Source organism: Paenibacillus hamazuiensis (genome assembly GCF_023276405.1).
Taxonomy (GTDB): domain Bacteria; phylum Bacillota; class Bacilli; order Paenibacillales; family NBRC-103111; genus Paenibacillus_AF; species Paenibacillus_AF hamazuiensis.
The window spans coordinates 6,770,514-6,885,856 of sequence record NZ_JALRMO010000001.1 but is presented as its reverse complement, the minus strand read 5'-3'; the positions used below and the strand labels follow the sequence as shown (position 1 = coordinate 6,885,856).

At 51.6% G+C, this 115,343-nt stretch carries 99 protein-coding genes, 2 tRNA genes, 3 rRNA genes and 3 pseudogenes (2 of these 107 cut by a window edge); 67 read left to right on the top strand and 40 right to left on the bottom strand.

Annotated elements, in window-relative coordinates; all coding sequences use genetic code 11:
• Positions 1-1,439: the 3' portion of an RNA polymerase recycling motor HelD gene (helD, locus tag MYS68_RS30170; RefSeq protein WP_248929348.1), read on the top strand. 910 nt of this gene lie to the left of the window's left edge; 1,439 of the gene's 2,349 nt are visible here — the last part of the coding sequence; its start codon lies beyond the left edge, outside the window; its stop codon occupies positions 1,437-1,439.
• Between the two features lie 131 nt (positions 1,440-1,570).
• Entirely contained in the window at positions 1,571-1,771 is a 201-nt protein-coding gene (locus tag MYS68_RS30165; protein WP_248929347.1) for a hypothetical protein, read from the top strand.
• 19 nt (positions 1,772-1,790) lie between these two features.
• Here the strand turns inward: MYS68_RS30165 and MYS68_RS30160 are convergent, their stop codons facing one another.
• From MYS68_RS30160 to MYS68_RS30150, 3 genes are read right to left on the bottom strand one after another with little or no spacing between them, the layout of a single operon-like run.
• Positions 1,791-1,937, bottom strand: a complete 147-nt coding sequence (locus MYS68_RS30160; protein WP_248929346.1) for a small acid-soluble spore protein P — start codon at positions 1,935-1,937, stop codon at positions 1,791-1,793.
• A gap of 17 nt (positions 1,938-1,954) precedes the next feature.
• Positions 1,955-2,146, bottom strand: a complete 192-nt coding sequence (locus tag MYS68_RS30155; RefSeq protein WP_248929345.1) for a hypothetical protein — start codon at positions 2,144-2,146, stop codon at positions 1,955-1,957.
• Positions 2,147-2,165: 19 nt separating this feature from the next.
• Positions 2,166-2,516 carry a hypothetical protein gene (locus MYS68_RS30150; protein ID WP_248929344.1) on the bottom strand — a complete coding sequence of 117 codons (351 nt, stop codon included), beginning with the start codon at positions 2,514-2,516 and terminating at the stop codon, positions 2,166-2,168.
• 237 nt (positions 2,517-2,753) lie between these two features.
• Here MYS68_RS30150 and MYS68_RS30145 point away from each other — a divergent pair, with 237 nt between their 5' ends.
• The gene (locus tag MYS68_RS30145; protein ID WP_248929343.1) at positions 2,754-3,374 is read left to right on the top strand and encodes a hypothetical protein; all 621 of its coding nucleotides are present in this window, start codon (positions 2,754-2,756) and stop codon (positions 3,372-3,374) included.
• Positions 3,375-3,657: 283 nt separating this feature from the next.
• On the opposite strand, the gene MYS68_RS30140 is transcribed toward MYS68_RS30145, so the two are convergent.
• The 17 genes from MYS68_RS30140 to dnaA all read right to left on the bottom strand — a co-directional run bounded on the left by MYS68_RS30140 (position 3,658) and on the right by dnaA (position 25,229).
• Positions 3,658-3,744 (bottom strand) — tRNA-Ser (locus MYS68_RS30140).
• Positions 3,745-3,825: 81 nt separating this feature from the next.
• The gene (serS, locus tag MYS68_RS30135; RefSeq protein ID WP_248929342.1) at positions 3,826-5,109 is read right to left on the bottom strand and encodes a serine--tRNA ligase; all 1,284 of its coding nucleotides are present in this window, start codon (positions 5,107-5,109) and stop codon (positions 3,826-3,828) included.
• Between the two features lie 81 nt (positions 5,110-5,190).
• Positions 5,191-5,763, bottom strand: coding sequence for a pyridoxal 5'-phosphate synthase glutaminase subunit PdxT (gene pdxT, locus MYS68_RS30130; protein ID WP_248929341.1), 573 nt, complete (start codon positions 5,761-5,763; stop codon positions 5,191-5,193).
• A 27-nt stretch (positions 5,764-5,790) separates the two neighbouring features.
• Entirely contained in the window at positions 5,791-6,672 is an 882-nt protein-coding gene (pdxS, locus tag MYS68_RS30125; RefSeq protein ID WP_248929340.1) for a pyridoxal 5'-phosphate synthase lyase subunit PdxS, read from the bottom strand.
• Between the two features lie 126 nt (positions 6,673-6,798).
• Positions 6,799-8,094 (bottom strand): D-alanyl-D-alanine carboxypeptidase family protein, encoded by a 1,296-nt coding sequence (locus MYS68_RS30120; RefSeq protein WP_248929339.1) that lies wholly within the window; start codon positions 8,092-8,094, stop codon positions 6,799-6,801.
• A gap of 226 nt (positions 8,095-8,320) precedes the next feature.
• Positions 8,321-9,778 carry an IMP dehydrogenase gene (guaB, locus tag MYS68_RS30115; protein WP_248929338.1) on the bottom strand — a complete coding sequence of 486 codons (1,458 nt, stop codon included), beginning with the start codon at positions 9,776-9,778 and terminating at the stop codon, positions 8,321-8,323.
• A 236-nt stretch (positions 9,779-10,014) separates the two neighbouring features.
• Positions 10,015-10,131, bottom strand: a 5S ribosomal RNA gene (gene rrf / locus MYS68_RS30110).
• A 107-nt stretch (positions 10,132-10,238) separates the two neighbouring features.
• Positions 10,239-13,153, bottom strand: a 23S ribosomal RNA gene (locus tag MYS68_RS30105).
• 257 nt (positions 13,154-13,410) lie between these two features.
• Positions 13,411-14,972: ribosomal RNA gene (locus MYS68_RS30100) — 16S ribosomal RNA — on the bottom strand.
• The 16S, 23S and 5S rRNA genes sit together here, the layout of an rRNA operon.
• 367 nt (positions 14,973-15,339) lie before the next feature.
• Positions 15,340-16,401, bottom strand: a complete 1,062-nt coding sequence (locus MYS68_RS30095) for an HD-GYP domain-containing protein (RefSeq protein WP_248929337.1) — start codon at positions 16,399-16,401, stop codon at positions 15,340-15,342.
• A gap of 86 nt (positions 16,402-16,487) precedes the next feature.
• Positions 16,488-18,956 carry a DNA gyrase subunit A gene (gene gyrA / locus MYS68_RS30090; protein ID WP_248929336.1) on the bottom strand — a complete coding sequence of 823 codons (2,469 nt, stop codon included), beginning with the start codon at positions 18,954-18,956 and terminating at the stop codon, positions 16,488-16,490.
• Between the two features lie 17 nt (positions 18,957-18,973).
• On the bottom strand, positions 18,974-20,884 hold the full coding sequence (gene gyrB / locus MYS68_RS30085; RefSeq protein WP_248929335.1) for a DNA topoisomerase (ATP-hydrolyzing) subunit B: 1,911 nt from the start codon (positions 20,882-20,884) through the stop codon (positions 18,974-18,976).
• Between the two features lie 32 nt (positions 20,885-20,916).
• Complete coding sequence (remB, locus tag MYS68_RS30080; RefSeq protein ID WP_248929334.1) at positions 20,917-21,165, bottom strand: extracellular matrix regulator RemB; 249 nt, start codon at positions 21,163-21,165, stop codon at positions 20,917-20,919.
• A gap of 50 nt (positions 21,166-21,215) precedes the next feature.
• Positions 21,216-22,325 carry a DNA replication/repair protein RecF gene (gene recF, locus MYS68_RS30075; protein WP_248929333.1) on the bottom strand — a complete coding sequence of 370 codons (1,110 nt, stop codon included), beginning with the start codon at positions 22,323-22,325 and terminating at the stop codon, positions 21,216-21,218.
• Complete coding sequence (yaaA, locus tag MYS68_RS30070) at positions 22,322-22,537, bottom strand: S4 domain-containing protein YaaA (RefSeq protein WP_248929332.1); 216 nt, start codon at positions 22,535-22,537, stop codon at positions 22,322-22,324. Before yaaA ends, recF begins: the two co-directional genes overlap by 4 nt.
• 14 nt (positions 22,538-22,551) lie before the next feature.
• Entirely contained in the window at positions 22,552-23,694 is a 1,143-nt protein-coding gene (gene dnaN / locus MYS68_RS30065; RefSeq protein ID WP_248929331.1) for a DNA polymerase III subunit beta, read from the bottom strand.
• A gap of 173 nt (positions 23,695-23,867) precedes the next feature.
• A complete protein-coding gene (gene dnaA / locus MYS68_RS30060; protein WP_248929330.1) occupies positions 23,868-25,229 on the bottom strand; it encodes a chromosomal replication initiator protein DnaA in 1,362 nt (453 codons plus the stop codon).
• 600 nt (positions 25,230-25,829) lie between these two features.
• Between dnaA and rpmH the strand changes: the two genes are divergently transcribed.
• From rpmH to MYS68_RS30000, 12 genes are all read left to right on the top strand, one after another.
• Positions 25,830-25,964: a 50S ribosomal protein L34 gene (rpmH, locus tag MYS68_RS30055; RefSeq protein WP_248929329.1), complete on the top strand. Its 135-nt coding sequence runs from the start codon at positions 25,830-25,832 to the stop codon at positions 25,962-25,964.
• Between the two features lie 153 nt (positions 25,965-26,117).
• Positions 26,118-26,465, top strand: a complete 348-nt coding sequence (gene rnpA / locus MYS68_RS30050; RefSeq protein WP_248929328.1) for a ribonuclease P protein component — start codon at positions 26,118-26,120, stop codon at positions 26,463-26,465.
• 97 nt (positions 26,466-26,562) lie between these two features.
• On the top strand, positions 26,563-27,297 hold the full coding sequence (gene yidC / locus MYS68_RS30045) for a membrane protein insertase YidC (protein WP_248929327.1): 735 nt from the start codon (positions 26,563-26,565) through the stop codon (positions 27,295-27,297).
• Entirely contained in the window at positions 27,294-27,911 is a 618-nt protein-coding gene (jag, locus tag MYS68_RS30040; RefSeq protein WP_248929326.1) for an RNA-binding cell elongation regulator Jag/EloR, read from the top strand. The genes yidC and jag overlap by 4 nt, the downstream gene beginning before the upstream one ends.
• A gap of 73 nt (positions 27,912-27,984) precedes the next feature.
• Positions 27,985-29,361 carry a tRNA uridine-5-carboxymethylaminomethyl(34) synthesis GTPase MnmE gene (gene mnmE, locus MYS68_RS30035; protein ID WP_248929325.1) on the top strand — a complete coding sequence of 459 codons (1,377 nt, stop codon included), beginning with the start codon at positions 27,985-27,987 and terminating at the stop codon, positions 29,359-29,361.
• Between the two features lie 22 nt (positions 29,362-29,383).
• Positions 29,384-31,270 (top strand): tRNA uridine-5-carboxymethylaminomethyl(34) synthesis enzyme MnmG, encoded by a 1,887-nt coding sequence (gene mnmG / locus MYS68_RS30030; RefSeq protein WP_248929324.1) that lies wholly within the window; start codon positions 29,384-29,386, stop codon positions 31,268-31,270.
• A gap of 2 nt (positions 31,271-31,272) precedes the next feature.
• The gene (gene rsmG / locus MYS68_RS30025) at positions 31,273-31,995 is read left to right on the top strand and encodes a 16S rRNA (guanine(527)-N(7))-methyltransferase RsmG (protein ID WP_248929323.1); all 723 of its coding nucleotides are present in this window, start codon (positions 31,273-31,275) and stop codon (positions 31,993-31,995) included.
• Between the two features lie 166 nt (positions 31,996-32,161).
• Positions 32,162-32,980 carry a nucleoid occlusion protein gene (gene noc, locus MYS68_RS30020; protein ID WP_248929322.1) on the top strand — a complete coding sequence of 273 codons (819 nt, stop codon included), beginning with the start codon at positions 32,162-32,164 and terminating at the stop codon, positions 32,978-32,980.
• 467 nt (positions 32,981-33,447) lie between these two features.
• Positions 33,448-34,206 (top strand): ParA family protein, encoded by a 759-nt coding sequence (locus tag MYS68_RS30015; protein ID WP_248929321.1) that lies wholly within the window; start codon positions 33,448-33,450, stop codon positions 34,204-34,206.
• On the top strand, positions 34,203-35,057 hold the full coding sequence (locus MYS68_RS30010; RefSeq protein ID WP_248929320.1) for a ParB/RepB/Spo0J family partition protein: 855 nt from the start codon (positions 34,203-34,205) through the stop codon (positions 35,055-35,057). Before MYS68_RS30015 ends, MYS68_RS30010 begins: the two co-directional genes overlap by 4 nt.
• Before the next feature lie 91 nt (positions 35,058-35,148).
• On the top strand, positions 35,149-36,312 hold the full coding sequence (locus MYS68_RS30005; protein WP_248931054.1) for an aminotransferase class V-fold PLP-dependent enzyme: 1,164 nt from the start codon (positions 35,149-35,151) through the stop codon (positions 36,310-36,312).
• Positions 36,313-36,328: 16 nt separating this feature from the next.
• Positions 36,329-36,823 carry a DUF4446 family protein gene (locus tag MYS68_RS30000; RefSeq protein ID WP_248929319.1) on the top strand — a complete coding sequence of 165 codons (495 nt, stop codon included), beginning with the start codon at positions 36,329-36,331 and terminating at the stop codon, positions 36,821-36,823.
• Here the strand turns inward: MYS68_RS30000 and yyaC are convergent.
• On the bottom strand, positions 36,798-37,412 hold the full coding sequence (gene yyaC / locus MYS68_RS29995) for a spore protease YyaC (protein WP_248929318.1): 615 nt from the start codon (positions 37,410-37,412) through the stop codon (positions 36,798-36,800). The two genes, MYS68_RS30000 and yyaC, sit on opposite strands and share 26 nt — an antisense overlap.
• 85 nt (positions 37,413-37,497) lie before the next feature.
• Here yyaC and MYS68_RS29990 point away from each other — a divergent pair, with 85 nt between their 5' ends.
• The 4 genes from MYS68_RS29990 to MYS68_RS29975 all read left to right on the top strand — a co-directional run bounded on the left by MYS68_RS29990 (position 37,498) and on the right by MYS68_RS29975 (position 39,094).
• Entirely contained in the window at positions 37,498-37,752 is a 255-nt protein-coding gene (locus MYS68_RS29990; protein WP_420852242.1) for a putative Se/S carrier protein, read from the top strand.
• A 32-nt stretch (positions 37,753-37,784) separates the two neighbouring features.
• A complete protein-coding gene (locus MYS68_RS29985) occupies positions 37,785-38,735 on the top strand; it encodes a mechanosensitive ion channel family protein (RefSeq protein ID WP_248929316.1) in 951 nt (316 codons plus the stop codon).
• Complete coding sequence (locus MYS68_RS29980) at positions 38,711-38,938, top strand: DUF951 domain-containing protein (protein ID WP_248929315.1); 228 nt, start codon at positions 38,711-38,713, stop codon at positions 38,936-38,938. Before MYS68_RS29985 ends, MYS68_RS29980 begins: the two co-directional genes overlap by 25 nt.
• A gap of 65 nt (positions 38,939-39,003) precedes the next feature.
• Positions 39,004-39,094: transfer RNA gene (locus tag MYS68_RS29975), tRNA-Ser, on the top strand.
• 806 nt (positions 39,095-39,900) lie between these two features.
• On the opposite strand, the gene MYS68_RS29970 is transcribed toward MYS68_RS29975, so the two are convergent.
• The 3 genes from MYS68_RS29970 to MYS68_RS29960 form a co-directional block, all read right to left on the bottom strand.
• Positions 39,901-40,827 carry an IS110 family RNA-guided transposase gene (locus MYS68_RS29970; protein ID WP_248925012.1) on the bottom strand — a complete coding sequence of 309 codons (927 nt, stop codon included), beginning with the start codon at positions 40,825-40,827 and terminating at the stop codon, positions 39,901-39,903.
• Positions 40,828-41,091: 264 nt separating this feature from the next.
• Positions 41,092-41,346, bottom strand: coding sequence for a hypothetical protein (locus MYS68_RS29965; protein WP_248929314.1), 255 nt, complete (start codon positions 41,344-41,346; stop codon positions 41,092-41,094).
• A gap of 61 nt (positions 41,347-41,407) precedes the next feature.
• The gene (locus MYS68_RS29960; RefSeq protein ID WP_248929313.1) at positions 41,408-41,590 is read right to left on the bottom strand and encodes a YjzC family protein; all 183 of its coding nucleotides are present in this window, start codon (positions 41,588-41,590) and stop codon (positions 41,408-41,410) included.
• 214 nt (positions 41,591-41,804) lie between these two features.
• Here MYS68_RS29960 and rpsF point away from each other — a divergent pair, with 214 nt between their 5' ends.
• From rpsF to MYS68_RS29905, 11 genes are all read left to right on the top strand, one after another.
• Entirely contained in the window at positions 41,805-42,089 is a 285-nt protein-coding gene (rpsF, locus tag MYS68_RS29955) for a 30S ribosomal protein S6 (RefSeq protein ID WP_248929312.1), read from the top strand.
• 44 nt (positions 42,090-42,133) lie between these two features.
• Positions 42,134-42,595: a single-stranded DNA-binding protein gene (ssb, locus tag MYS68_RS29950; protein ID WP_248929311.1), complete on the top strand. Its 462-nt coding sequence runs from the start codon at positions 42,134-42,136 to the stop codon at positions 42,593-42,595.
• 21 nt (positions 42,596-42,616) lie between these two features.
• Complete coding sequence (gene rpsR / locus MYS68_RS29945; protein WP_248929310.1) at positions 42,617-42,901, top strand: 30S ribosomal protein S18; 285 nt, start codon at positions 42,617-42,619, stop codon at positions 42,899-42,901.
• Between the two features lie 151 nt (positions 42,902-43,052).
• Positions 43,053-43,481, top strand: coding sequence for a CBS domain-containing protein (locus MYS68_RS29940; protein WP_248929309.1), 429 nt, complete (start codon positions 43,053-43,055; stop codon positions 43,479-43,481).
• A gap of 75 nt (positions 43,482-43,556) precedes the next feature.
• Positions 43,557-43,871: a MazG-like family protein gene (locus tag MYS68_RS29935; RefSeq protein WP_248929308.1), complete on the top strand. Its 315-nt coding sequence runs from the start codon at positions 43,557-43,559 to the stop codon at positions 43,869-43,871.
• A gap of 6 nt (positions 43,872-43,877) precedes the next feature.
• A complete protein-coding gene (locus tag MYS68_RS29930; protein WP_248929307.1) occupies positions 43,878-44,801 on the top strand; it encodes a DUF2232 domain-containing protein in 924 nt (307 codons plus the stop codon).
• Between the two features lie 32 nt (positions 44,802-44,833).
• Complete coding sequence (locus tag MYS68_RS29925) at positions 44,834-46,798, top strand: DHH family phosphoesterase (protein WP_248929306.1); 1,965 nt, start codon at positions 44,834-44,836, stop codon at positions 46,796-46,798.
• Entirely contained in the window at positions 46,795-47,244 is a 450-nt protein-coding gene (gene rplI / locus MYS68_RS29920) for a 50S ribosomal protein L9 (RefSeq protein WP_248929305.1), read from the top strand. The genes MYS68_RS29925 and rplI overlap by 4 nt, the downstream gene beginning before the upstream one ends.
• A gap of 39 nt (positions 47,245-47,283) precedes the next feature.
• A complete protein-coding gene (gene dnaB / locus MYS68_RS29915) occupies positions 47,284-48,642 on the top strand; it encodes a replicative DNA helicase (protein WP_248929304.1) in 1,359 nt (452 codons plus the stop codon).
• A 169-nt stretch (positions 48,643-48,811) separates the two neighbouring features.
• A complete protein-coding gene (locus MYS68_RS29910) occupies positions 48,812-50,098 on the top strand; it encodes an adenylosuccinate synthase (RefSeq protein ID WP_248929303.1) in 1,287 nt (428 codons plus the stop codon).
• Positions 50,099-50,221: 123 nt separating this feature from the next.
• On the top strand, positions 50,222-50,929 hold the full coding sequence (locus MYS68_RS29905; protein WP_248929302.1) for a hypothetical protein: 708 nt from the start codon (positions 50,222-50,224) through the stop codon (positions 50,927-50,929).
• 4 nt (positions 50,930-50,933) lie between these two features.
• On the opposite strand, the gene MYS68_RS29900 is transcribed toward MYS68_RS29905, so the two are convergent.
• Positions 50,934-51,191, bottom strand: a complete 258-nt coding sequence (locus MYS68_RS29900; protein ID WP_248929301.1) for a hypothetical protein — start codon at positions 51,189-51,191, stop codon at positions 50,934-50,936.
• 210 nt (positions 51,192-51,401) lie between these two features.
• Between MYS68_RS29900 and MYS68_RS29895 the strand changes: the two genes are divergently transcribed.
• The 6 genes from MYS68_RS29895 (at position 51,402) to MYS68_RS29870 (ending at position 58,713) form a co-directional block, all read left to right on the top strand.
• Positions 51,402-53,024: a M23 family metallopeptidase gene (locus MYS68_RS29895; protein ID WP_248929300.1), complete on the top strand. Its 1,623-nt coding sequence runs from the start codon at positions 51,402-51,404 to the stop codon at positions 53,022-53,024.
• A gap of 127 nt (positions 53,025-53,151) precedes the next feature.
• Complete coding sequence (gene yycF / locus MYS68_RS29890) at positions 53,152-53,895, top strand: response regulator YycF (RefSeq protein ID WP_248929299.1); 744 nt, start codon at positions 53,152-53,154, stop codon at positions 53,893-53,895.
• Positions 53,892-55,730, top strand: a complete 1,839-nt coding sequence (walK, locus tag MYS68_RS29885) for a cell wall metabolism sensor histidine kinase WalK (RefSeq protein WP_248929298.1) — start codon at positions 53,892-53,894, stop codon at positions 55,728-55,730. The genes yycF and walK overlap by 4 nt, the downstream gene beginning before the upstream one ends.
• Positions 55,727-57,019 carry a YycH family regulatory protein gene (locus MYS68_RS29880; RefSeq protein WP_248929297.1) on the top strand — a complete coding sequence of 431 codons (1,293 nt, stop codon included), beginning with the start codon at positions 55,727-55,729 and terminating at the stop codon, positions 57,017-57,019. The genes walK and MYS68_RS29880 overlap by 4 nt, the downstream gene beginning before the upstream one ends.
• A gap of 15 nt (positions 57,020-57,034) precedes the next feature.
• A complete protein-coding gene (gene yycI, locus MYS68_RS29875) occupies positions 57,035-57,781 on the top strand; it encodes a two-component system regulatory protein YycI (protein ID WP_248929296.1) in 747 nt (248 codons plus the stop codon).
• Positions 57,782-57,909: 128 nt separating this feature from the next.
• Entirely contained in the window at positions 57,910-58,713 is an 804-nt protein-coding gene (locus MYS68_RS29870) for an MBL fold metallo-hydrolase (protein WP_248929295.1), read from the top strand.
• Here MYS68_RS29870 and MYS68_RS29865 read toward each other — a convergent pair.
• Positions 58,682-58,891 (bottom strand): hypothetical protein, encoded by a 210-nt coding sequence (locus MYS68_RS29865; RefSeq protein ID WP_248929294.1) that lies wholly within the window; start codon positions 58,889-58,891, stop codon positions 58,682-58,684. The two genes, MYS68_RS29870 and MYS68_RS29865, sit on opposite strands and share 32 nt — an antisense overlap.
• A 145-nt stretch (positions 58,892-59,036) precedes the next feature.
• Between MYS68_RS29865 and MYS68_RS29860 the strand changes: the two genes are divergently transcribed.
• The 9 genes and pseudogenes from MYS68_RS29860 to MYS68_RS29820 form a co-directional block, all read left to right on the top strand.
• A complete protein-coding gene (locus tag MYS68_RS29860) occupies positions 59,037-60,248 on the top strand; it encodes a S1C family serine protease (RefSeq protein ID WP_248929293.1) in 1,212 nt (403 codons plus the stop codon).
• 66 nt (positions 60,249-60,314) lie between these two features.
• The gene (locus MYS68_RS29855; RefSeq protein WP_248929292.1) at positions 60,315-60,482 is read left to right on the top strand and encodes a CxxH/CxxC protein; all 168 of its coding nucleotides are present in this window, start codon (positions 60,315-60,317) and stop codon (positions 60,480-60,482) included.
• A 171-nt stretch (positions 60,483-60,653) separates the two neighbouring features.
• Complete coding sequence (rlmH, locus tag MYS68_RS29850; protein WP_248929291.1) at positions 60,654-61,133, top strand: 23S rRNA (pseudouridine(1915)-N(3))-methyltransferase RlmH; 480 nt, start codon at positions 60,654-60,656, stop codon at positions 61,131-61,133.
• A 496-nt stretch (positions 61,134-61,629) separates the two neighbouring features.
• Positions 61,630-62,820: an NAD(P)/FAD-dependent oxidoreductase gene (locus MYS68_RS29845; RefSeq protein ID WP_248929290.1), complete on the top strand. Its 1,191-nt coding sequence runs from the start codon at positions 61,630-61,632 to the stop codon at positions 62,818-62,820.
• Positions 62,821-62,874: 54 nt separating this feature from the next.
• Complete coding sequence (locus MYS68_RS29840) at positions 62,875-64,059, top strand: NAD(P)/FAD-dependent oxidoreductase (protein ID WP_248929289.1); 1,185 nt, start codon at positions 62,875-62,877, stop codon at positions 64,057-64,059.
• Between the two features lie 59 nt (positions 64,060-64,118).
• Entirely contained in the window at positions 64,119-64,979 is an 861-nt protein-coding gene (sigJ, locus tag MYS68_RS29835) for an RNA polymerase sigma factor SigJ (protein ID WP_248929288.1), read from the top strand.
• A gap of 358 nt (positions 64,980-65,337) precedes the next feature.
• Positions 65,338-66,207: a hypothetical protein gene (locus MYS68_RS29830; protein WP_248929287.1), complete on the top strand. Its 870-nt coding sequence runs from the start codon at positions 65,338-65,340 to the stop codon at positions 66,205-66,207.
• A gap of 31 nt (positions 66,208-66,238) precedes the next feature.
• Positions 66,239-66,871, top strand: coding sequence for a hypothetical protein (locus MYS68_RS29825; protein ID WP_248929286.1), 633 nt, complete (start codon positions 66,239-66,241; stop codon positions 66,869-66,871).
• 136 nt (positions 66,872-67,007) lie between these two features.
• Positions 67,008-67,430, top strand: a pseudogene (locus MYS68_RS29820) (SDR family oxidoreductase); the annotation flags it as partial.
• Between the two features lie 181 nt (positions 67,431-67,611).
• On the opposite strand, the gene MYS68_RS29815 reads toward MYS68_RS29820, so the two are convergent.
• Positions 67,612-68,580, bottom strand: coding sequence for a helix-turn-helix transcriptional regulator (locus MYS68_RS29815; protein WP_248929285.1), 969 nt, complete (start codon positions 68,578-68,580; stop codon positions 67,612-67,614).
• A gap of 166 nt (positions 68,581-68,746) precedes the next feature.
• Here MYS68_RS29815 and MYS68_RS29810 point away from each other — a divergent pair, with 166 nt between their 5' ends.
• The 5 genes from MYS68_RS29810 to MYS68_RS29790 all read left to right on the top strand — a co-directional run bounded on the left by MYS68_RS29810 (position 68,747) and on the right by MYS68_RS29790 (position 71,770).
• Positions 68,747-69,226 (top strand): hypothetical protein, encoded by a 480-nt coding sequence (locus tag MYS68_RS29810; RefSeq protein ID WP_248929284.1) that lies wholly within the window; start codon positions 68,747-68,749, stop codon positions 69,224-69,226.
• Positions 69,227-69,359: 133 nt separating this feature from the next.
• Positions 69,360-69,836: a GyrI-like domain-containing protein gene (locus MYS68_RS29805; protein WP_248929283.1), complete on the top strand. Its 477-nt coding sequence runs from the start codon at positions 69,360-69,362 to the stop codon at positions 69,834-69,836.
• 453 nt (positions 69,837-70,289) lie between these two features.
• The gene (locus MYS68_RS29800) at positions 70,290-70,706 is read left to right on the top strand and encodes a hypothetical protein (protein ID WP_248929282.1); all 417 of its coding nucleotides are present in this window, start codon (positions 70,290-70,292) and stop codon (positions 70,704-70,706) included.
• A 52-nt stretch (positions 70,707-70,758) separates the two neighbouring features.
• Entirely contained in the window at positions 70,759-71,181 is a 423-nt protein-coding gene (locus tag MYS68_RS29795) for a tetratricopeptide repeat protein (protein WP_248929281.1), read from the top strand.
• 109 nt (positions 71,182-71,290) lie between these two features.
• Entirely contained in the window at positions 71,291-71,770 is a 480-nt protein-coding gene (locus MYS68_RS29790; RefSeq protein ID WP_248929280.1) for a DinB family protein, read from the top strand.
• 96 nt (positions 71,771-71,866) lie between these two features.
• Here MYS68_RS29790 and MYS68_RS29785 read toward each other — a convergent pair whose 3' ends face one another.
• Positions 71,867-72,019 (bottom strand): hypothetical protein, encoded by a 153-nt coding sequence (locus MYS68_RS29785; RefSeq protein ID WP_248929279.1) that lies wholly within the window; start codon positions 72,017-72,019, stop codon positions 71,867-71,869.
• A 25-nt stretch (positions 72,020-72,044) separates the two neighbouring features.
• On the bottom strand, positions 72,045-72,656 hold the full coding sequence (locus MYS68_RS29780) for a TetR/AcrR family transcriptional regulator (protein ID WP_248929278.1): 612 nt from the start codon (positions 72,654-72,656) through the stop codon (positions 72,045-72,047).
• 582 nt (positions 72,657-73,238) lie between these two features.
• On the opposite strand from MYS68_RS29780, the gene MYS68_RS29775 reads away from it, so the two are divergent.
• The 9 genes and pseudogenes from MYS68_RS29775 to MYS68_RS29740 all read left to right on the top strand — a co-directional run bounded on the left by MYS68_RS29775 (position 73,239) and on the right by MYS68_RS29740 (position 89,758).
• Complete coding sequence (locus MYS68_RS29775) at positions 73,239-74,207, top strand: SDR family NAD(P)-dependent oxidoreductase (RefSeq protein WP_248929277.1); 969 nt, start codon at positions 73,239-73,241, stop codon at positions 74,205-74,207.
• 523 nt (positions 74,208-74,730) lie between these two features.
• Positions 74,731-76,965: a helix-turn-helix domain-containing protein gene (locus MYS68_RS29770; protein WP_248929276.1), complete on the top strand. Its 2,235-nt coding sequence runs from the start codon at positions 74,731-74,733 to the stop codon at positions 76,963-76,965.
• Between the two features lie 272 nt (positions 76,966-77,237).
• The gene (locus MYS68_RS29765) at positions 77,238-78,893 is read left to right on the top strand and encodes an extracellular solute-binding protein (protein ID WP_248929275.1); all 1,656 of its coding nucleotides are present in this window, start codon (positions 77,238-77,240) and stop codon (positions 78,891-78,893) included.
• 102 nt (positions 78,894-78,995) lie between these two features.
• Positions 78,996-79,985 carry an ABC transporter permease gene (locus MYS68_RS29760; protein ID WP_248929274.1) on the top strand — a complete coding sequence of 330 codons (990 nt, stop codon included), beginning with the start codon at positions 78,996-78,998 and terminating at the stop codon, positions 79,983-79,985.
• Between the two features lie 15 nt (positions 79,986-80,000).
• Entirely contained in the window at positions 80,001-80,879 is an 879-nt protein-coding gene (locus MYS68_RS29755; protein WP_248929273.1) for a carbohydrate ABC transporter permease, read from the top strand.
• A gap of 133 nt (positions 80,880-81,012) precedes the next feature.
• Complete coding sequence (locus MYS68_RS29750) at positions 81,013-87,849, top strand: fibronectin type III domain-containing protein (protein ID WP_248929272.1); 6,837 nt, start codon at positions 81,013-81,015, stop codon at positions 87,847-87,849.
• Positions 87,850-88,115: 266 nt separating this feature from the next.
• A pseudogene (locus tag MYS68_RS29745) lies at positions 88,116-88,348 on the top strand (TetR/AcrR family transcriptional regulator); the annotation flags it as partial.
• Positions 88,349-88,583: 235 nt separating this feature from the next.
• A pseudogene (locus tag MYS68_RS38955) lies at positions 88,584-88,667 on the top strand (SDR family oxidoreductase); the annotation flags it as partial.
• Positions 88,668-88,723: 56 nt separating this feature from the next.
• Positions 88,724-89,758 carry a zinc-binding alcohol dehydrogenase family protein gene (locus MYS68_RS29740; RefSeq protein WP_248929271.1) on the top strand — a complete coding sequence of 345 codons (1,035 nt, stop codon included), beginning with the start codon at positions 88,724-88,726 and terminating at the stop codon, positions 89,756-89,758.
• Between the two features lie 507 nt (positions 89,759-90,265).
• On the opposite strand, the gene MYS68_RS29735 is transcribed toward MYS68_RS29740, so the two are convergent.
• The gene (locus MYS68_RS29735) at positions 90,266-90,670 is read right to left on the bottom strand and encodes a VOC family protein (RefSeq protein WP_248929270.1); all 405 of its coding nucleotides are present in this window, start codon (positions 90,668-90,670) and stop codon (positions 90,266-90,268) included.
• 375 nt (positions 90,671-91,045) lie between these two features.
• Here MYS68_RS29735 and MYS68_RS29730 point away from each other — a divergent pair, with 375 nt between their 5' ends.
• The gene (locus MYS68_RS29730) at positions 91,046-91,633 is read left to right on the top strand and encodes a TetR/AcrR family transcriptional regulator (protein WP_248929269.1); all 588 of its coding nucleotides are present in this window, start codon (positions 91,046-91,048) and stop codon (positions 91,631-91,633) included.
• A 348-nt stretch (positions 91,634-91,981) separates the two neighbouring features.
• Here MYS68_RS29730 and MYS68_RS29725 read toward each other — a convergent pair whose 3' ends face one another.
• The 5 genes from MYS68_RS29725 to MYS68_RS29705 form a co-directional block, all read right to left on the bottom strand.
• Complete coding sequence (locus MYS68_RS29725) at positions 91,982-92,854, bottom strand: SDR family oxidoreductase (protein WP_248929268.1); 873 nt, start codon at positions 92,852-92,854, stop codon at positions 91,982-91,984.
• 150 nt (positions 92,855-93,004) lie between these two features.
• Positions 93,005-93,859 (bottom strand): helix-turn-helix transcriptional regulator, encoded by an 855-nt coding sequence (locus tag MYS68_RS29720; protein WP_248929267.1) that lies wholly within the window; start codon positions 93,857-93,859, stop codon positions 93,005-93,007.
• Positions 93,860-94,938: 1,079 nt separating this feature from the next.
• On the bottom strand, positions 94,939-99,561 hold the full coding sequence (locus tag MYS68_RS29715) for an Ig-like domain-containing protein (RefSeq protein WP_248929266.1): 4,623 nt from the start codon (positions 99,559-99,561) through the stop codon (positions 94,939-94,941).
• A 13-nt stretch (positions 99,562-99,574) separates the two neighbouring features.
• Positions 99,575-99,925, bottom strand: coding sequence for a hypothetical protein (locus MYS68_RS29710; RefSeq protein WP_248929265.1), 351 nt, complete (start codon positions 99,923-99,925; stop codon positions 99,575-99,577).
• A 502-nt stretch (positions 99,926-100,427) separates the two neighbouring features.
• Positions 100,428-100,889 (bottom strand): MarR family winged helix-turn-helix transcriptional regulator, encoded by a 462-nt coding sequence (locus tag MYS68_RS29705; RefSeq protein ID WP_248929264.1) that lies wholly within the window; start codon positions 100,887-100,889, stop codon positions 100,428-100,430.
• 124 nt (positions 100,890-101,013) lie between these two features.
• Here MYS68_RS29705 and MYS68_RS29700 point away from each other — a divergent pair, with 124 nt between their 5' ends.
• The 7 genes from MYS68_RS29700 to MYS68_RS29670 all read left to right on the top strand — a co-directional run bounded on the left by MYS68_RS29700 (position 101,014) and on the right by MYS68_RS29670 (position 110,058).
• Entirely contained in the window at positions 101,014-101,766 is a 753-nt protein-coding gene (locus tag MYS68_RS29700) for an SDR family oxidoreductase (RefSeq protein ID WP_248929263.1), read from the top strand.
• 112 nt (positions 101,767-101,878) lie between these two features.
• Positions 101,879-102,799: an alpha/beta hydrolase family protein gene (locus tag MYS68_RS29695; RefSeq protein ID WP_248929262.1), complete on the top strand. Its 921-nt coding sequence runs from the start codon at positions 101,879-101,881 to the stop codon at positions 102,797-102,799.
• Between the two features lie 224 nt (positions 102,800-103,023).
• Positions 103,024-104,055: a helix-turn-helix transcriptional regulator gene (locus MYS68_RS29690; protein ID WP_248929261.1), complete on the top strand. Its 1,032-nt coding sequence runs from the start codon at positions 103,024-103,026 to the stop codon at positions 104,053-104,055.
• Positions 104,056-104,269: 214 nt separating this feature from the next.
• Positions 104,270-105,064, top strand: a complete 795-nt coding sequence (locus MYS68_RS29685; RefSeq protein ID WP_248929260.1) for an SDR family NAD(P)-dependent oxidoreductase — start codon at positions 104,270-104,272, stop codon at positions 105,062-105,064.
• Positions 105,065-105,331: 267 nt separating this feature from the next.
• On the top strand, positions 105,332-106,978 hold the full coding sequence (locus MYS68_RS29680) for an IS1634 family transposase (RefSeq protein ID WP_248924599.1): 1,647 nt from the start codon (positions 105,332-105,334) through the stop codon (positions 106,976-106,978).
• A 249-nt stretch (positions 106,979-107,227) separates the two neighbouring features.
• Complete coding sequence (locus tag MYS68_RS29675) at positions 107,228-109,399, top strand: GAF domain-containing sensor histidine kinase (protein ID WP_248929259.1); 2,172 nt, start codon at positions 107,228-107,230, stop codon at positions 109,397-109,399.
• 29 nt (positions 109,400-109,428) lie between these two features.
• Positions 109,429-110,058 carry a response regulator gene (locus MYS68_RS29670; RefSeq protein WP_248931053.1) on the top strand — a complete coding sequence of 210 codons (630 nt, stop codon included), beginning with the start codon at positions 109,429-109,431 and terminating at the stop codon, positions 110,056-110,058.
• A gap of 192 nt (positions 110,059-110,250) precedes the next feature.
• Here the strand turns inward: MYS68_RS29670 and MYS68_RS29665 are convergent, their stop codons facing one another.
• The 5 genes from MYS68_RS29665 to MYS68_RS29645 all read right to left on the bottom strand — a co-directional run.
• The gene (locus tag MYS68_RS29665) at positions 110,251-111,816 is read right to left on the bottom strand and encodes a catalase (protein WP_248929258.1); all 1,566 of its coding nucleotides are present in this window, start codon (positions 111,814-111,816) and stop codon (positions 110,251-110,253) included.
• Positions 111,817-111,976: 160 nt separating this feature from the next.
• Positions 111,977-113,317 (bottom strand): FAD-dependent oxidoreductase, encoded by a 1,341-nt coding sequence (locus MYS68_RS29660; RefSeq protein WP_248929257.1) that lies wholly within the window; start codon positions 113,315-113,317, stop codon positions 111,977-111,979.
• A gap of 48 nt (positions 113,318-113,365) precedes the next feature.
• Positions 113,366-114,202 (bottom strand): carbohydrate ABC transporter permease, encoded by an 837-nt coding sequence (locus tag MYS68_RS29655; protein WP_248931052.1) that lies wholly within the window; start codon positions 114,200-114,202, stop codon positions 113,366-113,368.
• A gap of 10 nt (positions 114,203-114,212) precedes the next feature.
• A complete protein-coding gene (locus tag MYS68_RS29650) occupies positions 114,213-115,040 on the bottom strand; it encodes a carbohydrate ABC transporter permease (protein ID WP_248931051.1) in 828 nt (275 codons plus the stop codon).
• A gap of 85 nt (positions 115,041-115,125) precedes the next feature.
• Positions 115,126-115,343: the final stretch of a hypothetical protein gene (locus MYS68_RS29645; protein WP_248929256.1), read on the bottom strand. The gene runs 472 nt beyond the window's last position; only the last 218 of its 690 coding nucleotides appear in the window; its start codon lies beyond the right edge, outside the window; it ends in the stop codon at positions 115,126-115,128.

The following is a 115,343-nucleotide window of genomic DNA, read 5'->3' as shown; positions in this document are numbered from 1 at the left end:
AATTTCAGGTGGAGGATCCTTATTCCCAGCTCGAATATATTCTGACCGCGCATGACGAACCCGGATACATGGCAAGAATCAGCGGTATCCGCTTTAAATCATCATCAGCTTTTTTCGAGGTCGTTTCGCGGTATAAATCTTTTCTGGAGCGGGAAGGCCTGCTTTTCAAAAACATCGTATTCCGCGGCCGCGTGCTCCTGTCCGGCAAACAGCTGGCCCGGCGGTTTTACGAATTTGACCCATCCACGCGGCTGGCCAATCGCATTGTGCTGCTTCGGGATTGGCTGCTGAAAGAGCTGAGGGAACTGGAAAAAGCGGAACGTTCCGCAGACTGGGTCCGGGACGAAATCGAGCTGCTTGATGCGGAGCAATATCAGAAAGCTTTTTTGAAAGTCCGGAAGGAACAGCAGCATCTCGAGGAAAGCTTTGATTTTTACGACAAAGAATCGGAAGTTCTGGCGAAAATGATCGTCCGGGAGAAATTTGACAACATCCGGGAAAAGGTCAAAAGGCTGCAATTTGTCAATGGGACCGGCACTTACAAGCAATTGTTTACGAACGAGGCGTTGTTTGCGCAGCTTTCGGAGGGTATCGAAACACCCGAATATTGGCCGGAAATTTGCGAATATACGGTTCAGCGGCTGGATCGCAAAGATCTTGCCTATGAAGATGCAACTCCCCTGCTGTTTTTGAACGAAATGATTCAAGGATTTCATACTTACAATACCGTACGCCACGTGCTCGTGGATGAAGCTCAGGATTACTCGGCCTTTCAATATGAATTTTTAAAAAGACTGTTTCCCCGCTGCAAAATGACGCTGCTCGGCGATTTGAACCAGTCCATCTATGCGCATTCCGCCAATTTGGGGAGCTACCAGCCGCTGGTGGACCTGTACGGGGAAAACGAAACCCATATCATTCGTTTGACCAAGAGCTACCGCTCCACCCGGGAAATCGTTGAATTCACGAAAGCGATGCTGCCCCACGGCGAAGCGATCGAGCCCTTCAACCGCAGCGGCGAGCTTCCGCAGGTGATCCGGGTTGCCGATTCGGCCGAACTGAGAGAGCGACTGTCCGCCGATATCCAGGACCTCCGCCGCGGGGGCATGCAGTCTATCGCCATTCTGTGCAAAACCGCTCAGGAAAGCGCCGCGGCCTATGAGCTGCTGCACCCGCATTTGGACGTGCAGCTTATTACGAAAGACGATCACACCTTCGTATCCGGGAATCTGATTATTCCCGCCTATTTGGCCAAAGGCCTTGAGTTTGACGCAGTTCTCATCTTTAATGGTTCCGAGGAACAATATGGCCGCGAGGAAGAGAGGAAGCTTTTTTACACCGCCTGTACGAGAGCGATGCATCATCTGCACGTTTATTATCAAGGGCAGTTAACTCCGTTCATTTCTACGATTAACGAAACATCCTTTGTGACAAAATAATACCAGTACCACGAAGGGATCCTTTATAAAGATTTTTTTAGAAGGATCCCTTCGCCAAGATAATCATTCCGTAAGCTCCATCTGGTATAATTAGTAAATCGCAATGGATGACCAAGATGAGGTGGCCGCTCATGAATCGTAGTATAAACACAACATTTTACGTCATTTACGACGAACTATCTATTGTAATCGTGTCGGACTTTAATGAGGCTTGCGAATACATGGCCGAAGGGGCACGCATCTATGGATATGCTTCAGACGAGGACTCGGCAAGAACGCTGATGGCCGAATGCTTCCAACAAATGAATATGTACAAAAAAGGCCCCTTATAAGGGGCTTCTTTGAAAGAAGTCAGCTTCCTTCGCCGTACCGGCGGTTAGCGTGGTTGCGGTTTTTCACTTTTTTCGATCCGGACAACGGCTCCGACGGCTGACGGTGCTCTTCTCGATTTTGCCGTCCTGTCGGAGGATTTACCGGCTGTGGAATATCTTTAGGCATCGTATTCACTCCCCGCTTCAGACATCTTTGTCGCTTAATGCGTTAATCGTATTCGTATTAATGCTTTGATGATTTAAAGCGTCCTGATGGCGCCGATCATTGCTTTGCTGATTTACTTGCTGCGCATGGTGCCCTCCGACAACGGTTTTGTCCAAATCTTCAACGACGTTTTGCAGGTTTTTATCGACATTGCTTTTATTTTTGGTCATCGTTGGATTGTCCCTCCTGTCAGGATCCGCTTGTCATCGCGTGCAGCTGCTGAGCGCACTCATGAAGGTGACGCACATAATCTTCAATCATCGTCTGAATCACGCCGGTTCTTTCGTCTACCGACTGTCCATCCCGCTCCACGTCTACGAGTTCCACCTTAATTTCACGGGAATCGACATAAGTACATTTAAAATCAAAACTGTATTGCGTGTGTCCGGCCGTCGCAATGTGAACGCGTAAAGATTTCGAATCCGCCTCATCCGCAAAAACGTCCGAACTGTCCGATTTGTTTATAACGGTAGGCAGCGTTCTTCTCCATGCGTCGACTAAACGGCCTTGGTTTATTGTTAGCTCATCATGTTGGCTCATTGTTCAGCACCTCCACGTCTTTAACATACGGAAGCGCAGACGCTTTTATACAAGGATGGGAACCAACAAAAATAGGCATGCATTCGTATGCCTCCTATATTTCCAATTTTATGCCCCTACATTTCCTAAATTCAATATAACGCTCCTTTTCGTTTACATAAATATAAGTAACTGCCTATATCCTCTCCGCAAAAATCACATACCATATACCAATTCGACCTAAGGAGATGATTTGGTTTGGCAGTTCGAAAAGGTACTGTGGATGTGTCCGTAGGAAGCGGATCCGATTTAAATAACATAGGACTAAGTCCGGATTGTGGTGGTGCCATTGATAACGGCTTGAGCGGAGTTATCCCTAACGGAACAATTGTCACACTACGTCGAGGCGGAATCAAAAGAAAGGTTAAAATCACGATAGGCGACGCAACCGAATGTGTAGCGAATACGATCCAAGTTAGCAGAGCACTTGCAAAACTTTTTGGGCTCCGGAATCAAGCCCGTTTTCTCTTAGCTTACAATACTGCCACCAAGACCTTAACCATGCGTCGAAAACCGGTAACCATCGATACGTTAACCGTAACCGCAAGTTCTGCTATGCGGCCGGGTCGAGTTACCATTGGACTAGGACTCGCTCAGAGGGATGGCAATTACTTAAAAAGCGGCTCTATTATTACGATAAGACATGGCAGGATTAGTCTGAAACTACGCATGGTGCTAATTGACGATATATTTAATAACGACTTTACGCTACGTCCGCGAGCCATTCGGCTGCTTGGCCTCCGAGCTAATAATAAATACCGGATTGCCTATAATCAAGTCAAGCGGGAGTTGGTCTTCATAAGGCAAGTTAGCCGTTAATTATATTCCTTTACACAAAAACGACCCCTTCAGGCCTCCGACGATCCCAGGAAACACGGGTTCTCATCCCACCTACTATCTCCTTAAAAATCAAAAAGCCATCGACTTGTATCGATGACTTTTTATTATACGGAGAGGGTGGGATACGGCCTTCGGCCGACTGCGATGTTTTCCTACCGATGTCTATGCTCCGACGAACCCAGGAAACACGGGTTCTTATCCCACCTACTATCTCCTTAAAAATCAAAAAGCCATCGACTTGTATCGATGACTTTTTATTATACGGAGAGGGTGGGATTCGAACCCACGGTAGCCTCACGACTACGGCGGTTTTCAAGACCGCTGCCTTAAACCACTCGACCACCTCTCCACAGAAAAAGGGTATGTCCTAAAACAACCCTTTTGCGTGACAAAATGCATTGTAGCATATTTTAATTCGCAAGATCAAGCTCTATTTTTTAGGAGTGATCACGGAAACTCCGTTCATATATGGCTGGAGTACCTTAGGAATAAGCACGCTGCCGTCTTCCTGCTGGTAATTTTCCAAAATCGCCGCCACCGTGCGGCCTACCGCCAAACCTGAACCGTTCAACGTATGCACGAACTCCGGTTTCGCTTTCGCCTCCCGGCGAAAACGAATATTGGCCCTGCGTCCCTGAAAGTCCTCAAAGTTACTGCAGGACGATATTTCGCGGTATGTATTGCTGCTCGGCAGCCATACTTCAAGATCATATGTTTTAGCGGAGGAGAAGCCCAAATCTCCCGTACAAAGCGATAATACGCGATAAGGCAGCTCCAGCAGCTGCAGGACACGTTCTGCATGGGCGGTCAGCTTCTCCAGCTCGTCATACGACGTTTCCGGGGCCACCAGCTTGACCAGTTCGATTTTATTAAATTGGTGCTGGCGAATGAGTCCGCGGGTATCCCGCCCGGCCGAACCGGCCTCAGAACGGAAACAGGCGCTGAAAGCAACGAAATTTTTCGGTAAATCCTCCAGCGTTAAAATGTCTTCCCGATGATAGTTCGTCACCGGCACTTCCGCAGTTGGAATCAGGAAATATTCGGTGTCCGCGATCTTGAATACATCTTCCTCAAATTTCGGAAGCTGCCCGGTCCCCGTTAAGCTGTCGCGATTCACAATGTACGGAGGCAGCATTTCTTCATAACCGTGCTCATCGCTGTGCAGGTCCATCATGAAATTAATCAAGGCCCTCTCCAAACGCGCTCCGAGCCCTTTATAAAAAACAAACCGTGAACCCGTTACCTTAGCCGCGGCTTCAAAATCAAGAATGCCCAGATGATGTGCAATTTCCCAATGTGGCTTCGCTTCAAAAGCGAACGAAGGCACTTCACCGACCCGACGAAGCTCCACATTTTCTTCTTCCGATGCTCCAACCGGCACCGATTCATGAGGAATATTCGGGATCCCGAGCACGATTTGATCCAGATCCGCCTCAAGCACGCGAATTTCGTCGTCAAGCTGCTTGATGCGGTCGCCGACGCCTTTCATTTCCTCGATCAGCGCATCCGCATCTTGCTTCGCTTTCTTAAGCGCGGCGACTTCCTGGCTGACGACGTTCCGCTTGTTCTTCAGCTGTTCCACTTCCTGCAGCAGCTCGCGGCGCTTTATATCCAGACTGACAAATCTCTCAATATCATCGAGAGTTTTGCCGCGGTGCTGCATAGCCTCACGAACCCGATCGAAATCGTTTCGCAATATTTTGACATCTAACAAAGAGACCCCTCCTGCAAGGGAAGATTTTACGGAAAAGCACCCTATGCCTTTAGAAAGGATAAGGTGCCGCTGTAATCCCGATTACTTTGTTTCCCCGATCATTTGTAAAAAATAAGAATGCATCCGGTAATCGTCCGTCAGCTCCGGGTGGAACGAGGCGACCAGCAGGTGATTCTGCCTGGCAGCCACAATCTCGCCTTTGTACGTCGAAAGCACATCGACTCCGTTCCCTACCTCCACGATTAACGGTGCCCGGATGAATACCGCTCGTACGTTTTCGTCGATCCCTTTGATAGCCAGATCGGTCTCGAAGCTTTCACGCTGTCGACCGAAAGCATTGCGCGCTACCTTAATATCCATTAAACCCAGATGCGCGTCTTCCTGACCGACAATATCCTTGGCCACAACGATGAGCCCTGCACAAGTTCCGAATATCGGCTTGCCTTGAGCCGAATAATCCTGCAATGCCTCCAAGAAGCCGTACCGTCTCATGAGCTTGCCTATCGTCGTGCTTTCGCCGCCGGGAATGATGATGCCATCGATATCCTGCAGCTGTTCGACTTTCTTGATGGCGACGCCTTCGGCTCCTGCCATTTCAAGCGATCGTATATGTTCAGCCACGGCGCCTTGCAGCGCCAAAACGCCTACCTTCATGACTAACGCCTTCTTTCGCTTTCGAAATTACCAGCCGCGCTCCTGCATGCGCTGCGTCGCATCCAGCTTGGAAATTTCGATCCCTTTCATCGGGGTGCCCAGGTTTTTGGAAATTTCCGCGATCAAGCCGTAATCGGTGTAATGAGTCGTCGCTTCTACTATCGCTTTCGCGAATTTTTCCGGATTATCCGATTTGAAAATACCGGAGCCCACGAATACGCCGTCCGAACCCAAATGCATCATCAGCGCCGCGTCCGCCGGTGTCGCTACACCGCCAGCGGCAAAGTTGACCACCGGCAGCTTGCCGGTCTCGTGTACTTGCAGCAGCAGCTCGTACGGAGCTCCCAAGTTTTTCGCCTCAGCCATCAGCTCATCCTTGGACATATTTTGTACTTTACGGATTTGCGACATCATCATGCGCATATGACGGACCGCTTCCACGATGTTGCCTGTACCCGGTTCGCCTTTCGTACGAAGCATGGACGCGCCTTCGCCGATTCTGCGAAGCGCTTCTCCAAGATCGCGCGCGCCGCATACAAACGGTACTGTGAACTCATGCTTGTTGATGTGGAACACTTCATCCGCAGGTGTGAGCACTTCACTCTCATCGATGTAGTCGACACCCATCGCTTCCAATACCTTGGCTTCGACAAAATGTCCGATTCTCGCCTTCGCCATGACTGGAATCGATACGACTTTCATCACTTCTTCCACAACGGTCGGGTCAGCCATACGCGCCACTCCGCCGGCAGCCCGAATGTCTGAAGGGACTCTTTCCAGAGCCATAACGGCAACGGCACCGGCCGCTTCCGCGATTTTAGCTTGCTCGGCGTTCATAACGTCCATGATGACGCCGCCTTTTTGCATTTCGGCCATACCTCTTTTTACACGCGATGTACCGGTTTCCATTTCTCCAAAACCTCCTGATCGAATGCCGAACCGATCGACAATCCGTACTTTTGTTATGATAAACTCTAAACAAATATTTTACATGAACCGTCATAAATATACAACCACTGCCACAATGGAGACATTTTATTTCTTCACTTTGCTGAACATATCACCAAAGAAATTGCCGATCGCCCGGAAAAACAAACGGAACCAGCTGCCCTGTTCCTCTTCGTTAGCCGCAACGAGCTTGACATTAAAGGGTTTGTCTTTATAGGTGACGGTCAGCGTTCCGACTTCCTGACCTTTTGTAATCGGGGCCACTAAGTCCGTCTTGGCTTCCGCTTTTTTCACAAATTCGGTGTCGGGTGTTCCTTTTTTGACGAGTAACGTAAGACCTTCGGCAGTAACGGGAGTCAGTTCGGTGTTGACGCCCTTCTTGAACGAAACCTTTTTCAGCTCGTCGACTTCCACTCCGGCTTTGACGATTTCTTTTTTCTCAAAGTTGGTAAATCCGTAGTCGAATATTTTTTTCGTATCCAAGAAACTCGATTCCCGCGTTTTTGCATTCATAACGACGGAAATCAGCCTTGTACCGTTCCGCTCGGCCGTCCCGGTGAAACAATAACCCGCTTTATCGGTATGCCCCGTTTTGAGCCCGTCTACGCCTTCGTAAACGTATTTTTTAAAATTGACATTATCTTTATTGCCTGTCAGCATCCAATCGTAGTTAATCATCGGATTGGCGTCGGTAGGCCTGAATTTTTTGGAAGGAATGCTCGAATACTGCAAAATTTCCGGATGATCTTTAAGCAAATTATAAGCGATAAGAGCTGCATCCCGCGCGGTGAAAATCGTCTCGCCCTCGATGGAGGCCGGGGCGTACTGCTTCAGATCGACTCTATCCAAACCCGATGTATTGATAAAATGCGCGTCTTTGGAAAGTCCCATTTTAACGGCGGTCTCGTTCATCATTTGAACGAATTTTTCCTCGGAGCCTACAATATGCTCAGCCAAAGCGACTGCCGCACCGTTATCCGAATAAATCGTTACCGCATAAAATAAATCCTGCGCGGTGTATTCGTCCCCATTGGCTTTGGGAATGCCCGACAGCTGCTTATTATTGGATAAATATGCCGCATATTCGCCAATCGGCACCTTATCGGTCCAACTGATCTTTTTGGTTGAGATACTTTCCAGGATGAGATATTCCGTCATCAATTTGGCCATACTTGCCGGAGGCATCGGCTGGTCCGCATTGTTTTCATATAAAACTTGCCCGGTAGACGCCTCCATCAATATGGACGACTTCGCACTTAAACCAAGATTTACTGCATCTCCCTCAGCGGCATATGCTTTGTTTGCTTGTATCGGAGAAAACGCAATTTGCGCCAATAACGCTATCCCCATCACCAGTTTCCCGGCTTTCCCAAAAAGTCTCACTTCCCCACACTCCCTAGTATAATTTTTATGATAGAGTCAAAATAAAGACCCCAATTCGGTATGATGCATATGTATTCTTCCAAACATCTTCCGCTTCGGCAGGAATGCAAATTTCATCCAAGACCTCGCTTCGAAGCTTATATTATTTTACCATACCCCCATAGTCAAAAAAAGAAGACAGGGACCCGTTGTCCCTGTCCAATATATGGTTTGAAGCGATTAAAGGTTATAACGAATAGTTCGGTGCCTCTTTCGTAATTTGCACATCGTGCGGGTGGCTTTCTCTAAGGCCTGCTCCCGTAATTCGAATAAAACCAGTTTCGTTGATCAATGCCTCGATATTGCGTGCCCCGCAGTATCCCATGCCGGACCGGAGTCCGCCGATCAACTGATAGATCGTATCGGCCAGCGGCCCTTTATAAGGAACGCGTCCTTCGATGCCTTCCGGCACAAGCTTGCTTTCGTTTTCCTGGAAGTAACGGTCCTTGCTGCCTTCCTTCATCGCACCAAGGGAACCCATACCGCGATAAACCTTGAAACGGCGTCCTTGGAAAATTTCCGATTCGCCCGGGCTCTCCTCCGTACCGGCAAACAAGCTTCCGATCATTACCGCGCTTGCACCGGCTGCAATGGCCTTTGTTACGTCTCCGGAGTATTTGATACCGCCGTCCGCGATAATCGGAACGTTATATTGACGTGCGACCGAGGCGCAATCGTAAATCGCCGTAATTTGCGGCACACCGATACCTGCGATAACGCGAGTGGTACAAATCGAACCTGGCCCGATCCCGACTTTTACCATCGAAGCGCCGGCTTCGATCAAATCTCTTGTTCCGTCTCCGGTAGCCACATTGCCCGCACAAATCGGAAGATCCGGATATTGCTCGCGCAGCTTCTTGACCATGTTCAAGATGTTGATGTGATGCCCGTGAGCGGAGTCCACAACGATAAGATCGATCCCCGCCTCGACCAGCGCGGCAGCGCGTTCCAGAGCATCCTTGGAAACACCCACTGCAGCACCGACGACCAGGCGTCCGTGTCTATCCTTAGCCGAGTTAGGAAACTGAATCGCTTTTTCAATATCTTTAATGGTAATAAGTCCCTTTAACGAGTTGGATTCATCGACCAAAGGCAGCTTCTCGATTTTATGTTTTTGCAAAATGATTTCTGCTTCTTGCAGGGTAGTTCCTACCGGAGCAGTAACCAAATTTTCTCTTGTCATGACTTCTTTGATTTTAATCGAGTAATCATGTACGAAACGAAGATCCCGGTTTGTCAAAATTCCAACCAGTTTATTATGCTCATCGACAATCGGAACACCCGAAATTCGGTACTTTGCCATTAATTCTTCAGCGTCGTACACATGATGTTCTGGAGTTAAAGAAAAAGGATTCGTGATTACGCCGCTTTCCGAGCGTTTTACTCTGTCGACTTCTTCCGCCTGCTGTGCGATGGTCATGTTTTTGTGAATGATCCCGATGCCGCCTTCCCGTGCTATAGCGATAGCCAGTGCGGACTCGGTTACGGTGTCCATGGCGGAGCTAAGAAAAGGGATGTTCAGTTTCAGATGCGGTCCTAACGTGGTGGAAATGTCGATTTCTTTTCCGAACACTTCTGATTTGCGAGGCACCAACAACACATCGTCAAAAGTGAGCCCTTCCTTAGCAAATTTTGTCTCCCACACGAAATTAATCCTCCTTCTTTGTTTTCAAGCCGTTTTCATCTCATGCTTTCCTGATACTATATCAAAAGGGCTTTTTAGGTGTCAAGATCAACTTGCTGTTTATTTTTCATAATCGCATCATGCCCGCATACGGTTTCTAAATATATGTATCAGTATGAACGAGTAGGTGTTGTCCTATCCAACATAAATAAAAAGAGCCTTTCCGTGAATTCAGAAAGGCTCTTTTTATTACAGTTGCTTGGCAACGTCCTACTCTCCCAAGACCCTGCGGTCTAAGTACCATCGGCGCTGGAGGGCTTAACGGTCGTGTTCGGGATGGGTACGCGTGGTTCCCCTCCGCCATCGTCACCAAACATGAGTTTTGTCTTAAACAAAACTCGCTTCGGAAGCATCTTGCTCCCTGAAAACTAGATGCGAATCACTTCAAGTGTGCTGCGTTAGATTCCTTTGGGTATATATTTTGGTTAAGCCCTCGACCGATTAGTATTCGTCAGCTCCACACGTTGCCGCGCTTCCACCCCGAACCTATCTACCTCGTCGTCTACAAGGGGTCTTACATACTGGGAAATCTCATCTTGAGGGGGGCTTCACGCTTAGATGCTTTCAGCGCTTATCCCTTCCGTACTTGGCTATCCAGCCGTGCCTCTGGCGAGACAACTGGTACACCAGCGGTACGTCCATCCCGGTCCTCTCGTACTAAGGACAGCTCCTCTCAAATTTCCTACGCCCGCGACAGATAGGGACCGAACTGTCTCACGACGTTCTGAACCCAGCTCGCGTACCGCTTTAATGGGCGAACAGCCCAACCCTTGGGACCTACTTCAGCCCCAGGATGCGATGAGCCGACATCGAGGTGCCAAACCTCCCCGTCGATGTGGACTCTTGGGGGAGATAAGCCTGTTATCCCCAGGGTAGCTTTTATCCGTTGAGCGATGGCCCTTCCATTCGGTACCACCGGATCACTAAGCCCGACTTTCGTCCCTGCTCGACCTGTTTGTCTCGCAGTCAAGCTCCCTTCTGCCTTTGCACTCTTCGAATGATTTCCAACCATTCTGAGGGAACCTTGGGGCGCCTCCGTTACTCTTTAGGAGGCGACCGCCCCAGTCAAACTGCCCACCTGACACTGTCCCCATACCCGCTCAGGGTACCAGGTTAGAACTCCGATACGATCAGGGTGGTATCCCAACGTCGCCTCCACACAAGCTGGCGCTCATGCTTCAAAGGCTCCCACCTATCCTGTACAGATCGTACCAAAGTCCAATATCAAGCTGCAGTAAAGCTCCATGGGGTCTTTCCGTCTTGTCGCGGGTAACCTGCATCTTCACAGGTATTAAAATTTCACCGGATCTCTCGTCGAGACAGCGCCCAAGTCGTTACGCCATTCGTGCGGGTCAGAATTTACCTGACAAGGAATTTCGCTACCTTAGGACCGTTATAGTTACGGCCGCCGTTTACTGGGGCTTCGGTTCACAGCTTCGGTTTGCACCTTACCGCTCCCCTTAACCTTCCAGCACCGGGCAGGCGTCAGCCCGTATACTTCGCCTTGCGGCTTCGCACAGACCTGTGTTTTTGCTAAACAGTCGCTTGGGCCTTTTCACTGCGGCCCCCTCCGGCTATTCACCTTACCGGGGCACCCCTTCTCCCGAAGTTACGGGGTCATTTTGCCGAGTTCCTTAACGAGAGTTCTTCCGCGCGCCTTAGAATTCTCTTCTCGCCTACCTGTGTCGGTTTGCGGTACGGGCACCTTCTCCCTGGCTAGAGGCTTTTCTTGGCAGCTTGAGATCATGACCTTCGGTACTCCCGAAGTTTCCCTCCCCATCACAGCTCAGCCTTACGATGCGCGGATTTGCCTACGCACCAGCCTTACTGCTTGGACGGACATCCATCAGTCCGCGTCACTACCCTTCTGCGTCACCCCATTGCTCATAACGGTTCACGGTGGTACAGGAATTTCGACCTGTTGTCCTTCGACTACGCCTTTCGGCCTCGCCTTAGGTCCCGACTAACCCTGAGCGGACGAACCTTCCTCAGGAACCCTTAGGCTTTCGGCGGATGGGATTCTCACCCATCTTTTCGTTACTCATACCGGCATTCTCACTTGTATACAGTCCACCTGTCCTTACAGTCAAGCTTCTACCCGTATACAACGCTCCCCTACTGCCCATTACTGGACCCATAGCTTCGGTGGTGTGTTTAGCCCCGTTACATTTTCGGCGCAGAGTCACTCGACCAGTGAGCTATTACGCACTCTTTCAATGGTGGCTGCTTCTAAGCCAACATCCTGGTTGTCTGTGCAACTCCACATCCTTTCCCACTTAACACACACTTGGGGACCTTAGCTGATGATCTGGGCTGTTTCCCTCTTGACGATGGATCTTAGCACTCACCGTCTGACTCCCGGGTATAAGTATGCGGCATTCAGAGTTTGACTGGACTTGGTAACCCTTGGCGGGCCCCGCACCCAATCAGTGCTTTACCTCCGCTACTCTTATCCCGAGGCTAGCCCTAAAGCTATTTCGGGGAGAACCAGCTATCTCCGAGTTCGATTGGAATTTCTCCCCTACCCCCACCTCATCCCCGAACTTTTCAACGTTCGTGGGTTCGGGCCTCCAGTGCGTGTTACCGCACCTTCACCCTGGACAGGGGTAGATCACACGGTTTCGGGTCTACGCCCACGTACTCAAGTCGCCCTATTCAGACTCGCTTTCGCTGCGGCTTCGGCTCTTCACCTTAACCTCGCACGTGAACGTAACTCGCCGGTTCATTCTACAAAAGGCACGCCATCACCCTTTAACGGGCTCTGACTTCTTGTAAGCACACGGTTTCAGGTTCTGTTTCACTCCGCTCCCGCGGTTCTTTTCACCTTTCCCTCACGGTACTGCTTCACTATCGGTCGCTAGGGAGTATTTAGCCTTGGCAGATGGTCCTGCCTGCTTCCCACGGGGTTCCTCGTGTCCCGCGGTACTCGGGATCCGTCTAGCGATACGTTGGCTTTTGGTTACGGGACTGTTACCCTCTTTGGTGAGCCTTTCCAGACTACTTCGCCTAACCAACTTTTCGCACATTGACGTCCCACAACCCCAGGGGGCAAGCCCCCTGGTTTGGGCTACTCCGCGTTCGCTCGCCGCTACTGACGGAATCACTCTTGTTTTCTTCTCCTGAGGGTACTTAGATGTTTCAGTTCCCCTCGTATGCCTCCAACTACCCTATGTATTCAGGTAGAGGTAACCGAGTATTACCTCGGCTGGGTTCCCCCATTCGGACATCCCCGGATCAACGCCTGCTTACGGCTCCCCGAGGCATTTCGTCGTTCGCCACGTCCTTCTTCGGCTCCTAGCGCCTAGGCATCCTCCGTGTGCTCTTATTAGCTTAACCTAAGCTAAATCATTGCTAAAGGAATTCTAAGCTTTCGCTTGAAGTTGTTTCGCTATCTAGTTTTCAAGGAACAATGTCCTCGCTCTCTCGAGCGGAAGAACATCTTAACATAGGACCTCATGTCGTTCAAGCATCAGATGCTGCCAACATTGGTTTCCCATGCCATGGTTGAAAGAGACTTTGCTCTCTCAAAACTGAGCAACGAGTAACGTGCATTGTATTTGTCCGGCACCCTGCAGATGCCATGGACTCCATAGAAAGGAGGTGATCCAGCCGCACCTTCCGATACGGCTACCTTGTTACGACTTCACCCCAATCATCTACCCCACCTTCGGCGGCTGGCTCCTAGGTGCAAACAAGTTTGCACCCGGGTTACCCCACCGACTTCGGGTGTTGTAAACTCTCGTGGTGTGACGGGCGGTGTGTACAAGACCCGGGAACGTATTCACCGCGGCATGCTGATCCGCGATTACTAGCAATTCCGACTTCATGCAGGCGAGTTGCAGCCTGCAATCCGAACTGAGACCGGCTTCTAAAGATTCGCTCCAGATCGCTCCTTCGCTTCCCGTTGTACCGGCCATTGTAGTACGTGTGTAGCCCAGGTCATAAGGGGCATGATGATTTGACGTCATCCCCACCTTCCTCCGGTTTGTCACCGGCAGTCATCTTAGAGTGCCCACCTTTCGTGCTGGCAACTAAGATCAAGGGTTGCGCTCGTTGCGGGACTTAACCCAACATCTCACGACACGAGCTGACGACAACCATGCACCACCTGTCTCCTCTGTCCCGAAGGCCTGCCCTATCTCTAGGGCATTCAGAGGGATGTCAAGACCTGGTAAGGTTCTTCGCGTTGCTTCGAATTAAACCACATACTCCACTGCTTGTGCGGGTCCCCGTCAATTCCTTTGAGTTTCACTCTTGCGAGCGTACTCCCCAGGCGGAGTGCTTACTGTGTTGACTTCGGCACCGAGGGTATCGAAACCCCCGACACCTAGCACTCATCGTTTACGGCGTGGACTACCAGGGTATCTAATCCTGTTTGCTCCCCACGCTTTCGCGCCTCAGCGTCAGTTACAGGCCAGAAAGCCGCCTTCGCCACTGGTGTTCCTCCACATCTCTACGCATTTCACCGCTACACGTGGAATTCCGCTTTCCTCTCCTGCACTCCAGTCCTCCAGTTTCCGGTGCGAACCAGGGTTGAGCCCTGGGCTTAAACACCAGACTTAAAGAACCGCCTGCGCGCGCTTTACGCCCAATAATTCCGGACAACGCTTGCCCCCTACGTATTACCGCGGCTGCTGGCACGTAGTTAGCCGGGGCTTTCTTCTCCTGTACCGTCACCTTGAGAGCAGTTACTCTCCCAAGCGTTCGTCCAGGGCAACAGAGCTTTACGATCCGAAAACCTTCATCACTCACGCGGCGTTGCTCCGTCAGACTTGCGTCCATTGCGGAAGATTCCCTACTGCTGCCTCCCGTAGGAGTCTGGGCCGTGTCTCAGTCCCAGTGTGGCCGATCACCCTCTCAGGTCGGCTACGCATCGTCGCCTTGGTGGGCCGTTACCCCACCAACTAGCTAATGCGCCGCAGGCCCATCTGTAAGCCACAGATTGCTCCGCGTTTCTTGATCTCCCCATGCGGAGAAACCATCTATCCGGTCTTAGCTACCGTTTCCGGTAGTTATCCCGATCTTACAGGCAGGTTGCCTACGTGTTACTCACCCGTCCGCCGCTAACCTTTCCCGAAGGAAAGATCCGCTCGACTTGCATGTATTAGGCACGCCGCCAGCGTTCGTCCTGAGCCAGGATCAAACTCTCCAATAAAGTCCCATTGCTGGGATTGAAGCTGTTTGTATAGCTCAATTACGTTACTGACTTATTGTTGGATTCGACTCATTCGAATCAAGATCCGCACGTTACTCGTTGTTCAGTTTTCAAAGAGCAAACTTTGTTGATTTGTATCAGCCGTTTTGCGGCGACTTGATTAATATATCACATTTGCCTTGTACGATGCAAGCACCTTTTTTTAGAAAACTTTTAAATGGTGCCGATCGTTATAGACGACTTCTGGAATAAGGCTTTCGGAACGAAGTCCTGCAAAAAAAAACCGTGCCGTTTTGAGCGGCAAGAGATAATTTATCACAAACCGCCGGGCCAAGTCAAGCCCCAGGCACAGTTAATTTTATACAGATTATTTTTGAATAACGTCCTTAATAAATAAGTTTCTTTCTACGGTCAGGTTGACGATCGTCCCGTTGATGTTAACCCAAGGCCGCGTTGGGTTCGCCCTGTCGGAAAACACAATTTCCCCGATGCGGTTGTCGCTGAGCTTAACAAGAGTACCGTTGTGGAATTGGGTCACTTTATTGATAAATGTTTGCACCAGCACAGGGTCCAGCTTACCGAACGCTTCCTGAAAGAGCTCCTCTAATACAAGATAGGGCGACTCGGCTTTTTTATGCGCACGGTGCGTAGTCATAGCATGAAACATATCGGCGATAGCGACGATTTTAGCGTACAGATGAATCTTATCCCCCTTGACCCCCAGCGGATATCCCGAACCGTCCTCCCGCTCATGATGCTGCACCGCACAAAGCTTTACGCCTTCATTGACGGCAGGCAATGATTTTAAAATGTTATAACCGATCACCGTGTGCCGCTTCACTTCCTCAAGCTCCTGCTCGGTCAGCTTGCCCGGCTTATACAAAATGGCATCGTCGATCTTGCTGTTTCCGATATCGTGAAGCAATCCGCCCAAGGCAACCGGCATCAGATCCTTTTGAGGCAGCCCATGCCACTTACCCAGCATATAGGAAGTTAAGCTGACCATTATGCTTTTGTGATACACAAAGTCTCTAACGGTATTGTTACGCGGCGAAAACGTCAATATGTTGTAATGATCGATCGTCTGGATGAGCGATTCCATCGCTGTGCGGATCTCCAGGATCGGCAAACTTTGATTCGCATTCGCCAAATTAAATACTTTTTTCAACAATCCAAACATCTTGTCGTACTGCAAGTAAAAAGGCAAAACCGTACTGACCGGTTCCTCCGGCGGTGCTTCGGCAGCCTCCGACACTTCGGCAGACTTGGATTCTATGACGACGCTGGGAATAAGGAATGCCCGCAAAATTTCAATATCCCGCTCCGTGACGATTTTACCTTTCTGAAAAAGCACACTGCCAAGCTTCGTCTGAACGTTCTCGATTATTTTCTCACCGGTCTTTAATTGCGAAACGGGAACTGTTGCCATGCTACTCCCACCTTACCAATGTCTATGGTCTCTATTTTAAAACAAAAAGAATGGGGATGTAAGCCCCATTCCGCATTTTGTTCATATTATTCTGTGACGTTTGGACTAGAATCTTCCATTTCTGACGATTCATCGCTCTTTTCAACCCGCGTCACCGTTGAAACTTCGTCTTCCTCGCGGATGTTGATAATTCTCACGCCCTGGGTATTTCGACCCATTACGGAAATTCCCGCCATACTGGTCCGGATAATCGTGCCCATCGCGGTGATGGCCATCAAATCTTCGTCTTCGCTTACGACCTTCAGAGCGACGACGTGGCCATTTTTCGGCGTCACATTCAAAGTTTTGATCCCTTTGCCGCCGCGCGTTTGCATCCGGTATTCGGAAACCGGCGTCCGCTTGCCGAATCCTTTGGAAGTTACAATAAGCACCGTATTGGCCTCGTCCGAAACATCCATGTCGATCACGACGTCGCCTTCGCTGAGCTGGATCCCTTTCACTCCGGTAGCTGCGCGTCCCATCGGACGTACATCCTCTTCCGGGAAGTGAATAGAGATGCCTTCTTTGGTGCCCATAATGATCGACTGTTTACCGTCCGTCAGTTTGACTCCGATCAAATCGTCATCCTCACGCAAGGACAAGGCGATCAAACCGCCTTTGCGGATATTGGAGTAATCGTCCAAAGGCGTCTTTTTGACAATTCCGTTTCTCGTGGCAAAAAATAAAAATTTATCGGAATCGAAGCTTTCGACCGGAATGACCGCATTGATCGTTTCGCCCTGTTCGATTTGAATCAGGTTGATGATCGGCGTCCCCCGGGCCGTGCGGCTTAGATCCGGAATCTCGTAAGCCTTCAGCCTGTAGGCTTTCCCTTTGTTTGTGAAAAACATCAGGTAATGATGGGTATTGGTGACGTAAAGATGCTCGACGAAATCGTTATCCTTCGTGTCCATCCCGAGCACGCCTTTGCCGCCCCGCTTTTGACTGCGGTAGGTGCTGACCGGCAAACGTTTAATATATCCGGCATGGGAAATCGTAATGATGACGTCTTCCTGCGGAATCAGGTCCTCGTCCTCAATGCTTTCTTCCCCAACCGTGATCTCGGTGCGGCGCTCGTCGCCGAATTTTTCTTTGATTTCGCGCAGTTCCTCGCTGATGATGTTCAGCAGCAGCTGCTCATCCGCCAAAATCGCTTTGTATTCGGCGATCTTTTTCAGCAGCTCGGCATATTCTTCCTCGATCTTGTCGCGTTCCAACCCGGTCAGACGCTGCAAGCGCATGTCCAAGATCGCCTGCGCCTGATCGTAGCTGAGCTGGAACCGGCTCATCAGCCCGTCTCTCGCTTCTTCCGCCGTACGGGAAGATCGAATGAGAGCAATGACCTCGTCCAGATGATCGAGGGCGATGCGCAAGCCTTCGAGAATATGGGCGCGGGCTTCGGCCTTTCGCAAATCGTATTCCGTACGACGACGAATGACTTCCTTCTGGTGCTGCAGGTAATGATACAGCATGTCCTTCAGGTTCAAAACCTTAGGCTCCCCGTTCACGAGAGCAAGCATGATGATCCCGAAATTGGACTGCATGGCGGTATGTTTGTACAGATTGTTCAGGACGACGTTCGGATTGACGTCGCGGCGCAGCTCGATAACGATCCGCATCCCGTTGCGATCCGATTCGTCCCTTAGGTCGGTGATGCCGTCGATTTTCTTTTCGCGGACGAGCTCGGCGATTTTCTCAATCAGCCTTGCTTTAATGACCTGGTAAGGCAGCTCGTGCACGATGATACGAGCCTTGTTGTTATGCTCCTCGATCGTTGCGCGGGCGCGCATCGTGACGGAGCCGCGGCCGGTCGTGTACGCTTGCCTGATGCCTTCCCGGCCCATAATATACCCGGCTGTCGGAAAGTCGGGCCCTTTGATCGACTGCATCAGTTCAAGCGGCGTAATATCCGGGTTCTCAATCAACTGCTGCACTCCGTCAATGACCTCGCGTAGATTATGCGGCGGAATGTTCGTCGCCATCCCGACGGCAATCCCTGAGGAGCCGTTGACGAGCAGGTTCGGGTAACGCGCCGGCAAAACAGCCGGTTCTTGTTCTTCCCCGTCATAGTTGGGAACAAAATCGATCGTTTCTTTGCCGATGTCGCGCAAAAGCTCCATCGCGATTTTGGAAAGGCGCGCTTCGGTATAACGCATCGCCGCCGCGCCGTCGCCGTCGATCGAACCGAAGTTCCCGTGACCGTCGACCAGCATGTAGCGGAGCGAAAAATCCTGCGCCATCCGCACCATCGTTTCATAGACGGCCGCATCGCCGTGAGGGTGGTATTTACCGATAACCTCACCGACGATTCTCGCCGATTTTTTATAAGGCTTGTCCGGAGACATCCCCAGCTCGGACATCGCGAACAAAATTCGCCGATGGACCGGCTTCAGGCCGTCCCGCACATCGGGAAGCGCACGGCTCACGATAATGCTCATCGCGTAGTCCATGAAGGACGTGCGCATTTCCGAGCCGATGTCGATTTCCTTGACTTGCGATCGCATTTCTTCGGCCATAACGGACCTCCTTCAGACTAGATATCGAGATTTTTCACATACTTCGCATGCTGTTGGATAAAATCGCGCCGCGGCTCTACGTTATCGCCCATGAGCGTATCGAACATAAGATCCGCTTCGATCGCGTCTTCAATCGTTACCTGAAGCAAGGTGCGGCTTTCCGGATCCATCGTCGTTTCCCACAGCTGGCCCGGGTTCATCTCGCCCAGACCTTTATAACGCTGAACGTTCACTTTCTGCCCTTCGCCGAGTTCCTGCAAAATCGCATCTTTCTGCTTATCGTTATATGCGTAGCGAATAACGCGGTTTTTCTCCAGCTTGTAAAGCGGCGGCTGGGCGATGTACACATAGCCGCTTTCGATCAGCTTCCGCATGTACCGGTAAAAAAACGTCAGCAGCAGCGTCCGGATATGCGCTCCGTCGACGTCCGCGTCCGTCATGATGATGATTTTGTGATAACGCGCTTTGGAAATGTCGAAATCGTCGCCGATCCCGCAGCCGAGCGCCGTAATGATCGCACGAATTTCCATGTTGGACAAAATTCTATCGAGGCGCGCCTTTTCCACGTTCAAAATTTTACCGCGCAATGGCAAAATCGCCTGAAAATGGCGGTCGCGTCCCTGCTTGGCGGAGCCGCCGGCGGAGTCGCCTTCGACGATGTACACTTCGCTGATGGAAGCGTCCTTGGAGGAGCAGTCCGCCAGCTTGCCGGGTAGCGAGCTGACTTCCAGCGCGCTTTTGCGGCGCGTCAGCTCGCGGGCTTTCCTCGCCGCTTCGCGGGCTCTGGCTGCCTGGATGCTCTTCTCCACAATTTTGCGGGATACGGCCGGATTCTCGTCCATAAATTCCTGCAGCTTCTCGGAAAATACGGATTCGACGATGCCCCGTACCTCGCTGTTGCCAAGCTTCGTTTTGGTCTGGCCTTCGAACTGCGGCTCCGGAATTTTGACGGAAATGATCGCCGTGAGGCCTTCGCGCACGTCGTCGCCGGACAAGTTCGCGTCATTCTCTTTAATCGCGTTATATTTGCGGGCGAAATCGTTCATAATGCGCGTGAGCGCGCTTTTGAAGCCCGATTCGTGCGTGCCGCCCTCATGCGTGTTGATGTTATTGGCAAACGAATAAATGTTCTCGGAATAACCTTCGTTGTACTGCAAGGCAACCTCAACTGAAATGTTGTCCTTCGAGCCTTCGGCGTAAATAGGAGGAGCATGCACCGGCTCGCGGTTCTGGTTCAAATATTCGACGAAAGACACGATGCCGCCGTCGAATTTGAACGTATTCGAGACATCGCTGCGCTCGTCCGTCAGAGTAATTTGAATGCCTTTATTCAAAAAAGCAAGCTCGCGAAGCCGCGACTGCAGCGTCTCGTAATCGAATTCCGTCGTTTCCGTGAAAATTTCCGGATCCGGCTTGAACGTTACAGTCGTGCCGGTTTCCTCGGTATCCCCGATCACTTTCACGTCGTATTGCGGCGTGCCGCGGCGATACTCCTGCACATGCACTTTGCCGTTGACTTTGACTTCCACGATCACATGTTCGGATAACGCGTTGACGACGGATATGCCTACGCCGTGCAATCCGCCGGATACTTTATAGCCTTCGCCGCCGAATTTGCCGCCTGCGTGAAGAACAGTGAGAACGACTTCGAGCGTCGAACGTTTCATTTTCGGATGCTCGCCGACCGGAATGCCGCGGCCATTGTCGATAACGGTGACGCTGTTATCCTTATGGACGATCACTTCAATCGCCGTACAGTAGCCAGCAAGCGCTTCGTCGATACTGTTGTCGACGACTTCCCATACGAGATGGTGGAGACCTCTCGCGCTGGTTGACCCGATGTACATACCGGGACGTTTGCGCACCGCTTCCAAACCTTCCAGTACCTGTATTTGACTTTCATCGTACGCGTGTTGATTGACAGACATCTATATGACACCTACTTTTCCAGGGTAACCTCTCAGTTTGTCAGGAGCTGGTGTGCCCGTTTTTTTAACGTAGAGGACGAAATGGGGGAGTAATAAACCTTTGATTGTGTCACGACGAGCGATTTGCATTCTTCCTCGCCGATCACCTCGACGCGTTTGTCCTTATTCGCCTGACTGACGAACTGCTTCGAAATTTTGGAGGATTTCTCTATCGATAAATCAAATATGGCGATCAATTCCGAAGCGCGTATGATTTTTTCACCGCCCAAATGGATAAACATAAGCTCGCCCTCCGACTATTCTACTCTATGAATCCGATATGTCCAATCATCTATATCAAGCCGCCGCTTCTCACCTGAAAAACGGCGGCGTCATCCAATTTCGCCAAATCGACGCTTTCTATACCGGTTGTCGTGATGAATGTTTGCACCTTGTTCTGGAACGTCTCGATCAGCTGCGTCTGCCGGTAGCGGTCGAGCTCCGACAGCACATCGTCCAGCAGCAGAATCGGGTATTCGCCGACTTCCTCATGAATCAGCTCGATCTCCGCCAGCTTTAAAGAAAGCGCCGTCGTTCTTTGCTGGCCTTGCGATCCGAACGTTTGCGCCTCTTTGCCGTTGATAAAGAACAGCAGATCGTCCCGGTGCGGCCCTACCAACGTAACCGCGCGTCTCAATTCCTGCTCCCTTACCTGTGATAACTTTATCATAAATTGGTCAAATAAAACAGTTTCATCTTCCGATTGGGACAGGTCCAGCGCCGAATCGTACCGGATTTCAAGCCGTTCCTGGCCTCCCGTGATGCCGGAATGAATCTTTTCCGCCCAAATTTGCAGTTTCTTTATAAAGCTTTGACGTTTTTTCACAATTTTAATACCAAATTGAACCAATTGTTCGTTCCAAACCTCAAGCATCGATGCGTGCGAGCCGCCGCCGGCGAACATCTGTTTGAGCAGATTGTTGCGCTGGGCGAGTACTTTCTGATACTGCGACAGGTCATACAAATAAGCGGGGTGAACTTGTCCGATCTCCATATCGAGAAAACGGCGGCGAACCCCGGGGGAGCCTTTGACGATTTCCAGGTCCTCCGGGGCGAACATCACCACGTTAAGCGCGCCGATAAAGTTGCTCAGTTTCTTTTGTTCGAGTCCGTTCAGCTTCGCTTTTTTCCCTTGCTGGGAAACGGTCAGATCGAGGTGGACGGTCCCATATTTTTTCTCGACATCGCCCTGCAGGTGAGCGTGAGGGGCATCCCACTGAATGAGCTCCTTGTCCTGATGGGTGCGGTGGGATTTGGTAAGAGCGAGCACATAGATCGACTCCAGCAAATTCGTTTTGCCCTGCGCGTTCGGTCCAACGAAAATGTTGACCATGTGGCTCGTGGTGAAATCGACCTTCTCGTAATTGCGGTAATGGCGAAGGTTTAAACTGTTGACCTTCACGCCTGTACCACCTTGAACGTGCCGCAGCCTTCCACCGTCACGATGTCTCCGGCAACCAGCTTTTTCCCGCGGCGGTTTTCCGGCTCGTTATTGACGCGAATGTCCGTCTCCTGCAGAAACATTTTCGCCTGCCCGCCGGTGGAAATGCAGTCGGCCAGCTTTAAAAACTGCCCTAGTGTAATATATTCCGTGCGAATTTCGATATTCTTCATTGGAAAATTCCCCCTTAGTTTGTCGTTCGGTAGGGGAGAATGAGCTGAAGCAGGCTTGTCGAATCTTCCGGACGAATGATGATCGGCTGCATCGCCCCGGTGAAGCCGATTTGGATCATCTCGCTGTCGATAACCTTTAACGCGTCCAGCATATATTTGGAGTTGAAGGAGATGCGCAGCAGCTCTCCCGTCATCGATTTGACCGGCAGCTGCTCGGTCACCTTGCCAAGCTCGGTGGAGCTTGACGAAATTTCAACCGTCTGGTCCTCGCGCATTACAAGTTTGACGATATTCGTTTTGTCCTCGCGGGACAGCAAATAAGCGCGGTCGATCGAATCGGCCAGCTGCTTCGTGTCGAGCACAAGCTCGGTCTGGTACGTCTGCGGAATCAATTTGGACGTATCCGGGTACGTTCCGTCCAGGATCCGGCTGTAAAACAAAATCGAGCTCATTTTAAAGAGCACCTGATTGTCGGCAATGACGACATCGATCAATGTATTTTGATCCGGCAATATTTTGCTCAGTTCATTCAAAGTTTTACCGGAAATGGCGATATTTGTATGAGTTACATCCGGTCCGATGTCAATATTCGTTTCACGGCTGGCGAGACGATGGCGGTCGCAAGCGGTGAATTTGATCGTACCCTCGGACACGGTCCACAAAACACCGGTCAATATCGGAGTCGATTCGTTGGTCGAAACGGCAAACGACGTTTGCTTGATCATCGTTTTTAAAATGTCGCTCGGAATTTGAATTCGCTTGTTTTCCTCAATCCCCGGCATGATCGGATATTCCTCCGGATCGAGGCCGACGAGCTGCACTTCGGCGGAGCCGGAGCGAATCGTCGTTTGAAAATGCTCCTTCACTTCAAACTCAACCTGCTGGGACGGAAGCTTGCGGATCATCTCGATGAAAAATTTCGCCGGCAGAACGACGCTGCCCGGTTTTTCAAGATCGATGACGCTGAGTCCGTCTTCTTCTTTGGCAATAAAACTTTGGATGGAAATGTCCGTATCGCTCGCCGTCAGCGTCACGCCGTTATAGTCCGCATCTATTTTGATTCCGCTTAAAATCGGGATGGTCGTTTTGCTCGTAATCGCTTTGGAGACGTGCCCAATAGCTTCGTTCAAGTGGTCCTTCAATATCGTCAATTTCAACGTGTTCACTCCCATGGTTCTAATGTGGCGAATCCGGGCATATACTCTTATAATACATTTTTTTTAAATATAGTGATAGTAGTAGGGGCGCCGGATATGTGGATATGTGGATCATATCCGCAAAGAGACAGCCTATCCACATGTGAATAGATTGTGCATAGGCTGTCGCTCTTTTAAACAGTTGCGTTTTTAATTTTTTCGGAGATCGTGTGGATAATTTTATATAATTCCTGATCGGACTTCAGCTGCGTCGAAATTTTCTCGTGCGCATGGATGACGGTCGTATGGTCGCGCCCGCCAAAAGCTTCGCCGATTTTCGGCAGCGAGAAATCCGTCAGCTCGCGGGATAAATACATTGCTATTTGCCTTGGAAAAGCGACGGTTTTCGTCCGTTTTCTCGCTTTGAAGTCATCGATTTTCAGCCCGTAAAACTCCCCGACTTTCTGCTGAATGTCCTGAATCGTAATCTGTCTCGGCCGGTTGGAAGGAATGATATCCTTCAGCGCTTCCGCGGCCAAATGCGATGTTATATCCTGGTTGATCAAGGACGAATAGGCGACAACGCGGATCAATGCACCTTCCAGCTCGCGGATGTTCGTATCGATCTGGTTCGCTATGTATACCATCGCTTCGTTCGGGATGTCGAGGTTTTCGGCCTTCGCTTTTTTCCGCAAAATCGCAATGCGCGTCTCCAGATCCGGAGGCTGTATGTCGGTGATAAGTCCCCATTCGAACCGCGAGCGAAGCCTTTCCTCCAGCGTCGGGATCTCCTTCGGCGGCCGGTCGCTGGAAATGATGATCTGCTTTCTTTCCTCATGCAGCGCGTTAAACGTATGGAAAAATTCCTCTTGCGTCTGTTCTTTTCCCGCCAAAAACTGAATATCATCTATGAGCAGCACATCGATGTTGCGGTATTTGTTGCGGAAGCTTTCGCCGCGGTTGTCGCGGATCGCATTGATGAACTCGTTCGTAAATTTCTCGGACGAGATGTACAGCACGCGGGCGCTCGGATTGTGCTCCAGCACGTAATGTCCGATCGCATGCATCAAATGCGTCTTTCCGAGACCGACCCCGCCGTACAAAAACAGCGGATTGTACGCCTTCGCCGGCGCTTCGGCAACGGCAAGCGATGCGGCGTGCGCAAACCGATTGCCGGCTCCAATGACGAACGTATCGAACGTATATTTGGGGTTCAAACTGTTCGTTTCGTCGATGGTTGCGACAGCAGGGCGCGGAGGCGGGGGAGCGGGTGCCGCCGGCTGGACTTGCTCCGTTTTCACATCGTCCGATTCGATCGTGAACTTCACTTCGACCGGACGTCCGGTATATTCGAAAATCGCGCCGCTGATCATTTTGACATAACGGGATTCCAACCATTCCTTGGCGAAATTGTTCGGCGCGCAAATGACAATCGACGTTTCGTTGAAAACAATGGCTTTGGTCGATTTGAGCCACGTATCGAAGCTCGGCTTGCTGACCTTCGTTTGAATGATGGAAAGAACTTGCTGCCATTGATCGTTCGGATGGCTTTCCATTACAAAATTCACTCCTCATATTACGGTACCGACTGCATATTTCGGAATTATGCACATGCACGATAAATCCGGAAAAAGGGCGCAATAAGGCAATATGTCGAGAAAAACTGGGGGATTTTGTCGAAATCGGCCGGTTTGTGCAGAAGTGTGGATAACACTCATTTCGAACAACTGAAAATTGTTCACAGATTTATCCACAGATTGTTGATAATTTATAAGAGGATTTATTCTATCCACAGGTGAAAACATATACATAATATCAAAATCAAAGGTATATAGCAACGAATTATTGCCGTTTATCCACAAATTCAATAACTTGTGTGTAAATTTTATTAACACCACTACATATTGTTTATAATGTGTGGGTAATCGACAAAAACTGCCGTTTTCTTCACAATCGCTGTTCACAACTCATCCACGGATGCCGTTCAGGGTGGATAAGCTGTCGAAATCGGCGGAATGTTCCACATCGTCTTCCTCCTTCTCTTACCATGAACTTGAGACGCATAAAGGCGGTTGACTTTTGAACCGGTAAATGATTTAATGGATAAAGGTGTTTTTTGAAAATGGAAAAGAGAATTCCCAGGGAGGTGCACATAGATGAAACCGACTTTCAAACCGAACACAAGAAAGCGCAAGAAAGTTCACGGCTTCCGTAAAAGAATGAGCTCTGTGAACGGCCGCAAGGTGCTCAAAGCTCGCCGTCAAAAGGGCAGAAAAGTATTAAGCGCGTAAATGGCGAAGACCACTTCGAGTGGTCTTTTTTTCTGTCTATCTGCGCTTTTTCGGGGCGGAGTTCCGTTTAAAATGACATAAATAGTCAACGCTATAGTTGAAGGTACGCAATTGTGGCACGATTTTTCTCTATGAAAATGGGAGAGTTCGCCTGTGGAAAAGGAGCATCGCCTGACCAAAAGAGAATATTTTGACCGCGTATACCGGTACGGCAAATCGACCGCCAACCATCAATTTGTCGTCTATTATATGAAGCGGGGCGGAGGAGAAGCATTTCGCCTCGGTGTTTCCGTCAGCAAAAAGCTCGGCAACGCCGTTGTGCGCAACCGTTTGCGCCGGGTGATTAAAGAGATCGTGCGTCATCATGCCGATCGGATCCCGCCGGAGTACGATTTTATCGTCATCGCGCGCAAGCCGGTGGTCGAGATGGACTATAAGGAAATGGAAAAAAGTTTGCTTCATGTATTAAGGAAGGCGGCTTTATTGTCCAAACCGACTTGAAATCGTTCTTGTGGATAAAATGGGGTGCAAGTTTCATTGTGCCCCAATATGTGTTATAGTGTATTTTGGTAAAGTATGTTTCTAGGAGGATAAACCGTTGACTCGTCGATTATACGCTTTATTGCCGCTCTCATTGCTGCTACTCCTTGCCGGATGCGGGAATCCCGTTAATAAACCGATCGATCCTTCGAGCGGGGTATGGGACAGGTATTTTGTCGGTCCGCTGTCGGCCACGATCGATTGGTTCGCTCATCTGCTGTGGGGCCAATACGGTTTGGCGATATTGGTCGTTACGATCATTATCCGTTTCTTGATTCTCCCGCTTACATTAAAGCAATATCGCAGCTCGAAGCGGATGCAGGAACTTCAACCGGAGCTGAAAAAGCTCAAGGATAAATATAAAGACGACGTGAAAAAGCAGCAGGAAGAGACGATGAAGCTGTTCCAGAAGCACGGGGTCAACCCGCTGGCCGGCTGTTTCCCGCTTATTGTGCAAATGCCGATATTGATTGCGCTGTATAATGCGATTATGCGCAATCACGATATAAAGGAACATTCGTTTTTGTGGATGCAGCTCGGCACCCCTGACCACTTTTACATTTTACCGCTGCTTGCCGCTATAACGACCTGGTTGCAGCAGAAGATGATGTCGTCGCAGATGAATGCGCAAATGCAAAGCCTGATGTTTATTTTTCCGGTGCTGATTTTCGTCATGTCGATGAATTTCGCTTCGGCTCTGCCGCTATACTGGGTATACAGTAACTTGTTTACGGTTGTTCAATCCTATTTTATCTATGGTGGATTTCCAAATAAGGGTGGCCAGTCGAAATGAAGAAAATAGTGGTTTCGGGGAAAACGATTGAGGAAGCGGTGAAAAACGGCTTGCGGCAGTTCGGCGTCACGGAAGACCGCGTCAAAGTGACCGTGCTGGAGCAGCCGTCGAAAGGCTTGTTTGGACTTATTGGAGCAAAGGAAGCGAAGCTTGAGCTTGAGCTGATTCCGGATGCTTTGGAAGAAGCCGTTCATTTTTTGCAAGACGTATTCCGAACGATGAACCTGAAGGTTACTATTGAACAGAAGAAAGAAAGAGACGGCATCTTGTTTAATTTGACAGGCGAGGAATTGGGCATGCTGATAGGGCGAAGAGGCCAAACGCTCGATTCCTTGCAGTATTTGGTGAATATTGTCGCGAACCGGTACTCGAATACTCATTTGCGAATTGTGCTTGATGCGGAGCAGTTCCGTGAACGGCGCAAAAAAACGTTGGAAGATTTGGCAATCCGTTTGGCGGAAAGGGTTATCCGATCGAGAAAAGAGGTCATCCTCGAGCCGATGTCGCCGCAGGAACGGAAAATCATTCACGCGCAGCTGCAGGACCATTCGAAGGTGAAGACTTATAGCAAGGGCGAGGAACCGAACCGCAGGGTGGTTATCGCTTTAAGATGATATCGATTGCAATGGCTTATCGCTTGACGATCAGTCATTGCTTTTTTTAAACGGAGGAAAGGGAGGTGCTAACATGATTCATGACACCATTGCAGCTATTTCGACACCTCTCGGCGAAGGGGGCATTGCGGTCATCCGCGTCAGCGGAGACGGCAGCATTCCGGCGGTCGAACGGATTTTTCGAAGCAAAACGAAGCTGTCCGAGGCTCCGACACATACGGTTCATTACGGGCATATCGTGAATACCGCTACCGGGCAGCGGGTAGAAGAAGCGCTGGTGACAGTCATGAGGGCGCCGCGCTCTTTTACGATGGAGGATGTTGTCGAGGTCAGCTGCCACGGCGGGATCATCTCGGTGCAGCACGTGCTCGATCTGATTCTGGAGCAGGAAGTTCGCCTGGCTGAGCCAGGGGAGTTTACGAAGCGCGCTTTTTTGAACGGGCGGATCGATTTGTCGCAGGCCGAGGCGGTGATTGATCTGATCCGGGCCAAATCGGACCGTGCCTTCGGCATCGCCTTAAAGCAAGTCGAAGGCAGCTTGTCCAAACGAATCAAGCAGCTGCGTCACGAGCTGGTTGAGCTGATGGCGCATATCGAAGTAAATATCGATTACCCCGAGCATGATGTCGAGGAAATGACAAACGCTTTTATTAAGGATAAATGCATATCCGCATTAGCGCAGCTGGATCGGTTGTTGGAAACGGCAAATCAAGGCAAGATCATACGGGAAGGGATTGTCACCGCGATTATCGGCAAGCCGAACGTCGGGAAATCTTCGCTGCTCAACACATTGGCACAGGAGAATCGCGCTATCGTCACGGATATTCCGGGAACAACCCGGGATGTCATTGAGGAATATGTCAACGTGAACGGGATTCCTCTGAAGCTGCTGGATACGGCAGGCATTCGGGAAACATCGGATTTGGTGGAGCAAATCGGCGTGGAGCGTTCGAAAAGCGCGCTGAACGATGCGGATTTGATTTTGTTTGTCGTTAGCGGTGCGGAACCTTTGACCGACGAAGAGATGCAGCTGATCGAACAGTTGAAAGACCGGCAAACGATTGTCATCGTCAATAAGCAGGATCTGCCTCAGGCCATCAATTATGATGTATTGTACCGAGCTTTTCCGGAAGATCGTGTGGTTCGTACTTCGCTGGTCGAGCAGCAGGGGATCGACGACTTGGAAAAAGCGATTGCCGGCATTTTCTTCAGCGGCGGACTCGAATCGAATGATCTTACGTATGTGAGCAACGTTCGGCATATTCAACTGCTTAAGAGGGCTAAGGCTTCAATGGATGAAGCTTTATCCGCTACCGAGCAATTTGTGCCGATCGATATGATTCAAATTGACATTCGAACTGCCTGGGAGCAGCTTGGAGAAATTATCGGGGATTCGGTCAGCGAATCGTTGATCGACCAAATATTTTCACAGTTCTGTTTGGGAAAATAAGTTTAAAGGAGGATAGAGAACCATGACTTACGTGGCTGGAGAATACGATGTCATCGTGGTAGGCGCAGGCCATGCCGGCTGCGAAGCGGCGCTTGCCGCGGCGCGGATGGGCTGCGAGACGATGCTTTTGACGATTAATTTGGATATGGTCGCTTTTATGCCATGTAATCCGTCGATCGGCGGCCCGGCCAAAGGGCATGTCGTACGGGAAATCGATGCGCTTGGCGGAGAAATGGGACGGAACATCGATAAAACTTACATTCAAATGAGAATGCTGAACACGGGGAAGGGACCGGCGGTCCATGCGCTTCGTGCACAGGCGGATAAATTTTTGTATCAGCATATGATGAAGGAAACGATTGAAAAGACGGAGCATTTAACGCTGCGCCAAGGGCTTGTCGAGCAGCTCATTGTGGAGGACGGCGTATGCAAAGGCGTCGTTACCAAAACGGGAGCTCAATATTTGGCCAAGTCGGTTGTGGTGACAACCGGAACTTATTTGCGCGGAAAAATCATCATGGGCGAATTGATGTACGAGAGCGGTCCTAACAATCAGCAGCCGGCCGTCAAACTTTCGGAGGACCTGCGCAAACATGGTCTCGAGCTTGTACGCTTTAAGACCGGTACTCCGCCGCGTGTGCATAAGGATACGATTGATTTTAGCCAAACGACGATCCAGCCGGGCGATGAGAAGCCGAAATTTTTCTCGTATGAGACGACCGAGGAAGTGCCTAACCAGCTGCCGTGCTGGCTCACATATACGTCGGAAGAAACCCATCAGATTATTAACGACAACCTTCACCGCGCTCCGATGTTTTCCGGGGCTATCGAAGGGACGGGACCACGTTATTGCCCTTCGATTGAAGATAAAATCGTACGTTTCAGCGACAAACCGAAGCATCAAATTTTCCTTGAGCCGGAAGGCCGGAATACATCCGAATACTACGTTCAGGGTCTTTCCACGAGCATGCCGGAGGAAATTCAGCTGCGCATTTTGCGCTCGATCCCGGGGCTTGAGAAAGTAGAAATGATGCGTACGGGATATGCTATAGAATATGATGCCGTCGTTCCAACTCAGCTAAAACCTTCCCTTGAAACAAAAGTCATTGAAGGTTTGTTTACCGCCGGCCAAATCAACGGTACGTCCGGATACGAAGAAGCGGCGGGGCAGGGGATTATGGCCGGTATTAATGCCGCACGCAAAGTTCAAAACAAAGAAGCGGTTGTCTTGGATCGTTCGGAGGCTTATATCGGCGTGTTGATCGACGATTTGGTGACGAAAGGTACGAATGAGCCGTATCGTTTGCTTACATCCCGCGCCGAATACCGTTTGCTGCTTCGGCACGATAATGCCGACCTGCGCCTGACTCCGATCGGCTATGAAATCGGATTGATCAGCGAGGAGCGTTACACACGTTTTCTTCAGAAAAAACAGCTCGTACAGGATGAAATCGACCGTCTTAAGGCAACGAAGGTGAAGCCGGATCAAGTCAAGCCGATGCTTGAGGCACTGGGCAGTGCGGAGCTTGTGAATTCCGTCGATTTGCTTACACTGCTGCGCAGACCGGAAGTCATGTACGGGCATATTGAGCAAATCTCTCCGTCTCCGCTGGAATTGACGGACGATATGAAGGAACAGGTGGAAATTCAGGTTAAATACGCGGGATACATCGAAAAGCAGCTTGCTCAAGTGGAGCGCCTGAAAAAGATGGAGAAAAAGCGCATTCCGGATGACATCGATTATAAAGACATTCACGGTCTGGCAACCGAAGCGAAGCAAAAGCTGGACAAAATCCGGCCGATCTCCATCGGCCAGGCTTCGAGAATTGCCGGGGTGACGCCGGCTGATATTTCGATCCTGCTTGTTTATTTGGAGCATTACAACAAAGTTGTTGCCGCAAGGGGATAATTATGGATCCGGTTCAAAGTCAGTTTGCTGCTTTATTGGAAAAACAGAACGTTCTTTTAACGGATTCGCAGCTCCTTCAGTTCGAGAATTATTATAAGGAACTGGTCTCCTGGAACGAGAAAATGAATTTAACGGCAATCACAGAAAGAGATCAAGTGTATATCAAACATTTTTTTGATTCTCTTTCTGTTTCTTTTTTTGTGCCAATGAATAATATTTCGTCTATGGCCGATATCGGGTCTGGAGCAGGTTTTCCGAGCATCCCGCTTAAGATTGTTTTTCCTCATTTAAGTCTAACTATTGTGGATTCGCTCAACAAACGAATTCAATTTCTTAACCATTTATGCGGCGTTCTAGGTTTGAACGGTGTGCAGGCGGTACACGGCAGGGCGGAGGATGCTGCTAGGTTGGATGCTCACCGTGATCGCTACGACATTGTTACGGCTCGAGCAGTAGCGCGACTTGCTGTGTTAAATGAGTTTTGTTTGCCTTTCGTTAAACCGGGCGGATTATTTGTGGCTATGAAAGGCAGTGAGCTTCACGACGAATTAAATGAAGCGAAGGTTAGTTTGCGGGAGCTTAAGGGAGAATTGAAGGCAACTTATCCTTTCGAACTACCTGTCGACCAATCCGCCAGACATATTATCGTTATTCAAAAAACCGGCACAACGCCGAAAAAATATCCGCGGAAAGCGGGTACTCCGTTAAAGTCGCCATTGGTTTAGAAATGTTCCACGTGAAACATTCTACACTCTAACAATTTATGGCGGTTTGCCAAATAAGCAGGAGATTACAACTTTTTGGAGAATATTAAATATATAAAGAACATCAAAACATAGGGCTCTGTAAAAGGAGCCTTAACTTTTGTTTATATCGGGTGGTTATGAAACTATGAAGGAACAATTTACTAGATTGTTTGGTTTTCAAGAAAAAAGTGCGACACCGGATGAAGTGAAAAATGTTCCTGTAAAAGAAATCGTGCCGAGTCCTTATCAACCAAGGACAATTTTTGACGATGAGCGTATTGATGAGCTGTGTCAAACGATTAAAACGCATGGAGTCATTCAGCCTGTCGTCGTTCGGGTGCGCAACAACAAGTTTGAGTTGATAGCCGGTGAGCGCCGGTGGCGGGCCGTCACCAAGCTCGGATTGGATACGATTCCTGCTATTGTTCGCGAATTTAATGATTCGCAAGCCGCATCGATCGCCCTGATTGAAAATTTGCAGCGGGAAGGGCTGACGGCTATCGAAGAGGCTGCCGCTTATCAGCAGTTGATCGACCTACATAATTTAACGCAAGAGAGCTTGGCTCAACGTCTGGGTAAAAGCCAATCGACAATTGCGAATAAAATCAGGCTGCTTCAGCTTTGCGAGCCGGTTAAAGCGGCGCTAATGGAAAGAAAAATAAGCGAACGGCATGCGAGAGCACTTCTGTCGCTGGAGAAAGAAGAAGAGCAAATTAAAGTGCTGGAAGATATTATCTCGAAAGAACTTAATGTCAAGCAAACGGAGGCACGTATTGCTTTTTTGAAGGAAGCGGCCAAAAATAAAAAGTCCCGTCGCGTATCTTTTTCCAAAGATGTGCGGCTCGCTTTAAATACGATTAGACAATCGGTCGATATGGTCAGCAGTTCAGGTTTGAAAATCGATACGTCGGAAAAAGATTTCGAGGATCACTACGAAATTGTTATTAAAATTCCGAAAAGATAATTAGGATTCCCGATGATTGCATGGTATAATTGATTGATAGAAAGACTCATAGTTGTCGTTTGGATTGATCTATGGTCCTCCCGAATCGGAGTACCGTTTTTTTGTCTTCAAAATTAGAACAGATTTATACATTTTTTTGTTTTGATTTTGTCTGTAGTCGGAAAAGTGCCTGCCTTTTATTTGTGGAATAGTGAGCACTCTGTACTCTATGCCATTTGAATAAACGCTTGCCCAATAGCGTGTAGGGATGCAGCAGCAACTAGATTCGCAAGAAAAGTTACCGTTAAGACACGAAAGCACATCGTCGAATGACTTCGATCAGAAGCTTTTCTATTAGAATCAGAATTTCAGCCGAAGGTTGAAACATCTGATTCGCAAGAAAAGCTACCGCTAAAACACGAATGCACATCATCGAATGACTTCGATCAGAAGCTTTTCTTATCAGCTTTTTTAGAGGTGAACGTATTTTGTCCAAGATTATTGCCATAACCAATCAAAAAGGTGGGGTAGGGAAGACGACCACATCTGTCAACCTAGGTGCATCTTTGGCCTCGCTCGGTAAAAAAGTATTACTCGTCGACATCGACCCCCAAGGGAACACGACAAGCGGTATTGGCATCAATAAAGCGGATGTCACTTACTGTATTTACGATGTCCTGATTAATGACATTCACCCTAAAGATGCCATTATAGATACGAATTTGCCAAACCTGAAGATCATACCGGCGACGATTCAGTTGGCCGGTGCGGAAATTGAATTGGTGCCTACGATCTCCCGGGAAGTCAGGCTTAAAAAATCGCTTCACTTGGTGAAGCATATGTTTGATTATATTTTAATCGACTGCCCGCCATCGCTTGGAATACTCACTGTTAACTCTTTGACTGCGGCCGATTCGGTAATAATCCCTATTCAATGCGAGTATTATGCGCTTGAAGGATTAAGCCAACTGCTGAATACGGTACGTCTCGTACAAAAACATCTCAACACTACGCTTCAAATTGAGGGCGTATTGCTCACCATGTTTGATGCCAGAACAAATCTGGGTATTCAGGTTATCGAAGAAGTGAAGAAGTATTTTCAACAGAAAGTATACCAAACCATTATTCCTCGTAACGTCAGACTAAGTGAAGCACCCAGCCACGGGCAATCTATCATCACATATGATCCTCGTTCGAAAGGCGCTGAGGTATATTTGGAATTAGCGAAGGAAGTGATCGCGCTTTGAGTAAACGTTTAGGTCGAGGTCTTGATGCTCTCATACCTTCTTTAAATATAAGCGATGACGATAAAGTCATCGAAATTCCTTTAAATCAGCTTAGGCCCAATCCATATCAGCCGCGCAAAACGTTTAACGACGATACGATCAAGGAACTCGCGGCATCAATCAAAGAACATGGCGTTATTCAGCCGATTATTGTCAGATCGGTTTTGAAAGGCTATGAAATCATTGCGGGAGAGCGACGCTTCCGTGCTTCGGAATCTTGTGGACTTACTTCCATACCTGCCGTTGTCAAAAAGTTTACCGATCAACAGGTTATGGAAATAGCTTTAATCGAAAACTTGCAGCGGGAAGATTTGAATGCGATGGAAATTGCCGTTGCATATCAGTCGTTGATCGATCAGTTTTCACTTACACAGGAAGAGCTTTCGGTTAAAGTAGGGAAGAGCCGATCGCATATTGCAAATTTTTTGCGGTTGCTTCAGCTTCCGGAAGAAATCAAACAATATGTTTCACGTGGAACATTATCGATGGGTCATGCCAAAGCAATCGCCGCAATTAAAGACGATAAAATCAAGAAGACACTCGCGGAATCTGCGATTAAAGAGCAGTGGAGCGTCCGTGAATTGGAAGAGGCCGTCTATAAAGTAGAGGAAGGTAGTCCGGCCAAAAAGACAGTAGCCAAACCAAAGAAAAAAGATCCGTACATTCATCAACTGGAAGACAGTCTGAGAGATGTATACCGAACCACAGTGAAGATTAAGCATCACAATAATAAGGGAAAAATAGAAATCATGTATTACTCAAAGGATGACTTGGAGCGATTGCTGGAACTGCTGCAGGGGAAGATATCGTAGAGTGCTTTAGCATACCTTTCGTGCTTTTTACTATGCACACCGGGTATGCTATATTTTTGTAAAGATCGCTGATAAAACGGAGGTGTTCAAAGTGCAAACTATTTATTTCGACAATGCCGCATCGTCTTGGCCGAAACCGCCGCAAGTAATTGAAGGCATGAAGGAAGCTGTTGAGCTGTATGGTGCGAATCCGGGGCGGGGAAGTCACGCAATGGCGGTAAAGGCGAGTCGAATATTGTTCGAATGCCGAAAAAACTTGTCAAAGCTGCTCCAGGTTAATAATCCGAATGATATATCATTTGCTTTAAATACGACGGCTGCTCTGAACCAGGGAATTAAAGGGTTTGTCAAAGAAGGAGACCATGTCATTTGTACGAATGTGGAGCACAACTCCGTTCGTCGGCCTATTGAATATGCAAGAAAAGCTCGGTCCGTTTCAGTGACTTATGTAAAAACGGATACGCGCGGGATTTTAAATATTGATGATCTGAAAGCTGCAATTACTTCCAAAACAAAACTGATTGTCTGTAACCACAGCTCTAATTTGCTCGGCAGCATACTACCGATTCCGGAAATAGCGGAGTTGTGCCGTAAACACGGTGTGAAGCTGCTCGTCGACGCGGCGCAGACTGCCGGAACGCTTCCGATTCGCATCGCGGATATGGGAATACATATGCTTGCTTTCCCGGGTCATAAAGGGTTGTTGGGGCCGCAGGGCACAGGAGGGCTTTATGTAGAGCCTGAGCTCGAACTGGAGCCTCTCATGCATGGGGGAACGGGCAGCCAGTCGGAGGAGATCGATCAACCGACCGTACGTCCCGACCGATATGAGGCAGGCACGCAAAATACGCCGGGAATTGCAGGTCTCAATGAAGGGGTTAAGTTTGTCTTGAAGGAGACGGTGGAGAGTATCCATCAAAAGGAATGGGGGCTTACCCAAAGGCTGATGGCAGGGCTGATGGAAATTGAAGGAGTCACCATATTAGGGCCTGAATTGGGACAAAATAGAACGGGAATCGTTTCGTTCACCGTGCAAAATGCCGATTCCTCCGAGGTCGCATTTATCCTTGATCAAAGTTATCAGATTGCCGTGAGATCGGGTTACCACTGTACGCCTTTAGCCCATGAATGTGCGGGGACGTTGGCAAATGGGGCGGTGCGATCGAGTGTCGGATTTTTTACGACAGATTCGGAAGTCGATATGCTGATTGGGGCCGTTAAAGAAATTGCGAAACATTTTGTAAACAAAGTATAGAGAGAGGTTTGCCGTCATGGGGGAAATCATGGAGCTGCTGCCGCTGGATTTAATCGCGGTATTGTCTTTTATACTCAGCATAATATTGCTGGTATTGGTTATTAGTTTATGGGTCAAGCTATCCCGGCTGCGTGCTGCTTATGTGAAGATGATCAACGGGGGGAGTCCGCAGAATGTGGAGGAGATTTTGATTGCCCTGCAGCAAAAGCTCCAGGATCAAGAGGATAAGCAAAAAAAGAACCGGGAATCGATTCAGGAGATAACCGGTGCTATGAAGAAGATGAAAAGCCAAATCGGAATTCATCGGTACAATGCATTCGGCGAGGGAGGAAGCGATCTCAGCTTTTCCCTCGCTATCGTGGACGAACAACAAAGCGGCGTTGTAATAACGGGAATACATAATCGCGAACAGGTTTATGTGTATGCCAAACCTGTCGAAGCAGGGCAGTCCAAATATACGCTGTCGCCTGAAGAGAAGGAAGCTCTTATTCGATCTTCGCAAAAGGAGTAGAAGCCGGGTTGCGCAGATGAAGCATCGTATTGTATAAAGCGGTAGCGATAACCTCGGCCATATTCATGACCAGGCTGAGCCTGGTGTTTTGCAATACGAAATATTCCATGAACCCGCCGACGTTGACGATACCGGTTACATGCATGTGACCGACAGGGGGGAGTTCCTTGTTGACGCCGGCACCCGGTTTTACCGGACCGTGGCCTACCTGGATGCAGCCTACGCTGGTAAGCTGGCCGAGGCAAGCGTCAATCGCCACGATGAACGGGTCATTAAAATGCTGATAAACGGTCGTCAAAGTATCGTTTAAATTCATCGCATGAACCGGATGATCGAGCGTGCCGTAAAGATGGATTCCGTCAAGACGCTGGCTGAGCAGCCTAGATCCGACGAGTGGTCCAAGGGCATCACCGGTGGAACGGTCGGTTCCAACGCAAATAATGACGATAGGTTGATGTGCCGGAACGTCCGACAGCATCGAATGAAGTTTTCTGTGCAGCACTTCCTGAATATTTTTTTCCGTGTGCATGATTTTCAATGGTTCTATTGAAGGCGGGCCGGCATTCTCTTTTCCTAGTGAAAATCTCATAGGATCGTCCCCCGATGCAGCATATTTTTACTAGTATACGGATATTGGAAAACGTTTATACGTGATAAGAGAAAAAATGGGTGGGATGCGTATGGAACCGATGCTGATTGCTTTTGACTCGACACAGCAGGCATTGCGGGCGGAGATGCTGCTGGAATATGCGGAAATTGAAATCGATATACGGCCGACGCCGAAAGAAATCACCGCAGGCTGCGCATTGTCTATTGAATTTCCTCAGGATCAGCTGGATGAAGTTAAGCGCACGATCATTACAGAAAAAGTGGAGATCCGGGGCATCTACTTAAAAAATGGCGATAGGTATGATAACATTGCTCTATAAATGATTCCTGACTCATGGGGAGGGGAAGGCTTATGGAATTTTTACTGAACTGGAACAATGCGGAGGGAGCCGGAACCGGTCAAGGAAAAACGTGGGAGCAGCTTCGTTTGGAATGGATGGAATACATCGGCAACCCCAGCGTATGGTCCAGTATATTGATACTACTCATTAAGATTATCGTTATTCTTGTGGCGGGCAGGTTGGTGATCAAGGTCGCGCAAAAAGCACTGCAGCATATGCTCGTGGAGAGAGAGCAGCAAGGCCCGCTCAAATTCGATACGCGCCGAACGAAAACGATCGGGAAATTAATTGGGAATATAATATCTTATGCGGTGAATTTCATCATGATTCTGATGATTTTGACCTTGCTGGGGTTTCGCTTGGAACCGCTCCTCGCCGGAGCCGGCGTCGTCGGGCTCGCTGTCGGGTTCGGGGCCCAGAGCCTGGTGAAAGATGTGATTACCGGGTTTTTTATTATATTTGAAGATCAATTTGCCGTTGGCGACGTCATTCAAATCAATACGTTTAAGGGGACGGTCGAAGAGATCGGGCTGCGCGTCACCAAGCTGCGAAGCTGGACAGGGGAGGTTCACATCATCCCGAACGGGACGATCTCCCAGGTGACCAATTTTTCGGTGCATAATTCGCTTGCGGTGGTGGACGTGTCGATTTCGTACGAAGAGGACATCGATGCAGCGATCAAGGTGCTTCAGGATACGGTTAAGGCATATTATGAGAAAAGCGATTTGGTCGTGAAGGAGCCGGAAGTGTTGGGAGTCCATAAGCTCGGCGCATCGGAAATTACACTGCGGGTAACCGCGGAGTGCACGCCGAACAGCAACGCTCCGGTCGCCCGAGAAATGAACGCGGAGATCAAGAAGGCGTTTGATGCACATGGCATTGCGATTCCTTATCCGAAAATGATCACTTATTACCGAACGGAAGGGGCGGAGGAGGCATGGAGAAAAAACACTACGAATTAGGCGATATCGTGCAAATGAAAAAGCCGCATCCATGCGGGACGAATGAAATGGAGATCATTCGTCTCGGCATGGACATCCGAATCAAATGTGTCGGCTGCAAGCACAGCGTGCTCGTTCCCCGTGCTAAATTCGAAAGCAAGCTGAAAAAAGTGCTGCGTTCCGGAGGAACAGCGGGAGCGGACCAAGGAAATAACGGCAGCTAAAATTTTCTTGGACGAGGGGCTTGCATATTGTCGCAGAATTTGCTACAATAGTCCTTGTCTCTCGCGGAAAGGTACCCAAGAGGCCCAAGGGGGCTGACTCGAAATCAGCTAGGCGGCGCAAGCCGTGCGTGGGTTCGAATCCCACTCTTTCCGCCATACATACAAAGGCAGCGACTCCTAATAGGAGTCGTTTTTTGCTATATAGGCAGTGGGGATGGGCCCGGAAGGTTGGCCGGAAAAGGTCAGGAGAAGAGTTCACGAATTCTCCCCGGTACTTTTTGCAGACTGAAAAGCGTGTCCGCCAACCGTTTTTGCGAAAGCAAAGACGATGGCAGGACAAACGCGGGTCCGAGGCACGTATTCACTCCAACATCACAGCTCCAAAGTAAAGCGTGACGGGCATAGGGGTTTTTATCCAAAGGGTAAAATCCCATGCCCGTCAAACGCGAACTAGAAGCGAGCAACTCCGCAAACCGGGCGGGTCCAGGGCGCTTGGGGCGCCTGGGGTCCCCCCGGTGGGGGGATTTGATGGGAAAATAACGTTTAGCTCGAGGTCACTTCGAAGAGAAAATGGATTGAAATGAGGTCAAAAGCCGAAAAAAGGCAATAGGATGCCCGGTCCCCATAATGAATATTTTTTAAAAGAGCCTAACTGGTTGAGGGAAGTTCGTCTACTTTTTGTATCGAGTAACCTAATTTTTGTAGCCTACGAATCATTAGCTCTTCCTTGGAAATGCTTCGTCGTTTCTCTAAATAGTCCGCACCAAGTTCTTTGTACGGTTCGTTCTTCAATAGGATGTGGTACGCAATGACTAGAATCTTATGGGCGATCGCAATGACAGCCTTGTTTTTCCCGCGCCGACTTGTAATGGACCAGAACTTTGCACCTAAGTAGGATTTCGTGTTGCTGGCGGCCCAGGCTGCTTCTGTGAGAGCAGACTTAAGAATTTTATCGCCTTTGGTTATGGTAGTACTTTTTTTTTACCGGCACTCTCATTATTGCCCGGACTAAGCCCTGCCCAAGAAGATAGGTGCATCTCCGTGGGAAATACAGACATATCCGTTCCCAGTTCAGCCAAGATGATCTTGGCGGTATGCTCGCCAACACCAGGAATACTATCCAATAGCTCTAATTGCCGCTGATACGGTGCGAAGTATACTTCCATGTCGGCCTCTAACTCAGCGATGGATTGTTCGAGAAATTCGAGATGTTTGAGCGATCTAGCGATCATGGAACGATGGTGTTTGGTGACGCGACCATTGAGAGCAGAAACGAGTTGCGGAATCTTGGAGCGCAGAGAGGCTTTGGCAAGATCGGCGATTTGCGCGGGTTCAATAACTTCGCCATTCACAAGAGCTTGAAGCATGAGACGGCCGGAAACGCCAAAAACATCGCTCATAAAGGTGGAGAGCTTAATGTTAGCCATCTCGAGAACCTTCAAGATGCGGTTTCTTTCGGCGGTAGCGTGCCCAACGAGTTTTTTGCGGTATCTCGTCAAATCTCGCAATTCGCGGATTTCCACAGGAGGCACAAAGCTGCCGCGGATTAAATCGCACCGATGAAGTTCTGCGATCCATTGGGCATCTTTCATATCGGTTTTACGGCCTTTGATGGCTTTAATATGGGCAGCGTTGGCCAGAGTGATGGTGCAAGAAGCTTCAAGTACATTGTAAACAGGTTGCCAGAAGATGCCGGTGCTTTCCATGGCGATCTCTGTGCATCCTTCTTCAGTGAGCCAGTCGGCTAGTTCGAGCAGGCCGGAGAGTACCGTAGAAAACTCCCGAATCACTTTCGTCGGCTTTTGATGAAGAGGGCCTTTTAACAAGCAAACAACAACGTTGGCCTGATGAACATCGAGGCCGGCGCAGCAAGTACGAATCGCATCCAAATAGATCATCCTTTCTACACAGGCTACCAACACCCTCCCAGACCGAAATTTGATGGGTGTGCTCGTGGCGACAAAGATTTGTTCTCAGGGTGTGGTAAGTCAGTTTAGGGGGCGAGGTCGTACACTCAAAATCCCGGCGACTTACCTGCACTGTGTAGTAAAAAGAATTCACGGTTTAAACAGAGTTTAAACCGTGAACCGCTCGAACATTTTCATATCTTATTGTGACGCTCTGTCATCTTGTTTAGGGGGGGAGAAACGTCCCTAATAGCGATACCGCCGCGTCCTCTGCTGGGCAAAACGGTCGATAATATAGCCGATCAATGCCCAGGACAGAATGGTCAGCAAATAAACGACGGCCATATTTGCGGTTACGACGTTGGTGAAGGCGGGGGCAAACCACGCAGGTATGCTTAGAAAGTAAAACAGCATATACATCGGGTCATAATCATGCCATATGTAATGGGCCAGACATAATACAACTCCGATGAGCGCACAGATCCAGGTGAATCTTCGCATAAGATAACCTCCAAGAATATGAGAATTCCCTCTGTTCATAAAAACAGAGGGAGCATGCCGGTTATTGATTTTTCTTTTTCCATTTCCGGTTATGGTTGCTTGGCTCCGGGAACCGTTCGCCTTTTTTCAGGCTGATGATTCGCGGGTTTTGAATGCCTGTATGGAAAGAAGCTTCGCCAACTTCAATATATTCTCCGTCGTTAGGGGCCGTATCGCCCGTACGGAATTCTGTCCACTCACCCATGCCAAAGTCACCTCCCGTATCGGTTATATTGTTGCCGAAACCCGGGAAAATGATGTGCAAACCGCTTTCCAGCTTCGACCAAAGCCACCGAGGATTAAACTTGTCATCAACTGCCTAATTTGATATACTATTTTGGTGCGAGTTTGAAAGATAGCTTGTACTCCCTTGCTCCTAACAGGATTTAGGGGCCGTTAGTCCAAAAGGAGGTGAAACCATGCGCAAATACGAAGTGATGTACATTATTCGTACCGATATTGAGCAGGAAGCGGTTCAATCTACGATTGAAAAGTTCCAGGGCATCATCAACAACGGTGGCGAAGTTACAAAACAGGATATTATGGGTAAGCGCCGTCTTGCGTATGAGATCAACAAGTTCCGTGACGGGCACTATGTGCTTGTTCATTTCAACGCAACTCCGGAAGTTGTGGCGGAGCTTGACCGCGTAATGAAGATTTCGGACGAAATCATTCGTTACATGATCGTTAAAGACGTAGCTTAATCAATTCGTTTGTTTTGTAATCGATCGTCCGGGAGGGGTTTAAGTTGTTGAATCGTGTCATACTCATCGGCAGACTGACAAGAGATCCCGAGCTGCGGTATACTCCTGCGGGAGTAGCCGTGACCCAGTTTACGCTGGCCGTGGATCGGCCGTTTACAAACCAGCAGCGGGAGCGCGAAGCGGATTTTATCCCGGTCGTGGTTTGGCGGCAGCAGGCGGAACATGTGGCGAACTATTTGCGGAAAGGCCGTCTGGCGGCGGTCGAAGGCCGGATTCAAGTGCGCAGTTACGACAACAATGAAGGACGCAGAGTGTATGTGACCGAAGTGATTGCCGATAATGTGCGGTTTTTGGATCGGGGCGACGGCGGAGGAAATAGCGAGGACATGGGTTCGGGTCAGCAGCAGCGTTACTCTGGCGGTGGCGGGGCACGTGGAGGCAATCAGGATCCGTTCGTGGATGACGGCAAGCCGATCGACATCTCCGATGATGATCTGCCATTTTAACGTAGAAAGGACTGAAACCAGGTGGAACAAAGAAGAGAACGTAACTTTGAAGATCGCGGCGAAAGAAAGTTTGGCGGCCGCGGCGGCAAAAAAGGCGGCAAGCGCCGTAAAGTTTGCTACTTCACTGTAAACAAAATCACTCACATTGACTATAAAGACATCGAGACGCTGAAGAAGTTCATCAGCGAGCGCGGCAAAATTTTGCCTCGCCGTGTCACAGGTACTTCCGCAAAGTATCAACGCGCTCTGACGACCGCAATCAAGCGGGCCCGTCAAGTTGCATTGCTGCCTTACACAACGGAATAAGAGCTAGAGATAAAAGAGGAAGGGGTATGAAGTACTCCCTTCCTTTTTTTGTTGGCCCGCATTCATCTTCTTTTAAAGAAAATGCAGTAAGATAGATAACATGGGAAACCTGCAAAAGGCAGGAATGGAATTGGAGAGGGGACGGATAAGGGTGAACATTGCTTTTTTTCTCGTGCCGAAAGAGGAAGTGGTTTACTTGTCGCCGAATTCGACGATACGCCAGGCGCTCGAACGGATGGAGTATCACCGGTACTCGGCTGTGCCGTTGATCAATGAAGAAGGCAAATATGTCGGAACGATCACGGAAGGGGACTTGCTTTGGAAGCTGAAACGTTCTCCGGAGATCGGGTTCGAACATACACATAAGGTGAACTTGACCGATGTTCCGCAGCATATGAACATTAAACCGGTGCGGATCGATGCGCAAATGGAGGATTTGATCACACTTGCCACGGTACAAAACTATGTGCCGGTGATCGACGATAATGAAGTATTCATCGGAATTATCCGCCGCAGAGAGATCATCGAATATTGCTTCAAGCTTTGGGCCAGCCGCGACCGGGATAAGGCGGCGAAATAAGTCGCAGCGCTGCCACTTCGATAAGCCCCGCAATTGTGGTATAATTTGATACATGTCGCGCTAAGGGGAGATACCATGACGCCCAACTCGGAGAGGGAAGTGGATCTGGCCAAAAGGGCCAAAATCATCGAATGGTTGAAAACCGAGCTCGTCGACCAAATGGCTCATTTGCTCAAAGGGATTTGGGAAGGCAGCCATCACAAAATCGTCGACGGGCTGGCGAGCCTCATCTCGTGCTGCTATATTCTCGGAAGGCGGCTTGGCGTATCGTACCGCAGTTTAGACGAGGCGGTATTGGATAAAATGAAGAAGCATAGGGAAGATGGACATCAGCTTGAGGATTGGTACGGCGACATTTCCGCTCTAGAAGATCATCTGCGTAAGAGGTGAACCCATTTGGGGAGTCTGCGTTGGCGTTTAATCGGATGGAATATTTTATTTATCGTACTGCTGCTGTCGATGGTGACGTCGATCAGCGTGATCACGTTAGGTTTCATTATGGTGCCGCTGCTTTGCATATACGTGAGGTCCGGGGCTAAACAATTTGCGGCCCATTTTGTTGTCAGTTTGATTGTGGTATATGCACTGACCGGAATGATTTTTCCCGGTTGGCTGAGTGCGTTTCTAATAGCGCTCGCGCTGTTTTTTTTGCCGCCGGTGATCCAAATGGGCAACCTGTACAAGAAAAAGGCGCCCGCCCGTTCGGTTATAACCGCAGGGGCTGTCACGCTTCTTGGCGAGCTGCTGCTGAGCCTCATCATCAGCTATGCGTTCGGCTTTAACTTGATATCGAAAATGAAGCAGTTTATGCGCAGTAGTCTGGATACGCTGTCTCCGGCATTAAAAACGATGGTTCCGATGGATCCGGATGTGGTTGTCCAACTGGCGGCGCAAATGCTGCCATTATATATGATTGGATTTTCGCTGGTGTATGTGATCGTGACCCATTGGGTGACGCGCAAGGCGCTGAACCGAAGCGGAGAGCAAATTCCCGGCTTTAAACCGGCCAGGGAATGGATGCTGCCGAAGCCGTTCGTTTGGTATTATATGGGCGCGCTGATCCTCGAATATTTTGTCCGGGATTCGAGCTCGATCTTGTTTACGCTGCTGATCAACTCGGTTCCGTTGCTGTCTTTTGCATTTGCGGTTCAAGGTATCGCTTTTCTGTTTTTTATTGCCCATCGAAACAAATGGAACAACGCTTTGCCGATCGCCGGCATCATATTATTCATCGTTTTCCTGCCATCCTATTTTCTGTTAAGCCTGCTCGGGGTGTTCGACGTAGCGTTTCCGATCCGCGATCGATTAACGAAAAGATAACGACTTTATAGCGATTAGGAGCGAATGAAAGAATGCCGAAGTTCCTGCTGAAGCGGTGGCACGGATTACATATCGTTTGGATTTTTGGCCTGCTGGCGGCGCTCATTGTCGTCTTGTTTGTGTACGAGTGGGAGATTGGTACGGCAGCGCTTTTGTTAAGCGGTATTTTGGGGTTTTACACGATACGGGCGGAGCAAGCGTTCCGCAAAGATTTGAACCATTACGTCGCCACCTTGTCCCATCGCGTGAAAAAAGCCGGAAGCGACGTGGTCGGCGGCTTGCCCATCGGCATTTTGCTGTATAACGAGGAAATGACGGTCGAATGGCACAATCCGTTTGTCGGCAAAATGATGGGAGAGGATTCGGTGATCGGCAGACCGCTCCACGAGCTGATCCCGGCGTTGAAATCGCGCAAAGACAAGGAGACGAAACTCGAGGTTGACGTCGGGAAACAAGTGTATCTGGTGCTGTTTCGGCCGGACGAGCGGCTGATGTATTTTACCGACATTACGGAATATAAAGGGCTGCGCCAGCGGTATGAGGACGAGAAGCTGGCGATGGGCATCGTCATGATGGATAACATCGAGGAAGCGACCCAAGGGATGGACGACCAGACCCGCAGCATTACGCTGGCGAAGGTGACGGGCGAAATTACCGAATGGGCGAATAAATACGGGCTGTACTTGCGCCGGACGGCTTCCGACCGTTATCTGATCCTGCTTGACCAGAAGGGGCTCAAGGCGCTCGAGCAGTCGCGGTTTGAGCTGCTGGATGAAGTCCGCGACATCACGATCGAAAACAAGCTGCCGATGACGCTGAGCATCGGCATCGCCTCCGGAGCTCCGACGTTGACGGAGCTCGGCGTTTGGGCGCAGACGAGCTTGGACATGGCGCTCGGGCGCGGAGGGGACCAGGTCGCCGTCAAGGTTGGCGAGCGGCTGTCCTTTTACGGCGGACGCACGAACGCCGTGGAGAAGCGGACGCGCGTGCGGGCGCGCGTCATCTCGCATGCGCTGCGCGATTTGATTCGCGAAAGCGACAAGGTCGTCATCATGGGGCATAAAACCCCGGATATGGATTCGATCGGCGCGGCGATCGGCGTGCTGAAAGCGGCGTTGGTGAGCGGCAAGGAAGGGTACATCGTCATCGAGGGTGTCAACCCGTCCATTCAGAAGCTGATGGACATGATTGCCGAGGATGAGAAGCTGAACCGATGGTTCATCGCGCCGGAGCAGGCGCTTCAGATCACGACGCGCAAGACGCTGGCCGTTGTCGTCGATACGCACCGCTCGTCGATGGTGCCGGAGCCGAAGCTGCTGCAGCTGACGAACCGGATCTTCGTGGTGGACCACCACCGGCGCAGCGAGGATTTCCTGCACGAAGCGACGCTCGTCTATATGGAGCCTTACGCATCTTCGACGTGTGAGCTCGTGACCGAGCTGCTGCAATATTTTCACGACCGTCTGACGATGGGCGTGCTGGAAGCGACGGCGCTGCTGGCGGGAATCGTCGTGGATACGAAAAGCTTCAGCTTGCGAACCGGGGCGCGGACGTTCGAGGCGGCGTCGTTCCTGCGCCGCAGCGGGGCGGACGCATCGCTCATTCAGACGCTGCTCAAGGATGATCTGGAGCACTACATTCAGAAGGCCGAAATCATTAAAAACGTAGACGTCCTTTATGAGCATGTCGCTTTGGCGGTAGGCGATCCGGGCCGCAAATTTTCTCAGTTGATCATTGCCCAGGCAGCTGATACATTGTTAACGATGAATAAAATTATGGCATCGTTTGTCATCGGCGAACGGCCGGACGGGCTTGTCGGCATCAGCGCCAGATCGCTCGGCCAGATGAATGTGCAGGTCGTGATGGAACGAATGGGCGGCGGCGGTCATTTGACCAATGCGGCCACGCAGCTTGAAGGCGTAACGACGGCCGAGGCAGCCGAGCGGCTGAAGCAGATTTTAAATGAGATTCATGAAGAGGAGGGACTTTTCGAATGAAAGTCATTTTTTTAAAGGACGTTAAAGGGCAAGGCAAAAAAGGGGAAATCAAAGAAGTATCCGAAGGTTATGCAACGAATTTCCTGTTTAAGCAGCAGCTGGCGGCGCCGGCCACCGAAGGCAGCGTCAAAACGCTTGAGCAGCAGAAGAAAGCCGAGGAGCGCCGCAAGGAGCAGGAGAAACAGGAAGCTCAGGAGCTTGGCAAGAAGCTGGCGGAAACGACGGTGCAGATTAAAGCCAAATCCGGTCAGGATGGACGTCTGTTCGGAGCGATTTCGAACAAGCAGGTGGCCGAGGAGCTCGAGAAGCAGCACAAAATCAGCCTGGATAAGCGGAAGGTTGAGATGAAGGAACCGATCCGCACGCTGGGTGTGACGGAAGTAACGGTGAAGCTGCATCCGCAGGTGACTTCCAAGCTGCGCGTGCAGGTCGTTGAGGATAAGTAATGGGCATCTGATCCGGACGGTTTGGAGAGGAGAAACGTTATGGAAGGAGAACTGCTCTTAGACCGAATTCCCCCGCAAAATATCGAGGCCGAGCAGGCGGTGCTCGGCGCGATTTTGCTGGACGGGGATGCGCTGGTCACCGCGATGGAGCGGATCACGAGCGACGACTTTTACCGCGGGGCGCACCAGCGGATTTTCGAAGCGATGATCGAGCTGAACGGCGATAACGAGCCGGTCGATCTGATCACGCTGACGGCGCGGCTGCAGGACAAGCAGCAGCTCGAGGAAGTCGGCGGCGTCACTTATTTGTCGGAGCTGGCAACTGCGGTGCCGACGGCGGCGAACATCGATTATTACGCGCAGATCGTCGAAGAGAAGTCGATGCTGCGACGGCTCATCCGGGCGGCGACGCAAATCGTCCAAAACGGCTACAGCGGCGGTGAAGAGATCGGTGGCCTCCTCAGCGATGCGGAGCGCCGCATTATGGAGATTTCGCAGCGTCGCTCAGGCAGCGGCTTCGTCTCGATCCGCGACGTGCTGATGGAAGTGTTCGAGAAGGTCGAGAAGCTGCACGAGCAGAAGGGAACGACGACAGGGATCAAGTCAGGCTTCCACGACCTGGACCGGATGACATCAGGTTTCCAGCGGTCGGACCTGATTATCGTGGCGGCTCGTCCATCTGTCGGCAAGACGGCATTTTCGCTTAATATCGCGCAGAACGTCGGTATCCGCGAGAAAGAAACTGTCGCCATCTTCAGTCTCGAGATGGGCGCAGCGCAGCTCGTCCAGCGGATGCTGTGCGCGGAGGGCAACATCGATGCGAGCGGCATGAGAAACGGAAACCTGAAGCCGGAGGAATGGGACAAGCTGACGATGGCGATGAGCGTCATGTCGGAGGCGAACATTTATATCGACGATTCGCCGTCCATCACCGTGGCGGATATCCGCGCCAAATGCCGCCGTCTGAAGCAGGAGAAAGGGCTCGGCATGATCTTGATCGACTACTTGCAGCTTATCCAGGGCCGCGGCAAGGCGGGCGAGAACCGGCAGCAGGAAGTGTCCGAGATTTCGCGTACGCTCAAGCAAATTGCGCGTGAACTGAACGTGCCGGTCATTGCACTCTCGCAGCTCAGCCGGGGCGTGGAGCAGCGGCAGGATAAACGCCCGATGATGTCGGACCTTCGGGAATCCGGCTCGATCGAGCAGGACGCCGATATCGTGGCGTTCCTGTACCGCGACGACTACTATGATCAGGAATCGGAGAAGAAAAACGTCATCGAAATCATCATCGCCAAGCAGCGTAACGGCCCGGTAGGGACGGTCGAGCTCGGTTTTCAGAAAAATTACAATAAGTTCGTAAATTTGAACTTGACGCACCAGGAATCGGCGGCCGGTTAGTCGAATTTTGTGCATTCATCCCGAACAATGGCATACAAGCCTATGCTATTGTTCGTTTTTTATTGATTGACTTTATGCAGGTGGGCTGATAAACTGATGATGGTGCTTGGAGCCGTAAGGTTCCAAGCTATTTTTGGGTGCGTATATCACCTGGCCGGGGGTAATGTGAATGGCAACGGTAGTCGTAGTCGGAACCCAGTGGGGCGACGAAGGAAAAGGAAAAATCACCGACTTCTTGGCGGAATCGGCGGAAGTCGTAGCCCGTTACCAAGGCGGTAACAACGCGGGGCACACCATTTTGATCGAAGACAAGAAGTATAAGCTGCATTTGATTCCGTCGGGTATTTTTTATAAGGATAAAATATGCGTGATCGGCAACGGCATGGTCATCAATCCGGCCGCGCTGATCGAAGAAATTCAATATATTCACGAAAACGGCTTTTCCACCGACAACCTGAAGCTGAGCGACCGCGCGCATGTGATCATGCCGTATCATCTGCTGCTGGACGGTCTGGAGGAAGAGCGCAAGGGCGACAACAAAATCGGCACGACCCGCAAAGGGATCGGTCCGTGTTATATGGATAAAGCGGCGCGCAATGGGATCCGGATCGCGGACTTAATGGACGCGCAGGAGTTCGAGAAGAAGCTGAGAAGACTCGTCGCCGAGAAAAATACGCTGATCGAGCAAGTGTACGGGGCCAAAGGTCTTGACGCCGACTCGATCCTGAAGGAGTATCTTGAGCACGCGGAGAAGCTTCGTCCGTATGTCACCGACACTTCGGTCGTGCTCAACGACAAGATCGACGAGGGACGCAAGGTGCTGTTCGAAGGCGCGCAGGGCGTTATGCTCGACATCGACCAAGGCACGTATCCGTTCGTCACTTCGTCGAACCCGACGGCGGGCGGCGTGTGCATCGGTTCAGGCGTCGGTCCGACGAAGATTCAGCAGGTGATCGGCGTCGCTAAAGCGTATACGACACGCGTAGGCGACGGTCCGTTCCCGACCGAGCAATTAAACGAGACGGGCGATTGGATTCGCGAGAAGGGCAATGAGTACGGCACGACGACGGGCCGTCCGCGCCGCGTAGGCTGGTTCGACAGCGTCGTGGTTCGCCACGCGAGACGCGTTAGCGGCATCACCGGTTTGTCTCTGAACTCCCTCGATGTGCTGGCCGGTCTCGATACGGTGAAAATTTGCACGGGCTACAAATACCGCGGCGAAGTGATCTCGCATTATCCGGCAAGCCTGAACATGCTGGCGGAGTGCGAAGCGGTATATGAGGAGCTGCCGGGCTGGAGCGAAGATATTTCCGGCGTGCGGAGGCTCGAGGATTTGCCGGCGAACGCACGCCGCTATGTGGAGCGGGTGTCCGAGCTGACCGGCATTCCGATCGCGATCTTCTCGGTGGGCCGCAACCGGGAGCAAACGAATATGGTGCAACCGATTTGGGGTTAAGATTAAGCTCTCCCGGCATGATGGCCGGGAGGGCTTTTTTTGTAGGGCCCTCCGTCTATCTCCACCTCGATTGGTTAATACTGGATGATGGAATCATCACAGGCCAAGAGGGTGGAGCGAATCATGAAGCTGCTGAAGTGGATGTCGAAATTGATCGTGCAATCGTGTCTGATCGTGTTCCTATGTGTAATAACCACATTTACGGCCATTCAGTTGTATGTCGATGAGCTGCTGCGGCAGTTTAATCTTGGGGCCAGCATCCAGCCGGTGAAACCGGCGGACTTGCTCGGGAGATGGGGCGAGCAGCTCGCCGCTATGGCGGGTGGGAAAGCGCCGGTCCCACCGGGGAAAGAAGTAAACGGCGGAGGTACGGCGGACAAAAGAGAGGGAAAACAATCTGCCCCTGTGTCCGGCATACCGAATCCCGAAGAAGCGCAGCGAAAGCCGCAAGGCGCGGAAAACGGCACGGTCCCTTCCGGGACGGAGAAGCCGGCGCCGGACGATGCGGTGGCCGTTTGGAGCCAAGTGTCCGGAAGCGAAAGCGGCAGTGACGGACTAAAAAACCGGGACGCTTCCGAAGAGAGTAAAAGGGTGGTCGTCTCCAGCGACGATGTGGCGAAGAAAAAAGATGCGATCTCGAGCGAGGACAAAATGAGGCTGTTTTCGCTGCTGGTCAGCCGCCTCCCGCAAACGGAGCTGCAAAACATCTCCAAGCTTGCGGAGGACGGACTGACGGAAAGCGAGCTGAAAGAACTGGAGCGTATTGTGAATTCATACCTGAAGCCGGATGAATATGCCGAACTGATGGCCATTTTAAACAAATATCAATAAACCGTTAGCGTTGCCCGCCATACTTCACGATCGTATCCTCAGCTTGACGGTATCTCGAGGACTCCACAACGACCTCCATCGTCAGAGGCGAGGCGACGTCCCCGAAGATATCGCTGAGCACAGACATGGCGGCAACGCTGTTTTGCTGCAGCAAATCGGTATCCGCTTCGATCCGGATGTCCACGGCCCCTTGCTCCCGCAAGGCCTTCACGGCTTGCTCCAGACCGTCCCGGCTGTTAAACGTGGCCCGCAATGTTTCCATGGTCATCACCTCATTGTTATTGAACTAATCCGCAAAGCCTACTCTACCGTTTGTCAAGAGAGGATTTTGTTGAAAAAAGTAGAGAGATTGTGATACAGTGGTAAAGGAGTGTTTTTAGCCGGAGGAAAATTTTACACACAGCATATTGTGTCTATTTACATCAAAATTTATGTACATTCGTTTAAATAACCGCTAACTAAGGAGAAGATCATGACCGATTTCAAGGGAGAAGGCTGGTGGAAGAAGGCGCTGAGGAAGACGAAGCGCTGGATGAACTTCCGAAAGCCGCACAGCTTGACAGGCAAGTCAGAGAACCGACCGGAAACAGCGGATCAGACATCGGAGGCGCCGGTAGCGGCAACGGCAGAAGTAGCAACGAATGCATTGGATTTATCCCGACTACATACGATGAAGGATTGGATTTCCGCACATAAATGGCCGATGTTTCAAGGCTTCGCGGTACTTAGCTTCACCGCCGCCGTTACGGTGGCCGGGCACCAGTTTGTAGAGCAGCATATGAAGAACATCTATCACGTGTATGTCGACGGAGTGGAAGTCGGCACCGTAAGCGATTTGCAGAGCGTAGAGAAAATCAAGGCCGACAAGGAAAAAGAAGTCCAGCAATATTCCGGAAACGTATCGTTCGTATTGCAGGAACCCGAGATCACCTACACGGCCGAAAGGGCTTTCATGGCCGAGACGAACGATCAGTCGGTGCTGCAGAAGGTGCCGACGTATTTTACCGCCAAGCCGGTCGGCACGGAGCTGAAGATCGACGGTAAAGTGGTCGGCGTGCTGAAGGACCAGGCGACGGCCGAGCAGGTGCTGCAGCAAATCAAGGACCAGGCGGTCGCGAAGAAAAAGGAACCGGGCAAGGTGGGCATCCTCTCGGCCTCGGCTTCAGCTTCAGCGGATCCTCCGGCGGAGACGGAGCTGCAGAGCGTCGAGTTCGTGCAGAAGGTGGAGCTGAACCAGGTCGACATTCAGCCCCAGGAAGTAGCAAGTCCGCAGGATATTGTCCAGAAGCTGCAGACCGGCGATGTGCAGCCGACCAAGTATACGGTGGAGAAAGGGGACTGCGTCTCCTGTATCGCCAAAAAGTTCAACATTTCCAAACAAGTCATTTACGAGAATAATCCTTGGATTGTCGACGATAAGATCAAAGCGGGTCAGCAGCTTGATTTGACGGTGCTGCAGCCGACGCTGGCCGTCAAGACGGTCGAGAAAGTGGTTGAAAGCCAGGAAATTCAGTACGACACCGAATACAAGACGGACGACACGCTGCGGGCGGGAACGAATCAGACGATCAGCCCGGGGAAAAACGGACTCAAGAAGGTCACGATTCTCGTGACCAAGGTGAACGGCTACACGACCGAGGAATCGGTGCAAAACGAAGAGATTATCCAGCAGCCGGTCAAGGCGGTAGTTAAAAAAGGCACCAAAGTGATCAAAGGCGAGGGCTCCGGGAAATTCGCATGGCCGGTCTTGTCCGCCACGATCAGCAGTACGTTTGGGACGCGTTGGGGCGTGCTGCACAAAGGAATTGACCTGACTTCGGGCAACAAGAGCATTTTGGCGGCGGACAACGGGAAAGTCATTTACGCCGGCTTCAAAAGCGATTACGGCAATCATGTTATCATCGATCATATGAACGGTTATCAGACATTGTACGCACATATGAGCCAGCTGAACGTAACGAACGGCAAAATCGTCGAAAAAGGCGAGAAAATCGGCGTTATGGGCAGCACAGGAGACGCTACCGGCGTGCATTTGCACTTTGAAATTCATAAGAACGGCGGACTGGAAAATCCGCTGAAATACCTCAGCCGTTAAACGGCGATCCTCGCCGTAAGTGAAGGGACATGGAAGAAGCAGGGAAACTGCTCGGCCATGTCTCTTTTTGCTTGCGGATATGGTAAAATGGTAGACAAGATACCGGAAGGCAAGGCGGTGGAATGGCATGTTTGGCAAAATTCTTGTGGTGGACGACGAACAACCGATTGCGGATATATTGAAATTCAACCTGGAAAAAGAGGGCTACGAAGTCATCTGCGCGTATGACGGCGGGAGAGCGGTCGAGCTCGCGTTTTCCGAGGAGCCGGATTTGATTTTGCTCGACCTGATGCTGCCGGTCAAGGACGGCATGGACGTATGCCGCGAGGTACGCACCCGGCTGAATACGCCGATCATCATGCTGACGGCGAAGGATAACGAGATCGACAAGGTGCTCGGGCTCGAGCTCGGCGCCGACGACTACGTGACGAAGCCGTTCGGCACGAGGGAGCTGCTTGCGCGCGTGAAGGCGCATCTGCGCCGCCAGACGAAAAACGGCACGGCGGCGGGAGCCGCACAAGCGGTGCCGGATACGGCCGCGCCACAGGGCATCCGGGTGCACCAGCTGTTCATCGACAGCGACATGTACGTTGTGTACAAGGACGGTGCGCCGCTCGATTTGACGCACCGCGAATTTGAGCTGGTGCAGTATATGGCGAAAAATACCGGCCGGGTCATGACCCGCGAGCACCTGCTGCAGGCGGTATGGGGCTTCGAATATTTCGGCGACGTGCGGACGGTCGATGTGACGATCCGTAGGCTGAGGGAGAAACTTGAAGATGACCCGAGCCGTCCGGAGTATATTACGACGCGCCGCGGTCTCGGCTACATGCTGCGCAATCCGAAAGCGGGAGGCGGCGGGACGCCGTGAAACGGATTCGCTTTTTCCAGTCGATTCAGGCGAAGCTGATCATCATTTATGTGCTGCTCATCCTGATCGCGATGCAGTTGATCGGGGTTTATTTTATAAGGACGCTCGAAAGCAATTTGAAAAACGAGTTTTTGGACTCACGGACGAAACAGGCGTATCTGCTGGCGAAATATTTGGAGGATTATTTGCGGGGGATTCAGGAGGGCAAGGCGAGCGAGGAGAAGCAGCCCGCCACCGACCTGAACGTGGTCGTCAACCAATTGTTTGCGATCAGCAAATCGGAGATTCAGGTGATCGACGCCAACGGGATCGTGCTGTCGACCACGCAGCAGAACCACCAGGGCATCGTCGGGCAAAAGACGACTCAAACCGAGGTCAGCCGGGCGCTCCAAGGCATTAAGGACAACCCGCGGATGTTCATGGACGTGGACGGCATCCGCAAGGTCGTGATCGCCCATCCGATCGGCAGCGGGGCGAAAATCGTCGGGGCGGTCTATATCGTCGCCTCGATGGAGGATATTTACACGACGATGAATTCGATCAACCAGATTCTCATCTCCGGCACGCTGATCGCGCTGGCGCTGACGGCGCTGCTCGGCATTATTTTATCGAGCACGATCACGAATCCGATCAAGGAAATTACGAGACAAGCGACGGCCGTAGCGGAAGGGAACTTCGCCCAGCAGGTGCGCATTCAGGGGCAGGATGAAATCGGCCAACTGGCGCAGACGTTTAACTTCATGACGGCCCGCCTGCGGGAGGCGCTGTCGCTCAACGAGGAAGAGAAGGAGAAACTCGCATCGATCCTCACCAACATGAACGACGGGCTGCTCGCCGCGGACGACCAGGGCCGGGTCATCGTCATCAACCGCAGGGCGAAGCAGATGCTGCAGGTGAACGAAGATACGACGCTCGGGCGGCCGCTGCACGAGGTGATCGGCCTCTCCCGCAGCGAGCTGCTGAAGCTCGGCTCCGGCGAAGGCAACACGGCGATGGTGGAAGTGTACAACCCGGAAGAGGAGGAGCAGCTGTCGGTTCGGCTTACGTTTACGACGATCCACAGCAGGGAGAAGGGCGCCGCGGGAACGATCGTCGTGCTACAGGATGTGACCGAGCAGGAGAAGCTCGAGCAGTCGCGGCGCGAGTTCGTCGCGAACGTATCTCACGAGCTGCGTACGCCGCTCACGACGATCAAAAGCTACCTCGAGGCGCTGGAGGACGGCGCGATCGAGGAGCCGCAGCTCGCGCACAAATTCGTCGGCGTGACGCGCAACGAGACGGAGCGGATGATCCGGCTTGTCGGCGACTTGCTGCAGCTGTCGCGGCTCGATTCGAAGCAGGCGACGATCAGCAAGGAGGCGACGGATGTGGCCGAGATGCTCGAGGAGGTTATCGACCGCTTCTCGGTGCAGCTTCAGCAGAGGGGAATCGAGGTCCGTATGGATGTCGCCCCGAACGTCCGGGAAGCGATGCTGGATCGCGACCGAATCGATCAGGTGCTCGACAACCTTGTATCGAATGCGGTCAAATATACCGCGGAGAACGGCTGCATCTGGATCCGCGCGGCGGTCAACGACGGCAAATGGCTGGAGATTACGGTGCAGGACAACGGAATCGGCATTCCGAAGAAGGATTTGAGCCGGATTTTCGAGCGGTTTTACAGGGTTGATAAAGCAAGATCGCGCAGCATGGGCGGCACGGGACTCGGCTTGTCCATTGCCCGGGAAATAGTGAGGGCGCACGGCGGGACGATTACGCTCGATTCGGAGCAGAATCAAGGCACGAAGGTAACATTCACGCTGCCTTATCAGCTGGAAGGAAGTGCGGCGGTATGATCGAGAAGCTGAAATCGGTGACGCTTGCCGTAATGATATGTCTCAGTCTGGTGCTCAGCTATTTGCTGGCATACAGCTACCCACAGCTGGAGCCGCTCGCTCAGGAAAAATATGTAAAAGCCGATCCTGTCGGCACGCAGGCCGTGCTGGAGGATTTGCTGTTCCCGGATCAGATGGTGCTGCATTTGGGGGAGCAGGTGCATACGGTGCTGTACCCGAGCACGAGAAGCTTCAACAGCATCCTCGATACGGTGAAGCAGCGGTACATCGAAGGGTTTCGCAAGATAAATACCGCGACGGCGGTGCTTCCCGTCACTTGGGATGAAATCCGGGACAAACAGCAGGGCGTGGAGCTTCGTTTCCGCGACGGCGTTCCCTTCAACGTGTTGCAGCGGGTGATGCAGATCAAAGGCGAGCTGCCGATCGACAACGATGTCGTGACGCGAATCTGGATCTACACGAAGGAAACGAAGGATGACGTGCGGACGTTCTTTTTCACGGATTCGCCGGGTGTGGCGTATGAGGCGATCAAGGCCGATTTTACGGTCAAGGACATTGAAAAGTTCGTCCAGCTCGGCGCAGACCAGACTCCCTATACACCGGGGCCGGGGGAAAGCTACTTGCCGACCAAGCCGCTGACTATGCCTGCGTACAAAGTGAATTTCTCGCTTATGACGGCGGATCAGTTGAAGCGCAGCTTCTTCGTCGATCCGGCGATTACGCGGAACTTGACGGAACGCGACGGCTCGGAAATATATACCGACGGCAAACGCGGCCTGCAGCTCAAAAACGATCAGCATTGGATGGCTTATTCCGACCCGGTCGCCCCGGTGGAAACGAAGCAGCCCGAGATACGCGAGAACCTGCTTGCGGCCATCCAGTTTGTCAATCAGCATGGCGGCTGGAACGGGCAATATGTGGTGAACAAAGTGCCGCAGCGGATGGCTACAACGAGCCAATCATTTGTATTCCGGCAATATTTCGAATCGCTTCCGGTGATTAATGAACGGCAGGAGAACATCGGCTTCATCAAGATCGTGCTGCAAAAAGGAGTCGTATCCAGCTTCGAGCGCTCCGTCATCGTGCCGGAAAACCGGACGCTATCGGCAAAAGATACGCAAATTGCCGGAGGAGAAGCGCTGGGGCAGAAGCTCGCGCAATACGAGAAGCGCAGCAGCGTCGTCGCGATATACCCGGCGTACAAGCCGGTAACGGACGAGCTGACGCTGGAGCTTGTGCCGGCGTGGGCGGTGGAGCTGCGGGACGGTTCGTATGAATTTTTGGAATAGGGGGAGGAACGTCAAGTGGACTGGAGCCGCGCGAAAACGATACTGATCATCTCGTTTATGTTCCTCAACCTGATTCTCGGCTACCAGCTGTGGACGAACCGCTCCGTGCAGCTCCAGACGGTGGCGGAGGCTTCGACGTCGCTGGAGGAGCTGCGGGCGCTCAGCAAAAGCAAAAACATCGAGCTGCCGTCGGAGCTGCCGAAGGAAGTGCCGAAGCTGAAGGAGATCGTCGTCCGCTTCGATGAAAACATGAGGTCGGACCGGCAGCTTCCGGTACAGACGCCGTTTCGCTACAGCCCCTTGCTGAGCAAGGGAGCGCTGAAGGATTCCCCGGTGAAGCTGGCGGTGCCGCACTTCGAGGCGTATCAGTACGATCCGGTGGAAAGCAAGTCGGGGGTCTACGTGTTTCACCAGATCTACGGCACGCTGCCGATGTTCGAGGTACGGCTGGAGCTTCTTGAAACGAACGGCCAAATTACCGCTTACAAACAGGGCTATGTTGAAGTACAATCAGAAGGTGAGCAAAAAGAGCAGAAGGTCATTCCGATGAACATTGCTCTGCGAAGCCTGATCGAAAACTATTTGCCGAACGGTTCGGTCATTGCGAGCATGAAGCTCGGCTACCACGGCCAGGTGTACAACTCGCAAACGATGTATATGGTGCCTTCCTGGCGCGTGGCGCTGACGAACGGCGATTTTTATTTCATTCATGCGCTGAACGGTGCGGTGGAAGTGCCGCAGACGAACAAGAAAAGCCCTTGATCGAAGTCGATTCGATAGAGATACATTTGTGTTTTAACGGAAGCGTTGGTTCCACAAAAGAAATGATGGCTGCACGCGAACCGTACGAGCGGTTCGCCGGGTGCGGCAGGATGGGGAGACAAGCAGGAATGGGTATTCGATTCAGCATATTATCCAGCGGCTCGACGGGCAACTGCACGGTGGTGGAGAGCGGCGAGACGAAGCTGCTGATCGACGCGGGCCTCAGCGCCAAGCGGATTGAGCAGCTGCTGGCGGAGCGCGAGACGGCGGCGACGAGCCTGGATGCGATTTTGGTGACGCATGAGCATGCGGACCATATCAAGGGGCTCGGCGCGGTCGCCCGCAAATTCGACTTGCCGATCTACGCCAACGAGAAGACATGGGAGGCGCTGAACGAGCACATCGGCGAAATCGCCGATGACAAGCGCCGGGTGATGCAGACGGGCGAGATGGTCGATTTCGGTGAGCTGAAGGTCGAATCGTTCGGCATTTCCCACGACGCGGCGGAGCCGGTTGCGTACAATTTTTACGACGGGGAGCAGAAGCTGAGCGTCGCGACCGACCTCGGTTATATGAGCGAGAAGGTAAGGGAAAAGCTGCTCGACAGCGACGTGCTCGTGCTCGAGTCCAATCACGACGTGGAAATGCTGCGCATGGGACGTTATCCGTGGAACATCAAGCGGCGCATTCTCAGCGATCTCGGCCATTTGTCGAACGAGGCGGCCGGCGAGGCGCTGTGCGAAGTGACGTCGGGCAAGACGAAGCGGGTATATTTGGCGCACCTCAGCCGGGATCACAATCTGATGGATTTAGCCAAGCTGACGGTGAATAACATTGTGGAAGATACATTCGCGCCGGACGATCACCGCGCCGAATTAAGGGATACATACTACGACCGCTCTACGCCGTGGGATCGGCTGGATGAGGAATAGATGCTGCGTCGAGCTGAGCCGCCTTGCTGCGGATTTCTTCGGCGGTGATGCAGCCTTTCTCGATCAGCAGCTCGATGACGGCGCTTAGAGCGAGTGTGTTGCGGTAATGCTGGTCTTTCAAATCGGCCAGCTTGCCGATCAGGTCGATGGTGCTCAAATGGGGTTGGACACGGTTCATTTGTCTCTTCCTCTCTATGAATCTAGTTTGGGGAATCTAGTTTTGACGGATTACTATGAAGTATAGTCGGGTACCCCGGAAAACATTCCTGATTGTACGAAAAAAATGCGCGTAGCGGCGGGAGCGTCAGGAGGAGGCGGGGCCGGTGAGTTTGTTTGACGACGATTTTTATACGACGAAAGTGTCCAGATGGAATTCGGCGAAGGAGACCCGATTTCGCAGGCGCGGCTTGGCGGTGCTTCCGGATTGGGTCGTTCCGGCAGTCGGCGGGTCTTTGGCTACGATACTGGCCTTCGCCTTGATTGGAGGCGTTCTGTCCGGCTTCGGTTCCTCCGAAGCTACAGGTTCATATCTGGCGAAGCCGGGAACGGCTGTAAGTGATACGCAGCAGCTGATCAACGACCCGGTCGTCCGAGCGGCGGAGAAGGTCGGGCCGTCGGTGGTCAGCATTCTCAGCTCCCGCAAGGAAGGCGATAATGGTGTGCGTGCGCTGGGGCTCGGCTCGGGGGTTATTTTTCAAAAAGCCGGCGATAAGGTGCGTGTCGTGACCAATAACCACGTGGTCGACGGGTCGGATCAGCTGGAGGTCGTCACCGGAGCGGGGGATCGGCGCAAGGCGACGCTGCTCGGGCGCGACCAGATCAGCGATCTGGCGGTGCTGGAGATCGACGCGGCGGGCATCAAGCAGGTCGCCGAATTCGGCGATTCCGACGCGCTGAAGCCGGGAGAGACGGCGATTGCGATCGGCAATCCGCTCGGGCTCGGCTACGCGCCGACGATCACGCGGGGCATCATCAGCTGGCCGAAGCGGTCGATTCCGGTGTCGCTCGGCCGGGAGGGCGAGTTCGACTGGGAGATGGACGTCATCCAGACGGACGCCGCGATCAATTCCGGCAACAGCGGCGGCGCGCTCGTGAATCTGGAAGGCAAGGTCGTCGGCATCAATACGCTGAAGGTAGCCGATTACGGCGTCGAGGGACTCGGCTTCGCGATTCCGATCAACCAGGCGAAGACGGTCATCGACAGCTTGATCCAGTATCACAAGGTGAAGCGCCCGTATATGGGCGTGGTGACGCAGGAGCTGCAAAGTTTTGCGGGGACGGATGTTTTAAAGCTGCCTGTCGAGGTCAAAACTGGTATTATTGTGCTCGATGCGACGGGTCCGGCCAAAGAGGCGGGGCTGAAGACAAACGATGTGATCGTCGAGCTGGACGGCAAGCCGGTCGCCAGCACGGTCGATTTGCGCAAGTATATTTACGGCTCCAAATCGATCGGCGATAAGCTGAACGTGACGTATTACCGCGCGGGCAAGAAGGCGACGGCGGTGCTGACTCTGGCGGAGCTGAAGGATAAATAGGCGTGCCGGTGCAGGGGCTAAATGATGTCGAACTAATAATCGGACTAATGATAGGAGTTATGGCAAATGTACGTAGTATGCAAGGATCATCTGGAGATTGCCATCGATCAGTTCGTGGACGAATACGAGGAGGCTCCGGATATCGTCGATTTGCAGGAGGTCCGCTTCCGCGACTGGGAGCCTCCCGCTCACTGCGAGCGCTGCTCGGCGCCGGGGCGTTTTCTGGTCGTGTAGGAAGGCTATGGGGCCTTCCTTTTTTTGTTTTGGGCGGGGCCGCGCTGGGGGGCTGCTGAAGGGCGGAAAGGTTAGGACCTATCCTATCCGATCGCGCGTCGGGGCCGTTCCGGTAGAACGACTTCGCCCTTACCTTATGAGGATATAGGTGAAGAAGGGAAGTTTGTTGCGATGCAGATTCAAATTGTGGCGGTCGGCAAATTAAAAGAGGCGTATCTGGTGCAGGGGATCGCCGAATATACGAAGCGGCTTGGCCCGTACGCCAAGCTGCAAATCGTCGAGGTGCCGGACGAGAAGGCACCGGAAACGATGTCGCCTGCCGAGGAACGGCAGGTGCGGGAGCGGGAGGGCGAGCGGATCTTGGCCGCGCTGCGCCCGGACACATTCGTCGTCGCGCTGGCGATCGACGGCAAAGCTCTGTCGAGCGAGGAACTCGCCTCGCGGCTGCAGGAGCTGGCCACCTATGGGCGCAGCCAGGTGGCGTTTGTGATCGGGGGCTCGCTGGGGCTCGCCCCCGCCGTTTTGACGCGCGCGGAGCTGAAGCTCAGCTTCGGGCGCATGACCTTGCCGCATCAGTTGATGCGGCTGGTGCTGGTGGAGCAGGTGTACCGCGCGATGAAGATTATGCGGGGGGAACCGTATCATAAGTGAAGCAAATTTTTGGTACAAGGCGAAGATCTTTGAAGAAAACAATGGATTCCTCGTCTAATCCCCTACCGTTTGGCGACACCTTATTTTCAAGCGAAGGTGCGTGTCTTGAATGGCTTATAGCTGATTTTTACTAATGTAGGCTATCGCATCGTAAAAAATAAGAAATTCCACGAAGGAGCAGCCGCGGCATGCTCCTTTCGTATTTTTCACCATTACATAGTTTTCCCTTTTCAAGAAAAATGCTGGGCTAAATTCGTTAGGTATTCCGCTTCACCGTATTTTCTTTCATATGAATGAGCATATTGGCATCTTTCCCCATTACATATCGGAATTGATTTGTACCGTCTGTGGCCGCGTGGTATATGGATTAGGCAACAATTTCTACGTACCTATCAAGCCAATATCACCGAATCGCAGGGATATTCGTTCGTTTCCGATGTCACAGATCAGAGCCTTGTGTTGTTATATGTACAAAACGTTTAAGGAGCTGAGGAAGATGAACGACTTGACATGTATCATCATCGGAGGCGGCCATGCAGGACTTGCAGCGCTAAAAGCAATAAAGAAAACGACCCTGGGCATGGCCAACGGGCGGCGGATTCGGTTTGTTGTATTCGACAAGCAGCCAGGTCATGTGCGCAAAATAATGTTGTTCCGGCCGGCCGCGGGCGGGGAAGAGATTATTGTTCCCTGGACGCATTATGAGTTTTCAGAAGGAGTCGAATTCGTGCAAGGAACGGTTACCTCTGTGGATGGTAGGGAAAAACAGATCCGATATGAAGCTGCGCAAGGAAATGATGCCACCATGCAGTATGACATTTTAGTCGTAGCGGTCGGCAGCGTCGTTCGGCAACCGGATCCTAATCAGGGCGGAATTCCTTTAACCGACCCGCAAACCGCAGCAGTCATCCGGGGGCGTTGGCGTGCCAATCTACGGCAAGCTGCCCACGAGAAAAATCCGAAAGAACGAAAGCGTCTGATGACGGTAGTAGTTACGGGAGCGGGCATAAGCGGCATCGAGACGTCCTCTGAACTGGCACTTGAGATGCAGAAGAAAGCATCAACTCTAGGACTGAATCCATCCGATATTTCAGTTTATTTGGTGAGTGGACAGGAACGATTGTTCATGGAAGGACCCGAGAAAGTTGGACGGAAATTGGATCAGATACTCAGAGAATGTGGAGTGACGGTGGTTTACAACCGTAAGGTGATGCGAGAGGAAGCAGGAGTGGTGACGCTTAATAATGGCGATCGTCTGCCGGTTGGTCTATGTATATGGACGATTGGTCTGATGCCGAATCCGGCCCTTCGCACGATGGGCTTGCCGCTTACTACTGATGGCCAAGTGCTGGTGGATGAATCCTATCGCGTCCAAGGGATGCCGGGCGTATACAGCATTGGCGACTGTGCGAGAATCGTCGACCCCAAAACCGGTAAGGCAGCTCTGATGAGGTGCGCAGAACTTGCGCTACAGGATGATCGACTGGGGAAAATCGTCGTGGCAGATTTGGAGGGCCGCCCTGCGCCAGTTCACAAATCGGCACCAATAGATCTCTATTGCATCGGCCTGGGGGAAAATCGCGGATTGGTATGGGGACGCAAATGGGGAATTAATTTGATTATAACGGGAAAGCCGGCGTGGAGATTCCGGAATGCTGCATGGGATGCAGGCAGTAAGCTTCGATAGTCACTGGATACCACACAATAGCTAGTAAATCGTACCTAAAGGGGATGAAGAGGGATGAACGACTTGACATGCATTATCATTGGAGGTGGCCATGCAGGGCTTGGGGCACTCAAAGCAATAAAGGAAGAGGCCCAGGGCATGGCGGACGGACAGCGTATTCGATTTGTTCTGATCGACAAGCAACCCGGTCATGTGCGCAAAGTGATGTTGTTCCGGCCGGCTGCAGGCGGGGAAGAAATTGTGGTTCCCTGGTCGCGTTATAATTCAGGAGGAGTCGAATTCTTGCAAGGGACGGTTACTTCCGTAGATAATGAGGCAAAACGGATCCAATATACGGATGTACAAGGAAATGATGTCCGAATTCATTATGACCTTTTAGTCGTGGCGGTTGGAAGCATCGTCCGGCGGCCGGATCCCGATCAGGGAGGGATCGCCTTGACCGACCCTCAAGCGGCAGCAGACATCCGGGAACACTGGCGTGCCAATCTGCGGAAGGCTGTCGTCGAGACGAACCCTGAGGAACGAAAGCGACTCATGACAATCGCGGTTGCGGGAGCGGGTATCAGCGGCATCGAGACGTCCGCCGAGCTGATCCTCGCCATGCGGACGGAAGCAGCGGCGTTGGGGCTGAATTCGTCCGATGCCTGCGTTTATTTGCTCAATGCACAGGAGCGGCTGTTCTCGGAAGGGCCGGAGAAAGTTAGACGGAAGTTAGATCGGTTGCTCATCGAATGCGGGGTGACCGTGCTTCACAATCGTAAGGCAATGCAAGAGCAAGCAGGAGTGGTGACGCTTAATAATGGCGATCGTCTGCCGGTTGGTCTATGTATATGGACGATTGGTCTGATTCCGAATCCGGCCCTCCGCAGCATGGGCGTGCCACTTACTTCTGAAGGTCAAGTGCTGGTGGATGAATGTTATCGCGTCCAAGGGATGCCGGGTGTATACAGCATTGGCGATTGTGCGAGAATCGTCGATCCGAGTACCGGCAAAGCGGATCAGATGACGTGCAAAGAAGCCGGGCCGCAGGCGTTAAGGCTGGGAAAAATCGTGATGGCTGATCTGGAGGGCCGTCCCGCTCCGGTTCACAAATCGTTTTTGGAAACTTTCGGATTCGGCCTTGGGCAAAATCGCGGGTTGGTGTGGATAAACAAATGGGGACTTGATATCATCATAACGGGGAAGCTTGCATGGAAAGTAAAAAAAGTGGGATGGGATTTTGCTAGCTGGCTCCGTTAGAAACAAAGGGATCAAGTTGATCCATTTCTAACAGCCCGAAAAAGGAGGTCAGACGGCGGATGGAGGAGCTGTACGATCAATATAGAGCACTGTTGTTCAAGCTGGCATATCAGTTGACCGGCTCCGCGGCAGACGCGGAAGATGCGGTGCAGGACGTATTTGTTAAAGCGTGCGACGTACATCCGGAACGATTGGAGGAGCCGAAAGCGTATTTGTGCAAGATGGTAACCAATCGCTGCCTCAATCTGCAAAAGTCGGCGAGGAAGAAGAGGGAGTTGTACGTCGGTCCCTGGCTTCCTGAACCGATTCTGACGCCGGAGGCGGATCAGCTCGAGACGGCGGTCGTCCGCCGCGATCTGCTGTCTTACGCTATGCTCGTACTGCTCGAGCGGTTATCTCCGACAGAGCGGACGGTTTTCGTCCTGCGTGAGGCGCTGGGCTTCGATTATCCTGAAATAGCCGAACTGCTGGGCAAGCAAGAGGCGAATTGCCGCAAATTAATGAGCCGGGCAAAAAGCAAGATGGGAATATCCGAAGATGAGCTAGTTGCGGCCGAAGCGGTCGAACAGGATTGGGTTAACCGGTTCCTCGCATCCCTCGAGCAAGGTAACGTTGATCATGTGATGTCTCTGTTAACCGAAGACGTCATGCTCGTCGCCGATGGAGGCGGGAAGGCAGCCGTTTACAATCGTCCGGTGCAATTGCGCGATCACGTGGCTCGAGCTCTGCTTGATGGGTTCAAGAGTATAGGGGCCAATCAGGGAAAACTTCGCTTCGAGGTTGTCCCTCTAAACGGCGAGACCGGTATCGTACTCCGTTCGAAGGACGAAACTCTGGCTGCAATATTAATTCAACTTCAACGCGGAAAGATTGCCAGATTATATGCCGTACGAAACCCTGATAAGCTTGCCCGGATTTAGTCAGTCGTCTATGGATTTTTCCAAAGGGGTACGAGTGCTTAATTAGAATGGGAACGTAAGAGGGAGCTGCTTCACGGCAGCTCCTTTCGCATTTTCGCCGGTAGGCCCGTTAAGGGGAACCGTATTATAAGTAACGGCGAAAAATTTTGTTGTGGGTGAGAGTGCGATATATGGGGTATTCATCGCTTTCTGAAACCTTGGATTTTGGGATGATTTGTAGTTAATCCTGACTAGAATATCTCTACTATTTTCCATGTTGTGCTATGATGGGAAGAGAATAGGTAATTCGTAATGGATGTAGTTATGGTGCTGCGCAGAAGACATTATGCGTAAGAACTGCATAAGTGAGGGTAGTTCAATGGAAGAAGCGAAATTTAGAACTAGAGAGCTCTTTGATTTAGTTGATATTTCAAAAAGAATATTCCAACCGAATAATTATGACGTAACTACTGTTCGTTCCTTAGTTGCTAAAAGATTGGCTGAAAAGGCAATACTTCACTCAATTAGTTTCACAAGATTATGGCCTGCCTATGGGGAAGATGAATTCTTAGACTCGTCAAGTTTGGCAAGCATTGCACGTAATATCATTGAAATCCACAATGTTTTTCAATACGTATGCGAAAGAGGAATTAGCGAAGAGGAGTTTGATCTAAGATATAATGTAATGGAACTTCATCAATACAATGATTTAATCAGGGTTTTAACGAAATTAGGATTTCCAGATGATGATGAGATAATAGTGGCACATAAACTAAATTCTGGATTCTATTCAAGGAGAAATATAGAGGAAAATTCTATTTTCAAATCGCTTGATTTAAAAAAACAGAAAGCAATACTCCAAACAAAAGAGGCATATTTAAAAGAGAGAATAAAAAATAAAATTAATCCGCTTACTCAGGAAGTTGAATCAGGTATTTATAATTTACTATCAAATAGTCTTCATTCCTTTCCCCTTGGTGTGTCAAATTATAATAGTTACAGCGATATGTATCATTTAAATTCTTTAAATATGATGTTTCTTTCAATGGAGGTAACCATAATTTATTTAGCATCAACCTTGAGTTTATATATAAGACTACGTCCAAAGATTTCAAAACTTCTAACAAAAGATGAAAAAGAGTATATCAAAAAAATGGGGAATAATAGCAATGTAGATTACTGGATTAAGTATAGAATTGACTACGCTGATAAGAGAAGATTCTTTAGCTATAAACAGCTTGAAGATTAGTAAAACAAAATTTATAAAGGTGGTGAAATAGGTGAAAAAGGATCAAGAAGATAAAGGTATAGCCATTTATCATGTTGTCCGTAAAAATGAAGGATTATGGAGCGAAAAACTCGGTATTTCTTTCTTTGAGAATGTTGTTATTTGGGAAACCACCTATACAGCAAAGGAAAGAAAGTATCTATTCCTAGAATTGAAGAAAGAGATCCCGGATCTCGTCGGAATTAGCTTAAGGGATAGAGATGACGAAAGTTACAATACTGTGGATGCTACTCTCATCGACAAATCGCAAACGGTTATACCGGACTTATGCTTCATAAAATGGAGAAGAAGGTATATAGAAAATTACTTGTTTTGTCCGCATGCCATCGCAAGGCTAGCACAAAGGCCAGTAGATGATATAATACAACATTTTCAACAATATCATGGTCTAGCTTTGGGTGATAACTTTACTATGAGTGACGTCCCATCTCCGATCTATGAAGCCAGAGGAAAGGAAATCATCTGCACTAACGAGTATTCAATAGAAAAGATATTTGGGGTAAGTAAACATGAAATAGCCAAGGAAATGAATGCAGAGGAAATATGTGACGATGTAAAGACTTTAATCAATCTGGTAATTGAGAAGTTTGGCATGGAGATTGAAGAGGGTTTGGTAACGACGTGATAGCGTGTTTTTCGAAGTTTGAAATATGGATCCTTGGTAAATATCTTATAGGTTCATAAAACTTCCTTCCATTCGACATGCTCCATCCGCTCTATCGTAGCCCCGCTCATCCAAGCCAAACCAAAGGAGAACGTCCATCACAGGCGTTCTCCTTCTCGTCACGGATGATCTTCCTAACCTGCGATACTGGGGAGCGTTTATGGCCGCCAAATACGGCAGCCGAAACATCAGACGGGGAGGGTCAATCACGTTGACTTCCGGCGTTGCCGGAGTTCGTCCGCAGAAGGGGTTTACTGTCTCAGCCAGCATATGCGGCGCTGTTGAGTCGCTCACCAGGGCGTTGGCCGTCGAGCTGAGCCCGCTTCGCGTCAACGCCGTTTGCTTCGGCCTTATGCGTACCGAGTTGTGGGACGGTATTCCTGAGGAACACCGGAACGCGATGTATGAAAATACTGGGAAATCATTGCCGGTTGGACGTGTCGGCGAACCGGAGGACGGTGCTGAGGCGTTTCTCTACTTAATGCGCGAGAAATATTCCACCGGTCAGATCATTGTCGTAGATGGCGTTCTACTCTGGTTTAAGTTTCTTGTAAGAGTCAACGGTGAACGTAAGCACAACCGGAAGAGGCTTTCCCTCAACAAATATCTCCGCTTTACACTTTTACCATTCACGCTACCCGTTCGCCCATTTCGGGTTATACAATTCGAATTTTGTAAGAGTCAAGAATCTTGGATAAAACTCAAGAAAATTTTAAATTTGCTAAACGTTCTTCCAAAATCATGCGCAGTTCATCGGGAATGCGCTCAAACTCGACCCCTTTCCCCAAAAACAAAAGCCAATCCGCATAATACTCCAGCGCCTCTACATCTGTCACATCCAGCTGAACATTGAAAATGCCGCTCGACTGAAACATCCCGGTTAACGCCAAAATAATGCCCGGCGGGTGCATACGCTTAAAGCGCTGAATCCCGGTCGAATCAAGCTTCACAACAAGATTGGATTCCCGTGCGAAAAGCCGTTTTTTGCTCAAAATCTCTTGCTCCGACCACTTCATCTCCTGCTCGGAAATTACCGAATCCCGCAGCATCTCAACAGGCAAATAACGAAACCTATCCGTATCGAAATCATAAACCTCGACCAGCCATCGAGCATTCGAGTTAAAAATATGCAACACAAAAACGTCCATCAACTGTGGCCAGCCAGGACTCAGCTCATAAGTCACGCGCAAATGCTTATCCCGCACAGCAAGCGAAATCAGCCGGTTCAGTTCCGCGGGCGCCGCATCATCAAGCTCTAAAAGGTTCGGATTCGCAGGGTTTGTATTTTCAAAAAGCAAAATATTATTCAGCTCGATCAGCTCGTCTTGCTGGGTTTGCGACGCGATACCGATGAGTTTTTCAGTGATTGAGCGGCGATTTTGCAGAAAAGGCAGCTGCGAATTTTTCGAGGCGATAAAGCTGATAAAAATCGCCTTCAGTTCTTCTGGAGTGAAGCGGACGGCGGGCAAATACTGATTTTGCAGAACATAGTAGCCGCCACCGCGCCCAAGCTCGGTCGTCAGCGGAAAGCCCATCGCCTGAATCTCATTAATATCTCGGATCGCCGTCGCGCGGGAAATCTTGAACTCCCGCTGTATCTCGGCAATCGTAAAATGCGCGCGGTTATTGATGTAGCGCATGATCAGGTTCACTCGTTCTGTTTTCTTCATGATTTAATTATATCAAAAAATGTAGCAAAAAAACTGTCCGAATACCTCGTGTTGCTCAGCCACCAGTTTAATTTCTATTTGATTTTCAATAAAAAGTATCATTTTTTGATACATTTAGAAAATAGAATGAACCTTGTAAAGAATAAATCATAAAGGAGATAATAAAATGTCTAACTACTCCATCAAAACAATCTCGGAAAACTACAAAATGACTGCTTTGGGTGTTTCATTTGAAGACTACAACGACTGGGCAGGCAATGCAGCTAAAACTGCGGCCAAGAAAGCTGAAATCACCAAAAACGGTAAACTTGCTGAACTTCTCGCGCTCGCTGACGGGCAGGAATATCAAATCAACTACGTTATCGACGGCAAGCCTTGGCGCGGTTTCGGCGTGATGGGTGAATTTGACGTGGATGGCGGGGTTGTCCTCAATTTCCTTGCCGGCGACTACCTTGTCGTGCCTGGCACAGGCGCTGACAAAGACCGCCTTGCCGACGAAATCACAGGCAAAGTTTTCGGCGGCATGTTGCAGGAAATCACAGATTACAAATACGTTGGTCCGGGTAACTCAACATTCGTCAAAGCAGCTGAAAACGGTGAATTCTACGGCGAAATGTGGCTTCGTGTAAAAAAAGTCGAAGGCTAATCTCCTTCAAATTCGACAATGCTGTCGATGTCACAGTCTGCGCGTCAGAAGGCGTTTCATTATCACTTGGGCTGCCTTTATGTTGAGGAGCCTGACCTCTCAGAAGTCAAATCCGGGTAAAAGGAGAGCTCGAATGACGAATTACACACTTGAACACAAAAAGTCGTTCACTTTGACAGCTTATGGTTTTTCGATCCAGTCGAATTTCCAAGACATGCAAGCTTTGCAAAAGGAAAAAGCTGAGTTTTGGGGCAAGCTCAAGGCTGATGGGCGTTTTGATAAGCTCAAAGAAGCTGCTAAAGATGATCGCGAATGGTCAGTCAATGAGGTTTATCAAGGCAAGCCGTGGAATTATTTCGCTGTAGAAGCTGGTAAATCCGTGGCTGACGCAACGCGCATCATAGAGTTTCCAGAGAGCGAGTATCTCGTGGTTGCAGGAAATGGCGACAAGGATACTTTGTTTGATCAGCTAACTTACCGTGCTTTTGGCAATGTCTTGCCCCAAATTTCTGACTATGCTTACATCGGCGGTCCAAATGCGACTTACCGCAAAGATAACGGCGATGGCACATTCTACGGAGAATTTTGGGTGCCTGTGGTTAAAAAATAATAAGAAAAAAACCTAGCGAAACAGGATTGTTTTAACAAAAATAAATTTACAAAATTTCGAGGTGGGGAGGGTCTTCCACCTCGTTTTTCTTTTTGCTGGCTTCATGCAAACCGGAAAATCGCCAAAATGCGAAAAGCGAACAGTATGAGCGCTGCGGCACACGAAATTTCGCCTTATTGATGATATGGTGAACCGTCTCCGATATGAGTGAATCGGGAGTATTGGTCTTTACTGTATCGGATGACACAAATGCGCTGGAATGTGATTGGATTGCCCGATTGAACCGAACTGAACTTGCTCAAGAATTTCAGAATTGGATTGGCAGTTGAAAGTTGGATTTTTCAAGAACGTTTCTTGATCTGCGGCATAGAGGCGAGATATAGAGTTTGTCAAAATAAAGAAAAACCATTATATTGTGTATGTTGGGAATATCGGCACTATGGGGGAGATATTATGTCCGTAATACATGCCTACCTTGCGAAATCGTCCCATCCCTACTCCCATGAGCTTCTTGCTTCTGAGTTAAGCGCCTACTTTGATTTTGAAACAAAGAACGGACTGGAAATTGGAGTATCAGCAAATCCGTTTACGAGAGAGAAATACTTGATTCTCCGTTGGCCGGGTTGGAATTTTTCAGCGCATTTTGAAACGGGCCGTATTGTAGCTGCAGATGCAAATTACATTGCGAGTGCAATCAAGGATTGTCCGCCTGAAATCAAAGATTGTGCCGAACGCATTCGCTTCGTATTCTCACCGGATGAAGGACGGAATGTCACGAATCATATCATTTGGGCGATAGACTATTTGTCGGCGATACCAGGCGCAATCATTTTTGATGAAAATGAAAAAACAATAGTGCGTTGCTGGTAAAGAGGCGAATACCTCCGTCGGCTTCAAATCGAATAGGATGGGAGAGACGAAGGTGCAACTTTCAGATTCCACTCATGCCGAAATTACCGCGCTGTGTAAACAAGGCGATGATTTGGTGAGAGCAGGCAATCTTGAGGAGGGCAAGAGTAAGTACGTGTCGGCCCTCCGATTATTGCCGGAAAATCATCGAGAATGGGAGGCCGCAACGTGGATATATGCGGCTATTGGGGATGTCCATTTTCAAATGAAGAATTATGATAAGGCATTCAAGTGTTTCTTTAATGCTGTACAGTGTCCGGAGGGGTTGGGGAATCCCTACATTCATCTTCGGTTAGGGCAATTGTATTACGAACAGGAAAATCTTGAAAAAGCGGTAGACGAGCTAACCCGGGCTTACATGGGTGCCGGGATTGCGATCTTTATGGAAGATGACCCAAAGTACCTTGAGTTTCTGGAGACAAGAATAGAGATTTGAAGTTCAGAAGCTATTATGAAAACGTTTATATAGAAATAACAGTGCGCCGATTGTTCGCTGCTGGTAAGAGCTTGAAACTAAGAACGGACTGGAAATCGGAGGCTGCGATATGTTGAAACTATTTGAGTATAACTGGCAAGTTCGTAAAGATTGGTTTGACTGGTGCGATACGGTGAGTGAGGAAGAGTTGCTGAAAAGACGTACCGGAGGCGTTGGGAGCATCCTTCACACGCTGTATCACATTGTGGCAGTCGAGTATGGCTGGATATGCGGTGGAATTCAAGAAAAAGAGATTTATATCCCTCCATTCGAGGAAGTGGGCAGCTTACAGAAAATAAAAGATTTTTCCAACAGTTGCTACTTGGAACTCGCTCCATTTGTCTATAATTGGAATGGCAGCTTGGAAAATCGCATTATGATTGATATCACGGATGAAGGGGAACGCGAAGCCCATAAATACGGCGAAGTGATGCGGCATGTGATCGCCCACGAGATCCATCACATCGGTCAATTGGCTATATGGTCAAGAGAAATCGGAAAGAAGCCGGTTACCGCAAACTTGATTGGTAGAGGGTTATTCGATATTTAATATTTGAGACCGCAGAACTACGCGGTATCTGGAGGGGGGCTTTTGCGTGGCGCATGCAAAATCTCCCCTCCGCTGTTTTGGTGGAAGTGGCAAGTTTTAAAAAAACTTCTGATCGGATGGGTCGACCTCAAGCTCGATGCGGGGTCCCTCATATTCGTAACGGAGCCATACGCCGCCGGTGGAACCCCATGCACTGTAGCTGATTGCAGGGACTACGTTGTCATGATTGCCAGGTTTGCGTTTTTGCATAACATTATTTCTTCTCTACCAAGGTTTAGGATGACTTTCCGGTAAGTGTGGAACTGCCGGTAGGCCAAGTGGAGAGCGCTTGCTCAGCAACAGCCTCTAGCGTGTCGCGACTGAAGCCGGCTTTGGCTTGAACAGCCATACCGTGGAGCACCGCCATCACGAATGCAGCTAGCGCAGCACAGTCAGCGGTCTCCGGCAGATCTCCCTCCTGCTTTGCCCGTTCGAAGCGATCACGCAGCGACGCCTCTCCCTCAGCACGCGCATCGATCAGGGCTCGCCGAATAGGTTCGGCATCGTCCGAGCCAGCCAAGGCGCCGTGGACTCCTAGACACCCCCTGCGATCTGGGTAACGAGTATGCAATTCGGCGGCTCTGCGGAGGATGTGTGCGGCCACCTCCCGCGAGGTCGGCAGCTCCAGCGCCGCCGTGAAGAAATCCAGGTAATGCTCATAATAACGCGCCAGCACTCGACGGAACAACGCTTCCTTGTTGCCAAACGCCGAGTAGAGCGCGGGTCGTTCGACACCCGTGGCCTGCGTCAGGTCGGTGTACGATACGCCCTCATAGCCTTTACGCCAAAACACGCAAAGTGCCGCGTCTAGCGCCTGATCCACATCGAATTGGCGGACACGTCCCATCAGCCAGATCACCTCGCATGTATTTGTAACGGTCGATATTAAAAAGGTTCAAGTCCAATTTTTCATACTAAACGTTATCATAACACACGTTACGGATCGCTACCAGTCCATCCGGTAAGGAGCTGCGGCAGCGCACGATCGGCGAAATAGCTGGCTGTCTGGGTTTGTATCTCACATCAGATGCCAGACCCCAGCCCGAGCTGATAGCCAATCTTGCCAGATCGCGACGCATCATCCTGACGTGACGCCACTTGACGCTCCTGCAATTGATCAATTGATAGTGTGCGCCAAAATGTATAGCACAACTTTAACGTAATGATCATTATGATATTGACAGTGCGCGCCAAATCGTATAACATCATTTAACGTAATGATCATTATGATATTTCGCCGACCACCGGGGCGAGGGCGTCCAGCGACGTTCAAAGAGGTTCTTTTCATCTGAAATATTGAAGGGGGTTCTTTTCATGTAGAAATCGTTGAAGGGCAAGGTCGACCTCATTACAGGCGGCTCACGTACGTCAAAGATCCGTCGATGAAGAGCAAAGCTCATCATAAATACGCAACTAAAGGAGAAAATATATGACCAAAAAGTTCAGTGCAAAGTCAACTGCCGATCAGGTGCTTTCCGGCATTGATCTCAAGGGAAAACGATTTCTCATTACAGGTGCATCGTCGGGCATTGGCCTCGAAACCGCCCGCTCATTAGTCTATCACGGCGCCAGCGTCGTCGGCGCGGTCAGGGACCTTGCTAGAGCCGAGGCGGCCACAGCAACGGTTATTGACGCCGCGGCGCAAGGAGGCGGCAGCCTGGGATTGATCGAGCTCGATCTCGCATCTTTGCAAAGCGTTCGTGCCTGTGCGGATAAACTGTTGGCCGACGGCCAGCGGTTCGACGCCATCATCGCCAACGCTGGCGTCATGGCAACTCCGTTCGGTCGGACGGTCGACGGTTTCGAAATCCAGTTCGGGACGAACTATCTTGGTCATTTTGCCTTGATCAATCGGATTGAGCCGCTGCTCACCGATAACGGGCGCTTGGTGGTGCTGTCGTCCCAAGCTCATCGTGTCGCCGATGTTGACCTGGACGATCCGAATTTCGAGCAACAGAAATACGACCCATTTGTCGCCTATGGCCGATCGAAAACGGCCATTTCTCTCTTCGCAGTGGAATTCGATAAGCGGCATCGCAATCGTGGCATCCGAGCTGCCTCGGTAATGCCGGGGAATAGTCTTACCGATCTCGCGCGCCATTTTTCGCAAGAAGACTTACAGGGGCTTTTCGAGAACGTTGGCAAAGCTCGCGCCGAAGCAGGTCTTCCGCCAACGGAGCTCAAAGAAATCGCGCAGGCAGCTGCAACGTCGGTCTGGGCCGCAGTCGTCGCTGACAAAGATGAAATAGGCGGACGCTATCTCGAAGATTGCGCGGTCGCGTCGATCGATGACACGCCCAACCCGTTTGCCGACGGCGTTAGGTCATATGCGCTCGACGCTAACAAAGCCGAGAGGCTTTGGGTGAAAAGCGAGGAATTGATAAGCGCTGCTTTGTGAGGCAGTTGCACACGGTAAGTTGATCGCCCTGATTTACTGAATTCGCTAACGATCCATTCTCACCCTAAGCGATATGGCGGCCACAGGGCCGCCATTAGTTTTAGCCGATAGACTCGTTAAGCTGAGCCGTTCCATAAGTAGGGTCGTAGGGCGGCGTTGAATATTGTACAGCCTTAAAACTCTTCCAAAACCTTCGATTTGTCGCCATAAACCTTATCCAGGTGATCCTCACCTTTCAGGGCATCTATCCAGGGCACTTCCATGTTCCTATGGCACCCGTATCATCCTATTGAACTTGAAAGTGCGTACTTCCGGGTTACTTTAGCACTGTTTATAATAGCATCAGCCGTTGATCAGGGCTAACAAGTTAGCTCCAGCTTCATCATCAGCATGTCTTGTGAATTGGTTTGGCGGGCTTTCTTTACAGTCAGAGATGCCACGTGATATCATTCGTGCCATAGGGAATCAGCCGTTGGCATTTCTCCCTTGTTCTGGTTATCCCCAAGTCCTGAAGGAGGACAACATGAAGAAGGTTTGGTTTTATCGTCTGCTGTTCTCATATTTTCCCATTTTCTTCAGCCTTACCTCAATTCTCATTCTCGTTACCTTCCTGCTGCTGAGCCAGATGTCCCAACGGGAAACGGCGAACAGCAATCAGCAGCTTGTGCGGCATCTCATGCAATTAATCGACTATTCACTCAAGGAAATGGACAGCGCTCTCATCAAAGAGTTGGAATCCGATGAAAAGCTGAGCGGGTTCTTTCAGGGCCAAGGGGCCATTTCTTATTTTGACAATTACGAAATATCGAAGCGGATTCATCAGATGGAAGGAATCGATAACCTGATCGACTCCATCTACTTGTATCGGTTCACGGATCGCATGGTGCTCAGCCCCAATACATTCATCCCGCTGGAACAGTTTGGAGACCGGGAGTTTGCGTCCAGTCGGGAGGAGCGGGGAATGCTCTATGAGCTGTCCGGCCCACGCACCTACATGGAGTTTCAGGGTCAGGAACGGTTTCCGGTCTCCGTCGTGTCCATGGTACGCAAATACCCGCTGCTGCAAGGGGGTCAGGGCTTGATCGTTGTCAACATCAGCCTGGCCAAGATAGGCAAGCGGCTTGCGGAGCTGACAGGCCCCGGCAGCTTCATCGAAATACGCGATGCTAACGGCAATGTCATAGCAGGTCCGGCGGACGGCGACGGACAGCTGCCCGGCACGAAGCTGTCCAGGCTCAGCTCCGACTACACCGGCTGGTCTTATACGGGCGGTGTACATGACGATAATATGATGCGATATGTATCGATATTTTCGTACGTATGGATCGCGGCGGGTCTGGTCGTGGTTATCGTAGGTACGGTTTGGATGACGTATGTCACCCGGCGGAACTATAGGCCGCTGGAATCGATTATAGACCGTATTCAGCTCTACTCCGTAAACCGCAGCTCCAAGTTATCGCGAAAAGGGCAAGACGAGTTCAAATTTATCGAACAAGCACTGGACAGCTTGATCGATCAGTCCAATACGTATCAGAAAATGCACGAAGAGGACTCTGTCTACCGAAGCCGGCATTTTTTCCTGGAGCTGCTGCAGGGGGGCCGGCCCATCGGCCGCGAAGAATGGGACAGGGAAACGGAACGTCTCGGTCTGCCGGGAGAGTTTCGCTCACTGGTTGTTGCGACGTATGAAATCGACAAATATGCGTCGGTGCAGTCCGATTATTCTCAGCGGGATCTGTATTTGCTGAAATTCGTGCTAAACAGCGTCATTAAGGAGCTAGCGGAGACTCATCGGGTGACGGTATGGACGGAATGGACAGCTCAGCAGCAGGTGACTGCTTTGTATACTTGCTTCCGCGAAGGAGAGGAAGCGGAGGAAATGGTACGGCAGGTTGCGAACGAAGTAAAAGACTGGGTGAAAGCCAATTTGGAATTTACGGTAACGGCCGGCCTCGGCGCTGCTGTGGACGATACGCTGCATGTAACCGAATCCTATTCGCAGTCGCTGCAGGCGCTGGGTTTCAAGGCGAGCCTTGGTTTGAGCCGAGTCATTTCTTACCGCGATGCGCATTCCAATGAGGGCGAAACCTACCGCTACCTCCACCTGATCCGCAACTTCGCCCGAGCCTTCCGTACGGGAGACGACGAATGGAGGGACATGGTTCAGTCTGTGTTTCGCGAGGTGCGGACTCAGCGGCTGCCCCGTGAGGAGCTTGTGCAGGTGCTGAATGCCTTCATCGATCATTTGTACCGGGAGATGATCGAGCTTCCGGAGGACGCTCAGGGGATATGGAGGAACGAGACGGTCGGGAAGCTGGGTGAATTGCGCGATACATTCGACTGGAGCGGGGAAATGGAGGGGAGGTTCACCGCCATCCTCGAAGACCTCAGCGGCAAGCTGCGGGAGCAGCAGGAGAACCGCAGTCATTATAAGCTGATCCAGGAAGTTAAAAGCTACATTGACCGTGAATACGCCGATCCCAACCTCTCCCTGAATCAGCTTTGCGATAAATTCGGCCTCAACGGCAAATATGTAAGCCGGCTGTTCAAGGAAACCTTCGGTGAGAAGCTGGTCGATTATCTGGTGGGCGTCCGAATTGCTCAAAGCCGCAGGCTCCTCGAAGAAACGTCCCTGTCGCTCAAGCAAATCGCAGCGGAGGTCGGCTACCTCCATGATATTTCCTATATCCGCGCCTTTAAAAAGGTCATGGGGACCACGCCGGGCGATTACCGCAAAAACTATGAGAAAAACGTCTAACGAAGTCCTTTCAAAGAGGTGCGACCGCGATTAGCGGAAGTTTTATCACCAATAGAATTGTCACTTCCGATGATCTCGGAATCTTATAAAAGCCCGTCATGACGGGCTTTTTGCTATTCGGTTAATCGTTGGAATTTGGTTCATTCCGCGCTTTTGGATAATCGGTTAGCCCTACGAATCATATCCATTGCTGAAAAACACAGCCATGAGGTATTCTGCAATCAGGAAAACGAGCCATATGGAAAACACGTCAGCGAGGGGAGCATGATTCAATGATCAAGAGACAAAGACAGTTCATTAAAGCGGGTATGACCGTCATGGCGCTGACCGCCGTCGTCGTCGCAGGGTGCAGCGCAGGGCAGACGCCGGGCTCTTCCCCCAAGGAGGGAGAGAAGGGCTCCGCCCCCGATAAACGGGGTAGCATTACGGTCTCGATGTATGAACGCAACAATATTCCGCCGGAGGAGGGCAACTGGGACAAAAACCGCTGGACGGAATGGGTGAATAAAAACGGCCCCGTCGATGTGAAATATGTAACGGTGCCGCGCTGGGAGTCGCTGCAGAAGTTCAATGCGCTGTTCGCGACAGGCAGCGCGCCTGACCTGATCCTGGAGTACGATACGGGCTACCGGAATCAATGGTACTCCCAGAGGCTGCTCATGCCGCTGGATGAGGTGATCGACAAGTACAGCACCACGTACAAGGACCTGATGAAGCAATTCCCGCAGCTGAAGAAGCTCGGCACCAAGGATGACGGTAAGCTGTATGAAATCGGCAAGGTCACCCCGCTGATGGCGGGGCATCGGATCTACATCCGCGAGGACTGGCTGCAGAAGTTGAATCTCAAGATGCCGCAAACGTCGGAAGAGTTTCTGCAGGTGGCGAAAGCGTTCGCCGCCCAGGATCCGGACGGCAACGGCAAGGCCGATACGTTCGGCTTGAATCTTAGCGGCAATGGCATGTCGATCATTCAGCATATGTTCGGCTTTGGCGAGGTGCAGTGGCGATTCGAGGGCGATACCTTTCTTCATGAATGGGACCGGCTGAAGGCGGCGACCGCCTTCCAAAAGCAGCTGTTCGACGCAGGTATCGTGGATAAGGACTTTCTCACGGACAAAAATGGTGAGAAGGCCAAGCAGGATTTCTTATCCGGCAAGCTAGGCATGTACTTGCATCAGGAGATCGCGGACAAGGATTACGATGCGCTGAAGAAAAACGATCCCGCCGCGAAATTGGCGATCCTCCCTTTGCCCAAATCCCGGTTTGGCCAGTTCAGCCCGGTCATCGGCAGCCCGATTCAAATGGTCGGTGCAATCAATGCCGGAGCGAAGGATCCCAAGGCGGTCATGCAATATATTGATTTCATGATCAAACCGGAGACGGCACGCACGCTGGAGAGCGGTGAGGAAGGCATTCATTGGAGCAAGGACGAGGCGGGATGCCCCAAACCGCTGGATGCGGAGAAAAACAAGAAGGAAATCTCCTACACTTCCGATCTGCGGATGATGTCCTCCGTGCTTCTGCTGGGCAAGTGCTCGTTCGCGGAACAGCGTCCGCAGGATACGGAGACGCAGAAGACGCTGCGCGAGCTCGCGATTCAGGCGAATCAGGCCTATGTGAGCAAGGAGCGCCCGATCCCGACACTCAAGCCGGAATATCTCCCTGTCCTGCCGCAGGATCTGGCATTGATCGTGAAAAACACAGAGCAGCAGATGAAGGACATGTGGATGAAGGCGGTCGTGAGCGGCGGCAGCTATACCCCGGATCAGGCCGAGAAGGATGCCAAGAGCGTCTGGGAGAAGTCGGGCGGTCTGCGAGTCGACGAATTTTACGCCAAGTGGTACGAAACGAACAAGTCCAGCGCCTTCCTGCTGAAGGATCTGTATCAGTTTGGCGAGGATGCCGTGAAACTGTACGCCAATAAATAGGGAGGGGAACGGGTCCGGTCGGCTGCCGAACGGGCCCGGTTTCGTCCTCGGCCTAGATACAAAGCTATTAAAGGATAGGGAGCCATACGAGGAGGAGCTGTCATGAAAACAAAGGAAAGGGCTATAGAAGGCGGTGGCATGAGCCTCGCCGGCCCGCAGGCCAATGCTGCGGCTGTGGCCGGAGCATTGCGGGCACGAAGCCGCAGCAGGTTCCGGCGCAATGTGCCGCTGCTGATGATGTTTGCACCGGTCATCGTATTCTTCATCGTATTCCGCTATGTGCCTATGCTGGGCAACATCATCGCCTTCAAGCATTACAATCTGATGCAAGGCATCTGGGGAAGCCCTTGGGCGGGACTGGATTATTACCGGATGATGTTTTCCAATCCGCAGTCCATCGCCATCATCCGTAATACATTCATCCTAAGTCTGCTTAAAATCGTCATCGGCTTCCCATTCCCGATTCTGATTGCGGTCATGCTGAACGAGGTGCGTAAGGCATGGTTCAAGCGCTCTGTGCAGACGCTGCTGTATTTGCCTCACTTCTTCTCCTGGGTCATCGTCGGGGGAATCGCCGTCATGCTGTTCGGATCCCAGGCGGGCGCCGTGAATGCGGTTATCAGGTACTTCGGCGGCGAACCGGTCAATTTCCTGTACCAGACCGGTTCCTGGCTGGCGATCTTCTTCGGCTCCGGCATCTGGAAGGAAGCCGGGTTTTCGGCCATCATCTACCTGGCGGCAATAAGCTCAATCGACCCTTCGCTGTATGAGGCGGCGAGTATCGATGGGGCGAGCAAGTTCAAGCAGATCGGGTACGTAACGCTGCCGGGGATTATGCCTGTAATGACCCTGATGCTCATCATTTCTATGGGCAATGTCATGGAGGTCGGCTTCGATCAGGTATACAACCTGCAGAATGCGGTTGTCTCCGATGTGTCCAGCGTCATCAGCACTTACATTTATACCGTCGGGATTCAAGGCGGGCTGTACAGTATGACGACAGCAATGGGACTTTTCGAGGCCGTCATCGGTCTCGTCCTGGTGGTGGGGGCCAATCGTCTGGCCAAGCTATTCGACCAAGCGTTGTGGTAAGAGGGGAGGACGGTCATGAGACTTTCGCGCAGTGAAAAATGGTTTTATGTGATCAATAACACTTTGTTGTTTATAGCCGGGATGAGCTGTCTGATTCCTCTTCTGAATCTGGCAGCGATCTCTCTGAGCGAATACGAGGCCGTTGCAGCAGGCCGCGTCGGCATTTGGCCTGTAGGCTTCTCGCTGGAATCCTACAAGATGCTGATCGACGGCACGCCGATTATGCGCACGTTCCGCAACAGTCTGGTCATTACCGGCTTCGGGGTCCTGTTCAGCATGCTGTTTACCGTTTTGGCGGCCTATCCGTTGTCCAAGGGTTATTTCTACGCCCGGCGGTTTTTTACATTGGGGATCGTTTTCACGATGCTGTTCGGGATCCAGGCGATTCCTGCCTTTCTTGTCAACCGGGCGCTCGGAATCGTAGACACGTACTGGGCGCTGTGGCTGCCGGGGCTGGTCAGCGCTTATAACATGCTCGTGCTCAAGTCCTTTTTTGAACAAATTCCCGAAGAAATGAATGAGGCCGCCCAGATTGACGGCAGCAGCGAGTGGCGGCTGCTCTGGCAGATTGTGCTGCCGTTGTCGCTGCCGGTTCTTGCGACGCTGACGCTTTTCTACGGTGTCGGCTACTGGAATTCCTTCCAGAGCGTGTTGATCAACATCCATGATTCATCCAAGTTCAATCTCGCCGTACTGGTGCAGAATATGGTAGCGAACCAGTCGCTGCTGCAGAGCCTGAACAATGTGCAGCCGCAGGAGGCCGATCAGATGCTGACGCCGGAGTCGATCCGATCGGCAGGGATTATGGTGATGCTGGTCCCGCTGCTGGTGGTGTATCCGTTTCTTCAAAAGTACTTTGTGAAAGGCGTACTGATCGGAGCTGTCAAGGGATAAGAAGCGTCTCATGGTTCCCGCTGCTTCCTGCCGGTGTCGGCAGAAAGGAGGTGATGCGGCTTGGCTTCCAGGCGAGGCCGCTAATGACTGGGCTGGATTCATTGAAAAAGTCGATGAAAGGAGAGAGGAAAGAATGTGGAAATCCATGCATCGCATAACGGCAAAGTGGCTGGCAGGGATGCTGATTGCCGGCCTGCTGCCGCTTCAGTCGATCCCGGCTCTGGGTGCAGGTACGCAGGCACCGGGGATTCCGACTAACGTAGAGTCCGTCTGGCGCACTGATACCTCTGTGCAGCTGACTTGGTCACCCCCGTCTGACCCTTCGGGCGTGACCGGCTATGACGTATACCGGGACGGCGTGCTGCTGGGGAGCGCAAGCGGCGCCCCGCTGTACAAAGCAGAGGGCTTAATTCCCGGAACGAATTATGCGTTCACCGTGAGAGCGAAGGATGCGGCAGGGAATAGCTCTGCCGACAGCACCCCGCTCGTTGTCAATCTCGAGGAGCTGGACCGTGCGTTGTGGACGGTTAGCGCTTCGCATAACAACGGAGGAGGAGCGCCCCGCCAGGCGGTCGACCCGCTATCCTCCACGCGCTGGAGCAGCGGCACGGCTCAGGTGCCGGGCATGTGGTTTCAGGTCGATACCGGACCGGGGCTAAAATCCTACCATAAGCTGGTACTGGATTCGACGAACTTCAGCGGAGACTATCCCCGGGGATACTCGTTGAGCGTATCCGACGACGGTCTGACCTGGAGCAACCCGATTGCATCCGGTAACGGCAGTGCATTGACGCAAGTTGAGTTTCCGGAGCAGACGGCCCGTTACCTGCGGATCACGTTGACCAAAAGCGTCGGAAGCTACTGGTCGATTCAGAATTTGAAGCTGTTCGGTTCACAAACGGAAGATTTGGAAGCGCCTACAATCCCAGCTGCTCTAACAGCGAACTCGGTTACGGACACGGAAGCTTCGCTGTCGTGGAGCCCAAGCACCGACAATGTGGCAGTACTCGGCTACGAAGTTTATTCCGGAACGGCATATGCCGGTTTCACGCGGCAGCCCGCTTTGACATTGAAGGGGCTGGTTCCTCATACAGCCTATACTTATCAAGTTCTGGCGGTGGATATGGCCGGGAACCGGTCGGAGGCCAGCCCGCCGCTAAGCCTTACAACGCAAGCCTTGCTGGAGCGGGCCTTATGGAAGCTCAGTGCTTCACATGGCGGAAGCAGTACAGCGTTAGCTATGGACGGCAACTCTTCCACCCGATGGACGAGCGGAGCAGCCCAGTCGCCAGGCATGTGGCTGCAGCTAGATACGGGAGCGGGAGGTAAGTCGTATAACAAACTGGTGCTCGACGCCACCGGGTCAAACGGGGATTATCCGCGCGAATTTCAGCTGTCCGTATCCGAGGACGGTGTGAACTGGAGCGCTCCTGTCGGGACATTTACCGGAAATTCCGCTATCGTCAGCGCGATATTTCCGGCCCAGACGTCCCGATTCCTCCGTCTTACTCTGACGAAAGCGAGCGGAATTTATTGGTCGATTCATGAGCTGAATCTGTACGGGCTGCCCGACCCTGATTATAATCCGCCGACAACGCCGGGTAATTTGACGGCAAGGAAGTTGATGGATACCCAATTTGACGCTGTCTGGGACGCTTCCACCGACGATATAGGGGTGGCGGGATATAACCTGTACCTGAACTCCGTCAAGGTTGCATCCACTCCGGCGGCGGTGCGAACCTATCGCTTCGCGGGACTGACTCCGAATTCGTCGTATTCGCTGGAAGTCAAAGCCCGCGATCTGTACGGCAATGAATCCGCTCCTGCCGCTCTGTCCGTTACAACACTGCCGGTGATGGAGCTCCCGCTGATCGCGAAGTACGAGATGGAGCCCCAGGCCTCCGCTCCCGCTGCAATTTGGGATACGCATAATCCGGCCCAGCCCGAGAACGCCGGCTTGCTGAAGGCTCCTGCCGCATATGCTCCGGGACGCCCGGGAGCAGGCCAGGCGCTTGTCCTTAGCGGGAGCGACCAGGCGACGATTACGAAGCCCGGCCGGTTGAACCGGGTTTCCTCGGCCTTCACGATCTCTGCCTGGATCAAGCCGGACGATCTGAACGGATACCAGCCGATCGCATCCAAGCGGGATGCGAATTGGAAAGGAACGACCTTCTACCTCGGCCTTCAGGGCAACAAACTGTACTTTGGCTCCGACTACGGGGAGAAATGGTACAATTGGTCGTTCGCGTCCCCCGAGCTGACCGCCGGTCAATGGTCGCACGTTGCGGCCATCTTTGAGAAGTACGAAGGGGTCTGGCTTTACGTCAACGGCAAGCTGGTCGGTCAGGCGCCGGCAAGCAGCGTATTTACCGATCTGCTGCCCAATGATCTGCCGATACTGCTCGGGACCGAGTGGCATTACGACAGCACCACCCGTTCGATGGTGAAATACGGCTTCCGGGGGGCGATCGACTCGCTTCGAATGTATGCCGCTCCGCTGTCCCAGCCCCAGGTTCAGGCGGATATGAACAATACGATTATCACACGATCAGCTGAGGACAGCGACTTCACTGCCCCGACCAAGTACGTTACGCTGCGGCTGGTCCGTTTCGATACCCCGACCGGATTGTTTACCAAGGGAAATGCCAAGATTCATCAGAATGCGATGCGTAAGGATGGGCCTGACGCGGTGGATTGGCCACAGATGGATCTGGCTCTGCCTCAGGATAACCATGGTTCCTCCGTCCGTACGGTACGGCCATTCGCCGACGGAGCGGAGTACAAGACGGAGATCCTGCTGCAGCAGCAGCCCGCGAACATGCCCATTGTACAGCAGTCCTATGATAATGTGCTATCACCGGGAAATCATTGGTTCCGGGGAGTTGCATGGCGATGGGGACAGACCAACGTATATACCACGGATCAGTCGGCCCGTTCATGGACCTGGGACTATGAGCTATGGACCTTCCCGGTTAAAATCGCCGGGGACGTTCCGGGAACTGTAAAATCCGTCGTACTGAAAAATGACGGCAAAGAAATCTACAATAGCGGGACGCAAATCCTTAACTCCTTAACCCTGCTGCTGCCGCAAAATGAAGCGGGAAAGCCTTACGAGTTATGGGTGGACGGCCGGGGACCGGTGGCATTCGACGTCGGGCTGGCACCGGTGATTCCAGGTCATCCGAAGGATGTGCCGCTGAAGCTGAACAAGACGGTACCGGGTACGGGGCCGAACATTACGGTAACCGGTTTGGAAGCACCTGAAGCGTTTCCGCATCAGAACGCGTGGGATGCCGATGTGCAAGCGCTGGCTGCGGCAAAGCCGTCATCGCCGAAGTATGAGCAGGAGACCGGCTCCATTGCCCGGCATCTCGGGACGGAGGTGCCCCGTTCTCCGGAGACGATCAACTTCGTGTATTTGCCCCATGGGATGAGCTCCGGAGGATTCTATCATTCGGAGCACCGGGACATTGCCCAGGCGTATCAGGATCTGGGTACGGTCGACGACTATGCGGCCTATGTCGGCGGCACCGGCTATGATCGTGTCTTTGAATTCGGTACATTTTCCGAAGCGTCCAGCGCCAAGAGCCACGAGAATATGGCACAGGCGCTTGCGCGCCGTGGCGTTCAGCTTGGGCTCGTCCCGCGCACGGACTGGGATGTGGTGGACGCCGCCAGCCAGAACCTGCCGTTCTACAGTTCCTACATCGCGGATTTTCACGCTCCGCTGTATCGGGAGCTGCAGTTGGGTTTACAGCGGCTGAGCCGCTACCCGAATTTGGCGGGGATCAGCCTGGGGGCGGATAATGCGGCTTACGCCCAATATTGGGACTGGGCTCCGCCTAATCCGAACCGGCCTTGGGGGCGGGCGTTCGCGCCGTTTCAATCCGCTGCGGGCGAGCCGATGACGACGCCGATTGCCCCGAGTTTGCAGGGGCAGTACACGCTTAAGTCCCATGAGTATTGGGCCAGCGGCAGCAAACCGTTTTTGGATTATATCGCACGGTACAACGATACGTTCAAGGGGTACGGCTATTTTGCTCAAGCTGCCGCCGAGGTGAAGCCGTCCTATATAACGACGACGGGTTCCTACGGAAGTTCTCCGGGGGTAGGCGGACGCGGGGGCTGGCTGTGGGCCACCATTCCCGGCAAAGAAATGCATGAACCATTGCCGGTACAGAGCGCTTACGACTGGAACGAGCTTAGCTCCTCCAAGCCGCTTCATCTGGTTTCGCTGGTCGACAAGCTGCGCAGCTATGCGCCGAATAAAACGACATGGGCGCTGCAGGATGATTTCTCCCTGTTCTACGGCAAAGCCGACCGGGAGAAAACGTATGCGATGACGCTAACGCGCGGCGTACAGGCAATCGGCACCAACGTGCTGCCCAATGACCGCGGTTCGCTGGCCCGTCCGCAGATGATTGCGGAGCAGAAGGAGCTCTATGACTGGATTCACAAGTACGGCGGGGTATATGCCATAACGGAGCCTACGCCGTCGATCGGCATTATGTATGTGAACGACCAGGCGCTGCTGCGGGGTGTCGTTGGGGGCGAAAATCCGACCGAAGCGCAATTGCTGCAAGGCTCACATGAAGGCAAGGTCACGGAAGCCTTATTCTTGACACATGCGGCCGGCTGGCCTTCCAAAATCATTACACCGGAAGAGTTAAAACGCGGGCTTCCATCGTCGATCAAGGCGATTCTGCTTGTTGGGTTGAATGAATTCGATGCAAGCTGGCGATGGTACGACGGTCTCGCTTCGCAGCTGCAGAGCTTTGTCGATCAAGGCGGTTTGATTCTGAAGGACGAAGAGTCCGTCTCCCCGGTAAGCGCCATCGGAACGGGCATGCAGGTTGCGTCCTACGTGATTCAGAGCAACACGGACCAGACGAACCTGCTCTTGAGCCGTAACGAGGCGAATATAGCCAAACTTCGGACGGCGATGGCAGCTGTGTCAAGACCGGCGGCATCCTCAGGCAGCACTACCGCCTGGGCCGTTCCTTCCCGGGCGGGCGATACGGAATATATTACCGTTCTGAACGAGCAGCATAACCCTGCTGCCGGAGAAAGCCAACATCTGATTGGCCAGACGGCCACACTGCAGTGGAACACGTCGCGGCCGATCTACGATATTCGGGCAGGGCGGAAGCTCACTTCCACTGAGGCGGCACAGGTCGACCTTCAATCGCACGGATTCCAGTGGTATGCATTGCCTCCCGCCGAAGTGACTGCGCCGGAGATCACGGTTACCCCGTCGAGTTCCGGGTATTACGAGGCTTTCACGGCGATCCGCAATCCCGAGGCCATGGCAGGCATCCCGATGGAGGTGACGGTGACGAACGCGTCAAGCGGCGATACCGCTACAGTATACACGGCGTCCGGCTTGACCGCCAAGCTGCCGCTTCATGTCACCGATGTCCCCGGCATCTATCATGTGAAGGCAAGGGAACTGCTGAGCGGCCTGGAGACGACGGTGCAAGTAACCATACAGCCTGCGGTTTCCGAGCCGGAAACGTCCGTTAAGATGGACCGGGCGGCAGCTATTCGCGCTTTCGGTTCCCGGACGGATGTTCCGCTGACGATCGCGCTGACGAAGGCGCAGCAGGCCGATCCGGCCTGGTTGGCGCAAGCTGACCGGCTTGTGCAGCATTATACGCGGCAGGGCAGAAGGGTATCGCTCGGCTTGGCTGAGCCGGGAGGTGTCGTGAAGAGCCTGCAAACCTATCAATCGATCAACAAATATCCACAGTGGAGCACGATCGATTCCGATCTTGTGCTGCTGGGCACATCATCCACCAATGTGCTGCTGCTGGACCAGGCCCGAGGTTATCTGCTGCCGGAGCAGGGAACCGGGCTTCAGCCGGGACACGCGGCGGTTAGCCTGGCAAATTCACCTTTTGTCGGGGAGTTTCAGGCGTTAAATGTCATAGCGAGCGATATTGCGGGTCTAATCGCAGCTGTAGATGAACTGGTTCAGCTGGCGCCGCCGGCACCCGGGGCAGTTCAATTGCTCAGCGTGACACGGATTACGGCCTCGTCAGCAGCCTTGTCTTGGGCGTCCGATCCGTTAGCTTCCGGTTATCGGGTAGAACGGCGCAGCGGGGGAAGCGCCGCCTGGGGGATTATGGCTGACTCGGTAACAGGTACGACTTATCACGACGAAGGGCTCAGCCCCGGTGTGTTCTACACGTACCGGATCACAGCTTTCAACGGAGCCGGCGACGGACCTGCTGGCGACCCGGTCTATATTTTCACTCAAGGCGCGTCTGCCACAGAGACCACTCCTCCGGCAGCACCCGCCAATCTGACTGTTCTTGGCAGGACGGCTTCCTCAGTCCGGCTTGGCTGGAGCGAGCCGGTAGGGCATACGGCTATCGCGGGCTACGCGGTATACAAGGGATCCGAGAAAGTGAACAGCCAGACGGTGACGGGGACGACCTACACGGTATCCGGCTTAGCCCCGGCTACGTCCTATACGTTTACGGTCAAGGCTCAAACGGCAACAGGGCTCGAATCGCGGGATTCTCTGCCTGTCACCGTTGCGACCTACGCTTCGCCGGGAGGAGTCTATAAGCTGGACCGGACCGGCTGGACGGCAACGGCATCCCATCAGCCGGCTAAGGCTGCGAGTGCACTGGACGGGAATCTTGCTACCCGGTGGGATACGGGGGTACATCAGGTAAACGGGCAGTGGTTTCAGGTGGATATGGGTGCCCAGAACATCTTCAACGGCCTCGAATTGGATGCTGCCGGAAGTGCTTACGACTATCCGAGAGGCTACGAAGTCTATGTATCCTCGGATGGGGTGAACTGGGGGACGGCCGTTGCAACAGGCGCCGGCGCGCAAAAGCTAACGATCCGTTTCCCGGAAGCGAAGACGGCACGCTATGTCAAGATTGTACAGACAGGAAGCGTAGGTAATTTTTGGTCCATTCATGAGTTGAATGTGCTGGAGTATCCGCCGGACTAAGCAAACCAGAGGGTGGAACGGAAACGGTTGGCGACTGGAACTTTAGATACCGGGATTCGGGAGCTGTATCATCTGGAGAACGACATTAAAGGGGAGCATGCCGCGGCATGCTCCTTTCGCATTTTTCACCGATGGACCCGTTAAGCTGAACCGTATCACAAGTAATGGTAAAGGAAAAATGGGAGTGGTTTTGATTGAGCATGATCATAAATAATACTTTACCGATCGTTCTCAATATGCTATATTGAACATGGGAGGGAAAGAGAATGGCGAGAAGCAAGGAGTTTGATGAGAACGCGGTATTGGATAAAGCGATGAGGCTCTTTAGGGAACAAGGTTACGAGAAGACATCCATGACCTATCTGGTCAAGCACATGGGAATCGATCGAAGAAGCTTGTATGACACACATTTGGCGACAAACATACGTTGTTTCTAAAAGCGATGGAGCGTTTCGGCGAGAAAAAAATCAACGCCGCGCTTGAAACCGGAGTTAATAAATTTTTCCCTAATTAGAACGATCATTCTCGAAACCAAACCCCTTTTCCCTAAAGTTATATCTCTCCCTCGCGATCATTTTTTTACATATTTAAGAATGGTCGTTCTCAAATGTGGATGGAAGCATATAACAAGGAGGAACAAGTCCATGTCAATCAAGGTCGCGCTTGTAACCGGAGCAAATAAAGGGATCGGTTTCGAAGTTGCCAGGGAATAACTGTATTAATGGGCGCGCACGAAAACAGCGGTTCGATTAGCTACCTTGCCTAATGACGGTCCGACGGGCGGATTCTTCTATATGGATAATCAGCTTCCATGGTAACAACGGCTTAGATTAACGGTAGATAAAAAAACAGGCTATGAAAGGATGGAAAGACCATGTCAAACCAAAAGATGATGAGAGCCATTGGATTCTATAAACCAGGGGTAGGAGTACCAGCATTTGAGGAGGTCGAAGTTGAGAGACCGAAAGCGTCAGGTAGGGATTTGCTCGTAGAAGTGAGGGCGGTATCTGTCAATCCAACGGATTGGCGGTCGCACATGGCTAAAAATCCTGATGATTCTTCACTAACGATAGCAGGTCGAGACGTAGCCGGTGTAGTGGTCGAAACGGGACCGAATTGCCACCTATTCAAGGTTGGTGATGAAGTTTATTATTCTGGCAGCAACATTCGCCCAGGCGGTTTCAGTGAGTTTCACCTGGTCGATGAACGAATCGTCGGCAGAAAACCGCAAAGTCTCGATTACGCAGAGGCAGCGGCACTGCCGTTAACAACGATCACAGCGTGGGAAGCTTTATATGACCGCTTGGGAATATCCAAGAATCCATCAGATAATGAGGGGAAAAGTATTTTGATTATCGGGGCCGCGGGGGGCGTCGGATCAATCGCTACTCAACTGGCCAAGCTTGCCGGACTTCAGGTCATCGCTACAGCCTCACGTCCCGAATCGATTGAATGGACCAAAGAAAACGGTGCCGATCATGTTATCGATCATCGTCAACCGTTTGAACCTCAGCTAAAGGAGCTTGGCCTGCGTGGCGTTAAGTATATTTTTGTATTAAATAGTCCGGATCAGCATTTGAATGAGATAAAGAAAGTGATTTTGCCGCAAGGAAAAATCTGCTCGGTCTTGCCATTCGAACAGCCGGTCGATTTTGGCGCTTTCTTTGTAAAAAGCGTGACATTTGTTTGGGAATTGATGTTCACCCGTTCCATGTTTCAGACGGACGATATGATTGAGCAGCATCGGTTGCTTAATGAGGTGTCTCATTTGGTGGATTCGGGGAAAATACGGACAACATTAAAAGAGCGTTTGACACCCATTAATTCTGATAACATGAAGGAAGCATTTCGAAAAAGTTTGACCGGCAGTATGCTCGGCAAAATCGTATTGGAAGGATTTGAAAAATAACATCCCATTCTTATTAATTGAAAAAAAAAAGCAATTTAAACTCTAATTTTATAGACATGAAGGAGCAAGGTGGCGAGAGTTATTAAGAGGCGTCACCTTTTTCTATTTCTCCGTTACGCTTAGCCAAAGTACTTACTGCTATTGGGAGCCTTCGTAGTTATGTCGGTTATGCTGGACTGTATCATAAGTGACGCAAATTTCTTACCTGAACAGCGCAGGTCGCATGGAATTTTGCCCCCGGAGAGGGAGGGGCGTGGTGAGGCCACCCATAGAAAAACCGCACGGGTGACCTTTTCGGCGTGATTTAACAGGACACCATTTCATATGCTACCCTCATTGACCACGCCTCTCCGACGCCCTGATTGCAATCGTGGTCGCAGCCGATGACCGACCTGAGCCACACCGGCTCATCACGACGCCAGCATCTGGTTGCACCACGCCCGGTGGCGGGAAGGAGAGTTCCGGGTGCGAACCCCATTAGTACTCTTAGCGTAGGAACACTACACGTCAAGGCCTGCCGCTGAACCGCTCGAGCGCTTCCTCGGTAACCGGCGTGAAGAGGTTGACGAGGTTGCCGTCGGGGTCGCGAAACAGTACAGAGCGGTTCCCCCATGGCATGGTGGTCGGTTCCTGTACCCACTCGTCGACAAGCGGCTTCAAGCGCATGTACTCGGCATCGACGTCGTGGACGCGAAACTCGATGATGACGGTGTGGTTGTCGGCCGCGCGAGCGGAACCGGCGCCGAACAGTTGCACCGTCTGGGAGTGGCCGATCGCCAGGGTGCACGACGGCAGGACGAACTCAGCGAAGACAGGCGCGGGGCGCTTCGCTGAAACACCAGTGACTTTCTCATAAAACACGACGAGTCGATCCAAATCGTCGGTAATAATGCGCACAGAAGCGAAATTCATGAGACATTGTCCTTTCAATAACGGAATGTTATGCTACGATACCGTATCGTATCATATTCGCCTGAAAAATACAAGTGACCGTACGGCTAACAAAAATGGTGTTCGAAATTGATTCGTTGCCTCACTGAAGCCAACAAGGAGTGCTGTAATGGCAAACCGAAATTCCCGGCGTCTAAACCAGAAGGAAATGCCACTACCCGAACGTCAATCTGAGCGACGTGAACTCGCCTACCCGCAAAATCGTCTCAGGGACCTGGCGCGGTCGTGGACCCGGCGCCGAGGACGTTCCCATGGTATAATGTGAAGGAACTTTTATTTTTAGGCAACAAAATCCCGGTTTTAAGTACTTTATGTTGGAGGGAAGATGGTGAGACTATGTCTAAGAGATCTGAACGTGCACCGTCGACCAAGGTGAATAAACGCGTCGAGCGTTCACGACATACCGTCCTGACCACTGCGTTTGAACTGCTCAGCGAAGGCGGTGTGGCTAGCTTCACCGTTGATGAGGTAGCGCGTCGTTCCGGGGTTGCGAAGACGACCATCTACCGTCACTGGCCGACGCGGGAAGCACTGGTGATCGACGCCTGTTCACGGATGATTGCCGAGCAGGAAACGCCCGACACCGGCTCACTCGAAGGTGACGTCACGGCAATCCTGATGGAAATCGCGCAGCTGCTGCCGACGGCGAATTGGTCCTTCGTCCTGCCGTCAATCGTTGACACCGCCGAGCGTAATCCGGAGTTCGCGGAAGTCCACAGTCGGATTCAGCGCGGACACGCCGCACCCCTGCGTGAGGTCCTGCAGCGCGCGGTAAGCAGGGGCGAGCTATCGGCACACGCCGACGTGTCAACGATCGTCGCGGCCCTGCTGGGGCCACTCTTCTACCGCCGCTGGTTCTCACGCGAACCGATCGACGACCAGCTCGTAAAGGCGATCATCAAACGCGTACTCGCTTCACTTTAGTACGAGATGCCTGCAACTGCTTGGCCGGACATCGATGGCGGACCGGCGAATATCTATTTTGCGCGCCCACAAGCCTCGGCTTGACTCCTTCCGAAGCGTGGAGGGCGAAATCGTTCAAGCCCTCACTGAAGAGGAGGAGCGAAGCTTAAAGGAAATGCTGATCAAAATTAATGAACGCTTATAATTTCGATTGGAATATACCCCGACGGTCGCTTAGTTACGCTAATTGATTAACGGGATATGATAGCTCAGGCAAGCTTTAACCTCTAATGCTACCAAAAAGAAAGCTATCAATAAGCTTCAAGAAAAGTCAAGAAGCCACCCCAATCCCCGGAGTGGCTTCGATTTTTAAACCTGCTGAACCACATCATCTGCATCAGTGGAATAAGCCAGCTCTTTCTGCGCCTCCAAAGCGGCCAGTCTTTCCAGCAGGGCTGTCCGGATTTGCCCGTAAGCGTCACTGCCCAGCGCCATACGTAGTGGACCTTCTCCCTGATCGACACGGTGTATAATCTGCCGCGCCATTTTATCCGGATCGCCGACAACCATTTTATTGAACATGCTCATATCTATACCGGGCAGCTCGCCCTTCATCAGGCTGACAAATTGCCCTGCTTCCTTATCCCGATATACGTCCATCCGCTCTCCGAATACGGCGTTGCTTGTGATGAAATTTGTGCGTATTCCGCCGGGCTCCACGATGGTCGTTTTAATGTTAAACGGCGCGGCTTCCTTGGCGAGCGCTTCGAAGGCTCCTTCGACTGCCCATTTGGAAGAACAATACAACCCCATACCCGGAATAGAATAATGCCCCGCCATACTCGAAATCTGTACGATGTGCCCGCCGCCCTGTTTACGGAAAAAAGGCAGGACTGCACGCGCTGCGCGCAGTGAGCCAAGTACATTGGTCATGAACAGATGTTCGACTTGACTATCGCTTGCTTCCTCTACTGCACCATATAATCCATAGGCTGCGTTATTGACAAACACATCGATCGTGCCCAGTTCTCTAAATGCACGTTCCACCACTTCAGCAATTTGCTGCGGGTTGGTCAGATCCAAATGCGTCTGCCATAATCGGGAGCCATACTGTGCCTGAAGATCATCCAGCACACCCGGCTTGCGTACCGTTGCGGCTACGCGGTCCCCTCTTTCAAGCAACCGGCGAGTTATACGTGAAGCCAAGCCTCCTGACGCTCCTGTAATGAACCATGTTTGCATGTTAAACGCCCTCCAATCGTCGTATTCCTCTGTATCATACAAACAACTGGAGGGAGCTAACCACAGCACGTCTATACTATTAAAGGGAGTAATAGTTTAAAATCACACTGAACACCGACTCGACTCATTCCAGGTGTAACATAGATCGCTCTATGAAAGCAGCCTGTCCTGCTCCAGTATACGTAATAATGTCTCCTCCGTGCCTGAGCCGGGTACCGGGACAAAGAAACACCAGTGCAGGCTAGGGTCATTATCAACTGCAGCCGCGGAATGGATCGCGAATTCCATCTCTCGCCCGTCCGGAAGACGAAATAAAGCGGTTGTTACGCGTTTTTGCTTGATTTCGTAGAGCTCCCAGAAATGCACAAATTCCGCACTTTCCCGTTTCAAACGTTCGAATCGTTCCATATACAACGGGTTGTCCTTGTGGCGGTCGAAGCTTGCCCGCAGAACCGCTGCGGAGTAACGGGCAAAGCTTTCCCAATTCACCAGTCTTTTGCGGTAATCCGGCTTAAAAAAGATAACGTTCAACATATACCGTTCGTTTTCCGGCAGACTGCCGAAATCGGCTATGATCAATTCTGCTGCCCGATTCCAGGCGATCACATCCGTACCTTCATCTGTAATAAAAGAAGGATAGTGCAATTGATCGACAATTTTTTGCAAAAATCCGGTATCCGACTCTCCGCTACTCGGCAAGTTACCGGCGTTCGCCGGGTCTACATTGGCCAGATCGAACAGATGCTTCTTCTCATCTTCGTCAAGCTGCAGCGCATGGCTGATATTGAGCAGCACTTCCGGTGAAGGATTAACCTCTCTGCCTTGCTCCAGCCAGGTATAGTAAGTCACACTCATATTGGCAAGATAAGAGACTTCTTCTCTTCGAAGCCCCGGGGTGCGCCTTCGTCCGGGCAGCGGCTGTATCCCCGCCTCTGAAGGCTGCAGCCGTTCCCTGCGCGATTTGATGAACTCGCCCAATGCGGAAGAAGAACGATTCGTTTTCATATTTGTCACCTTCCTTGCGTTTCCAGGTAGGCCGCCAATGCAGAGAATGTATATCACTATTCTCAAAGATCACTGTATAAAACAGCCATATAAGAACATTGTAATCTCTGCAACCTGTAGATTTCCACCTCCGCAATTGAATGGATAAACCAAAAAGACGTTAATCGAAGCGCTGTTCGATTCGGAACAGGCCGCCCGGCTAACGTCTCATGCAAAACTGACGTCCGAATTAATACCTCAACATGACTTGCGATCCTTCAACAGCACCCGGTTAAACTTGCAGCAAATAATCAGCATCACGATGTCGTACGCCAAAAATAAATAAAAGCACCACATACTAAAGTAAACCACCGAATAAACCGCGATGAGCCTCGCAGCAAAAGAATACACCACCTCTTGGATAGCCAGAAGTAAACCAGGCAATGCAACGCCGGTATAGGCTGGACGCCACCAAATCAGCTTATAGATCCCTATGGCTAAAAACCATATTCTATGCAGACAAACATAGCGGTAAGAAGCAGTATCCACCCGAAGCGGAGTTGAAATGCCGCTATGAAAAACGCTGCCGACGAGACATAGTAAACTTGGGATAAATATGCTCCTAAGGATATATCGTAATAAGGTTTCATCAATACGCCCGGGAAGTATTCGTAGCTATGAAACCAGTGTAAAATCACATTTTCGAAATAAGATGCAATGGCGCTCAGTCCCAGATACAAAGGCAATAGCTTTATGTTTTTTTCTTGTAAAACGTAAAAACGAGTAGAAACAGGCTTAGCACGGCCAAATATCAAAAACCAGACGGCATTTCCCATTTGTATGGGTACTTTGAGCTGAAGCGTCCGTGGAAGCAGCCGGAGTCTCCCCTTTGGTAAATTTAGCTACCCCTATTATGATTGTTTTTCCGATCAGGTATACCAAACAAGGAAGCCACCCCGTAGAAGGTGACCACCTTTGGAAAATCGAAGTGAAGTCGATTGAGCGGGCGGGAATTCGGACTTGAACGCATGGAACATAACGCATAAAAAGGGACTGCCACCGAATCCTATTTCTACTCGGCGGCAGTCCTTGTTACTTGTTTACTTGGATTTTCTGTTATCGATCAGATTGGCTTGTATCAGCATCCGCTGTGCTATGGCTGCCGTCTCAGCCCGGGTGATCTCGCTGGCTGGTCTCAGTCCAGCTTCCCGGCCTTGGATCAATCCGCTCTTCACCGTAGCTGCGACTGCTGGCTTCGCCCATGCAGCTACCGATGCGCCGTCGGCAAACGGAGCAAGCGCAGATGTAACCTCTGTGCTGCTGACATTCGTTTCAAGTCCTGCCAGCTTCATCGCCCTTGCGATCATAGCCATCGCTTCTTCGCGCGAGATCGTCTTCGCCGGGCGGAACGCTCCGTCTTCGTAACCTTCAATGATGCCATACTCCTGTGCTTTCGCTACCGCTCCGACGAACCAGTCACCGGACTTCACATCGCTATAGTTCGTAGTTTTTCCGTTTTCAGGGAGACCTAACGCTCTCACGATAATGGCCGCGAACTCGGCACGCGTGATGGCCGCATTCGGGTTGTAATGAACCTCGTCGACGCCATTGACAATCAGCCGCGACGCCATGTCGTTCACGGAATCTTTCGACCAATGGCCTTCTACGTCTCCAAATGTCATCGGGTGCCAAATCAAGGTATACGTGCTATTCGTCAAACTGCTTACAATCGCATAGTATTTTCCATCGCGAAGCGTAATGTATGTCGGTACATGATATACCGTTCCGTCTTCCAAAAGCACGGTTGCCGTTGTAATCTTGCTCATGTCGATGTCGTCCGGCAATGGAATTTCACGTTGAACATATACGTTGAACTTGTCCACATCTACTGTATTGCCATTGTAGGAAGCCGTCACTGTGAAATCGACCGGCGGCACGACGACGCTGAACTTCCCTTTTTCCGCCGTGCTTGCCGCGAGTTTAACCTTCTCTTCGCCGCTTTTTGCGATGTCCACGTGAACGACGATGTTGGACAAATTCGCTTGCCCGCCTAGTTGCGACGACAAGCGGTCGATTGCAATTTGCGCCGCAGGCAGCTTATAGTTTCCGTTAGCCGTCTGCACTTCCAGAATCGCCCGTCTGTTTTCCATCGCTTTTACCGCGTCCCCTGTCAGCACCGCGGTCACTTTGTCCGCACTTACGCTCGCAACAGGAATGATGATGATCGGCTTGTCACCCTCTTGAGCAAGCTGCTCGGTCAGCTTGGCAGTGTCCACCGTGGCTGTCAACACGTTCTGTCCGTTCTCCTTCGTCATTGAACCGGTGGCAATTTGTTCATACTCTTTGCCATTCACAATTACCCGGAACCCTGTCGAATTATCCGACGCACCGCCATTGCTGCTGCCACCGCCGGTGGAGCCGCCTGTTGAACCTGAACCCGATGACGAACTGGAACTTGAGGAGCGCTTCGTTATGGTCAGTGTATACACGGTTTCCTTGCCGTTAGCCGTTACCTTAACAATAATCGTATTATTACGTCTGTCCAATGGTATGTTATTGCTTGCCATCCCGTTGCTTACATCCATCCAAGAACCATTATTTACCGAAATCTCAATCTTGGCGTTCGGATCAAGCGCAGCAATCGAGTCAAGCGTCGGTATGAGATATACGCTATTCGTTACCGTATTATTAACGAAATAGTTATACGAATTCCCGCTAAATGCCGGAGATAAGTCGATCGGCTTTTGATCCTGGCTATAAAGCTGCAAATTAGCCAGTGCGGAAATGTTCTCCGTACTAATCGTAATTTGCTTGGTTACGGTGTAAGGTTTGCCATTTTTCTCGGCAGTGACCTCAAAAGTATAACTTCCGTCAGCCAAGTCGTTTTTCGGCGCAAAGCTCCATGTACCATCCGGATTAACAGTAACGGTCGGGGTATCCACAATACGGCCATCTTTATCTTTTACTACTGCTGTAACGGTAGCCCCCGGATCGGTGGTTCCTTTAAATTCAGGCTTAGACTTGGTAACCGTTGAAACGCTTGGTTCGTTGATGATTAGCGTTGTGTCGGAAGCGGACACGGTCAATGCTTTAGTTATCTTGCTTGTTTTGCCATTCTTGGTGGCGGTGATTTCAAAAGTATAACTTCCGTCAGCCAAGTCTTTATCCGGTGTAAAACTCCATGTACCATCCGCATTAACGGTAACTGTTGGAGTACTCACGACACGACCGTCTTTATCTTTTACGATTACCGTAACGGTAGCCCCCAGATCTGTTGTTCCTTTAAATACAGGCTTGGACTCGGTAACGGTGGAGCCGCTAGGTTCATTGATGATTAGCGTTGTGTCTGAAGCAGAAACGGTTAATGCTTTTGTTTTCTTCGTTGTCTTTCCATATTTCTCGGCAGTGATCTCAAAAGTATAATCACCATCAGGCAAGTTGGTTTCCGGCGTAAAGCTCCATGCACCATACGTATTCACAGTAACTGTTGGCGTACTCACGACACGACCATCTTTATCTTTTACGATTGCCGTAACGGTAGCCCCCGGATCCGTTGTTCCTTTAAATACAGGCTTGGGCTCGTTGACGGTAGAACCACTTGGTTCATTGATGATTAGCGTTATGTCTGAAGCAGAAACGGTTAGTGCTTTTGTTTTCTTCGTAGTCTTGCCATATTTCTCGGCAGTGATCTCAAAAGTATAATCGCCATCAGGCAAGTTGGTTTCCGGTGTAAAGCTCCAAGTACCATAGACACTGACAGTAACTGTTGGTATGCCCACGACACGACCATCTTTATCTTTAACTGTGACCGTAACGGTAGCGCCCGGATCCGTTGTTCCTTTAAATACAGGCTTGGACTCGGTAACGATTGAACCACTTGGTTCATTGATGATTAGTGCTGTGTCTGAAGTAGAAACGGTCAATGCTTTTGCTTTCTTTGCCGTCTTGCCGTTTTGCTCGGCAGTAACTTCAAAAGTATAATCGCCGTCAGGCAAGTCGTTTTGCGGTGTAAAGCTCCAAGTACCATACACACTAACGGTAACTGTTGGAGTACCCACGGCACGACCGTCTTTATCTTTAACTATGACTGTAACGGTAGACCCGGGTTCGGTTGTTCCTTTTATCTCCGGTTTATGGATATTTACTGTATTGCCGCTTGGTTCGGTGATTTTTAAGCTGGTAAAAAACGGGTCTTCTGCAGTTTGCGAGAAGTTATCTACTGCATTATCGTTGGTACCTTTTAAATTTGCATTCGTTTTATCGTACTGGACCGTCGGAATCTGGCTGCTGTTCAAATCCGTGTTGTTCGGCAACTTAATGGTTACAATTTTTGGATCCGTTGTATCGACAGTGACAGCTTCAATCGGAATTACTTGACCACCTACGTTGACCGTAAATCCGTCTTTTGAGTCTACTGCCGTTAATTTAACCGGATAATCAAATGTTAGCGTGATTGTTTTGGCAGAAGCATCAAAGCTTGTCGTTTCCAATGTCGGAACTTGTAATTTCAAACCATTCTTTGCGGTTGTCAGTGCTTCGATTGCCTGATCGACTTGTTCCTGTGTAGCCGCACTGTCCATCAGCACATTGTTGGCGTTCGTTATCGCCGTTTGGAGCGCATTCCAGCTGTCAGGGGTGTATTGGTCTTCTTCGTAAACAGGAAGCCCATCAATCAATGCTTTCAAATCTTCCTTGTATACCTTGGCAAACGTGAAGTATTTTAAATTATTGCTATTGATCGTGACATAATAGCTGTTGTTGTTGATGGTTAACCGGTTTGATGCGCTAGGTTGATTGAATGTCACCCCGTCTTCACTTGTCAGCAGGTAGTAATTTTCGACAGGTGCTGCAGGGTCTTTCATAAACTGCAAGTTTAAGGTTACATTGTGTTCTGTGTTGTCCTTCCAATTCGCGCTGGCTTCAACCTTAAACACTCGGTCCATTCTCTTCAACAGATGTCCGGTTCCAGGTTCTTGATTGGTTTTATATACAAAATCGGTTACCGCATTATTATCACTGAACGTAAAAAAGGATTTATCGACGTTCATCACAGCCGGATTCTGTTCGCTTGTTGTTTCAAAATGATCACCCAGTGCGATCGCTACCAAGGCTCCATCTTCTTCAGACTTGGACTGTCTTTGGTCCAGGGCGCCATCTTTACCTATCCCGGTAATCCGGTAACCATAACCCGTGTTGTTAGCCGCAGTCCACATTGGTGTACCATCGCTGGCCACATAATCAATTGGGGCACCACTCGCGTTTGTCAATGTGAGTCCATATTTAAACGCAAGGTAGCTGTTCACTTTTAGCCGTTCATCATCGTTCAGCTTGCTGTTAAAAACAAGAACCTCCGCAACATGCCCATTGGGCATGGGTCTATTATGAGCCCCCCCGATATAATGATTAGAAGTGGTGATGGACTTCCATTGTACTGTGTTCGTTGGTTCCTGCTTCTCCTGAATACCATTTATAGAGAGGCTCCAATCGTTAGTAGCGCTCCAAATATTCAAAATATGAGGTCTCTTTAAATCCTTAGTTGGTGTAAATGATTTCGCAGTATCAGTACCAAAATCAGCAGTAATGTTTGTATTGGCATAATTCGTACTAGACGAAGCAGCTCCTCCAAGTTCCCACGGGAATCCGCTTGTTCCTGCGATTTGTACGGAAAAAACTTCCCTGGCGCCGGATGAAGGAGTAGAGAGCGGCGAATTGGTATTGAACATGACTCTCGATCCGCTATTGGGGACCGTCACATAATGATAGTTGATTAATTTTTTTCCTAAGTTGGAAAGTAGTTGTCCGCTTGAAGCTGCTGTACTTATAAATAGTCCACGCTCTCGCACTATCTGCTAAATCTTGTACTTTGGTGATATACTGAGTATCATTCGCTCCTCCTTCCTTCCAACCTCTGGTTAGCTCGAACCACGAGATTAAATCGGTACTTACACCGCCTGGAGCCGGAGCCGAAGGAGCCGCTTTCGCTTCCTGCTCAGCAAACGGCACAGGAAAGCCGCCCACAACCAGGAAGCATACAAGCAGTTTGACCAACTGCTTCTTCCAAACATTTTTGCTGCTTAGTGCCAACACAGTCTCTCAACTCCTATTCTCTTTTCTCATAAGTCTCAGGATGAGTCTGAACCTGTCCACTCAACCTGTACAAATAATATACTTCTCGGGTTCACAACATACGTTCTAAGGAACTTGACATCGTTCCAGCCGCCCACCGGGAAAGAGGACATTCTCGTCATTACAATAGGACTGGATTACCTGCAGCCATATCCTTATGTTTCGTTTGTCGAAACTGAGAAGATTTTCCTATTTAGTTTAAGTGAAAATGAATAATTCGACAAGTCTTGGAAAATATATTTGTTTGAAAAATTTCCAGTTGTATACTGTAGATTTCCACTTGTCCCCATTTGAATGGGTAAACAAAAAGACGTTATTGGAAGGCTGTTCGATTCGGAACAGGCTATCCGGTTAACGTCGCTGGACTCATTTAATTCTGCTGTGTTTTGCTTGCGGAAAGCAAAGGCCCCCTCCGTCGTTTTGTCGGAAGGGGCTAATTCCTTATCGTTCGGGGGAAACGTGATCAAGGTGGCGGGGCTTTACAAGACCTTGGATTTGTTCTTTCCGCGAGCCTAGTAATCGACTCAATGTCTTGATCGGTTAATTGATCAAAGAAATGTTTGCGTATTGCCTTTGAGACGATGGGACGGGCGTCATCCAATGCTGATTTTCCAGCGGGAGTGATGATGACTTGAACACCACGATCTGCGTCCAACGGCTTCCTCATCACAAGTCCACGTTTTTCCATCCGCGTCAGATGATGCGACAATCGGCTCTTATCCCAGTCCATCGAGTCGGCTAATTGCTGTTGGCGAAGGCTGCCGTTCCCCAGAAGGTCTAACCGATCCAATACTCCATAATCACCCTCTGAGAGTCCTGTGTGCTCCGACATATCTTTAACTACGCGGCCGAAGATGGTCTGGAAGGAGCCTTTCCACATATGCCATATTCGCATTTCCTCTTCATTTAGCTCGTTCTTATCCATATGAACATAATAACATGGTTGACGCGTCAACCGCAATATGTTACAGTAGTTCCTAGGTTGACACATCAACCAGTGGTGATATTACATAAGGTCGCACTTCGATGCAGGAAAGGAGACTATTGCTATGCAGGATAAACCCGTCGCCCTGGTCACCGGGGCCAATAAGGGAATCGGTCTTCAAATCGCCAAGGATCTCGCGGCGCACGGCTTCACCGTGCTTGTCGGATCGCGCAGCCTCGAGAAAGGGGAGCAGGCCGCAAAGAGCGTCGGCGCGGATGCCCGCGCACTTCAGCTCGACGTCACGAATCAAGCCTCCATCGCCGCCGCGGCAGAGCGCATTCGTAACGAGCTTGGCCGTCTCGACGTGCTCGTGAACAACGCGGGCATATCGCACGCGGGCACGCCGGGCACGCCGCTCGAGGCGATCGCAAATTCGGGCCGCCCGAGCGTCGCGTCTCCGGGCGAGGTGCGCGCGGTGTTCGAGACGAACGTATTCGGCGTGATCGCCGTCACGCAAGCGATGCTGCCGCTGCTTCGTGAAGCGCCGGCGGGACGCATCGTCAACGTCTCGAGCAGCTCCGGTTCGCTGACGATTAATTCGGACCCGAACTTTCCGCATCGATCCGTGTTCGGCGCCGTTTACAGCCCGTCGAAGACTGCCCTCAATGCGATCACACTCGCCTTCGCCATCGAACTCGAGTCGACAGGCATCAAGGTCAACGCTGCGTGCCCAGGCTTTACAGGGACGGACCTCAACAACTTCGCGGGCACGCGCACCGTCCAAGAGGCCGCACGTGAACCCGTGCGCCTCGCGCTCCTCGATGCGAACGGTCCGACGGGCACGTTTTCAAACGAGGACGGCCCGCTCCCGTGGTGATGCAGCCTCGAGCGCGTGATCGAAGGCTATCGGTTTATTTCAGGAACCTGCTTGACCGCTTTCTTCCAGAAACGGTTTGGCCAAACTTCTTCCAAGAAAGGAACATTTATTTATGGAAATTAAGGTTAGTACGTCCACTCCGGTCGTCTCGGTGAAACCGGTAGTGCTGTCGGCCCCGGGCCGGGGTGAGGATCTGCAAGTGCGGGTGTCTGCGCCTACGGTTGGGCGCGAATTGCCTATTATTGTTTTTTCGCATGGCTTTGGCTGGTCGTTGGACGGCTACGCCCCATTGGCTGACTTCTGGGCTGCTCACGGCTTCGTGGTCATTCAACCCACCCATCTTGACTCGAGGACGCTGAACCTTCCTCCTGAAGATCCCCGTACACCGCTGATCTGGCGTTTCCGGGTCGAAGACTTGAAGCGCATCCTCGATCAGCTTGATCTTATTGAAGCTTCCGTCCCCGGCCTCAGCGGGCGCCTCGATCGAAGCCGCATCGCTGCAGCCGGACACTCCTGGGGAGGCCAGACGGTGAGCATGCTGCTAGGCGCGCGAGTCCTCGATGTCCACGGCGAACCGGGAGAGGACATGTCCGACTCGCGGATCAAGGCGGGCGTGCTGCTCGCCACGACCGGCAAAGGTGGAGCTGACTTGAGTCCGTTCGCGGCCGAGCACTTCCCCTTCATGAACCCTAGCTTCGCGGACATGAGCACGCCGACCCTTGTGGTAGCGGGAGACCATGACCAGTCCCGGCTGTCCACTCGGGGGCCGGACTGGTTCACCGACCCGTATTTCCTGAGTCCGGGCAGCAAGAGCCTGCTCACCCTTTTCGGGGCCGAGCACTCGCTCGGCGGAATCCCCGGGTACAACGTCGCGGAAACGACGGACGAGAACCCCGAACGGGTCGCCCTGCTCCAGCGGGTCACGTGGGCTTACCTTCGCAACGCGCTCGACCTCGACGATTCCAGCTGGACGGCAGCCCGCGCGGCATTGGAAGGGAACGCCAACCCTCTAGGTCGCATCGAGTCCAAGTAAGGGCCTGATGGGTGCAATGAAAATAACGAAGGGGCTGCCGCGGCAGCTCCTTTTGCAATTTTCACCAATCCGGTCACGAGCTTTAATATGATAAAATGAAATCAACCAAGCGACGATTCTTTGAAGATAAACGGTAATTTGGCAGATATGGACAAGTTGGAACAGAGGTCGCCCGAAACGGCGGGTTGATCGGCCCTGCCATCGTATAAAGGAGGCCCGTATACATGAAGTCCCATCCCTCTGACAATATTAAAATCCCACCGGGATTTTGGGCAGGATTGCATCAATTAGGGATTGCCCCCCATGACGTAGCTCGGAAAGCCCGATTGCCGCTCACCATTATCACGGAACCGGCAGTCACCACCGCCCAATATTTTGCGATCTGGCAGGCTTATTCCGATCTCGTGGGGGACACGGCGGAAGGAATCGTTAAGCTTGCGACCGCCTTTGAAACAGCGAAGTACCCGCCGACCGTCTTGGCGACGTACCACGCTCGCGACTACCGTGACGCTCTAAACCGAATGGCCCGGTATAAACAAATGTGCCCTCCCGAAAGCTTACGTATCACCGAGGAGGGCGGGCACTGTACAATCGAACTGGAATGGCTGCACACGGAGCAGCCCGGCCCGCCGATGCTGGTTGGCATCACGCTGGCGTGTCTTCTGGAGCTTGGGCGGCGGGGCACAGGTCAGCCTTTGACGGCGCGGCTCGTCGAATTTTCTCATCCGATGGGTGATGTACAGACTCTTGAAGGGTACTTCGGCTGCCGTATCCGGATCGGAGCAAAAAGCAACCGATTGACGCTGCATCGAAGGGATCTGGATCGCCCCTTTGTCTCGTACAACGAAGAGCTGCTGGAGATCCTGACTCCCGCTCTGGACCGATCGCTCCATGAACAGCAGTGCAGCCGCTCTATCCCCGATGCGGTCAAATGGATCCTGAAGCGCAGCCTCACAGGAGGGCGTCCTGACATTCAGGCTGTCGCGAAGGAGCTCGGTATGAGCGATCGTACCTTGCAGCGCCGGCTTACTGACGAAAACACGAGCTTCCAGCATCTGCTGACACAAGCCAGGCATGAGCAGGCACGAGAATACATGGCAGACCCCTCGCTCGATATTAAGGAAGTGGCTTTTTTGCTTGGATATGAAGACCAGAACTCGTTCTATCGCGCCTTCCGTCTTTGGGAAGGGGATACTCCTTCCAATTGGCGCATGGAACATTTAGGAAAACAAGCGAGTCTCAGAAAGAACGGCTAAGAATACCGATTATTCATCCTTAAAAATCCTGATCTAATCCAATTCCGCAGAGAATCCCTGACCGAGTTCTATCTCTTGGCGCGTCAAACAAGAACTTTGGCGCAGCATGCTAGTTACGGAGCCGTCCGGACCAAGTAGTATAGTCTGTATCGGAGCACATCGTTTTGAAGTGCTGACGATGACAAGCTGACTTTGTCTTAGGGAGAAATGGATCATGGATATGGGATTACACAATAAAACAGCTTTGGTTACAGGATCAACGAAAGGTATAGGCAAAGCGATTGCCATTGAGCTGGCTAAAGAAGGTGTAAATGTTCTCGTTAATGGACGAAACGACGAAGAGGTCGAGCGAGTTGTAAATGAAATCAAGACCGATTTCCCGGCAACCTCTCCTCAAAATGCTGCAGCCGATCTTGTGGATATGAAGCAAAGAGAAGCTTTATTCGAAAAATACCCCCAAATCGATATTTTAGTTAACAACATGGGGATTTATGAAATAATGCAGTATGAGGATGTTGACGATGAAGTATGGGAAAAATACTTCCGTACAAACGTTCTTGCCGCAAACGGATTGTGTAAATTTTATTTGCCTCACATGTTGAAAAACGATGATGGCCGCATTATCTTCATCGCGAGTGAAGAAGCCGTTATGCCTTCGGGGCTAATGCCCCAGTATTGCATGACAAAGACAATGCTTTTATCGTTGGCAAAAAGCTTGTCCAAACTAACAAGAGGAACGGAAGTTACGGTCAATACGATCATGCCGGGACCAACGCTCTCTGAAAATGTGCAGCAAATCATCGAGGGGATGTACCCTGATGAAAATATGGCTTTTTCAGAAAAAGAGAACAAATTTATGGCTGCAAACCTGCCCCAATCGGAAATACAGCGCTTTATCAAGCCGATTGAAATAGGCAGATTGGCTGCATTTGTGTGCAGTCCTTATGCGTCCGCATTTAAAGGTTCTCCCATCCGTATGGATGGGGGACTGGTGCCGACTATTTTTTAACATAAACAAGATCGAATATGTTTAGCCGCTGCCCCTTCTGCGACCGATGCAGAAGGGGCTTTGCACCCGGGTTCGACAGTAACCCTCGAAAAGTAGGCACCCTTTTGGGTGCTGTGGACAACTGAAATCCAGATTTGACGCGGCTTTTCGGACTTTTCCACAGGCACTACGACGCGAAAAAATCCAAAAAACTGTAGGCACTAAATTTTTGTGGATAATTAGATATTTTTGTTGCATTTCTTGTAGTATATATTATATCCTGTAGATATGTATATACGAACAATCTCTCGTAAAAATAAAAACGGTTCGATCACCCGTTACGTACAGCTCGCCCATAATGAGCGAAATCCTGTGACCGGAACTCCACAAGCGAAAGTCCTGTACCATTTCGGCCGCGCTGACGAACTGGACATGGAGGGCTTGAAACGTCTTGCCGCCAGCATCCACCGTTTTATTGGCGAGCCGCAAGCGCCCTCTCCATCTTCAGCGCAACCCGCTTCGGTTACGCTCCTTAGCAGTCGTTCGCTGGGCGGCGTATGGCTGCTCGATCAACTTTGGAAGAAGCTTGGTATCGGCGAAGCGATTACACGACGACTTGCCGACCGGGAATACCGCATGCCGGTTGAACGCGCCATCTTTGCCATGGTGGCCAATCGGGCGCTGGCACCAAGCAGCAAGCTGGCGATTGAAGATTGGGTGGATCGTGAAGTGGTCATCCCGGACCTTCCGGCGTTTGACGTGCAGCATGGCTACCGGGCAATGGATTTTCTGCTCACGTCGGAAGAAAGCATCCAGCGTGAAGTGTTCCATACGGTAGCGGATTTGCTGAATCTGGAAGTCGATCTGCTGTTCTTCGACACGACCTCCACGTATTTTGAGACGGAAGAGGACGACGAAGACGATTTTCGCAAAACCGGTTATTCGAAAGACCATCGCCCCGACCTTCCGCAGGTGGTCATCGGTTTTGCTGTCACGCGTGAGGGCATCCCGATTCGTTGTTGGGTGTGGCCGGGCAATACGTCGGATATGAACGTTGTGCCGCAGGTGAAAAAGGATCTGATCGGGTGGAAACTCGGGCGTGTGATTACCGTCGTCGACCGCGGTTTCTCCTCCGAAGACAATCTGCGCGTACTGCAACAGAGCGGCGGCCACTACATTGCCGGGGAGAAGATGACGTCGGGCAAGCCGACCGTCGAAGCGGCACTCGCGCATCCGGGACGTTTCAAAACGATCCGAGACAACCTGGAGGTCAAGGAGATCGTCGTGGGGGATGGCGAAGCGCGCAAGCGATACGTGCTCGTTCGCAATCCGGAAGAAGCAAAGCGGGATGCCGCCCGGCGCGAAGCGCATCTGGAGCAGCTGCGCACGGAGCTTGCCCGGTTGAAGGAACTGGACGGCGAAGCGCATACCGGGGCACACTGCCGTCTACACAGCCATCCGACGTACAAACGGTATCTCAAGACCGACAAGCGCGGCAATCTGCGTATCGATCTGGCCGCCGTCAAAGCGATGGAGCATCTGGACGGCAAATACTTGCTGCGCACCTCTGACGACACCTTGTCCACGGAAGACGTGGCACTCGGGTACAAGCAATTGCTTCAGGTGGAAGCAGCGTTTCGGACACTCAAGCAATCGCTGGAACTGCGGCCGGTCTACCACCGGAAAGAAGAACGGATTCGCGCACATGTCCTGCTTTGCTGGCTGGCCTTGATGCTCATCCGGATTGCAGAAAACCAAACCGGTCAAACGTGGCGCGAGATTCGTTCGCTCATGCAGACGCTGCATCTGGTTGAGTACCGTTTGGATGGTGGAAAGCTGCGGCAACGGACGGAATTAACGGACGAACATCGGGCAATTGTTTCGGCCTTGCAAATCGCAGAACCCCAGCAAATATGGGATATTTCGCTCTCTTGACCCCCAAAAGATGTAGGCACCACACGTAGTTATCCACAACTGCCGCATCCCTTGTCCCGCTTGGGTTTGAGACGGATTGTGCATCTACCGACTGTCGAACCCGGGTTGCAAGTTCACGAGAAAATAGGGCAGGGAGACAGGGAAACTTCTCGGGAAATCCGGGAAGCCGCTGGGAAGTTGCGGATTCTCCGTATTCAGGCTGCAGGATGCTCGCTATAATAGAGATAATTTGAAATCGGAGGGGGTTTCATGCAGCAAACGCAGGATGGGCTTCCCGGTCGAACGAATGAACCTGCGGCCCGGACACTGCAAAAAAGGCTCCTTGTTTGCTTTCAGCTTTGGGCCGTCTTCTTCTCTCTGTTTACGGCAGTATCGTATTGCACAGGGATCCCCGAGTATTACCAAAAACTCATTTCCACTTGTATCGTAGACGGGTGCGGCACTTTTGTACCCGCAATGCCCCTTGAGAATGCAGGATCGGTTCACCTGACGCTGGAGACCTATGGAATCATTTTCGTGTGTATCGATGTTGTTTTTACGTTTGTTTATTATGCGGCTGCATTATTCCTTTTTTGGAAAGGGTTTCGCGAACCGATGGCCATTCTGGCCGCTTTGGCAATGGTTGCGTTCGGCACCTCATTTCCTTCGTTAACCTCCGTCGCTTTTCAAGGGAATGCCGCTCTGGAGTGGTGGTTTGCATTTGTATCGACGCTCGGCTGGATTGGATTATCGCTGTTGTTTCTGCTTTTTCCCAACGGTTCGTTTGTGCCCAGATGGACTGTAGTAGTTTTTGTCTTGATCCTGATCGTGGATATCGGCAGCTTCATCAATCGCAGAATGATATGGTACGAAATGAACGGTTCCGTTTACCTTATGGCCTTGTGGTATGTAGGCATGACGCTGGTACTGGTTTATTCGCAAATATTCCGGTATTTGAAAGTATCTTCGCGGGCGCAGCGCCAACAGACCAAATGGGTTGTATTCGGGCTCGCCGTCGGCATGACCGGGTTTATCGGAATGAGCATATTATTCGACCCCCGTTTGAATGACGGAAGCGCCCTGACTTACGTGTATCTCAATGCGATTCTTAATTTAAGCTTACTTGCCATTCCGGTAACTTTGACGATGGCGGTACTGAGGCACCGGTTGTGGGATATCGACCCGCTGGTCAAGAGAACATTGGTATACGGCGCTTTGTCTCTTTGTGTGGCTGCGATCTATATTTTTTCGGTCTATTACCTGGGCCGCTTATTTGAGACGAAAAATAATCTGTTTGTCTCTTTAACGTCGACGGCCATTGTGGCGGTCGCCTTCGCTCCGTTAAAGGAAAAGCTGCAGCGGCTCATTAACCGGATGCTGAAAGGCCGACACGACGATCCTTATGCGGTATTGCTGGAGCTCGGAAGCCAGCTTGTTCGGCCGATGGCCCCGGAGTCGATGCTGGAGGCGCTCGCTTCCACCATTAAAGAATCGCTGCGCCTGCCTTACGCCGGCATTGCGATCGGTGTTGGGGGACAAGACGCTTTTGTCGCTTCGTCCGGAGCGCCCCTTCATGAGGTGCTGTCGTTTCCCATTATCCACCGTGGGGAAAGACTCGGCACGCTCTATTTATCCAGCCGTTCCCCAGGAGAAGCTTTTTCGTCGGAGGATAACAAATTTCTGGATGTGCTCCTGCACCAAGCGGGCCCCATCGTTGAAAATGTGAATATGACATTAGGCATGAAGCTGCTGGCGAAGGATTTGCAGGAATCCCGGGAAAAGCTGGTTTTGGCCAGGGAGGAAGAGCATCGGCAAATTCGTAAAAATTTGCATGATGATTTGGCTCCACGCCTTGCCGCTTTGGCGCTCAATGCGGCCACGGCGGAGAAATACGTCGTGAAGAAACCCGATATTGCCATAGAGATGCTGGGCGATCTCAGGAAGATTATACGTTCGACCGTGGATGAAATTCGGACGCTCGTCCATGATTTGCGTCCGCCGTCGCTGGATGAACTCGGATTAATCAGCGCGATTCAAGAAAGAATCAGCGAGCTGAACAAGCCGGCGAGGCTGCTTGCGGATGAGCAGGGAACTGCGCCTATTCACATCCAACTGCATGAACCGCCGCCGCTTCCGGATTTACCGGCGGCGGTGGAGGTGGCTGCCTACCGTATCGTCACGGAATCTCTGGCTAACGTGGTGAAACACAGCCAGGCCACCGAGTGCTCGGTCAAGCTTTATGTGTCGTCTTCGAAGCAATTGGTCATAGAAGTGACAGATAACGGCAAAGGGCTTCATTCTTCTTACACGCAGTGGCTTCCGGGCAAAGGCGGTATCGGACTTCAATCGCTGCGGGAGAGGGCGGCGGAATTAGGCGGACAATGTTCGATAGAACAAGCGGAGCATGGCGGCACGCGGGTGCTGGCTATATTGCCGATTTAATTGAAGGGGGAGCATAGACGTTGAGAATTGTGATTGCAGAGGATCATCCGTTATTTCGCAGCGGCGTTCGCAATTTGCTGAGGACGACGGACGATCTTGAAGTCGTTGGGGAAGCGTCATCCGGAGAGGAAGCGGTCGCTCTTGTGGAGCGGCTGCAGCCCGATTTGGTGCTTATGGATATCCGCATGCCCGGTATGAATGGGATCGAAGCGACGCGATTGATCAAAGAAAAATATCCGGCGATCGAGGTTTTGATCTTGACGATGTTCAGAGACGACCAATCGGTTTTCACCGCCATGCGAGTAGGTGCGAAAGGGTACATCCTTAAGGATTCGGACGAGGATGAGCTGCTCAAATCCATCCGCATGGTAGGCAGCGGCGGAGCGGTATTTAGCGCGGATATTGCCGGCCGGATGATGCATTATTTTTCCCAGTCCCGTACTGTTCCCGCGGATAATCCCACCTTCTCGGAGCTCACCAAACGCGAGTTGGAGATTTTGGAGCGGATTGCGAAGGGTGACAGCAACGCCGAAATTGCCGCCCGACTGCAAATCAGTAACAAAACGGTAGCCAACTATGTCTCGAACATTCTTAACAAGCTGCAGGTTTCGGATCGCAATGCCGTGAAACGATTGGTTCAAAAAGCGCGTGAGGAATAGGCTCAGTGCACGGGCCTGATGTATCCTTACCATAAACCTCCCAACCCTCAAATCGAAAGTAGGGCGGGAGGTTTTATTTTGCCTAAATCTGCAGGGAGGTTTCCTGGTGTATTTCCGGTATCCTCCTATAATATTCCGCTGCATTTCCTGGCCATGACTCGTGAAACCGGAGTACCGACTCGTGGTCGACGCTCAATACCCGTCCGTCCGTTGCCCGGAGTTCCGGGCTTGCTCCGCCCCGTCTCTTGCGGCATCGGAACCGAGGTGGGCGGTGTCCGTTTTAGCTTGCTTCAAGCCTTCGGATACTCTCCGGCCATAGTCGGGGTCGGCATTGGTAAAATACTCGATCATTTTTTCCTGAATGTGCGGTTTGCATATTTTCAGCGCATCGACCAGATTCGAAATCAGCTCATCGCGCTCCCAATCTTCAAACTTGCGGTACGTTTCGCCCGCTTGCTTAAAGTCGTTGGGTCGGCTGATTTTTTCGCGAACCAGTTTGGCCGAATAGGCGGGCTGATGTTCCTTGCCCGACGGGACCGCTTCCTGAAGGCCGCCCAACGAGGAGGGCTCGTAGTTCACATGCGGATTTTGATCGGGAGCCCGATCGACCATATAAGCCATCTGCCCGTCCCTTTGATTCGTAGCGACCCGTGTTTTCGGAGCGTTGATCGGCAGCTGCAAATAATTCGTGCCTACCCGGTACCGCTGGGTATCGGAGTAGGAGAAGGTGCGCCCCTGCAGCAGTTTATCGTCCGAAAAATCCAGACCGTCCACCAATACCCCCGTACCGAATGCCGCCTGCTCCACTTCCGCAAAATAATTTTCCGGATTTTTATTTAACACCATCTTACCTACGGGCAAAAACGGAAAACGCTCATGATCCCACAGCTTGGTCGGGTCCAGCGGATCGAAATCCAACTCGGGATGCTCATCGTCGCTCATCATTTGCACGCAAAGCTCCCACTCGGGATAGTCGCCCCGTTCGATAGCTTCGTATAGATCCTGGGTCGCGTGGCTTGTCGTCTTGGCTTGAATGGCGCTGGCTTCTTTCTGAGTCAGGTTCTTGATCCCTTGCTTCAGCGGTTCCCAGTGGTACTTGACCAGAACGGCTTCGCCTTCCCGGTTGACCCACTTGTACGTATTGACGCCGGACCCCTGCATTTGCCGGTAATTAGCGGGAATGCCCCAAGGTGAGAAAACAAAGGTAATCATGTGGGTGGCTTCCGGACTGTTAGAGACAAAATCGAACATTCTTTCCGGATTGGGCACGTTGGTAACGGGGTCTACCTTGAAAGCATGGACCATGTCCGGAAATTTGAGCGGATCCCGGATGAAGAAAATTTTCAGGTTGTTGCCGACCAGGTCCCAGTTTCCCTCCTCCGTATAAAACTTGACGGCAAAGCCGCGCGGATCGCGATCGGTTTCGGAAGAATGGGTGCCGCCTACAACGGTGGAAAAGCGAACGAATACCGGAGTGCGCTTGCCCGCCTCTTGAAAAAGCTTGGCGCGGGTATATTTGGAAACAGGCTCGTTGCCGACTTTTCCATAAGCTTCGAAATAGCCGTGAGCGCCGGCGCCGCGGGCGTGAACGACTCTTTCCGGAATGCGTTCGCGGTCGAAGTGGGAAATTTTTTCAATAAAGTGATAGTTCTCGAGTGTCGATGGGCCGCGATTTCCGACCGTTCGAATATTTTGATTATCCGAAATCGGATAGCCCTGCCGATTCGTTAAGGTCATATCGGTTTCGTTCTGACTCATGTCCCGGAATACATCCCTTCCTACGTTTAATCGCTGCTATGATTTACCAAAGCATACGGGCTTATACATGTGGAGTGGATGTACGTAAAAAAAATGACCCGCAGGACGGCAAGTTTATCTAACTTGCTCCCTGCGGGTCATGGTCTTACGGCGGCGCCTGTTAGATCACGGCGTTCGCCTGACGAAGCGCGTCGCGCAGCCGCTCGATGTCGACGTCCGTGACGGACGTACCGCCTTTGGCGGCAAGAGCCGCGGCTGTTCCGGCCGCCTGGCCGGTCGCCATGCAGCTCGGCGTCAGCCGCGTCGTGGCCAGCGCCTCGTGGCTCGTCGAGATGCAACGCCCGGCTGCGAGCAGATTGTCGATCCCCTTCGGGATAAGGCAGCGGTAAGGGATGTCGTAGGCTCCGCCGCCTTCGATGAAAGCGGAGGCGATGCCTTTGCCGGTCGGGTCGTGCAGATCGACCGGGTAGCCGCTGCGCGCGATGCCGTCGTCGAAACGGCGCCCCTGCACGACATCGGCGAGGCTCAGGCAGTAGAGCCCGTCGATCCGCCGCGATTCGCGTATGCCGATCTGCGTGCCGACCGAGGATATCGACGCGTTGGCGAAGCCGGGAATGTGCTTCTGCATAAACTCGGCCATCAGCAGCACCTGGCGGCGGCCTTCTTCCTCGGCCTGCGTCAGCTGCTCGACGTCGGTAGCGTCCAGTCCCTGCACGCGAGTGCAGTTGACGAGCACTTCGTCGGCCGCAGGCCCGGTGAAGAAGAGCACCTGATCGCGGTTAATCGGCACGTTGGCCGCCTTCCATTCGGCGTAAAAGCCGGAGACGGAGGTGAGCGGAAGCCGGTCCAGCTCGGAAAAGAGCGTTTTATGGTAGAAGTTTTGCGGATTAGCAAGAATAGCCTGCCGCACCGCCTCGATATCGACGCCGCGCATGCGGAATTTCATCGTCATCGGCTGCGTGCGTCCGTCCTGCTCCCGCCCCTTAAGGGTGGCCGCACCGGCCAAATGCGCAACATCGGCATCCCCGGTGGCGTCGACGAACTGCTTGCCGAAGACGTCGATCCGTCCCGATTTGCCGGTCAGGCGCACGGATCGGATCGTTTGTCCCTGGACGCTCACTTCGTCCACGAAGCTGTGAGCGAGCAGCTTGACTCCGGCTTCCTTCAGCATTTCGACGGCCAGCAGCTTGAAAATTTCGGCGTCGTACGGCGTCACGCTGTACGTAAAGCCGATCGTGTCCCGAAGATGGCCGGGAGATCCGCCGCGTTCCATCAGGCGGTCTACGATTTCCTGCGCGATGCCCTTGATCACCTGCTCGCCGTGCGAGGTGTGGAAGGTCATCCACGGGTAGACGGAGGCCGCTGTGGACATGCCGCCCACAAAGCCGTAGCGTTCGATCAGGATGACGGATGCTCCTTGCCGTCCTGCGGCAAGGGCCGCCGTCAGTCCGGCCGGCCCGCCGCCGGCAACGACCACATCCGCTTCATATTTACGTGTCATGCTCCGAAAAGCTCCTTCCCAGGCGGCAAAGCGCGCCGGTCTGAATGTTTATTCCTTCAGGCCGGTCATCGCCACGCCTTCGATAAATTGCTTTTGCGCGAAAAAGAATACGATCAGCAGCGGCAGCGTCGCCATGACGGAGGCGCTCATCAGATGATGCCACGCCGTGCCCGATTCATCCGTAAAAAGCGACAGCGCGAGCGGCAGCGTCATCAGCGTCCGGTCGCTGATGTAGATCAGCGGATCGAAGAAATCGTTCCAGGACGTCAGGAACGTAAAAATGACCAATGTAGCTGCGGCCGGCTTGGCCAGCGGCAGCATGATGCTCGTATAAATCCGGAGGCGAGAGCAGCCGTCGATCATCGCCGCTTCCTCAAGCTCCTTCGGGATAGCGATGAAAAACTGCCGCATGACGAATACTCCGAACACGCCTCCGGCCCCGAATATCGGCAGAACGATCAGGGGCACGTGCGTATTGATGAAGCCGATCTCCCGCATGAACAGAAACATCGGGATGGCGATGACCTCGTTCGGAATCATCATCGTGCTGAGCAGCAGCAAAAACACGACGCCGCTCCCCCAGAAGGGGATGCGGGCAAACGCATAACCGGCCAGCGAGGAGAAAAAGACCGTCCCCGCCGTGACCAGCGCGGCGATATAGATGCTGTTCCAGTAAAACAGGTGAAACGGGATGATATGCAGCACTTCCGCATAGTTGGACCAGCGGACCGGTGACGGAATGAGCTGCGGCGGAAAGACGAAAACTTTGGCGGGCTCCTTCAGCGATGTCGAAACCATCCACAGAAACGGCATCAGCATAACCGCCGATACGACCGTCAGCAGAAAATATTGAACCGCCGCGCTTATCCGGTAAGATGTCCGCATGGATGTATGTTCAGCCTTCATGAATGACCCACCTCTTTCGCAAGCCCCACTGCACGAGAGTCAGCGCCAAAATGATCGCAAACAGCACGTAGGCCAGCGAGGAGGCATAGCCGAACTCGTAGAGCTTGAACGCTTTTTCCCAGATGTAATATACGAGCACCTTCGTGCTGCCGACCGGACCGCCCTGCGTCATGACGTAAATTTGGCCGAACACCTTGAGCGAGCCGATGATGGTCATGATGATCGTCAAAAACAGAGTGTGCGTAATCATCGGCAGCGTCACGCGGAAGAAGGTGACGACCCTGCCGGCGCCGTCGATCCTGGCCGCCTCGTAAAGCTGCGCCGGAACTTGCTGGAGCGCAGCGATAAAGAGCACCATGTTCAGCCCGAGGTTCTTCAGCACGCTGGTGACAATGACGACGGGCATCGCCAAATTCCGGTCATAGAGCCAGGACGGCCCCGTCACGCCGAACCACTGCAGCAGCTGGTTGATAAAGCCGGAATCGGTCGCGAACATGTACTTCCATACGATCGACCAAACGATCAGCGACGTCATGACCGGGACGAAGATGACGGTGCGGAAAAAGCCCATTCCCGGGAGCTTGCCGGCCAGCGGCAGGGCGAGCAGCAGTGCCAGCACGATATTCAGCGGAACAAGCCCGGCCGCGAAGTAGAACGTATTGCCGAGCACCTTCCAAAATTCCTTGTCCCCGGCGATCGCTTTATAATTGTCCAGTCCGACGAACTTCGCTTCCCCCAGCAGCGGCCAGTCCGTCAAACTCATATACAGCGCCATCATGAGCGGCACGAACAGCAGCAGCGCGAAGCCGAGCACCATCGGCGCCACGAACAGCCACCCGGTTATATTCGCTTCCCGGGCAAGCGGGCTTCGGCGGCGCAGCGGCTTCGCCGAAGCCACCCGGTTAATGGCGGTCGATTTCATTGCGCAGCTCCGCAACCGCACGGCGAATGCCGTCGGCATCTTTGCCGGTGACCACCGCGCCGATCAGCAGCACGCGGATGCCGCAGTCGATCAGCGCCGGCACGTCGGCCGGGACGATTTTGCGCTGGGACGGTACGATGACGGGCAGGCCCGAATGCTGTACCAGCCAGCGGTATTTGAGCAAGTCGGCGAAGCTGA

What these genes read in the sequence shown, in the direction of transcription:
- MYS68_RS30165 (WP_248929347.1), top strand. Translation starts at nt 1,571, where the DNA reads ATGAATCGTAGTATAAACACAACATTTTACGTCATTTACGACGAACTA.
- MYS68_RS30160 (WP_248929346.1), bottom strand. Translation starts at nt 1,937, where the DNA reads ATGCCTAAAGATATTCCACAGCCGGTAAATCCTCCGACAGGACGGCAA.
- MYS68_RS30155 (WP_248929345.1), bottom strand. Translation starts at nt 2,146, where the DNA reads ATGACCAAAAATAAAAGCAATGTCGATAAAAACCTGCAAAACGTCGTT.
- MYS68_RS30150 (WP_248929344.1), bottom strand. Translation starts at nt 2,516, where the DNA reads ATGAGCCAACATGATGAGCTAACAATAAACCAAGGCCGTTTAGTCGAC.
- pdxT (WP_248929341.1), bottom strand. Translation starts at nt 5,763, where the DNA reads ATGAAGGTAGGCGTTTTGGCGCTGCAAGGCGCCGTGGCTGAACATATA.
- pdxS (WP_248929340.1), bottom strand. Translation starts at nt 6,672, where the DNA reads ATGGAAACCGGTACATCGCGTGTAAAAAGAGGTATGGCCGAAATGCAA.
- MYS68_RS30095 (WP_248929337.1), bottom strand. Translation starts at nt 16,401, where the DNA reads ATGGCAACAGTTCCCGTTTCGCAATTAAAGACCGGTGAGAAAATAATC.
- gyrA (WP_248929336.1), bottom strand. Translation starts at nt 18,956, where the DNA reads ATGGCCGAAGAAATGCGATCGCAAGTCAAGGAAATCGACATCGGCTCG.
- gyrB (WP_248929335.1), bottom strand. Translation starts at nt 20,884, where the DNA reads ATGTCTGTCAATCAACACGCGTACGATGAAAGTCAAATACAGGTACTG.
- remB (WP_248929334.1), bottom strand. Translation starts at nt 21,165, where the DNA reads ATGTTTATCCATTTGGGCGGTGAAAAAATCATACGCGCTTCGGAATTG.
- yaaA (WP_248929332.1), bottom strand. Translation starts at nt 22,537, where the DNA reads ATGAAGAATATCGAAATTCGCACGGAATATATTACACTAGGGCAGTTT.
- dnaA (WP_248929330.1), bottom strand. Translation starts at nt 25,229, where the DNA reads ATGGAAAGCCATCCGAACGATCAATGGCAGCAAGTTCTTTCCATCATT.
- rpmH (WP_248929329.1), top strand. Translation starts at nt 25,830, where the DNA reads ATGAAACCGACTTTCAAACCGAACACAAGAAAGCGCAAGAAAGTTCAC.
- jag (WP_248929326.1), top strand. Translation starts at nt 27,294, where the DNA reads ATGAAGAAAATAGTGGTTTCGGGGAAAACGATTGAGGAAGCGGTGAAA.
- mnmE (WP_248929325.1), top strand. Translation starts at nt 27,985, where the DNA reads ATGATTCATGACACCATTGCAGCTATTTCGACACCTCTCGGCGAAGGG.
- mnmG (WP_248929324.1), top strand. Translation starts at nt 29,384, where the DNA reads ATGACTTACGTGGCTGGAGAATACGATGTCATCGTGGTAGGCGCAGGC.
- rsmG (WP_248929323.1), top strand. Translation starts at nt 31,273, where the DNA reads ATGGATCCGGTTCAAAGTCAGTTTGCTGCTTTATTGGAAAAACAGAAC.
- noc (WP_248929322.1), top strand. Translation starts at nt 32,162, where the DNA reads ATGAAGGAACAATTTACTAGATTGTTTGGTTTTCAAGAAAAAAGTGCG.
- MYS68_RS30000 (WP_248929319.1), top strand. Translation starts at nt 36,329, where the DNA reads ATGGGGGAAATCATGGAGCTGCTGCCGCTGGATTTAATCGCGGTATTG.
- yyaC (WP_248929318.1), bottom strand. Translation starts at nt 37,412, where the DNA reads ATGAGATTTTCACTAGGAAAAGAGAATGCCGGCCCGCCTTCAATAGAA.
- MYS68_RS29990 (WP_420852242.1), top strand. Translation starts at nt 37,498, where the DNA reads ATGCGTATGGAACCGATGCTGATTGCTTTTGACTCGACACAGCAGGCA.
- MYS68_RS29985 (WP_248929316.1), top strand. Translation starts at nt 37,785, where the DNA reads ATGGAATTTTTACTGAACTGGAACAATGCGGAGGGAGCCGGAACCGGT.
- MYS68_RS29980 (WP_248929315.1), top strand. Translation starts at nt 38,711, where the DNA reads ATGGAGAAAAAACACTACGAATTAGGCGATATCGTGCAAATGAAAAAG.
- MYS68_RS29965 (WP_248929314.1), bottom strand. Translation starts at nt 41,346, where the DNA reads ATGCGAAGATTCACCTGGATCTGTGCGCTCATCGGAGTTGTATTATGT.
- MYS68_RS29960 (WP_248929313.1), bottom strand. Translation starts at nt 41,590, where the DNA reads ATGGGTGAGTGGACAGAATTCCGTACGGGCGATACGGCCCCTAACGAC.
- rpsF (WP_248929312.1), top strand. Translation starts at nt 41,805, where the DNA reads ATGCGCAAATACGAAGTGATGTACATTATTCGTACCGATATTGAGCAG.
- MYS68_RS29935 (WP_248929308.1), top strand. Translation starts at nt 43,557, where the DNA reads ATGACGCCCAACTCGGAGAGGGAAGTGGATCTGGCCAAAAGGGCCAAA.
- MYS68_RS29925 (WP_248929306.1), top strand. Translation starts at nt 44,834, where the DNA reads ATGCCGAAGTTCCTGCTGAAGCGGTGGCACGGATTACATATCGTTTGG.
- rplI (WP_248929305.1), top strand. Translation starts at nt 46,795, where the DNA reads ATGAAAGTCATTTTTTTAAAGGACGTTAAAGGGCAAGGCAAAAAAGGG.
- dnaB (WP_248929304.1), top strand. Translation starts at nt 47,284, where the DNA reads ATGGAAGGAGAACTGCTCTTAGACCGAATTCCCCCGCAAAATATCGAG.
- MYS68_RS29910 (WP_248929303.1), top strand. Translation starts at nt 48,812, where the DNA reads ATGGCAACGGTAGTCGTAGTCGGAACCCAGTGGGGCGACGAAGGAAAA.
- MYS68_RS29905 (WP_248929302.1), top strand. Translation starts at nt 50,222, where the DNA reads ATGAAGCTGCTGAAGTGGATGTCGAAATTGATCGTGCAATCGTGTCTG.
- MYS68_RS29900 (WP_248929301.1), bottom strand. Translation starts at nt 51,191, where the DNA reads ATGGAAACATTGCGGGCCACGTTTAACAGCCGGGACGGTCTGGAGCAA.
- MYS68_RS29895 (WP_248929300.1), top strand. Translation starts at nt 51,402, where the DNA reads ATGACCGATTTCAAGGGAGAAGGCTGGTGGAAGAAGGCGCTGAGGAAG.
- yycF (WP_248929299.1), top strand. Translation starts at nt 53,152, where the DNA reads ATGTTTGGCAAAATTCTTGTGGTGGACGACGAACAACCGATTGCGGAT.
- MYS68_RS29880 (WP_248929297.1), top strand. Translation starts at nt 55,727, where the DNA reads ATGATCGAGAAGCTGAAATCGGTGACGCTTGCCGTAATGATATGTCTC.
- MYS68_RS29870 (WP_248929295.1), top strand. Translation starts at nt 57,910, where the DNA reads ATGGGTATTCGATTCAGCATATTATCCAGCGGCTCGACGGGCAACTGC.
- MYS68_RS29865 (WP_248929294.1), bottom strand. Translation starts at nt 58,891, where the DNA reads ATGAACCGTGTCCAACCCCATTTGAGCACCATCGACCTGATCGGCAAG.
- MYS68_RS29855 (WP_248929292.1), top strand. Translation starts at nt 60,315, where the DNA reads ATGTACGTAGTATGCAAGGATCATCTGGAGATTGCCATCGATCAGTTC.
- rlmH (WP_248929291.1), top strand. Translation starts at nt 60,654, where the DNA reads ATGCAGATTCAAATTGTGGCGGTCGGCAAATTAAAAGAGGCGTATCTG.
- MYS68_RS29845 (WP_248929290.1), top strand. Translation starts at nt 61,630, where the DNA reads ATGAACGACTTGACATGTATCATCATCGGAGGCGGCCATGCAGGACTT.
- MYS68_RS29840 (WP_248929289.1), top strand. Translation starts at nt 62,875, where the DNA reads ATGAACGACTTGACATGCATTATCATTGGAGGTGGCCATGCAGGGCTT.
- sigJ (WP_248929288.1), top strand. Translation starts at nt 64,119, where the DNA reads ATGGAGGAGCTGTACGATCAATATAGAGCACTGTTGTTCAAGCTGGCA.
- MYS68_RS29830 (WP_248929287.1), top strand. Translation starts at nt 65,338, where the DNA reads ATGGAAGAAGCGAAATTTAGAACTAGAGAGCTCTTTGATTTAGTTGAT.
- MYS68_RS29815 (WP_248929285.1), bottom strand. Translation starts at nt 68,580, where the DNA reads ATGAAGAAAACAGAACGAGTGAACCTGATCATGCGCTACATCAATAAC.
- MYS68_RS29810 (WP_248929284.1), top strand. Translation starts at nt 68,747, where the DNA reads ATGTCTAACTACTCCATCAAAACAATCTCGGAAAACTACAAAATGACT.
- MYS68_RS29805 (WP_248929283.1), top strand. Translation starts at nt 69,360, where the DNA reads ATGACGAATTACACACTTGAACACAAAAAGTCGTTCACTTTGACAGCT.
- MYS68_RS29800 (WP_248929282.1), top strand. Translation starts at nt 70,290, where the DNA reads ATGTCCGTAATACATGCCTACCTTGCGAAATCGTCCCATCCCTACTCC.
- MYS68_RS29790 (WP_248929280.1), top strand. Translation starts at nt 71,291, where the DNA reads ATGTTGAAACTATTTGAGTATAACTGGCAAGTTCGTAAAGATTGGTTT.
- MYS68_RS29785 (WP_248929279.1), bottom strand. Translation starts at nt 72,019, where the DNA reads ATGCAAAAACGCAAACCTGGCAATCATGACAACGTAGTCCCTGCAATC.
- MYS68_RS29780 (WP_248929278.1), bottom strand. Translation starts at nt 72,656, where the DNA reads ATGGGACGTGTCCGCCAATTCGATGTGGATCAGGCGCTAGACGCGGCA.
- MYS68_RS29775 (WP_248929277.1), top strand. Translation starts at nt 73,239, where the DNA reads ATGACCAAAAAGTTCAGTGCAAAGTCAACTGCCGATCAGGTGCTTTCC.
- MYS68_RS29770 (WP_248929276.1), top strand. Translation starts at nt 74,731, where the DNA reads ATGAAGAAGGTTTGGTTTTATCGTCTGCTGTTCTCATATTTTCCCATT.
- MYS68_RS29765 (WP_248929275.1), top strand. Translation starts at nt 77,238, where the DNA reads ATGATCAAGAGACAAAGACAGTTCATTAAAGCGGGTATGACCGTCATG.
- MYS68_RS29760 (WP_248929274.1), top strand. Translation starts at nt 78,996, where the DNA reads ATGAAAACAAAGGAAAGGGCTATAGAAGGCGGTGGCATGAGCCTCGCC.
- MYS68_RS29755 (WP_248929273.1), top strand. Translation starts at nt 80,001, where the DNA reads ATGAGACTTTCGCGCAGTGAAAAATGGTTTTATGTGATCAATAACACT.
- MYS68_RS29750 (WP_248929272.1), top strand. Translation starts at nt 81,013, where the DNA reads ATGTGGAAATCCATGCATCGCATAACGGCAAAGTGGCTGGCAGGGATG.
- MYS68_RS29740 (WP_248929271.1), top strand. Translation starts at nt 88,724, where the DNA reads ATGTCAAACCAAAAGATGATGAGAGCCATTGGATTCTATAAACCAGGG.
- MYS68_RS29735 (WP_248929270.1), bottom strand. Translation starts at nt 90,670, where the DNA reads ATGAATTTCGCTTCTGTGCGCATTATTACCGACGATTTGGATCGACTC.
- MYS68_RS29730 (WP_248929269.1), top strand. Translation starts at nt 91,046, where the DNA reads ATGTCTAAGAGATCTGAACGTGCACCGTCGACCAAGGTGAATAAACGC.
- MYS68_RS29725 (WP_248929268.1), bottom strand. Translation starts at nt 92,854, where the DNA reads ATGCAAACATGGTTCATTACAGGAGCGTCAGGAGGCTTGGCTTCACGT.
- MYS68_RS29720 (WP_248929267.1), bottom strand. Translation starts at nt 93,859, where the DNA reads ATGAAAACGAATCGTTCTTCTTCCGCATTGGGCGAGTTCATCAAATCG.
- MYS68_RS29715 (WP_248929266.1), bottom strand. Translation starts at nt 99,561, where the DNA reads ATGTTCAATACCAATTCGCCGCTCTCTACTCCTTCATCCGGCGCCAGG.
- MYS68_RS29705 (WP_248929264.1), bottom strand. Translation starts at nt 100,889, where the DNA reads ATGGATAAGAACGAGCTAAATGAAGAGGAAATGCGAATATGGCATATG.
- MYS68_RS29700 (WP_248929263.1), top strand. Translation starts at nt 101,014, where the DNA reads ATGCAGGATAAACCCGTCGCCCTGGTCACCGGGGCCAATAAGGGAATC.
- MYS68_RS29695 (WP_248929262.1), top strand. Translation starts at nt 101,879, where the DNA reads ATGGAAATTAAGGTTAGTACGTCCACTCCGGTCGTCTCGGTGAAACCG.
- MYS68_RS29690 (WP_248929261.1), top strand. Translation starts at nt 103,024, where the DNA reads ATGAAGTCCCATCCCTCTGACAATATTAAAATCCCACCGGGATTTTGG.
- MYS68_RS29685 (WP_248929260.1), top strand. Translation starts at nt 104,270, where the DNA reads ATGGATATGGGATTACACAATAAAACAGCTTTGGTTACAGGATCAACG.
- MYS68_RS29680 (WP_248924599.1), top strand. Translation starts at nt 105,332, where the DNA reads ATGTATATACGAACAATCTCTCGTAAAAATAAAAACGGTTCGATCACC.
- MYS68_RS29675 (WP_248929259.1), top strand. Translation starts at nt 107,228, where the DNA reads ATGCAGCAAACGCAGGATGGGCTTCCCGGTCGAACGAATGAACCTGCG.
- MYS68_RS29665 (WP_248929258.1), bottom strand. Translation starts at nt 111,816, where the DNA reads ATGAGTCAGAACGAAACCGATATGACCTTAACGAATCGGCAGGGCTAT.
- MYS68_RS29660 (WP_248929257.1), bottom strand. Translation starts at nt 113,317, where the DNA reads ATGACACGTAAATATGAAGCGGATGTGGTCGTTGCCGGCGGCGGGCCG.
- MYS68_RS29655 (WP_248931052.1), bottom strand. Translation starts at nt 114,202, where the DNA reads ATGCGGACATCTTACCGGATAAGCGCGGCGGTTCAATATTTTCTGCTG.
- MYS68_RS29650 (WP_248931051.1), bottom strand. Translation starts at nt 115,040, where the DNA reads ATGGTGCTCGGCTTCGCGCTGCTGCTGTTCGTGCCGCTCATGATGGCG.